This is a genomic window from Streptomyces sp. NPDC006174 (genome assembly GCF_040614075.1).
Classification (GTDB): domain Bacteria; phylum Actinomycetota; class Actinomycetes; order Streptomycetales; family Streptomycetaceae; genus Streptomyces.
This window is the reverse complement of record NZ_JBEXTJ010000010.1, coordinates 170,322-284,055: the sequence shown is the minus strand read 5'-3', so window position 1 is coordinate 284,055 and position 113,734 is coordinate 170,322. Positions and strand designations below refer to the sequence as shown.

103 protein-coding genes and 3 pseudogenes (2 of these 106 only partly in view) are annotated in these 113,734 nt (G+C 71.5%); 28 read left to right on the top strand and 78 right to left on the bottom strand.

Going from position 1 to position 113,734, the window contains the following annotated elements:
• The 7 genes from cobA to ABZ267_RS23885 all read right to left on the bottom strand — a co-directional run.
• Positions 1–1,050, bottom strand: the 5' portion of a protein-coding gene (gene cobA / locus ABZ267_RS23915; RefSeq protein WP_356756380.1) for a uroporphyrinogen-III C-methyltransferase. The gene continues 246 nt to the left of window position 1, outside the view; the window shows 1,050 of its 1,296 coding nt (coding positions 1–1,050); the start codon lies at positions 1,048–1,050; the stop codon falls past the left edge of the window.
• 329 nt (positions 1,051–1,379) lie between these two features.
• Positions 1,380–4,874: a nicotinate-nucleotide--dimethylbenzimidazole phosphoribosyltransferase gene (gene cobT / locus ABZ267_RS23910; protein WP_356756382.1), complete on the bottom strand. Its 3,495-nt coding sequence runs from the start codon at positions 4,872–4,874 to the stop codon at positions 1,380–1,382.
• 335 nt (positions 4,875–5,209) lie between these two features.
• Positions 5,210–6,448: a precorrin-6y C5,15-methyltransferase (decarboxylating) subunit CbiE gene (gene cbiE, locus ABZ267_RS23905; protein ID WP_356756384.1), complete on the bottom strand. Its 1,239-nt coding sequence runs from the start codon at positions 6,446–6,448 to the stop codon at positions 5,210–5,212.
• A 133-nt stretch (positions 6,449–6,581) separates the two neighbouring features.
• Positions 6,582–7,229, bottom strand: coding sequence for a GNAT family N-acetyltransferase (locus tag ABZ267_RS23900; RefSeq protein ID WP_356756386.1), 648 nt, complete (start codon positions 7,227–7,229; stop codon positions 6,582–6,584).
• Between the two features lie 175 nt (positions 7,230–7,404).
• Positions 7,405–8,271, bottom strand: a complete 867-nt coding sequence (locus ABZ267_RS23895; RefSeq protein ID WP_356756388.1) for a MetQ/NlpA family ABC transporter substrate-binding protein — start codon at positions 8,269–8,271, stop codon at positions 7,405–7,407.
• Positions 8,272–8,359: 88 nt separating this feature from the next.
• Positions 8,360–9,031 (bottom strand): methionine ABC transporter permease, encoded by a 672-nt coding sequence (locus ABZ267_RS23890; RefSeq protein WP_356756390.1) that lies wholly within the window; start codon positions 9,029–9,031, stop codon positions 8,360–8,362.
• Entirely contained in the window at positions 9,028–10,110 is a 1,083-nt protein-coding gene (locus tag ABZ267_RS23885) for an ATP-binding cassette domain-containing protein (protein WP_356756392.1), read from the bottom strand. The genes ABZ267_RS23890 and ABZ267_RS23885 overlap by 4 nt, the downstream gene beginning before the upstream one ends.
• A gap of 595 nt (positions 10,111–10,705) precedes the next feature.
• Between ABZ267_RS23885 and ABZ267_RS23880 the strand changes: the two genes are divergently transcribed.
• Positions 10,706–11,065 (top strand): hypothetical protein, encoded by a 360-nt coding sequence (locus ABZ267_RS23880; RefSeq protein WP_356756394.1) that lies wholly within the window; start codon positions 10,706–10,708, stop codon positions 11,063–11,065.
• A gap of 28 nt (positions 11,066–11,093) precedes the next feature.
• Complete coding sequence (locus tag ABZ267_RS23875; protein WP_356756396.1) at positions 11,094–11,528, top strand: hypothetical protein; 435 nt, start codon at positions 11,094–11,096, stop codon at positions 11,526–11,528.
• Positions 11,529–11,540: 12 nt separating this feature from the next.
• Here the strand turns inward: ABZ267_RS23875 and ABZ267_RS23870 are convergent, their stop codons facing one another.
• From ABZ267_RS23870 to ABZ267_RS23860, 3 genes are all read right to left on the bottom strand, one after another.
• Positions 11,541–12,044, bottom strand: coding sequence for a GNAT family N-acetyltransferase (locus tag ABZ267_RS23870; protein ID WP_356756398.1), 504 nt, complete (start codon positions 12,042–12,044; stop codon positions 11,541–11,543).
• Between the two features lie 37 nt (positions 12,045–12,081).
• A complete protein-coding gene (locus ABZ267_RS23865; protein WP_356756400.1) occupies positions 12,082–12,633 on the bottom strand; it encodes a sigma-70 family RNA polymerase sigma factor in 552 nt (183 codons plus the stop codon).
• A 131-nt stretch (positions 12,634–12,764) separates the two neighbouring features.
• Positions 12,765–13,925, bottom strand: a complete 1,161-nt coding sequence (locus ABZ267_RS23860; protein ID WP_356756402.1) for a glycerophosphodiester phosphodiesterase — start codon at positions 13,923–13,925, stop codon at positions 12,765–12,767.
• 277 nt (positions 13,926–14,202) lie between these two features.
• Here ABZ267_RS23860 and ABZ267_RS23855 point away from each other — a divergent pair, with 277 nt between their 5' ends.
• A complete protein-coding gene (locus ABZ267_RS23855) occupies positions 14,203–14,874 on the top strand; it encodes a lysophospholipid acyltransferase family protein (RefSeq protein WP_026242069.1) in 672 nt (223 codons plus the stop codon).
• A gap of 67 nt (positions 14,875–14,941) precedes the next feature.
• Here the strand turns inward: ABZ267_RS23855 and ABZ267_RS23850 are convergent, their stop codons facing one another.
• Positions 14,942–16,486 carry an MFS transporter gene (locus ABZ267_RS23850; RefSeq protein WP_356756404.1) on the bottom strand — a complete coding sequence of 515 codons (1,545 nt, stop codon included), beginning with the start codon at positions 16,484–16,486 and terminating at the stop codon, positions 14,942–14,944.
• Complete coding sequence (locus tag ABZ267_RS23845) at positions 16,483–17,034, bottom strand: TetR/AcrR family transcriptional regulator (protein WP_356756406.1); 552 nt, start codon at positions 17,032–17,034, stop codon at positions 16,483–16,485. The genes ABZ267_RS23850 and ABZ267_RS23845 overlap by 4 nt, the downstream gene beginning before the upstream one ends.
• Before the next feature lie 275 nt (positions 17,035–17,309).
• On the opposite strand from ABZ267_RS23845, the gene rox reads away from it, so the two are divergent.
• On the top strand, positions 17,310–18,743 hold the full coding sequence (gene rox / locus ABZ267_RS23840) for a rifampin monooxygenase (RefSeq protein ID WP_356756408.1): 1,434 nt from the start codon (positions 17,310–17,312) through the stop codon (positions 18,741–18,743).
• An 83-nt stretch (positions 18,744–18,826) separates the two neighbouring features.
• Positions 18,827–20,983 (top strand): RNA polymerase recycling motor ATPase HelR, encoded by a 2,157-nt coding sequence (gene helR / locus ABZ267_RS23835; RefSeq protein WP_356756410.1) that lies wholly within the window; start codon positions 18,827–18,829, stop codon positions 20,981–20,983.
• 22 nt (positions 20,984–21,005) lie between these two features.
• On the opposite strand, the gene ABZ267_RS23830 is transcribed toward helR, so the two are convergent.
• The 4 genes from ABZ267_RS23830 to ABZ267_RS23815 all read right to left on the bottom strand — a co-directional run bounded on the left by ABZ267_RS23830 (position 21,006) and on the right by ABZ267_RS23815 (position 25,840).
• On the bottom strand, positions 21,006–21,977 hold the full coding sequence (locus ABZ267_RS23830; protein ID WP_356756412.1) for an aldo/keto reductase: 972 nt from the start codon (positions 21,975–21,977) through the stop codon (positions 21,006–21,008).
• 114 nt (positions 21,978–22,091) lie between these two features.
• Positions 22,092–23,519, bottom strand: coding sequence for an argininosuccinate lyase (gene argH, locus ABZ267_RS23825; protein WP_356756414.1), 1,428 nt, complete (start codon positions 23,517–23,519; stop codon positions 22,092–22,094).
• 106 nt (positions 23,520–23,625) lie between these two features.
• Positions 23,626–24,819, bottom strand: coding sequence for an argininosuccinate synthase (locus tag ABZ267_RS23820; RefSeq protein ID WP_356756416.1), 1,194 nt, complete (start codon positions 24,817–24,819; stop codon positions 23,626–23,628).
• Between the two features lie 112 nt (positions 24,820–24,931).
• Positions 24,932–25,840, bottom strand: a complete 909-nt coding sequence (locus tag ABZ267_RS23815; protein WP_356756418.1) for a chlorophyllase — start codon at positions 25,838–25,840, stop codon at positions 24,932–24,934.
• Between the two features lie 102 nt (positions 25,841–25,942).
• Here ABZ267_RS23815 and ABZ267_RS23810 point away from each other — a divergent pair, with 102 nt between their 5' ends.
• Entirely contained in the window at positions 25,943–26,512 is a 570-nt protein-coding gene (locus tag ABZ267_RS23810) for a TetR/AcrR family transcriptional regulator (RefSeq protein WP_356756420.1), read from the top strand.
• A 153-nt stretch (positions 26,513–26,665) separates the two neighbouring features.
• Positions 26,666–27,376 (top strand): L,D-transpeptidase family protein, encoded by a 711-nt coding sequence (locus tag ABZ267_RS23805; protein ID WP_356756422.1) that lies wholly within the window; start codon positions 26,666–26,668, stop codon positions 27,374–27,376.
• Between the two features lie 34 nt (positions 27,377–27,410).
• On the opposite strand, the gene ABZ267_RS23800 is transcribed toward ABZ267_RS23805, so the two are convergent.
• From ABZ267_RS23800 to ABZ267_RS23765, 8 genes are all read right to left on the bottom strand, one after another.
• A complete protein-coding gene (locus ABZ267_RS23800) occupies positions 27,411–27,947 on the bottom strand; it encodes an arginine repressor (RefSeq protein WP_019764598.1) in 537 nt (178 codons plus the stop codon).
• A 25-nt stretch (positions 27,948–27,972) separates the two neighbouring features.
• Entirely contained in the window at positions 27,973–29,181 is a 1,209-nt protein-coding gene (locus ABZ267_RS23795; protein ID WP_356756424.1) for an acetylornithine transaminase, read from the bottom strand.
• On the bottom strand, positions 29,178–30,107 hold the full coding sequence (gene argB, locus ABZ267_RS23790; protein ID WP_356756426.1) for an acetylglutamate kinase: 930 nt from the start codon (positions 30,105–30,107) through the stop codon (positions 29,178–29,180). Before argB ends, ABZ267_RS23795 begins: the two co-directional genes overlap by 4 nt.
• Positions 30,104–31,258, bottom strand: coding sequence for a bifunctional glutamate N-acetyltransferase/amino-acid acetyltransferase ArgJ (argJ, locus tag ABZ267_RS23785; RefSeq protein WP_356756428.1), 1,155 nt, complete (start codon positions 31,256–31,258; stop codon positions 30,104–30,106). The genes argB and argJ overlap by 4 nt, the downstream gene beginning before the upstream one ends.
• On the bottom strand, positions 31,255–32,283 hold the full coding sequence (gene argC, locus ABZ267_RS23780) for an N-acetyl-gamma-glutamyl-phosphate reductase (protein ID WP_356756430.1): 1,029 nt from the start codon (positions 32,281–32,283) through the stop codon (positions 31,255–31,257). The genes argJ and argC overlap by 4 nt, the downstream gene beginning before the upstream one ends.
• Positions 32,284–32,399: 116 nt before the next feature.
• Positions 32,400–33,767 carry a HEAT repeat domain-containing protein gene (locus tag ABZ267_RS23775; protein ID WP_356756432.1) on the bottom strand — a complete coding sequence of 456 codons (1,368 nt, stop codon included), beginning with the start codon at positions 33,765–33,767 and terminating at the stop codon, positions 32,400–32,402.
• 68 nt (positions 33,768–33,835) lie between these two features.
• On the bottom strand, positions 33,836–34,834 hold the full coding sequence (gap, locus tag ABZ267_RS23770) for a type I glyceraldehyde-3-phosphate dehydrogenase (RefSeq protein ID WP_356756434.1): 999 nt from the start codon (positions 34,832–34,834) through the stop codon (positions 33,836–33,838).
• Positions 34,835–34,941: 107 nt separating this feature from the next.
• Entirely contained in the window at positions 34,942–35,898 is a 957-nt protein-coding gene (locus tag ABZ267_RS23765) for a helix-turn-helix domain-containing protein (protein WP_356756436.1), read from the bottom strand.
• A 453-nt stretch (positions 35,899–36,351) separates the two neighbouring features.
• Here ABZ267_RS23765 and ABZ267_RS23760 point away from each other — a divergent pair.
• Positions 36,352–37,389 (top strand): annotated as a pseudogene (locus tag ABZ267_RS23760) (ankyrin repeat domain-containing protein); the annotation flags it as partial.
• Positions 37,390–37,968: 579 nt separating this feature from the next.
• On the opposite strand, the gene ABZ267_RS23755 reads toward ABZ267_RS23760, so the two are convergent.
• Entirely contained in the window at positions 37,969–39,363 is a 1,395-nt protein-coding gene (locus ABZ267_RS23755) for a hypothetical protein (protein WP_356756438.1), read from the bottom strand.
• A gap of 81 nt (positions 39,364–39,444) precedes the next feature.
• Positions 39,445–40,224 (bottom strand): LysR family substrate-binding domain-containing protein, encoded by a 780-nt coding sequence (locus ABZ267_RS23750; RefSeq protein WP_356756440.1) that lies wholly within the window; start codon positions 40,222–40,224, stop codon positions 39,445–39,447.
• A 124-nt stretch (positions 40,225–40,348) separates the two neighbouring features.
• On the opposite strand from ABZ267_RS23750, the gene ABZ267_RS23745 reads away from it, so the two are divergent.
• On the top strand, positions 40,349–40,741 hold the full coding sequence (locus tag ABZ267_RS23745; RefSeq protein ID WP_356756442.1) for a DUF5997 family protein: 393 nt from the start codon (positions 40,349–40,351) through the stop codon (positions 40,739–40,741).
• A gap of 92 nt (positions 40,742–40,833) precedes the next feature.
• Here ABZ267_RS23745 and ABZ267_RS23740 read toward each other — a convergent pair whose 3' ends face one another.
• From ABZ267_RS23740 to ABZ267_RS23725, 4 genes are all read right to left on the bottom strand, one after another.
• Positions 40,834–41,331 carry a peptidylprolyl isomerase gene (locus ABZ267_RS23740; RefSeq protein WP_356756354.1) on the bottom strand — a complete coding sequence of 166 codons (498 nt, stop codon included), beginning with the start codon at positions 41,329–41,331 and terminating at the stop codon, positions 40,834–40,836.
• Positions 41,332–41,406: 75 nt separating this feature from the next.
• Positions 41,407–42,576 carry a serine hydrolase domain-containing protein gene (locus ABZ267_RS23735; RefSeq protein WP_356756352.1) on the bottom strand — a complete coding sequence of 390 codons (1,170 nt, stop codon included), beginning with the start codon at positions 42,574–42,576 and terminating at the stop codon, positions 41,407–41,409.
• Between the two features lie 95 nt (positions 42,577–42,671).
• Positions 42,672–43,247, bottom strand: a complete 576-nt coding sequence (locus ABZ267_RS23730; protein ID WP_356756360.1) for a histidine phosphatase family protein — start codon at positions 43,245–43,247, stop codon at positions 42,672–42,674.
• Positions 43,248–43,328: 81 nt separating this feature from the next.
• Positions 43,329–44,798: a PLP-dependent aminotransferase family protein gene (locus ABZ267_RS23725; protein WP_356756350.1), complete on the bottom strand. Its 1,470-nt coding sequence runs from the start codon at positions 44,796–44,798 to the stop codon at positions 43,329–43,331.
• Between ABZ267_RS23725 and ABZ267_RS23720 the strand changes: the two genes are divergently transcribed.
• Both ABZ267_RS23720 and ABZ267_RS23715 read left to right on the top strand, forming a co-directional pair.
• Positions 44,797–45,798 (top strand): DMT family transporter, encoded by a 1,002-nt coding sequence (locus ABZ267_RS23720; protein WP_356756348.1) that lies wholly within the window; start codon positions 44,797–44,799, stop codon positions 45,796–45,798. The two genes, ABZ267_RS23725 and ABZ267_RS23720, sit on opposite strands and share 2 nt — an antisense overlap.
• A 42-nt stretch (positions 45,799–45,840) precedes the next feature.
• Complete coding sequence (locus ABZ267_RS23715; RefSeq protein ID WP_356756346.1) at positions 45,841–46,050, top strand: DUF1918 domain-containing protein; 210 nt, start codon at positions 45,841–45,843, stop codon at positions 46,048–46,050.
• A 63-nt stretch (positions 46,051–46,113) separates the two neighbouring features.
• Here ABZ267_RS23715 and ABZ267_RS23710 read toward each other — a convergent pair whose 3' ends face one another.
• Entirely contained in the window at positions 46,114–47,337 is a 1,224-nt protein-coding gene (locus ABZ267_RS23710) for a family 10 glycosylhydrolase (protein ID WP_356756358.1), read from the bottom strand.
• A 229-nt stretch (positions 47,338–47,566) separates the two neighbouring features.
• Between ABZ267_RS23710 and ABZ267_RS23705 the strand changes: the two genes are divergently transcribed.
• Positions 47,567–48,427, top strand: a complete 861-nt coding sequence (locus tag ABZ267_RS23705) for a 3-hydroxybutyryl-CoA dehydrogenase (RefSeq protein WP_356363951.1) — start codon at positions 47,567–47,569, stop codon at positions 48,425–48,427.
• A gap of 64 nt (positions 48,428–48,491) precedes the next feature.
• Here ABZ267_RS23705 and ABZ267_RS23700 read toward each other — a convergent pair whose 3' ends face one another.
• From ABZ267_RS23700 to infC, 9 genes are all read right to left on the bottom strand, one after another.
• A complete protein-coding gene (locus ABZ267_RS23700; RefSeq protein ID WP_356756344.1) occupies positions 48,492–49,019 on the bottom strand; it encodes an NUDIX domain-containing protein in 528 nt (175 codons plus the stop codon).
• Positions 49,020–49,105: 86 nt separating this feature from the next.
• Positions 49,106–50,455, bottom strand: a complete 1,350-nt coding sequence (locus ABZ267_RS23695) for a transcriptional regulator (RefSeq protein ID WP_356756342.1) — start codon at positions 50,453–50,455, stop codon at positions 49,106–49,108.
• Between the two features lie 413 nt (positions 50,456–50,868).
• Positions 50,869–53,421: a phenylalanine--tRNA ligase subunit beta gene (pheT, locus tag ABZ267_RS23690; RefSeq protein ID WP_356756340.1), complete on the bottom strand. Its 2,553-nt coding sequence runs from the start codon at positions 53,419–53,421 to the stop codon at positions 50,869–50,871.
• Positions 53,421–54,560 (bottom strand): phenylalanine--tRNA ligase subunit alpha, encoded by a 1,140-nt coding sequence (gene pheS / locus ABZ267_RS23685; protein ID WP_356756338.1) that lies wholly within the window; start codon positions 54,558–54,560, stop codon positions 53,421–53,423. The genes pheT and pheS overlap by 1 nt, the downstream gene beginning before the upstream one ends.
• Before the next feature lie 167 nt (positions 54,561–54,727).
• On the bottom strand, positions 54,728–55,843 hold the full coding sequence (locus ABZ267_RS23680) for an ATP-binding protein (RefSeq protein WP_356756336.1): 1,116 nt from the start codon (positions 55,841–55,843) through the stop codon (positions 54,728–54,730).
• A 172-nt stretch (positions 55,844–56,015) separates the two neighbouring features.
• A complete protein-coding gene (locus ABZ267_RS23675; RefSeq protein ID WP_356756334.1) occupies positions 56,016–56,861 on the bottom strand; it encodes an RNA methyltransferase in 846 nt (281 codons plus the stop codon).
• Between the two features lie 114 nt (positions 56,862–56,975).
• Positions 56,976–57,359, bottom strand: coding sequence for a 50S ribosomal protein L20 (rplT, locus tag ABZ267_RS23670; RefSeq protein WP_007457565.1), 384 nt, complete (start codon positions 57,357–57,359; stop codon positions 56,976–56,978).
• 108 nt (positions 57,360–57,467) lie between these two features.
• A complete protein-coding gene (rpmI, locus tag ABZ267_RS23665) occupies positions 57,468–57,662 on the bottom strand; it encodes a 50S ribosomal protein L35 (RefSeq protein ID WP_003970213.1) in 195 nt (64 codons plus the stop codon).
• 121 nt (positions 57,663–57,783) lie between these two features.
• On the bottom strand, positions 57,784–58,506 hold the full coding sequence (gene infC / locus ABZ267_RS23660) for a translation initiation factor IF-3 (RefSeq protein WP_356756332.1): 723 nt from the start codon (positions 58,504–58,506) through the stop codon (positions 57,784–57,786).
• Positions 58,507–58,829: 323 nt separating this feature from the next.
• On the opposite strand from infC, the gene ABZ267_RS23655 reads away from it, so the two are divergent.
• Positions 58,830–59,195, top strand: a complete 366-nt coding sequence (locus ABZ267_RS23655) for a DUF1844 domain-containing protein (protein ID WP_073881883.1) — start codon at positions 58,830–58,832, stop codon at positions 59,193–59,195.
• A gap of 70 nt (positions 59,196–59,265) precedes the next feature.
• Here ABZ267_RS23655 and ABZ267_RS23650 read toward each other — a convergent pair whose 3' ends face one another.
• Genes ABZ267_RS23650 through ABZ267_RS23640 form a run of 3 tightly spaced genes read right to left on the bottom strand, consistent with a single transcriptional unit; the run spans position 59,266 to position 62,011 of the window.
• Positions 59,266–59,994, bottom strand: a complete 729-nt coding sequence (locus ABZ267_RS23650; protein WP_356756330.1) for an SseB family protein — start codon at positions 59,992–59,994, stop codon at positions 59,266–59,268.
• A gap of 44 nt (positions 59,995–60,038) precedes the next feature.
• Positions 60,039–61,223 carry a type VII secretion-associated serine protease mycosin gene (mycP, locus tag ABZ267_RS23645; protein ID WP_356756328.1) on the bottom strand — a complete coding sequence of 395 codons (1,185 nt, stop codon included), beginning with the start codon at positions 61,221–61,223 and terminating at the stop codon, positions 60,039–60,041.
• A complete protein-coding gene (locus tag ABZ267_RS23640) occupies positions 61,220–62,011 on the bottom strand; it encodes a hypothetical protein (RefSeq protein ID WP_356756326.1) in 792 nt (263 codons plus the stop codon). The genes mycP and ABZ267_RS23640 overlap by 4 nt, the downstream gene beginning before the upstream one ends.
• Positions 62,012–62,541: 530 nt before the next feature.
• On the opposite strand from ABZ267_RS23640, the gene ABZ267_RS23635 reads away from it, so the two are divergent.
• The gene (locus ABZ267_RS23635; RefSeq protein ID WP_356756324.1) at positions 62,542–63,744 is read left to right on the top strand and encodes an amino acid deaminase/aldolase; all 1,203 of its coding nucleotides are present in this window, start codon (positions 62,542–62,544) and stop codon (positions 63,742–63,744) included.
• Positions 63,745–63,771: 27 nt separating this feature from the next.
• Here the strand turns inward: ABZ267_RS23635 and ABZ267_RS23630 are convergent, their stop codons facing one another.
• The gene (locus ABZ267_RS23630; RefSeq protein ID WP_356756322.1) at positions 63,772–64,725 is read right to left on the bottom strand and encodes a DUF2510 domain-containing protein; all 954 of its coding nucleotides are present in this window, start codon (positions 64,723–64,725) and stop codon (positions 63,772–63,774) included.
• 40 nt (positions 64,726–64,765) lie between these two features.
• Positions 64,766–65,713: a LysR family transcriptional regulator gene (locus ABZ267_RS23625; protein ID WP_356756320.1), complete on the bottom strand. Its 948-nt coding sequence runs from the start codon at positions 65,711–65,713 to the stop codon at positions 64,766–64,768.
• A gap of 70 nt (positions 65,714–65,783) precedes the next feature.
• Here ABZ267_RS23625 and ABZ267_RS23620 point away from each other — a divergent pair, with 70 nt between their 5' ends.
• Positions 65,784–66,962 (top strand): TDT family transporter, encoded by a 1,179-nt coding sequence (locus ABZ267_RS23620; protein WP_356756318.1) that lies wholly within the window; start codon positions 65,784–65,786, stop codon positions 66,960–66,962.
• On the opposite strand, the gene ABZ267_RS23615 is transcribed toward ABZ267_RS23620, so the two are convergent.
• The 4 genes from ABZ267_RS23615 to ABZ267_RS23600 all read right to left on the bottom strand — a co-directional run bounded on the left by ABZ267_RS23615 (position 66,901) and on the right by ABZ267_RS23600 (position 72,113).
• Positions 66,901–67,611: a helical backbone metal receptor gene (locus ABZ267_RS23615; RefSeq protein ID WP_356756316.1), complete on the bottom strand. Its 711-nt coding sequence runs from the start codon at positions 67,609–67,611 to the stop codon at positions 66,901–66,903. The two genes, ABZ267_RS23620 and ABZ267_RS23615, sit on opposite strands and share 62 nt — an antisense overlap.
• 26 nt (positions 67,612–67,637) lie before the next feature.
• Positions 67,638–68,183 carry a helix-turn-helix domain-containing protein gene (locus tag ABZ267_RS23610; protein ID WP_356756314.1) on the bottom strand — a complete coding sequence of 182 codons (546 nt, stop codon included), beginning with the start codon at positions 68,181–68,183 and terminating at the stop codon, positions 67,638–67,640.
• A gap of 161 nt (positions 68,184–68,344) precedes the next feature.
• Positions 68,345–70,969 (bottom strand): ABC transporter permease/substrate binding protein, encoded by a 2,625-nt coding sequence (locus tag ABZ267_RS23605; protein WP_356756312.1) that lies wholly within the window; start codon positions 70,967–70,969, stop codon positions 68,345–68,347.
• Entirely contained in the window at positions 70,962–72,113 is a 1,152-nt protein-coding gene (locus tag ABZ267_RS23600; RefSeq protein WP_356756310.1) for a glycine betaine/L-proline ABC transporter ATP-binding protein, read from the bottom strand. The genes ABZ267_RS23605 and ABZ267_RS23600 overlap by 8 nt, the downstream gene beginning before the upstream one ends.
• 260 nt (positions 72,114–72,373) lie before the next feature.
• Here ABZ267_RS23600 and ABZ267_RS23595 point away from each other — a divergent pair, with 260 nt between their 5' ends.
• Both ABZ267_RS23595 and ABZ267_RS23590 read left to right on the top strand, forming a co-directional pair.
• Positions 72,374–73,282 (top strand): 5'-3' exonuclease, encoded by a 909-nt coding sequence (locus ABZ267_RS23595; RefSeq protein WP_356756356.1) that lies wholly within the window; start codon positions 72,374–72,376, stop codon positions 73,280–73,282.
• Between the two features lie 126 nt (positions 73,283–73,408).
• Positions 73,409–74,260: a siderophore-interacting protein gene (locus tag ABZ267_RS23590; protein WP_356756308.1), complete on the top strand. Its 852-nt coding sequence runs from the start codon at positions 73,409–73,411 to the stop codon at positions 74,258–74,260.
• Between the two features lie 97 nt (positions 74,261–74,357).
• Here the strand turns inward: ABZ267_RS23590 and ABZ267_RS23585 are convergent, their stop codons facing one another.
• Positions 74,358–75,017: a MerR family transcriptional regulator gene (locus ABZ267_RS23585; RefSeq protein WP_356756306.1), complete on the bottom strand. Its 660-nt coding sequence runs from the start codon at positions 75,015–75,017 to the stop codon at positions 74,358–74,360.
• Between the two features lie 160 nt (positions 75,018–75,177).
• Between ABZ267_RS23585 and ABZ267_RS23580 the strand changes: the two genes are divergently transcribed.
• From ABZ267_RS23580 to ABZ267_RS23560, 5 genes and pseudogenes are all read left to right on the top strand, one after another.
• Positions 75,178–76,104 carry a hypothetical protein gene (locus ABZ267_RS23580; protein ID WP_356756304.1) on the top strand — a complete coding sequence of 309 codons (927 nt, stop codon included), beginning with the start codon at positions 75,178–75,180 and terminating at the stop codon, positions 76,102–76,104.
• Positions 76,101–76,562: an ABA4-like family protein gene (locus ABZ267_RS23575; protein WP_356756302.1), complete on the top strand. Its 462-nt coding sequence runs from the start codon at positions 76,101–76,103 to the stop codon at positions 76,560–76,562. Before ABZ267_RS23580 ends, ABZ267_RS23575 begins: the two co-directional genes overlap by 4 nt.
• A gap of 103 nt (positions 76,563–76,665) precedes the next feature.
• Positions 76,666–77,274 (top strand): sigma-70 family RNA polymerase sigma factor, encoded by a 609-nt coding sequence (locus tag ABZ267_RS23570; protein ID WP_356756300.1) that lies wholly within the window; start codon positions 76,666–76,668, stop codon positions 77,272–77,274.
• Positions 77,271–78,023, top strand: coding sequence for an anti-sigma factor (locus ABZ267_RS23565; RefSeq protein ID WP_356756298.1), 753 nt, complete (start codon positions 77,271–77,273; stop codon positions 78,021–78,023). Before ABZ267_RS23570 ends, ABZ267_RS23565 begins: the two co-directional genes overlap by 4 nt.
• 38 nt (positions 78,024–78,061) lie before the next feature.
• Positions 78,062–79,421: pseudogene (locus ABZ267_RS23560) on the top strand (deoxyribodipyrimidine photo-lyase).
• A gap of 54 nt (positions 79,422–79,475) precedes the next feature.
• Here the strand turns inward: ABZ267_RS23560 and ABZ267_RS23555 are convergent.
• The 5 genes from ABZ267_RS23555 to ABZ267_RS23535 are packed head-to-tail and all read right to left on the bottom strand — an operon-like array spanning position 79,476 to position 84,970.
• A complete protein-coding gene (locus tag ABZ267_RS23555; protein ID WP_356756296.1) occupies positions 79,476–80,279 on the bottom strand; it encodes a DUF1295 domain-containing protein in 804 nt (267 codons plus the stop codon).
• On the bottom strand, positions 80,276–81,625 hold the full coding sequence (locus tag ABZ267_RS23550) for a cyclopropane-fatty-acyl-phospholipid synthase family protein (protein WP_356756294.1): 1,350 nt from the start codon (positions 81,623–81,625) through the stop codon (positions 80,276–80,278). The genes ABZ267_RS23555 and ABZ267_RS23550 overlap by 4 nt, the downstream gene beginning before the upstream one ends.
• The gene (locus ABZ267_RS23545; protein ID WP_356756292.1) at positions 81,622–82,974 is read right to left on the bottom strand and encodes a cyclopropane-fatty-acyl-phospholipid synthase family protein; all 1,353 of its coding nucleotides are present in this window, start codon (positions 82,972–82,974) and stop codon (positions 81,622–81,624) included. Before ABZ267_RS23545 ends, ABZ267_RS23550 begins: the two co-directional genes overlap by 4 nt.
• Entirely contained in the window at positions 82,971–83,702 is a 732-nt protein-coding gene (locus tag ABZ267_RS23540; protein ID WP_356756290.1) for a DUF1365 domain-containing protein, read from the bottom strand. The genes ABZ267_RS23545 and ABZ267_RS23540 overlap by 4 nt, the downstream gene beginning before the upstream one ends.
• Positions 83,696–84,970, bottom strand: coding sequence for an FAD-dependent oxidoreductase (locus ABZ267_RS23535; RefSeq protein ID WP_356756288.1), 1,275 nt, complete (start codon positions 84,968–84,970; stop codon positions 83,696–83,698). Before ABZ267_RS23535 ends, ABZ267_RS23540 begins: the two co-directional genes overlap by 7 nt.
• A gap of 673 nt (positions 84,971–85,643) precedes the next feature.
• On the opposite strand from ABZ267_RS23535, the gene ABZ267_RS23530 reads away from it, so the two are divergent.
• Both ABZ267_RS23530 and ABZ267_RS23525 read left to right on the top strand, forming a co-directional pair.
• Positions 85,644–86,291 (top strand): fasciclin domain-containing protein, encoded by a 648-nt coding sequence (locus ABZ267_RS23530; RefSeq protein ID WP_356756286.1) that lies wholly within the window; start codon positions 85,644–85,646, stop codon positions 86,289–86,291.
• 180 nt (positions 86,292–86,471) lie between these two features.
• Positions 86,472–86,921: an SPW repeat protein gene (locus ABZ267_RS23525; RefSeq protein WP_356756284.1), complete on the top strand. Its 450-nt coding sequence runs from the start codon at positions 86,472–86,474 to the stop codon at positions 86,919–86,921.
• A gap of 175 nt (positions 86,922–87,096) precedes the next feature.
• Here ABZ267_RS23525 and ABZ267_RS23520 read toward each other — a convergent pair whose 3' ends face one another.
• The 12 genes from ABZ267_RS23520 to ABZ267_RS23465 form a co-directional block, all read right to left on the bottom strand.
• Positions 87,097–89,934 (bottom strand): DEAD/DEAH box helicase, encoded by a 2,838-nt coding sequence (locus tag ABZ267_RS23520; RefSeq protein WP_356756282.1) that lies wholly within the window; start codon positions 89,932–89,934, stop codon positions 87,097–87,099.
• Positions 89,935–89,997: 63 nt separating this feature from the next.
• Entirely contained in the window at positions 89,998–90,888 is an 891-nt protein-coding gene (locus ABZ267_RS23515) for a diacylglycerol kinase (protein WP_356756280.1), read from the bottom strand.
• Between the two features lie 18 nt (positions 90,889–90,906).
• Positions 90,907–91,872, bottom strand: coding sequence for a twin-arginine translocase subunit TatC (gene tatC / locus ABZ267_RS23510; protein ID WP_356756278.1), 966 nt, complete (start codon positions 91,870–91,872; stop codon positions 90,907–90,909).
• A 49-nt stretch (positions 91,873–91,921) separates the two neighbouring features.
• Positions 91,922–92,218: a Sec-independent protein translocase subunit TatA gene (tatA, locus tag ABZ267_RS23505; RefSeq protein WP_128850876.1), complete on the bottom strand. Its 297-nt coding sequence runs from the start codon at positions 92,216–92,218 to the stop codon at positions 91,922–91,924.
• A 216-nt stretch (positions 92,219–92,434) separates the two neighbouring features.
• On the bottom strand, positions 92,435–92,632 hold the full coding sequence (locus tag ABZ267_RS23500; RefSeq protein ID WP_356756276.1) for a hypothetical protein: 198 nt from the start codon (positions 92,630–92,632) through the stop codon (positions 92,435–92,437).
• Positions 92,633–92,662: 30 nt separating this feature from the next.
• A complete protein-coding gene (locus ABZ267_RS23495) occupies positions 92,663–93,004 on the bottom strand; it encodes a hypothetical protein (protein ID WP_356756274.1) in 342 nt (113 codons plus the stop codon).
• 22 nt (positions 93,005–93,026) lie between these two features.
• Positions 93,027–93,980 (bottom strand): WYL domain-containing protein, encoded by a 954-nt coding sequence (locus tag ABZ267_RS23490; RefSeq protein WP_356756272.1) that lies wholly within the window; start codon positions 93,978–93,980, stop codon positions 93,027–93,029.
• 12 nt (positions 93,981–93,992) lie between these two features.
• Complete coding sequence (locus ABZ267_RS23485) at positions 93,993–94,946, bottom strand: WYL domain-containing protein (protein WP_356756270.1); 954 nt, start codon at positions 94,944–94,946, stop codon at positions 93,993–93,995.
• Between the two features lie 133 nt (positions 94,947–95,079).
• Positions 95,080–95,451 carry an FKBP-type peptidyl-prolyl cis-trans isomerase gene (locus ABZ267_RS23480; protein WP_356756268.1) on the bottom strand — a complete coding sequence of 124 codons (372 nt, stop codon included), beginning with the start codon at positions 95,449–95,451 and terminating at the stop codon, positions 95,080–95,082.
• Between the two features lie 43 nt (positions 95,452–95,494).
• Positions 95,495–96,433 (bottom strand): FKBP-type peptidyl-prolyl cis-trans isomerase, encoded by a 939-nt coding sequence (locus ABZ267_RS23475; protein ID WP_356756266.1) that lies wholly within the window; start codon positions 96,431–96,433, stop codon positions 95,495–95,497.
• 331 nt (positions 96,434–96,764) lie between these two features.
• The gene (gene pafA, locus ABZ267_RS23470; protein WP_356756264.1) at positions 96,765–98,126 is read right to left on the bottom strand and encodes a Pup--protein ligase; all 1,362 of its coding nucleotides are present in this window, start codon (positions 98,124–98,126) and stop codon (positions 96,765–96,767) included.
• Positions 98,127–98,135: 9 nt separating this feature from the next.
• Positions 98,136–99,395: an MFS transporter gene (locus ABZ267_RS23465; RefSeq protein ID WP_356756262.1), complete on the bottom strand. Its 1,260-nt coding sequence runs from the start codon at positions 99,393–99,395 to the stop codon at positions 98,136–98,138.
• Positions 99,396–99,527: 132 nt separating this feature from the next.
• Between ABZ267_RS23465 and ABZ267_RS23460 the strand changes: the two genes are divergently transcribed.
• On the top strand, positions 99,528–100,562 hold the full coding sequence (locus ABZ267_RS23460; protein ID WP_356756260.1) for a LacI family DNA-binding transcriptional regulator: 1,035 nt from the start codon (positions 99,528–99,530) through the stop codon (positions 100,560–100,562).
• Positions 100,563–100,608: 46 nt separating this feature from the next.
• Here the strand turns inward: ABZ267_RS23460 and prcA are convergent, their stop codons facing one another.
• The 6 genes and pseudogenes from prcA to arc all read right to left on the bottom strand — a co-directional run bounded on the left by prcA (position 100,609) and on the right by arc (position 106,491).
• Positions 100,609–101,436 carry a proteasome subunit alpha gene (gene prcA, locus ABZ267_RS23455; protein WP_356756258.1) on the bottom strand — a complete coding sequence of 276 codons (828 nt, stop codon included), beginning with the start codon at positions 101,434–101,436 and terminating at the stop codon, positions 100,609–100,611.
• Between the two features lie 58 nt (positions 101,437–101,494).
• Positions 101,495–102,340: a proteasome subunit beta gene (gene prcB / locus ABZ267_RS23450; RefSeq protein ID WP_030570217.1), complete on the bottom strand. Its 846-nt coding sequence runs from the start codon at positions 102,338–102,340 to the stop codon at positions 101,495–101,497.
• Positions 102,292–102,478: pseudogene (locus tag ABZ267_RS23445) on the bottom strand (endonuclease domain-containing protein); the annotation flags it as partial. The gene prcB and the pseudogene ABZ267_RS23445, both read right to left, overlap by 49 nt.
• Positions 102,479–102,630: 152 nt before the next feature.
• On the bottom strand, positions 102,631–102,849 hold the full coding sequence (locus tag ABZ267_RS23440) for a ubiquitin-like protein Pup (RefSeq protein WP_030114141.1): 219 nt from the start codon (positions 102,847–102,849) through the stop codon (positions 102,631–102,633).
• A 129-nt stretch (positions 102,850–102,978) separates the two neighbouring features.
• Positions 102,979–104,490, bottom strand: coding sequence for a depupylase/deamidase Dop (gene dop, locus ABZ267_RS23435; protein WP_356756524.1), 1,512 nt, complete (start codon positions 104,488–104,490; stop codon positions 102,979–102,981).
• A 234-nt stretch (positions 104,491–104,724) separates the two neighbouring features.
• Positions 104,725–106,491 carry a proteasome ATPase gene (gene arc, locus ABZ267_RS23430; protein ID WP_161268708.1) on the bottom strand — a complete coding sequence of 589 codons (1,767 nt, stop codon included), beginning with the start codon at positions 106,489–106,491 and terminating at the stop codon, positions 104,725–104,727.
• A 240-nt stretch (positions 106,492–106,731) separates the two neighbouring features.
• Here arc and ABZ267_RS23425 point away from each other — a divergent pair, with 240 nt between their 5' ends.
• The gene (locus ABZ267_RS23425) at positions 106,732–107,043 is read left to right on the top strand and encodes a ferredoxin (protein ID WP_356756522.1); all 312 of its coding nucleotides are present in this window, start codon (positions 106,732–106,734) and stop codon (positions 107,041–107,043) included.
• 9 nt (positions 107,044–107,052) lie between these two features.
• On the opposite strand, the gene ABZ267_RS23420 is transcribed toward ABZ267_RS23425, so the two are convergent.
• The 3 genes from ABZ267_RS23420 to ABZ267_RS23410 form a co-directional block, all read right to left on the bottom strand.
• Positions 107,053–107,622, bottom strand: a complete 570-nt coding sequence (locus ABZ267_RS23420) for a hypothetical protein (protein ID WP_356756530.1) — start codon at positions 107,620–107,622, stop codon at positions 107,053–107,055.
• Positions 107,623–107,838: 216 nt separating this feature from the next.
• Positions 107,839–108,753, bottom strand: coding sequence for a tRNA (adenine-N1)-methyltransferase (locus tag ABZ267_RS23415; RefSeq protein ID WP_356756520.1), 915 nt, complete (start codon positions 108,751–108,753; stop codon positions 107,839–107,841).
• Between the two features lie 44 nt (positions 108,754–108,797).
• Positions 108,798–110,048 (bottom strand): site-2 protease family protein, encoded by a 1,251-nt coding sequence (locus tag ABZ267_RS23410; protein ID WP_356756518.1) that lies wholly within the window; start codon positions 110,046–110,048, stop codon positions 108,798–108,800.
• Positions 110,049–110,223: 175 nt separating this feature from the next.
• Here ABZ267_RS23410 and ABZ267_RS23405 point away from each other — a divergent pair, with 175 nt between their 5' ends.
• Positions 110,224–111,069, top strand: coding sequence for a PD-(D/E)XK nuclease family protein (locus tag ABZ267_RS23405; RefSeq protein WP_356756528.1), 846 nt, complete (start codon positions 110,224–110,226; stop codon positions 111,067–111,069).
• Positions 111,070–111,078: 9 nt separating this feature from the next.
• Positions 111,079–111,750, top strand: coding sequence for a response regulator transcription factor (locus ABZ267_RS23400; protein ID WP_356756516.1), 672 nt, complete (start codon positions 111,079–111,081; stop codon positions 111,748–111,750).
• Between the two features lie 78 nt (positions 111,751–111,828).
• On the opposite strand, the gene ABZ267_RS23395 is transcribed toward ABZ267_RS23400, so the two are convergent.
• Together ABZ267_RS23395 and ABZ267_RS23390 are read right to left on the bottom strand one after the other, a co-directional pair.
• On the bottom strand, positions 111,829–113,427 hold the full coding sequence (locus tag ABZ267_RS23395; RefSeq protein ID WP_356756514.1) for an ABC transporter substrate-binding protein: 1,599 nt from the start codon (positions 113,425–113,427) through the stop codon (positions 111,829–111,831).
• A 261-nt stretch (positions 113,428–113,688) separates the two neighbouring features.
• On the bottom strand, positions 113,689–113,734 hold the final stretch of the coding sequence (locus ABZ267_RS23390; protein ID WP_356756512.1) for an HAD family phosphatase. 656 nt of this gene lie beyond the right edge of the window; the window shows 46 of its 702 coding nt (coding positions 657–702); its start codon lies beyond the right edge, outside the window — the gene reads right to left on this strand; the stop codon is at positions 113,689–113,691.

Below are 113,734 nucleotides of genomic sequence, written 5' to 3'. Positions count from 1 at the left end.
GGCCATCAGCAGCACGAGCGTGCCGCGCAGCCGGGCGATGGCCTCCCAGTCGACCAGCGAGCGCGGGTCCTCGGGCGCGACATGGCCGCTGACCACGGTGAACTCATGGGCGACGCCGCGGTGGGTGACCGGGATGCCGGCCGCTCCGGGGACGGAGATGGTGCTGGAGATGCCGGGGACGACCGTGCACGGGATGCCTTCGGCGGCGAGCGCCTGGGCCTCCTCCATACCGCGGCCGAAGACGAACGGGTCGCCGCCCTTGAGCCGGACCACGGCCTTGCCCGCCTTGGCGTGCTCGATCAGCGCCTGGTTGATCGCCTCCTGAGCCATGAACCGGCCGTACGGGATCTTCGCGGCGTCGATCACCTCGACGTGCGGCGGCAGCTCGTCGAGCAGGTCGCGGGGGCCGAGGCGGTCGGCGATGACCACGTCCGCCTCGGCGAGGAGGCGGCGGCCGCGCACGGTGATCAGGTCCGGGTCGCCGGGGCCGCCGCCGACCAGGGCGACGCCGGGAGCGCGGGTGCGGTGGTGCGGTGCGGCGATGGTGCCGTCGCGCAGGCCCTCGACGATGGCGTCGCGGAGAGCGGCGGAGTGGCGGGGGTCGCGGCCCTGGGGAGTGGCGTTGAGGACGGCGACGGTGATGTTGTCGATGCGGCCGGTGGCCGGGGTCCAGGCGGTGGCGGCCTCGGCGTCGTCGGCTCGTACGCACCAGGTGCGGGTGCGTTCGGCCTCGGCGGAGGCGGCGTCGTTGGCGGCGGTGTCGGAGGAGGCGACGAGGGCGTACCAGGTGTCGGCGAGGTCACCGTCCTGGTAGCGGCGGCGCTCCCAGCGGATCTCGCCGGCGTCCGCCATGGCCTCGACGGAGGCGGTCGCGGACGGAGAGATCAGGGTGATGACGGCACCGGTGGCGATGAGCTGCGGCAGCCTGCGCTGGGCGACCTGGCCACCGCCGATGACGACGGTGCGGCGGCCGTGGAGGCGCAGGCCGACAGGGTACGCGGGGTGATCGTTCTGACCTGCGCGGTCGGCGTGGTCTGCGTGCTCGGCCATGGCGGTGCGGGCTCCTCGTACGGGGTGCTGCGTAGGGGCCGCTGCGGCGGTGGAGCGGCTGTGACGTGCGCAAGTGGGGGCCAGGATACGGGGTGATGCGGGCCCGGGGCGGGGTGGGCGCCTGCGGCGGGCCTGGCCCCTCCCCGCCCCTTCCCGAAACCGGGGCTGTGCCCCGGGCCCCTATGTCCTCAAGCGCCGGAGGGGCTGGGTTTCGGGGCTCCGCCCCGGACCCCGCTCCTCGAACGCCGGAGGGGCTGGAACGGCAAAGCCGGAGGGACGGGGGGAAGGGACTGGGAGGGGCGGAGAGAGGCGAACCCGCGAGGGGTGGGCTACTTCTCCGTCACTCCCGCCGCGTCGAACGTCGCCACCTCGTGCATCGCCCGTGCCGCGCTCTGCACGATCGGGAGCGCCAGCAGCGCGCCCGTGCCTTCGCCGAGGCGGAGGTCCAGGTCGACCAGCGGGCGCAGGCCCAGTTTGTTCAGGGCCGCCACGTGGCCCGGTTCGGCGCTGCGGTGGCCGGCGATGCAGGCCGCGAGGGCCTCGGGAGCGATGGCTCGGGCGACCAGGGCCGCTGCGCCCGCGCTCACGCCGTCCAGGATCACCGGCGTACGCAGAGAGGCTCCGCCGAGGAGGAAACCGGCCATCGCGGCGTGCTCCAGGCCGCCGACCGCCGCGAGCACGCCGATCGGGTCCGACGCGTCCGGCTGGTGGAGGTCGAGGGCTCGGCGTACGACGTCGACCTTGCGGGCGTGCATCTCGTCGTTGATGCCGGTCCCTCGGCCGGTCACCTCGGAGGCGTCGCTCCCGGTGTAGACGCAGATCAGCGCGGCCGACGCGGTGGTGTTGGCGATGCCCATCTCACCGGTGAGCAGCGCCTTGTTGCCCGCCGCCACCAGGTCGCGGGCCGTCTCGATGCCCACCTCGACAGCGGCGAGGACCTCGTCCCGGGTGAGGGCCGGGCCCGTGGTGAAGTCCGACGTGCCCTTGCGTACCTTGCGCGGCAGCAGGCCGGGAGTCGCGGGCAGGTCCGTGGCGACGCCTACGTCGACGACGCAGACCTCCGCGCCGACCTGTGCGGCGAACGCGTTGCAGACGGCTCCGCCGCCGAGGAAGTTCGCCACCATCTGCGCGGTGACCTCCTGCGGCCACGCCGTGACGCCCTGCGCGTGCACTCCGTGGTCACCGGCGAAGATCGCGACGGCCGCGGGCTCCGGGATCGGCGGCGGGCACATCCGGGAGAGGCCGGACAGCTGCGCGGAGATGATCTCCAGCATGCCGAGCGCACCGGCCGGCTTGGTCATCCGCTTCTGCCGCTCCCACGCCTCGCCGAGCGCCTTCGCGTCCAGCGGGCGGATGGCGGAGATGGTCTCCTGGAGCAGGTCGTGCGGCTCCTCGCCGGGCAGCGCGCGTCGGCCGTACGTCTCCTCGTGGACGACCCACGAGAGCGGGCGGCGCTTGGACCAGCCCGCTTGGAGCAGCTCCGGCTCCTCCGGGAACTCGTCGACGTAACCGACACAGAGGTACGCCACGACCTCGAGGTGCTCCGGCAGGCCGAGCGCGCGGACCATCTCGCGCTCGTCGAAGAAGCTGACCCAGCCGACGCCGAGGCCCTCGGCACGGGCCGCCAGCCACAGGTTCTCCACGGCGAGCGCCGAGGAGTACGGGGCCATCTGCGGCTGTGTGTGGCGGCCGAGTGTATGCCGGCCACCACGGGTCGGGTCGGCGGTGACGACGATGTTGACCGGGGTGTCAAGGATCGCCTCGATCTTCAGTTCCTTGAACTGCTTCGCGCGGCCCTTCGGGAGCGACTGGGCGTACGCCTCGCGCTGGCGCTGGGCCAGTTCGTGCATGGAACGGCGCGTCTCCGCGGACCGGATCACCACGAAGTCCCACGGCTGCGAGTGGCCGACGCTCGGCGCGGTGTGCGCGGCCTCCAGCACCCGGAGCAGGACCTCGTGCGGGATCGGGTCGCTGCGGAAGCCGTTGCGGATGTCCCGGCGCTCGCGCATGACCCGGAGCACCGCCTCGCGCTCGGCGTCGTCGTAGCCGGGCGCGGGCGGGGTGAAGGGCTCCTGGGGAGCCACCTCCGCTGCGGGCTGTTCGACCGGCTGCTCGTCCAGCTCCGGTGTCTCGATGACCTCGGGGCCGGTGCCGTCCTCGGCGTCCGCCACGGGCTCGGCGGCCGGCGCCGGCTGTACGGGCTCCGCCGTCGTGGCGGGTTCGGGCGTCTGCTGCGGCGCTGCGGGTTCGGGCTCGACGGGCTCGACGGTTACGGCGGCGGGCTCGGGGACTTCCTCGGCCGCCACGGCCTCGTCGACCGCCGCGGGATCAGCAACGGGAGCGTCCACCAGGACGGGCTGCGGAGCGGACTCGACCGTTACGTCGGCGGGCGCGGCGGGTGCCTCTACCGGAGCCGCGACCGGAATCTTTGCCGGTGCCTCGGCGGGCAGCTCTGCCGGAGCCTCCACCACCGCTTCCACCGGGCCCTCCGGCTGCTCGGCGACGACCGGTTCGGCGGCAATCGGTTCCGGAACGACCGTTTCTGCCGGGGCCATCTGCTCCACCGGCTCGGGCTGGACGAGGACGGGCTCGGGCTGTACGACGACGGGCTCGGGCTGGACGACGACCGGCTCGGGCTCGTTCACGGCCTTCGCCTGGACCGGCTGCTCCATCGGAACCGGAGCGGCCGCCTCAGGCTCCACCGCCGCCTCCAACTGGACCGGCTCGGCGGGAACGACTGCCTCCGGCTGGACCGGCTCGACGGGAGCCTCAGGCTCCACGTGCTCCGGCACGGCCTCCTCGGCCGGGGCCTCCGCCTCCGGCGCGACCGGCTGCTCAGCCTCGACCGGCGCAACCGGCACCGCCGCCTCAGCCACCGCGACCGGCTCCACAACGGGCTGCTCAGCCTCGGCCACCGTCACTGTCTCCACGACCGGCTCGGGCTCGGCCGCCACCTCGGACACCACGGTCGGCTCGGGCTCGACCACGTCCACAGATCCGACCGAAGCCTCAGGCTCCACCACCGCCTCAGCCTCAGCCTCAGCAGGAGCCTCAGCAGGAGCCTCCGGAGGCGGCCCCCACGGCGACGCGCCCTGCGGCGGGATCTCGCCCAGCTGCGGGCCCGGCAGCACCGGGACCTCCTCGGCCGGGGCCTCGAAGTACTCGGGGCCGGTCACCGGCGGGCTCGCGTGGCGGGCCGGAGGTGCGGTCCGCACCGCTCCGGCGGGGCCTCGGTCGGCCAGTGAGCGGACCACACCGCCCCCTTGCGTACCGCCGCCGTACGACGGCCCCTCGGCCGAAACCGGACCCCGGTGCAGAGGGCGGCGGACCGGAGCGGGAGCCTGGACCGCCGCCGGGGTCTGCACGGGCACGGGTGTCTCGGCGGGCGCGGTGGCCGGAGACGGGATCCGTACGCCGTCGAGGTCGACGGAGCCGGTGTCGCGGCCTCCTGACTCGTGGGTGCCGTGCACCGCCTCGGCGGCGGCCGGAGCCTCCTGGCCCTGCGCGGGAACCTGCGGCTGCCGCTGAGCCTGGTACTGCTGTACCGCCTGCTCCGGAGCCGTAACAGAAACCGGAGCCGTAGCAGGAGCAGCGACAGCAGCCGGTGCGGCGGCGGCCTGCGGGGCCGGCTGGGCCTGGGCCGTCTGCTGCGGGTCGCTCCACGCGCCCTGGGAGGTCGGCATCAGCAGGAGGTCGTCGTCCTCGGGTGCGTGCTCGGAGGGGTCGAGGAAGGTGTACGCGTCCGGGGCGGGGATGCCCGGCTGCTCCACCATGCCTGCGTTCTCCGGCAGTCCCTCACCCGGGATCTGGCCGGTGTCAGTCATGCGTACCCCTCGCCCATCGTCAGTGCTCCTTCGGCCCTTCGCCCGGGACGCCGAGACCACGGCACGCCGGTGCTCGTCATGAAGAACGAGCGGGCTCGCCGCGCGGCACGAAACGCCCGCGGACCTCTTCTTATTCTCGCGGCCGTTCGCCGCCGTGGCAGGCAGTTATGCCACGGCTCGCTGTGGACTGCGCCACGTCGCGCGTCCCCCGGTTGGTGCCGTACCACAGAGCGGACCAAAACAGTCCACTTTTCCGGACATTGACGAACGAAGCGACGAACGTCCGGGCGCGGTACAACAATCGGCCAGCCTACCTCCCGTACCGGGCGGAAAGGTCAGGGGGCGACGTCCGAACGCCGTGCGGAGAGAAGGAACACGACGGACCGTTCGCGCTCGGTCCACACCTCGGTGTCCAGGTCGACGGACTGGAGCAGCGAGCACTCGACCGTGTAGCCGTTGCCGGTGAGCGCCGCGCCGAGAGCCTCGGCCTCGTCGCGGGTGGAGGCGTGCGTGACGATGCGTTCCGGGCGCCGGTCCATGACGGCCCGGGCCACCGGTGCGCCGCCGCCGCCGACCCGTACGACATCGGGTTCGGGCAGCCGTTCCAGGACGTGCGGGGCGCGGCCGCAGACGATCTGGAGCGGTACGCCGAAGGCGCGGGCCGCCGCGTCCGTACGGGAGCAGGCGCCCGGGTCGGCGTCGACCGCCAGCACGGCCGCGCCGAAGCGGGCCGCCTCCACCGCCAGGGCGCCGCTGCCGCAGCCGATGTCCCAGACCAGGTCGCCGGTGCGCGGGCCGAGGCGGGCCAGCTGGGCGGCGCGCAGGTTCGGCGACTCGCCCTCGCCGGACTCCTGCATGCGGTCCGCTCCGGCCTCGCGGTAGGCGTCGGCGGGCAGTGCCCAGCCTCGGATGCCTTGCGGGTAGGACGGCTCGCGGCCGGCGAACCAGGCGCCGGTGGCGGTCGTCTCGGAGCTGCCGCCGATGACGATGACGACGTTGGGGTCGCGCCAGGTGTGGTCGGCGGCCTTGTCGGAGGTGAGGACGGTGACGCGTTCGCGGTCGGTGCCGAGCTCCTCGCAGATGACGAAGGTGCGGTGGACGCCTTCGAGGAGGAGGGCCAGTTCGGCGGGGCCCGCGCCCGGTGAGGTGAGGACGGCGACCTTGTGGTGGGCCCGGCAGACGTTGACCGCGCGGCGCAGGGTGCGCGGGTGGGCGACGACGATCTGGGCGTCGTCCCAGGGCATTCCGGCGCGGGCGAAGGCGGTGGCGACGGCGGAGACCGCGGGCACGACTTCGACTTCGAGGCCGTGTTCAGGAGCGCGCAGGGTGCGGACGACGCCGAAGAAGCCGGGGTCGCCGTCGGCGAGGACGACGGCGCTGCCGCGGTGGCCGGCGATGCGGCGGGCGGCCAGGTCGACGCTGCCGAGGCGGACGCGCTCGGCGCCCTTGGGCACTTCGGGCAGGGCGAGGTGGTGGGCGGCGCCCGCGACGAGCGTGGCGGCCGAGAGCGCGGCCGTGGCCGCTCTGGTCAGTGGCGAGCCGTCCCAGCCGATCACCGTGACCCGGTCGGCCATCTTCGTCTGTCTCCTGGGGTGTCGGAGGGAGCGAGGGAACGCCCGTGCGCATGCGGGCAGGGGTGACAGTACCTGGTGCGGACCGGGGCCCGGCCGGTGGCCTCGGGAGGCCCGTACCGGAGGTCCGTCGTGCTCACTTCCAGTCGTTGTACGTGCCGTAGCCGCCGGCGTCGGCCAGCTGCTCGGCGACGCCTTCGAGGTCCTCGGGGAGGAGGCCCCAGACGATCAGGTCGGTACGGATGTCGGTCCAGCCGCCGTCGGTGCCGTTCTCGGTCCGGGTGCGGGCGATGCGGGCGTTGCGCAGGACGCCTTCGCTGATGCAGCCGAGCTTCTGCGCGACCTGCTGGGCGGCGGTGTTGTCGGCGGGAGTGCGCAGTTCGAGGCGTTCGAAGCCCTGGTCTCGGAAGAGCCATTCGGCGACCGCCAGCACGGATTCGGTGGCGTACCCCTCGCCGCGCGCCCAGGGAGCGGTGATGTAGCGGACCTCGGTGGCCAGGGTGCGCCAGTCGGTGTTGAGGAGCTGGACGCTGCCGACGAGCCGCTGGGTGAGGAACTCGGTGACGGCGAGGGCGATGCCGTGGCCCGAGGTGCGTTCCCCGGGGGCGATTCTGCGGACCCAGCGTTCGGCGTCGACCTGGGTGTAGGGGTGCGGTCCGTCGGTCCAGGCGGTGACCGTCTCGTCGTTCATCATCTCGATGTACGCGGGGATGTCGGCCATCTCGAAGGGACGCATCACCAACCTGTCCGTGCTGATGGAGACGGACGGAAAGGTGGTAGTCATGCGCAGCTCCATGCAGAAGACCGGGTAAAAGCGAAGACCGGGTAAAAGCACAGCATGCAGCATCGCGTCCGCGGTGTGCATGGGCGGGTCCGCACGACGGAGCCCCGCGCCTTCGCGGGGAAGGGGCGGGGCTCCGTCGAGCAAGTGCCTGACGGAGGTCAGGACTTGGCGGAGGTCAGGACGCGGCCGGGGCGCCGAAGGAGGCGACGATCGAGCCCTGGTAGGTGTCCTCGATGAACTTCTTGACCTCGTCGGAGTTGAGGAGCTTGGCAAGCTTCTCGACGCGCGGGTCCTTCTCGTTGCCGTCCTTGACCGCCAGGAAGTTGGCGTACGGGTTGCCCTCGGCCTTCTCCACGGCCAGGGAGTCCTTCGCCGGGGAGAGCTTGGCCTCCAGGGCGTAGTTGCCGTTGATGACGGCGGCGTCCACGTCGTTCAGGGCGCGGGGCACGGTGGCGGCCTCCAGCTCCTTGAACTCGAGGCCCTTCTTGTCGGTGATGTCGCTCAGCTTGGCGGCGCTGCCGACGCCGTCCTTGAGCGTGATCAGGCCGTTGTCGGCGAGCAGCTGGAGGGCGCGGCCGCCGTTGGTGGTGTCGTTGGGGATGGCTATGGTCTGGCCGGACTTGATGTCCTTGACGTCCTTGATCTTCTTGGAGTAGAGACCGAGGGGCTCCAGGTGCACGTTGACGACCGGGACGATGGTGGTCTTGTTCTTCGCGTTGAAGTCGTCCAGGTACGGCTTGTGCTGGAAGAAGTTGGCGTCGACCTGGCCGTTCTGGGTGGCGGTGTTCGGCAGGACGTAGTCCGTGAACTCCTTGACCTCCAGCTTGAGGCCCTCCTTCTCCGCCAGGTTCTTCTTGACGAAGTTCAGGATGTCGGCGTGCGGCGTCGGGGACGCGGCGACGACCAGGGCCTTGGAGGTGTCGGCCTTGGCGCCGCTCTCGCTCTTGGAGGCCGGGTCGGAGTCCGTACCGCAGGCGCCGAGGCCCAGGGCGAGGGCGGCGGCGGAGGCGACGGCTGCGGTGATCTTGATGTTCTTGCGCACGAAAAGTGCCTCTTTCTCAGTGGTGGTGGAGCGCCCGGACAAGGAGTTCGGGCTTGATGGGGACGAAAAGTTCAGGGGGCCTCAGGGCCTAGGAGGCGGTGCGGCCGCGGCGGGCCAGCAGTCGCACGATGAGGTCGCCGATCAGCTGGATCACGCTGACCAGCACGATGAGGAGCGCGACGGTGATCAGCATGAACTGGTTGTCGAAGCGCTGGAATCCGTAGGTGACGGCCTTGGAGCCGAGCCCTTCGCCGCCGACCGCACCGGCCATCGCGGAGTAGCCGATGAGCACGATGAGGGTGGTGGTGACACCCGAGACGAGCGAGGGCAGGGCCTGCGGCAGGAGCACCTTGCGGACGATGGTCGGGATGGAGCCGCCCATCGACTGCACGGCCTCGACGAGCCCGTGGTCGACCTCGCGGATCGCCGTCTCGACGAGCCGGGCGAAGAACGGGATGGCGCCGACGGCGAGCGGGACGATCATCGCGGTGGGGCCGATGAAGGTGCCGACGACCCAGGTGGTGAACGGGATCAGCGCGATCAGCAGGATGATGAACGGCAGCGAGCGGCCGATGTTCACGATCACGCCGGTGACCTTGTTCACCGCGGTGTTCTGGAGCAGTCCGCCCTTGTCGGTGAGGACGAGCAGGACGCCGAGCGGCAGTCCGCCGACGACGGTGACCAGTGCGGACCAGAGCACCATGTAGAGGGTGTCGAAGGTGCCCTGGGTCAGCAGGGGCTGCATTTCGGACCAGGTCACTTGACGGCCTCCTTGGTGATCGCGGCGGGCGCCTGCTCAGGGACGGTCGCGGCGGCGCGGGCCCGGGGGCCGTTCTCGTCCTCGACGACCTCGGCCTGGAGTCCCTGCTCGCGCAGGAAGCCGATCGGGACGACGTTCTCCTCGAACCGGCCGGGCAGCTCGATGCGCATCCGGCCGATCTGCTTGCCGCCGACGGTGTCCATCGCGGCGCCCAGGATCGAGATGTCGATGTTGTACGTACGGGAGAGCTGCGAGATCACCGGCTGGCTCGCGGCCTCGCCGTGGAAGGTGACGTCCACGACCGTACGGTCGGGTCCGGAGGCACTGCCGCCGACCGGGAACAGCTCGCTCGCCAGCTCGGAGCCGGGGGTGGCGAGCAGTCCGCCGACCGTGCCGGACTCCACGATCCGGCCGCGCTGCATGAGGGCGGCGGAGTCGCAGATCGTCTTGACGACGTCCATCTCGTGGGTGATCAGCAGGATGGTCAGGCCGAGCTGCTGGTTGAGGTCGCGCAGCAGCTGGAGGATGGAGCGGGTGGTCTCGGGGTCGAGGGCGGAGGTCGCCTCGTCCGAGAGCAGCACCTTCGGGTCGCCGGCCAGGGCGCGGGCGATGCCGACGCGCTGCTTCTGGCCGCCGGAGAGCTGCTTGGGATAGGACTTCGCCTTGTCGGAGAGGCCGACCAGGTCGAGGAGCTCCTTCGCCTTACGGGTGCGCTCCTGTCCGGAGACGCCGAGGATCTCCAGCGGGAGCTCCACGTTGTCCAGGACGGTCCGTGAGTCCAGCAGGTTGAAGTGCTGGAAGACCATGCCGATACGGGTACGGGCGGCGCGCAACTCCGCGCTCGCCCGGCGGCCGCGTCCGGCGAGGGCCGTGAGGTCCTGGCCGGCCACGGTGACCGTGCCGGAGGTGGGGCGCTCCAGCAGGTTGACGCAGCGGATGAGGGAGGACTTCCCGGCGCCGCTCTGTCCGATGACGCCGTATATCTCGCCTTCGCGGACGTGGAGGTCGACTCCGTCGAGTGCGGTGACCTCACGGTCGCGCGACTGGTAGACCTTCGTGAGGCCCGTAGTGGTGATCACAGGGGTTTCCGTCACTGTCGAGTGCGCGGCGCGGGTGTCCGCCGGGCACGGGGCAAACGTCTGAAGAGACTGATGCGGGCTGGTCGTCCGGTTCACGTCTCAGCACGGCTGTGTACGGCGGTCGGCCGGGGTGACAGCGCATGCTCGGGCGGCTCGTTCCACAGGGGGCGAACGGCGAGGCTCGGGTCTCGCTTCGGGGCGCGAGGCTCAGGCGGGGGCCCTCAGAAGGCGCGCATTCGACACATACAACGAGCACCGGGCGTACTGATCGCCTCGGTCGCAAGGGTGCGGCTGCTCGTCGTGGTCATGGGCCCAAGTAAAACAGACGTACGCCTCGGCACGAACCTGGCTGTCCGCATTCCGGACAGCCGTGGATGGTCGGCGGCGGCCTGTCGGGCCGACTCGCCGACATACGACAGCAAGGCTCTGACCTGCACTTATAGGGGTTGTCCAGGAGGTCGTACGGCTCCGGTGGCGGTCGTCCGCGAGGCCGGTCCGGGTGGGCGTTGTGGTCAAGGCCACGATCCGCGGCGCCGAGCGGACGCGGGTTGGGGCCGCACGCGGGCGGGTGGTGCGGCCGTAATACCCTCGCTACATGCTTGACGCCCTGACGGTCGCGGTCGCCGTGACCGCGCTCGCCCTCGCCGCCTGGTGCGGACACGCCGCCTACAAGGACCAGCCGACGAAGGACTGGCACTTCATCGGGATGGCCGTCGTGACCGTCCTGGCCTTCGCGCAGCTGGTGGTCGGCATCGTGCAGCTGGCGCGCGGGGAGCGGCCGGAGCAGGGGATGGCGGTGTTCCTCGCCTATCTGATCGGTTCGTTCGCTGCCGTGCCGGCGGCCGGTGTCCTCTCGCTCTCCGAGCGGACCCGCTGGGGCTCGGTGACGGTGGCGGCGGGCGCGGTGGTGCTGGCGGTCCTCGAAGTACGGCTCTACGACATCTGGGGTGGCTGACATGAGGGACACCGGCAAGGTATCCGACGTGAGTGACGCCGACCGCTCCGAGGCGGCCGCGGCGCCGAAGCCGTCCTTCGAGCTGGGCACCGGTCCGGGCCGGGTGCTCGTCTGGTTCTACGGAGTGTTCACGGTCGCGGCGGCCTCGCGCTCGATCGTCGAGGTGGTCCGGGGCTTCGACCGGGCGCCGCTCGCCTACTCGCTCTCGGCCGTGGCCGCCGTCGTCTACGGGTTCATCACGTACTCACTGGTGCGCGGCGGCGAGAAGGCCCGCCGGGCGGCGCTGGCGTGCTGCGCCGCCGAGCTGCTGGGCGTCCTGGTCGTCGGCGCCTGGACGCTGGCCGAGCCGTCCGCCTTCCCGGACTCGACCGTCTGGTCGGACTTCGGGATGGGCTACCTGTTCATCCCGGTGATCCTGCCGGTCACCGGGATGATCTGGCTGCGGCGCGCCCGGAGGGCCTGAAGCCGCCAGAGGTCAGGCGCTGGCCACGAACTCCTGGGCCGCCGCCTCCTTCTCCAGCAGGATGAGCCGGACGCCGTCCGTACCGGTGACGTCGCCGACCTGGGCGTAGCCGGCCCGCCGGTAGAGCCTCAGGTTGCTCTCGCTGCGGTGGCCGGTGTGCAGCCGGAAGCGGGTGGCGGCGCGGTCGGCGGCGAGGGCCGCCTCCACCGCGTTCAGCAGCCGGGTGCCGAGCCCGTGCCCCTGGAGCCTGGGGTGCACACAGAGCCGGCCGATCTGTCCCGTACCGTCCGGGTCGGTGAATCCGTGGACGGAGCCCACGACTTCGTCGCCGAGGCGGGCCACGAAGACCAGGTCGTCGGCCACTTCGCCGCGTACCGCGTCCAGGGTCTGGACCAGCGGGTCGATCCGGTAGTTGTCGTACAGCTCCGCCTCGCGCTGGAAGCAGAGGTACTGGAGCCGGAAGATCTGCTCCGCGTCCTGTGCCGTCGCCGCCGAGATGATCACGCTCATGCCCATGTGTGCACGCCTCCCGCTCACCTGTCCGCCCGGTTGCCTACCGCACCCTTCCCCGCAGTTCAGGGACGGCAACCTCCGCCGCGAGCATTCTGCGCAGACATCCAAGGCAACGGGAACGGATCGGTCCCAAACTCCCCTGTGACATACCCAACTCCCCTGCGATTTCTCGGTACGTCGGGTCGGTGGGCGCCAGCATCGCGTCCAGCAGCCGGGTACAGCGCTCGGGCAGCCGGGCCATCGCGGCGCGGAGCGCCCGGCGTTCGGCGGCTCCGAGCGCGACCCGTTCCGGGGAGCCGGTCGGCGGAGCGGCGGGTTCCGTTTCGGCGTACGGGCGTTCCCGCCGGGCCGCGCGGCGTCCTTTCCGGGCCTCCGCGCGGACGGTGTCGCGCACCCAGCGGGCCGGGTCGCGAGGCGGTCCGGCGGCTACGGGACGTTCCAGGAGCCGCAGCCATACGGTCTGTTCGAGGTCGGCGGGGTCCAGACCGGCGGCGGGCGCCTCCGCTCCCGCCTCGGCCCGCACCAGCGGTTCTAAGCGGAAGACGAGAGCGGTGGCGGTGGCCCGGCCGGGTTCAAGATCGAGAAGCGTCATGCCCCGGCAAACGTGGTGGCGGCCCGCCCGGTTGCCCGGCGCGGACCGCACCACCCGACCGGGGCACGGAGGCCCGGCGGCTGACGCGCGCGCGAACCCTGCCGAGAAGGGCTCGGCGTCCCGGGACAGGCTCAGCGGCCCTTGAAGTCCGCCGCCGCCAGCAGCGCGGTGTCCGGGTGGTCGGAGAAGATGCCGTCGATACCGGTGGCGAAGTACGCGGCGGCGGCGCCGAACACGTCACCGTAGGCGTTGGGGTCGGTTCCGCGCCGGAAGTCGGCGGGCAGGAAGCTGTTCTCGTTGCGCAGCGTGTACGGGTGCAGGAGCAGGCCGCGCGCGTGCGCGTCCTTCACCAGCGTGGTCGGCGTGGTGAGCCGGCCCGCGGCGTCCTTGGGGATGACCAGGTCGAGCGTGGGGCCGATGCCCTGGGCGTAGGAGGCGATCCACTTCAGCCCGGCGGGCTTGACCAGGTCGGCCACCGTGCGCGGGTCGCCGGACTCGACGAAGTCCCACGGACGCGTGGCCGGACCGGAGAGGAGGACGATGCGCGGGGTGTCGACCAGCCGGGCGAGGCGCTGGACCGAGCTCGGCTCGAAGGACTGGAGGATGAGCGGCGCGTTCCTGCGGTCGCGGCGGTGGCGGCGCAGCAGCCGGGCCAGCGGCTCCTCCAGGCCGAGGCCCAGGCTCCGGAAGTACGTGGGGTGCTTGGTCTCCACGTACAGCCAGACGGGCTTTCCGCGCTTGCGGCCCTCCTGGTCGGCCCAGCGCAGGACCTCTTCGAAGGTGGGGACCGTCCAGCGGCCGTCGTAGAGGGTGTTGTCCGGGCGGTTGCCGGGGATGCGCTCGGTGGCGCGCAGGGTCTTGAGCTCGGCGAGGGTGAAGTCCTCGGTGAACCAGCCGGTGTAGGAGACGCCGTCGATGGATTTCGTGGTCCTGCGGCCGGCGAACTCGGGGTGGTCGGCGACGTCCGTGGTGGCGGTGATGTCGTTCTCGTGGCGGCAGACGAGGTGGCCGTCCTTGGTCGGCACGAGGTCCTGCTCGACGATGTGCGCGCCGAGGTCGAGCGCCAGCTGATAGGAGCCGAGCGTGTGCTCGGGCCGGTAGCCGCTGGCTCCGCGGTGGCCGATCACCGTCGGTACGGGCAGGTCCCGCAGCGAACCGTGGCCGTCTCCGTGACCGCCGCGTCCGCGCTCGGCGGCCTGTGCCGTGGAGGCGAGACCGAGGGCCGCCGTTCCGAGTACGGCGGCGCCCAGCAGGGTCCGCCGGCCGGGAGTGCCGGTCACACGCTCCGTCATGAATGCTCCTCGCTCGGTTCTGTCCTGGCCCGGTCGGGCGCGGCCCGATCGTAGGCAGGCGGGCAGGTCAGCGGGGCGGATGTGAGGCGAACATGGCGGAAACACACGTCAACACGGCGTATCCACTCCGTGAACCCGATGTGCGATCAGCGCATACCCGCGAGTATCGTCCTCACCTGCACAGTCCAACACCTCGCACGACCGGACACCACCCCGCACCACACGCCGTACCACCTCACTCGCTTCGGCCGGCCCGGCCACGACACCGGAGGAACCGTTGTCCCGTCAAACGGTCATCAAGGCAGTGCTCGGACCGATTCTGCGCCTGATGTTCCGCCCACAGGTGGAGGGCGCGGAGAACATTCCCGGGACCGGGCCGGTGATCCTCGCGGGCAACCACCTCACGTTCATCGACTCGATGATCATGCCGATCTGCTGCGACCGGCCGGTGTTCTACATCGGCAAGGACGAGTACGTGACCGGCAAGGGGCTCAAGGGCCGGCTGATGGCCTGGTTCTTCACCGGCTGCGGCATGATCCCGGTGGACCGGGACGGCGGCCGTGGCGGGGTCGCGGCGCTGATGACGGGCCGCCGGGTGCTGGAGGAGGGCCAGGCCTTCGCGATCTACCCGGAAGGCACCCGCTCCCCCGACGGCCGGCTCTACCGGGGCCGTACGGGGATCGCGCGGCTGACGCTGATGACGGGCGCACCGGTGGTCCCGTTCGCCATGATCGGCACCGACAAGCTCCAGCCGGGCGGCGCCGGACTGCCTCGGCCGGGCAAGGTCACGGTGCGCTTCGGCGAGCCGATGGAGTTCTCCCGGTACGAGGGCATGGACCGCGACCGCTATGTGCTGCGGGCGGTGACCGACTCGGTGATGTCCGAGGTGATGCGGCTCTCCGGCCAGGAGTACGTGGACATGTACGCGACGAAGGCCAAGGCCGCCTGATCCGGTCGTACGCGGAAGGGCCCGCACCCCGGGACACGGGGTGCGGGCCCTTCCGCGTGACGGCGTACTACGGGTGCTCGATGCCGTCCTCCAGCTTCTGGCCCCGCAGCAGGAACCAGGCGGCGACGGCCGCCGCCAGGAGCACCACCGACCCGACGCCGGCGGCGGACCGCATGCCGTCGACGAACGCCTCCTGGGCCGCCGAGATCAGCGGGCCCGCCTGGGCGGCGGGCAGAGCGGTGGCCGCTTCGACTGCGCCGCCGAGCGACTCGTGGGCCGCCGACTCGACGTCGGCGGGGATGCCGGCCGGGGTCGGGAAGCCGCGGTAGACGCCGGTGACGATGGAGCCGAGCAGAGCGATGCCGAGGGCGGCACCGAGCTCGTACGCCGTCTCCGAGACGGCGGAGGCGGAACCGGCCTGCTCCTGCGGGACGCTGGAGAGGATGACGTCGGCGGTGACGGTGAAGGAGAACCCGGCGCCGACGCCGACGACCAGCAGCATGGAGCCGAGGAGCGGATAGCCGGTGTGCTGGTCGAGCAGGGTCACCGTACCCAGCGCGAGACCGACCGCGCCGAGTCCGCCCGCCACGACCGAGCGCACCGAGAAGCGGCGGGCGGCGAAACCGGCCAGCAGACCGGCGGTCACCGCGCCGATGGCGGCGGGCAGTTCGGCCAGACCCGCCTCCAGCGGTCCTCGGCCCTGGACCAGTTGGAGGAACTGGGAGAGGAAGAAGACCAGGCCCGACAGGCCGAGGATGGTCAGCAGGTCGGCGAGGACCGCACCGGAGAAGCCCCGGTGCTGGAAGAGCCGCATGTCCAGCAGCGGCGCGGGCAGATGGAGCTGCCTGCGGACGAACCAGGTGAGCGCACCGGCACCGAGCGCGGCCGCCACGCCCGGACCCCAGCCCGGCCCGTGCGAGGCCGTCTCCTTGATGGCGTACACGATGCCGATCATGCCGACCAGCGAGAGCCCGACGCTGAGCATGTCCCACGGGCCCGACGCCGGGTTCTTGGACTCCGGGATCAGCTTGATGCCGACGACGACGAGCACGGCCATCACGGGCAGGTTGATCAGGAAGACCGAGCCCCACCAGAAGTGTTCGAGCAGGAACCCGCCGACGACCGGCCCGACCGCCGCGCCCGCCGAGGCCATCGCGCCCCAGATCCCGATGGCGAGGCTGCGCTCGCGCGGGTCGTGGAAGAGGTTGCGGATCAGCGCGAGAGTGGACGGCATCAGCGTGGCGCCGGCGACACCGAGCAGCGCCCGGGCCACGATCATCATCTCGGGAGTGGTCGCGTACGCGTTGAGCACGGAGACCGCGCCGAACGCCACGGCTCCGATCAGCAGCAGCTTCTTGCGGCCGATGCGGTCGCCGAGCGAGCCCATCGAGACGAGCAGACCGGCGATGACGAAGGAGTAGACGTCACCGATCCAGAGCAGCTGGTTGCCGGTGGGAGCGAGGTCCTCGCTGAGGAACGGCGTGGCGAGGCCGAGGACGGTGGCGTCGACGGCCACCAGCAGCACGGCGAGGACGAGCACGGCGAGCGCGATCCACCGCCCGGGGCGGCCAAGGTCGTCCGTGGTCTTCGGGTGCTGGTCGATGCTGGTCACTGCTCCACGCTCCGGCGGGCTCCGCCGAGCAGCAGCTCGACGATCATGTACTGGAAATCCTGTGTGGCGACCCGTCCCACCTGGACGGCCCAGGCGCCGGTGCCGACGAGCCCGTAGAGGGCCTCGGTCAGCCAGGCGGGGGTGAGGTCGATCCTGAATTCGCCGCGTTCCTGGCCACGGCGGAAGAAGGCGGAGACCCGGGCGTCGGCCCGGTCCCAGCCCTCGTTGACCTGGTCGCCCTCGAAGAGCTGGTTCTCCGTGACGAGGAACGAGAGCAGGCCGGCGCTGGGCTCGACGGCCGCGATGAGGCGGCGCAGCGCCTCCTCGGCGGTGCCTTCGTCGAGCCGGGCGGCGTCCAGGGCCGCCTCGAACTCCTGGATGCCGAGATCCTCCAGCGCCTTCACCAGCGCGTCACGTCCGGCGAAGTGGCGGTGGAGGGTGGCGCGGCCGATACCGGCTGCTTTGGCGACCTCGTCCATGGTGGCGGTCGATTTTCGGGTCAGCAGAGCGGCGGCGCTGCGCAGCACCTGCTCACGGTCGAGAGTCATGAGACGAGCTTAGCCCACGTGAGACATCATTGTCTCATCAGTAGGGATGCGGCTGCTCAGGAAGGGTGCGAGGTGCGCCGCGAGGAGCTTGGTGTCCTGCGAGCGGCTGTATGAGGTGGGATCGGCAGGAGGTGAACCCACTCCTTGCCACTCTTAACTTATAGCGGATGGGGGGTCTTGCCGCAAGGCCCCCCGAATGCCGCAGAATCGACGGCCGAAGCCGGGATCGGAAGCGCCGGCTTCGGCAATTCGACGTCGACAAGGGCGGAACAGTGATGATCGACGTGATCGTGGTCGGCGGTGGACCGACCGGCCTCATGCTCGCCTGCGAACTGCGGCTGGCCGGCGTGCGCACCGTGGTGCTGGAGAAGCTGGCCGAGCCGACCCGGGAGAGCCGGGGGCGCGGCCTGCATGTGCGGAGCGTCGAGGTGATGGACCAGCGCGGGCTGCTGGACCGGTTCCTCGCGGAGAGCGAGAGGTTCCAGGTCGGCGGGTTCTTCGGTGGTATCCAGAAGCCGTGGCCGGACCGGCTGGACACGGCCCACCCGTACGGACTCTCCACGCTCCAGCCGGTCACCGAGCGGCTGCTCCGCGAGCGGGCGATCGAGCTGGGCGCCGAGATCCGGCGCGGCTGCGAGGTGGTCGGGGTCAGCCAGGACGATGCCGGTGTGAGTGTCGAGGCGGCGGACGGGACGCGGCTGCGTTCGCGCTACCTCGTCGGGTGCGACGGCGGCCGTGGTGTGGTGCGCAAGGAGGTGGGCGTCGCCTTTCCCGGTGAGCCCGCCACGGTCGAGACGCTGCTCGGCGACATGGAGATGACCGAGGAGCCGGAGGTGGTCGCCGCCGTGGTGGCGGAGGTCCGCAGGACGCAGCTGCGGTTCGGCACCATCCCGAACGGCGACGGGACACACCGCGTCATCGTGCCCGCCGAGCGCGTGTCCGAGGAGCGGGCGGGCGCGCCGACCCTGGAGGAGTTCACGGAGCGGCTGCGGGCGGTCGCGGGCACCGACTTCGGCGTGCACTCGCCGCGCTGGCTCTCCCGCTTCGGCGACGCCACCAGGCAGGCCGAGCAGTACCGGGTCGGCCGGGTGCTGCTGGCCGGTGACGCGGCGCACATCCATCCGCCGACCGGCGGACAAGGGCTCAACCTCGGTGTGCAGGACGCGTTCAACCTCGGCTGGAAACTGGCCGCCGAGGTCAACGGCTGGGCGCCGCAAGGCCTGTTGGACAGCTACCACGCCGAACGCCATCCGGTCGGCACCCGCGTGCTGGACAACACGCGCGCGCAGATCACGCTGCTGGGAACCGACCCGGGAGCGACCGCGCTGCGCGAACTGTTCGCGCGGCTCCTGGACTTCGAGGAGGTGAACACGTACGTGACCGGGATGATCACCGCCGTCGACATCCGCTACGACTTCGGCGAGGGCCACGCACTGCTCGGCAGACGGCTGCCGGACCTGCGGCTGGAGCGCGGCCGCCTCTACGAGCTGATGCACGAGGGCCGCGGCCTGCTGCTCGACCGGACGGGCGGACTGTCGGTGGCGGGCTGGGCGGACCGGGTCGACCACGTGGCCGATGGGACCGAGGCGTTGGACGTGTCCGCCGTCCTGCTGCGGCCGGACGGACATGTGGCCTGGGCCGGTGAGGAGCGTGAGGAGCTGGAGGGCGCGCTGGCGCGGTGGTTCGGAGCACCGGTGCCGACGGGCTGAGCCGGAGCCGTACCTCTCCAAAACGGCGGCCGGCGGCCTGAGCCGACCCTTCACCTCGCAGACAGCAGAACGGACCCGACACCGTGACCCTCACCGCCTTCCACCTCCCCGACCACCTCTCCCCCAAGGCCGACCCGGCCCTCATCGCCGCCGACGAGCGGCACTTCGCCGCCATCACCCGGACCCTGGACGCGTCGATCGCCGAGCTGACCGACCGGCTCGACGCCGAGCGCCGGGCGCCCGGCGGCACCGGCCGTCAGGCGATGGACCGGGACGCCGAGATCCACCGGCTCACCGCTCGCCTGCGCACCCTGCGCCGCTTCGGGCTCGACCTCTGCCTCGGGCGCATGGTCGCCGAGGACGGTTCCGAGCCCGTGTACGTCGGCCGGCTCGGCCTCACCGACAGCGAGGGCCGCCGTCTGCTGGTCGACTGGCGCTCCCCCGCCGCCGAGCCGTTCTTCGGCGCCACGCACGCCAACCCGATGGGCCTGGCGAGCCGCCGCCGGTACCGCTGGGCCGGCGGCCGGATCAGCGACTACTGGGACGAGGTGTTCGCGCCGGACGCCTTCGCCGGACACGCCGCGCTCGACGACCAGTCCGCGTTCATCGCCAGCCTCGGCACCAACCGGTCGGAGCGGATGCGTGATGTGCTCGGCACGATCCAGGCCGACCAGGACGCGATCATCCGCGCGAGTTCGCGAGGCGCGCTGGTGGTGGACGGCGGGCCGGGTACGGGAAAGACGGTCGTCGCGCTGCACCGGTCCGCGTACCTCCTGTACTCCGATCCGCGCCTGGCGCACCGCCGTGGCGGCGTCCTGTTCGTCGGCCCGTCCCGGCCCTACCTCGGGTACGTAGCCGATGTGCTCCCGAGCCTCGGTGAGGAAGGCGTGCAGACCTGCACGCTGCGGGACCTGGTGGAGGAAGGGGCCACGGCCGCCGTCGAGGCCGATCCGGAGGTGGCGCGGCTGAAGGCGTCGGCGGAGCTGGTGCGCGCGGTCGAGACGGCCGTACGGTTCTACGAGGAACCGCCCACCGAGCCCCTGACGGTCACGACTCCCTGGGCCGACCTCCGGCTGACCGCCGCCGACTGGGCCGTGGCGTTCGAGACCGCCGGGCCCGGCGCCGTACACAACGAGGCGCGTGACCAGGTCCGGGAGGAGCTGCTCACGCTCCTGGTGGAGAAGTACGACGGTGAGGAGGTCGCGCCGGAGCTGGTCCGGAAGGCGGTGGGCCAGGACCGGGAGCTGGCCGCCGCGTTCGACCGGGCGTGGCCGCTGCTGGATCCGGCGGAGCTGGTCGGTGATCTCTGGTCGGTCCCGGCCTATCTGCGCATGGCCGCTCCGTGGCTCACGCGGGACGAGGTGCGGCTGTTGCAGCGTGCGGACGCGCAGGCCTGGACGGTCTCCGATCTGCCGGTCCTGGACGCGGCGCGGCAGCGGGTCGGTGACCCGGAGGCGTGGCGGCGCAGGCAGCGGGCGCAGGCGGCCGTGGCCGCCGAGCGCGCGGGCATGGCCCAGGTCATCGACGCGCTCCTCGCGGACGAGACGCTGGCCGACGCCGATGTCGACAGCGAAGGAGCGCTGGTCATGCTGCACGGCCAGGACATGAAGGACACCTTGGTCGACCCCGACGGATCCTCCGGCGCCGAACCGGATCTGCTGGCGGGCCCGTTCGCGCACATCGTCGTGGACGAGGCGCAGGAGCTGACCGACGCCGAGTGGCAGATGCTGCTGGTGCGGTGTCCGTCCCGGAGCTTCACCGTCGTCGGCGACCGCGCGCAGGCCCGGCACGGATTCACCGAGTCGTGGCGCGAGCGCCTGGAGCGGGTCGGGCTGGACCGGGTCGCGCCGGCCTCGCTGACCGTCAACTACCGGACGCCGCAGGAGGTCATGGCGGAGGCCGAGCCGGTGATCCGGGCCGTGCTGCCGGACGCCAATGTGCCGGTCTCGATCCGTTCCGGCGGCCTGCCGGTCGTATTCGGCCGTGTGGCGGATCTCGACGCGGTCCTGGACACCTGGCTCGCCGCGCACACGGACGGGATCGCGTGTGTCATCGGTGATCCGGCGTTCCGGGCGAGGCCGCGCGTACGGTCGCTGACGCCGGAGCTGTCGAAGGGCCTCGAATTCGACCTGGTGGTCCTGGTGGATCCGGAGGCGTTCGGCGCGGGCGTCTCGGGGGCGGTCGACCGGTATGTGGCGATGACGCGGGCGACCCAGGAGCTCGTCGTCCTGGCGGGCTGACGAGCTCCTGAGGCTCAGCGGATCAGTGCCAGGGCAGGGCCGCGCGGTGGCGCCAGTACGACTCCGGCTCCTCCACCAGCGCGTCCAGCCGGTCCCGCTGCTCCTCGTCGAGGTCGACGACGGGTGCGTGCAGGTTGCCGGCGAGCTGCGTGACGGTGGCGGCGCCGGAGAGGACGACCCCGGCCCACGGCTGGTGCAGGACGAACGCCAGCGCCACCGCGTCGCCGCCCACGCCCGCGTCGGCGGCGATCTCGCGGAACACGGCGGGCGCCTCGTCCCCGGCCAGCCGCCCGTTGGCCATGCCTTCCTTGACGATCACGGTGAGTCCGGCGTCATGGGCCTCGGCGAGAGCGGGTGCGGCCGAGGTCTCCAACGCGTTGTAGGTGGCCTGGACCGTACGGAAGAGAGGGTTGCCGTCGACCGTGAGCGCGAGCGCGGCCCGGATGGCGTCGGCCTGTGCGGGGCCGCTGGTGGAGAAGCCGACGGCGACCCCGTCGGCGGCGAGTGCGGCCAGCCGCTCGTGGAGTTCCTTGTCGGCGAGGGCCGGGCTGTCCGGGGTGAGCGAGTGGATCTGGTAGAGGTCGAGCCGGTCGCCGAGGAGTTCGCGGGTCTCGGCGCGCTGGCGCTCGAAGGTGGCGAGGCCGTGGTCCTTGACCTCGTGCGCCTCGGCCTCGGTGCTCCAGTCGGCGGTGTAGGTGTAGCCCCACTTCGAGCCGACGACGAGGTCGGTGAAGGAGGGCCGGGCGTCCAGCCACTCACCGAGGAACTCCTCGGCGCGGCCGTAGGAGCGGGCCGCGTCGACGTACCGGACGCCTTGCGCGTACGCCGCGTCCAGCAGCTCGTGCGTACGGGCGCGCAGATCCTCCACGTCCCGGCCGTCGGGGAAGTCCTGGTCCCGGTGGAGGTTGATGTATCCGGGCCTGCCGACGGCCGCGAGACCCAGTCCGATGTGGGCGGTCGGGGTCGTCGCGGTGGCCAGGGCGGTGAAGGGCATCGCGGGCTCCTCGGGGTCGGTTGCGGATACTCCTACCCCGGTCAACGTAGCCCGCTCCACCTTTCGTACACCTGCGACGACACCGTAGGTACCGCTGCTCGGCCCTCCTGCCGGCTACCGGCGCGCGGCCGCCCAGGCGTTCTGCGCCTCCAGGTCCTTCTTCACCTCGGCGAGCTGAACGGCGACGGCGGAGGGAGCCGTTCCGCCGCGGCTGTTGCGGGAGGCGAGGGCGCCGCGCACGTCGAGGACGGTGCGGACCTCCGGAGTGAGGTGCTCGGAGATCTTCGCGAACTGCTCGTCGGTGAGCTCGTCCAGCTCGATACCGTGCTGCTCGCACTCCCTGACGCAGGCGCCGGCGACCTCGTGCGCGACCCGGAACGGCACGCCCTGCCGCACCAGCCACTCCGCGATGTCGGTGGCGAGCGAGAAGCCGGCCGGGGCCAGCTCTTCCATGCGCTCGCGGTTGACGGTGAGCGTGGCCATCATGCCGGTGAAGGCGGGGAGCAGGACCTCGAGCTGGTCGCAGGAGTCGAAGACGGGCTCCTTGTCCTCCTGGAGGTCGCGGTTGTACGCGAGCGGCAGCGCCTTCAGCGTGGCGAGGAGGCCGGTCAGGTTGCCGATGAGGCGGCCGGACTTGCCTCGGGCCAGCTCCGCGATGTCCGGGTTCTTCTTCTGCGGCATGATCGAGGAGCCGGTGGAGAAGGCGTCGTGGAGCGTGACGAAGGAGAACTCCTTCGTGTTCCAGATGATGACCTCCTCGGCGATCCGGGAGAGGTTGACGCCGATCATCGCGGTGATGAAGGCGAACTCCGCGGCGAAGTCCCGCGAGGCGGTCCCGTCGATGGAGTTGCCGACCGAACCGTGCTCGAAGCCGAGGTCGGCGGCGACCGCCTCCGGGTCCAGGCCGAGCGAGGAGCCGGCGAGCGCGCCGGAGCCGTACGGCGAGACGGCCGTGCGCTCGTCCCACTGGCGCAGCCGCTCGGCGTCCCGGGACAGGGAATGGACGTGGGCGAGCACGTGGTGGGCGAAGAGCACCGGCTGGGCGTGCTGGAGGTGGGTGCGGCCGGGCATCGCCACGTCCGGGTGGGCCTCGGCGAGGCCGACCAGCGCGCCCTGGAGGTCCGCGATGAGGCCGCCGATGATCCGGGCGTGGTCGCGCAGGTACATCCGGAAGAGCGTGGCGATCTGGTCGTTCCGCGACCGGCCGGCCCGCAGCTTGCCGCCGAGGTCGGGGCCGAGGCGCTCCAGGAGGCCGCGCTCCAGCGCGGTGTGGACGTCCTCGTCGGCGATGGTGCCGGTGAAGGAGCCGTCCGCGACATCGGCTTCGAGCCGGTCGAGGCCGTCCTGCATCCGGGTCAGCTCGTCCTCGGTGAGGAGCCCGGCCTTGTTGAGGACGCGGGCGTGGGCGCGGGAGCCGGCGATGTCGTACGGCGCGAGCCGCCAGTCGAAGTGGACGGAGGCCGACAGCTTGGCCAGCGCCTTCGCCGGTCCGTCGGCGAAACGCGCGCCCCAGAGCCGGACGTCACCGTTGTTGCTGCTCACTGCGTGCTCCTCAAGAGGCAAAGGCCAAGGCGTGGGCCAAGGTGCGGATATGCGGCCGCCTCCCTGCCGCGTGCGGACGGGGAGGCGGCTGTAGAACGAGAGAGGGTCAGGCCAGGTCGCGCTTGGCGGCGATCTTCGAGGAGAGGCCGAAGAGCTCGATGAAGCCCTGCGCCTTGGACTGGTCGAAGGTGTCGCCCGAGTCGTAGGTGGCGAGGTTGAAGTCGTACAGCGACTCCTCGGACTTCCGGCCGGTGACGACGGCGCGGCCCGCGTGCAGGGTCATCCGGATGTCACCGGTGACGTGCTGGTTGGCCTCGTTGATGAAGCCGTCCAGCGCCCGCTTCAGCGGCGAGAACCACAGGCCGTCGTAGACCATCTCGCCCCAGCGCTGCTCGACCTGCCGCTTGTAGCGGGCCAGCTCGCGCTCGACGGTGACGTTCTCCAGCTCCTGGTGGGCGGTGATCAGCGCGATCGCGCCGGGCGCCTCGTACACCTCACGGGACTTGATGCCCACGAGCCGGTCCTCGACCATGTCGATCCGGCCGATGCCCTGGGCGCCGGCCCGCTCGTTGAGCTGCTGGATCGCCTGGAGGACGGTGACGGGACGGCCGTCGATGGCGACCGGCACACCTTCCTTGAAGGAGATGACGACCTCGTCGGCCTCGCGCGGGGTGGCGGGGTTGGAGGTGTACTCGTAGATGTCCTCGATCGGCGCGTTCCAGATGTCCTCCAGGAAGCCCGTCTCGACGGCCCGGCCGAAGACGTTCTGGTCGATGGAGTACGGGGACTTCTTGGTGGTCGCGATCGGGAGGTTCTTCTCCTCGCAGAAGGCGATCGCCTTGTCCCGGGTCATCGCGTAGTCGCGGACCGGGGCGATGCACTTCAGGTCGGGGCCGAGCGCGGAGATGCCGGCCTCGAAGCGGACCTGGTCGTTGCCCTTGCCGGTGCAGCCGTGGGCGACGATCCCGGCGTTGTGCTTCTTGGCGGCGGCGACGAGGTGCTTGACGATCGTCGGCCGGGAGAGGGCCGAGACCAGCGGATAGCGGTCCATGTAGAGGGCGTTGGCCTTGATCGCCGGGAGGCAGTACTCCTCGGCGAACTCGTCCTTGGCGTCCGCGACCTCGGCTTCGACGGCACCGCAGGCGAGCGCGCGCTTGCGGATGACGTCCAGGTCCTCGCCGCCCTGGCCGACGTCCACGGCAACGGCGATGACCTCGGCGCCCGTCTCCTCGGCGATCCAGCCGATGGCGACGGAGGTGTCCAGGCCGCCCGAGTAGGCGAGTACGACGCGCTCGGTCACGGGTTTCTCCTTACGGTGCAATCACTGATGGGTATAACTATGCAGTGGTCCGTATGCTTTGTCAAAGCGGCAGGTCAGGTGCGGTGGGAACGGTTGCGCGGACCGTCCGGGCTCATTTGCCGGCGATGCTCCACGTGCCGTCACCGGTCGCGCCGTCATCGAGGGCGGCCCACGCGGTGCCGTCGAGCTCGAAGGCGTCGAGGAGGTATGCGGAGACCGCGTCGGCGACGAGCGCGACGCGGACGGGGTCCTCATCGGTGGTCTCGGCGACCATCTCGCCGGCGACGCCGCCCAGGGTGTGCTCACCCTCGGCGATGGTGAGCAAGGCCTTCGGGGACGGGCTGAGGCGGTAGGCGTCGGTGAACCACTCCGGCCCCCGGGTGGAGAGCTGCGACTGATCCTTACCGCCCGCGACGACCAGGGCCGGGGTGGTCATGGTGGAGTAGTCCGGCCTCATGAACGGAAGGTGCTCGGCGGCGAAAGGAGTGAGCGTGTCGCCGGTTCCGGTCACCGCGATCAGCGCGCCGGCCGAGACCGCGGGATGGGAGAAGTCCTCGCCGGGGACGCCGTCGGCGTCGAGCACCCGCGCGCCGAGGATCGCACCGGCACTCTGGGCGCCCCAGGAGTGGCCGACGACCGCGACCCGCTCACGGTCGACGCGGGCCTCCAGGCCGCCGGCCTGGCGCAGGATGCCGCCGAGGCCGTCGAGGACCGCGTGGAGGTCGGCGATCCGGACGCGCCAGATGGTGGCGAAGCGCGGATCCTCCCACCCGATGCCGTTGCGGCGGGAGTCCAGGTGGGTGGGCTGCACCACGACGAACCCGGCGGCGGCCCACCGGTCGACGAGGGGCTCGTATCCGTCCAGGGACCACGCGTTGCCGTGGGAGAAGACGATGACGGGCAGGTCCTGGCCCGACAGCGGTGCGGTGACCTTCACCTGCAGCTCGACACCGCGACCGGGCGCGGGGACGGCGATGGGCTTGACCGCGACGACCGGCCGGCCGAGGGGACTGGAAGACATGGGGGACCTGCGCTTTCTCCATGGTGGCGCTCTGCCATACTTTGGCGGAGCGTCGTTCCGCCAATTTAGCGGAACATTGTTCCGCGAGCAATGGAGGATGCCGTGCCGGAACCGGTCGGAGTACGCCGAGCACAGGCGCAGCGCACCCGCGGCGGCGTGCTGGCGGCCGCGTCGGCGGTCTTCGTGGACCAGGGAGTCCAGGCCCCTGTCCGCGACATCGCCGAACGCGCCGGTGTGGGCGTGGGCACGATCTACCGGAACTTCCCGACCCGGGCGGACCTCGTCACCGCCGTCTACCGGCACCAGATCGACACCTGCGCCGCCCTCGCGCCCCAGCTCCTGGCGGAATCGGCCTCCCCGTTCACCGCACTCACCCGCTGGGTGGACGCGTTCGTGGAGTTCCTGGTGACCAAGCACGGACTCGGCGCCGCCCTGGGGTCCGATGATCCGGGGCTGGAGAACCTCCACGCCCTCATGCTCGACACCCTGGTCCCGGCCTGCGCGACGCTGCTGGACGCCTGCGCCGCCGCCGACGAGGTGAGCCCCGGCGTCAGCGCCTACCCGCTCATGCGCGCCATCGGGAACCTCTGCATCACCGGACCCGACTACGACCGGGCCGACGCCCAGCGCATGGTCGCGACGCTTCTCGCCGGATGCCGCCGCCCGGCGTAGCGACAGAACCCGGGGCCGGGCCGGTGGCTCGCGGTGCCTCTCGCGGCTTCCGGTCCTTCCCGCGGCTTCCTGCGCCTCTCGCGGAGTGAGCCGCTGGGCCGTACGGAGCAGGTCAGGTGGGGCATCGGCTCCGGCCGCCGTACGGTCCGGAGCATGCGCCGACGACCTCTGCCGACCTTCGCCGTCCTCCTCACCCTGGCCCTGGGCTCCCTCGGGGCCGCTCCCGCCGACAGCCCGCCTCCGCTCCCGTACCGGCTGGCGGACACCGGCGGCGGCTCGCAGCTCATCACCGCCGAGGCTCCGGACACCGCCTCCACCACGGGCACGGTGACCTGGTGGGAGCGGCGCGGGGGCAGGTGGGTGGCGGCGGGGTCGGCGGCCGCGCGGTTCGGGGGCAACGGGCTGGCCGAGGGCGGCAGCCGTGAGCAGGGCACCAGCACCACGCCGACCGGGCTGTACGACCTGCCGTACGCCTTCGGCATCCAGGAGGCCCCGGCCGGGACGAGGTATCCGTACCGGAAGGTCGACGACGACTCCTGGTGGTGCCAGGACAACGCCTCGCGCGCGTACAACCGTTGGGTGGAACCGCGTCCCGCCGACTGCCGGGCCGACGAGGCCGAGCACCTGGTCGCGTACGGGACGCAGTACGCCCACGCGCTGGTCATCGGCTTCAACTACGACCGTCCGGTACGTGACCGGGGCGCCGGGATCTTCCTGCATGTGAACGGGCTCGGGGCGACGGCGGGTTGCGTCTCGGTGCCGGCGGAGGCCATGGCGGAGATCCTGGCCTGGGCGAAGCCGGAGCGGCGGCCGCACATCGCGGTCGGGACCCGCTCGGGCCCGACCGCGATCACGCGGTACTGAACGAGCCACCGAGCGCGCTGCTGAACAGAACGGCTCAGCGGTCGTTCTGAGCGAGCCTCAGGAGATGGTCGGCGAGCGCCTGGCCGCCGTTCGGGTCGCGGCTGATCAGCATCAGCGTGTCGTCGCCCGCGATGGTGCCGAGAATGTCGTGCAGTTCGGCCTGGTCGATGGCCGAGGCGAGGAACTGTGCGGCGCCCGGCGGTGTGCGAAGCACCACCAGGTTGGCCGAGGCTTCCGCCGAGATGAGCAGTTCGGCCGAGAGCCTGCGCATCCGCTCCTCCTTGGCCGAACCGCCCAGCGGCGCCTGCGGGGTGCGGAATCCGCCCTCGCTCGGCACCGCGTAGATCAGTTCGCCGCCGGTGTTGCGGATCTTGACCGCGCCCAGCTCGTCGAGGTCGCGGGAGAGCGTCGCCTGCGTGACGCTCAGCCCGTCGTCGGCGAGGAGCTTGGCCAGCTGGCTCTGCGAGCGGACCGGCTGCCGGTTCAGGATGTCCACGATCCGGCGGTGGCGGGCGGTGCGGGTCTGCGGCACGGACGGTCCGCCGTGCTCGGTTTCCTGCGCCTCGGTCATCGTCGTCGCCTCATTCTCCGGAGACTCATGCTCCGGATCGTCCGTCCCCGTGTGCCGCGTCGAGAGCGCTCGGCAGGATCTCCAGGAGCGCGTCCACCTCCGCGTCACCGATGATCAGCGGCGGCATGAGCCGTACGACATCGGGGGCGGGCGCGTTCACCAGGAGGCCGGCTCCCTGGGCCGCCTGCTGCACCTGCGGTGCGAGGGGTCCGGTGAGCACGATACCCAGCAGCAGGCCGCTGCCGCGGACATGGGAGACCAGCGGGTGTCCGAGCGCCTCCACGCCGTCGCGGATCTTCTCGCCGAGCCGCTTGACCTCGTCGAGCGCGCCGTCGGCCGCGAGGGTGTCCAGGACGGCGAGCCCGGCGGCGCAGGCGACCGGGTTGCCGCCGAAGGTGGTGCCGTGGTGACCCGGCTTCAGCAGGTCGGCCGCCGGTCCGAACGCGACCGTCGCGCCGATCGGCAGACCGCCGCCGAGCCCCTTGGCGAGCGTGACGAGGTCCGGCTCGACGCCTTGGTGGGCCTGGTGCTCGAACCACTGGCCGCAGCGGCCGATCCCGGTCTGCACCTCGTCCAGGACGAGCAGCGTGCCGGTCGCACGGGTGATCTCCCGGGCCGCCTCCAGGTAGCCCTTGGGCGGCACGACCACACCGTTCTCGCCCTGGATCGGCTCGATGATGACCAGCGCGGTGTCGGTGGTGACGGCCGCGCGCAGCGCGTCGACGTCTCCGTGCGGCACATGCGTGACGTCACCGGGCAGCGGGACGAACGGCTCCCGCTTGCCGGGCTGGCCGGTCAGCGCGAGCGCGCCCATGGTCCGGCCGTGGAAGCCGCCGTCGGTGGCGACCATGTGCGTGCGGCCGGTGAGCCGGCCGATCTTGAAGGCGGCTTCGTTGGCCTCGGCGCCGGAGTTGGCGAAGAAGACCCGGCCCGGGCGGCCGAAGAGCTGGAGCAGCCGCTCGGCGAGCGCGACCGGCGGCTCCGCGATGAACAGGTTCGATACGTGGCCGAGCGAGGCGACCTGCGTGGAGACGGCCTCCACGACGGCCGGGTGCGCGTGGCCGAGCGCGTTGACCGCGATGCCGCCGACGAAGTCGAGGTAGCGGGTGCCGTCCTCGGCCCAGACGTACGCGCCTTCGCCGCGGACGAGCGGCAGGCGGGGCGTGCCGTAGTTGTCCATCAGCGCGCCCTGCCAGCGCGAGGTGAGTCCGGTCTCGGCTCCGGTGCCGGTCATGATTCCCCCAGTTCAGGCCCAGTGTGTACGTCGATGGGAGCGTCCGGCACGACCATCGTGCCGACGCCCTCGTCGGTGAAGATCTCCAGCAGGATCGAGTGCTGGACGCGGCCGTCGATGACGCGGGCGGTCTCGACGCCGTTGCGGACGGCGTGCAGACAGCCCTGCATCTTGGGAACCATGCCGCTGGACAGCTCGGGCAGCAGCTTCTCCAGCTGGCTGGCGGTCAGGCGGCTGATCACGTCGTCGCTGTTGGGCCAGTCCTCGTACAGCCCCTCCACGTCCGTGAGGACCATCAGCGTCTCGGCGTTCAGCGCGGCGGCGAGTGCGGCGGCCGCGGTGTCGGCGTTGACGTTGTAGACGTGGTGGTCGTCGGCGGAGCGGGCGATGGAGGAGACGACCGGGATGCGGCCGTCGTCCAGCAGCGCCTGGATGGCTCCGGTGTCGATGGCGGTGATCTCGCCGACCCGGCCGATGTCGACGGACTCGCCGTCGATGGTGGGCCGGTGCTGGATGGCGGTGATGGTGTGGGCGTCCTCGCCGGTCATGCCGACGGCGAGCGGGCCGTGCTGGTTGAGGAGGCCGACCAGTTCGCGCTGGACCTGTCCGGCGAGCACCATCCGTACGACGTCCATGGCCTCGGGGGTGGTGACCCGGAGGCCTGCCTTGAACTCGCTGACCAGGCCCTGCTTGTCGAGCTGGGCGCTGATCTGCGGGCCGCCGCCGTGCACCACGACGGGCTTGAGACCGGCGTGGCGCAGGAAGACGACGTCCTGCGCGAAGGCGGCCTTCAGCTCCTCGTCGATCATGGCGTTGCCGCCGAACTTGATGACGACGGTCTTGCCGTTGTGCCGGGTCAGCCAGGGCAGCGCCTCGATGAGGATCTGCGCCTTCGGGAGTGCGGTGTGCTTCCGCGCGGCGCTCATGAGCTGTACGCGCTGTTCTCGTGGACGTAGTCCGCGGTGAGGTCGTTGGCCCAGATGACGGCGGACTCGGTGCCGGCGGCGAGGTCGGCGGTGATCTTGACCTCCCGGTAGCGCATGTCGACCAGGTCGCGGTCCTCGCCGACACCGCCGTATCTGCAGACCCAGACGTCGTTGATGGCGACGTTGAGCTGGTCCGGCTCGAAGGCCGCCTTCGTCGTGCCGATGGCGGAGAGGACACGGCCCCAGTTGGGGTCCTCGCCGTGGATGGCGCACTTGAGGAGGTTGTTACGGGCGATGGACCGGCCGACCTCGACGGCGTCGTCCTCGCTGGCCGCGTTGATCACCTCGATCCGGATGTCCTTGGAGGCGCCCTCGGCGTCGCCGATGAGCTGCCGCGCGAGGTCGTCGCAGACGGCCCGTACGGCTTCGGCGAACGCGGCCTGGTCCGGAGTGATGCCGCTGGCACCGGAGGCGAGGAGGAGCACGGTGTCGTTGGTGGACATGCAGCCGTCGGAGTCGATCCGGTCGAAGGTGGTGCGGGTCGCGTCGCGGAGGGCGGCGTCCAGCTCCGGTGCGGGCACATCGGCGTCCGTGGTGAGGACGACGAGCATGGTGGCGAGGCCCGGAGCGAGCATGCCGGCGCCCTTGGCCATGCCGCCGACGGTCCAGCCGTCGCCGCCCGCGACGGCCGTCTTGTGGACGGTGTCGGTGGTCTTGATGGCGATGGCGGCCTTCTCACCGCCGTGCTCGCTGAGCGCGGCGGCGGCCTGCTCGATGCCGGGCAGCAGTTTGTCCATGGGGAGCAGGATGCCGATGAGGCCGGTGGAGGCGACGGCGACCTCGCCGGCGCTGTGACCCTCCAGCACCTCGGCGACCTTCTCGGCGGTGGCGTGGGTGTCCTGGAAGCCCTTGGGGCCCGTACAGGCGTTGGCTCCACCGGAGTTGAGGACGACGGCGGTGACCTCGCCGCCCTTGAGTACCTGCTCCGACCAGAGCACCGGCGCGGCCTTGACGCGGTTGGAGGTGAAGACGCCCGCGGCGGCGCGACGGGGCCCGTGGTTGACCACGAGGGCCAGGTCCGGGTTACCGCTGTCCTTGATTCCGGCGGCGATGCCCGCCGCCGAGAACCCTTGTGCTGCCGTGACGCTCACGGTGCAACTCCGATCGTCGTGAGACCTGTGTCCTCGGGGAGCCCGAGGGCGATGTTCATGCTCTGCAGGGCGCCGCCCGCGGTGCCCTTGGCGAGGTTGTCGATGGCGGTGACGACGACGATCCGCCCGGCGGCCTCGTCGTACGCGACCTGGACCTGTACGGCGTTGGAGCCGTACACGGCGGCGGTGGCGGGCCACTGGCCCTCGGGCAGGAGGTCGACGAACGGCTCGTCCGCGAACGCCTTCCCGTACACCGCGCGCAGGGCCTCCGCGCTCACGCCCGGCGTCGCCTTCGCGCTGCACGTGGCGAGGATGCCGCGTGGCATGGGCGCGAGGGTCGGCGTGAAGGAGACGGTGACCGGCTCGCCGGCGGCGGCGCTGAGGTTCTGGATCATCTCGGGCGTGTGGCGGTGACCGCCGCCGACGCCGTACGGGGTCATGTTGCCCATCACCTCGGAGCCGAGCAGATGCGGCTTGACCGCCTTGCCCGCACCCGAGGTGCCCGACGCGGCGACGATGACGGCCTCCGGCTCGGCGATACCGGCCTCGTACGCCGGGAAGAGCGCGAGGGACACAGCGGTCGGGTAGCACCCCGGTACCGCGATCCGCTTCGACCCGGCGAGCGCCTCCCGCCCGCCCGGCAGCTCGGGCAGCCCGTAGGGCCAGGTCCCGGCGTGCGGCGACCCGTAGAACCTCTCCCAGTCACCGGCGTCCTTGAGCCGGAAGTCGGCGCCCATGTCCACCACGAGGACCTCGTCGCCGAGTTGCTCGGCGACGGCCGCGGACTGCCCGTGCGGCAGCGCCAGGAAGACGACGTCGTGCCCGGCGAGGACCTCGGCGGTGGTGGGCTCCAGCACGCGGCCGGCCAGCGGCCGCAGATGCGGCTGGAGCGAGCCGAGCGCCTGCCCGGCGTTGGAGTGGCCGGTGAGCGCACCGATCTCGACGCCGGGGTGCGCCAGCAGAAGGCGGAGCAGCTCACCGCCGGCGTATCCGCTCGCCCCTGCCACCGCTGCGCGTACCACCATCGGAACCCTCCTTGTCGATGGCATGACTATACGCAGTGCTGCACTTTTATGCAATCAGTTCCGACCGGACGCCCGTCCGATCCGGGGCACCGCTCACCGCCGGGACGCACGTGGGGCTACGGAGGCGTCGACCCGCCGTGCTCACGGTCCCACTTCCATCTCCAGAACGCGGAGAGACGGTGGTCGTGCTCGAAGCCGGGGCGGGAGAGCCGGCCCAGCCGTTCGATCGCCTCCCCGGTGCGCGGGTCGTCCCGCCGGAGGAGGCCGCAGGCGGCGTTGAGCCGCGTCCCGAAGTCGTCCTCGTCGAGGAGGAGCACCAGGGCGTCGGCGATCGCCTCGGTAGGGTCCACCGCGCTCTCCGCGACGGCCTCCGCGATGCCGGCACGCACAGCGGCCACCGGGTCCCGGAGCAGCCGGACCACCACGTCGGTGGAGTCGGGGCCGGCGTCGTGCGCCGCGACCAGTGCCCGGCCGGCGGCGGCACGCACATCTCCGTCCCCGTCCCCGGCGAGGCCGAGCAGGGTGGTGCGAGCCGCCGACCCGAGGGGGGCGGAAGGGGTGTCTCCGCCGAGCAGGAGATCGGGAACCCGGGCACGGACCTGCGGGGCCGGGTGGCCGGCGTGCCGCAGGCCCACGGCCTTCGCTTCCCGGTGCTCCGTCTCACCGAGGACCCGGAGCACCTCGCTCAGGACTCCGGGGTCGTCCTCCCCGTCGGCGGCCCACGCCACGAGCAGGTCCGCCGTCTCCCTCTCGTAGGAGTTCCGCCCGCCCCACGGCCACATGAGGTACTGGTGGAGGAAGTCGAGGACGAACCGGCGGCACTCGGGGTCCGGGCTGTGGCGGTGTGCCGTGAGAGCCGACCAGGTCTCCCGGCCGCGGCGTTCGCCGAGGATCCACCGGGCGGACGACCAGTCCGCGTGGTCCGGGTCGCGTCCGGCGACGGCTCTGGTCACGAGCTCGTCCACGGGCGTCAGGATACGGAAGGCCCATTCCAGGTTCGTGAGGATCGAGCCGTGCCCGCAGCGGACCGTGCGGCTGCCGAGCGTCACCTGTGTGACGTGCGTGTACTCGCCGTCCATCACCCGGGTCCGGCACGCGGGGCCGGACCCGCCCGTTCTGTTGCGGAGTTCGCTCTCCGCGCCCCGCTCGTACCAGCGTCGGGCGAGGGCGAGCAGCTCGTTCCTTCCGGCCTCCGGCAGACGCAGCCGGGGCTCCCGGCCCAGCACGGCTTGCGCCAGCGCGGGAGAGCCGCCGTCGACCGCGCGTACCAGCGGAGTCGTTCCGTCCGGCAGCTTCCGGTCCGGGTCCGCGCCACCTTCGACGAGCGCCTCCGCCACGGCCGCGTCATAGGCCGCGATGGCCAGGCACAGCACGGGCAGGCCGTCGTCCGTGACCGTGTCCGGGGCCGCTCCCGCCGCCAGCAGAGCGGTCACGGCTTCCGCGTCCCCTCGCCGCACCGCCGCTACGAGCTGTGCACCGTCCATCTCCGTCTCCCGCCGTTCCCCCGTCCCGACCAGCCACATTCTGCCTCTACGGGCTGGGCGGCCTCCGGTCAGCCGGCGGCGAGGAGGTGGAGCGTGTCGATCACGCGGTTCGAGAAGCCCCACTCGTTGTCGTACCAGGCGACCACCTTGATGTGGCGGCCGTCGACGCGGGTGAGAGCGGAATCGAAGATCGCCGAGGCGGGATTGCCCGTGATGTCGGACGATACGAGCGCGTCGTCCGAGTATTCGAGTACGCCGGCGAGCGGCCCCTGTGCGGCTGCGCTGTAGGCCGCCAGCACCTCCTCTCGCGTCACGTCGCGGGCGACGGTCGTGTTCAGCTCCACGATGGATCCCACCGGGACCGGTACGCGGATCGAGTCGCCCGACAGCTTGCCGTCGAGGTTCGGCAGCACGAGGCCGATCGCCTTGGCGGCACCCGTCGTGGTCGGCACGATGTTGACGGCGGCGGCGCGGGCACGGCGTGCGTCGCGGTGCGGACCGTCCTGGAGGTTCTGCTCCTGCGTGTAGGCGTGCACCGTCGTCATGAAGCCGTGCTCGATGCCGGCGAGATCGTCGAGCACCTTCGCCAGCGGGGCGAGCGCGTTGGTCGTGCACGAGGCGTTCGAGACGATCGTGTGGACGGCGGGGTCGTACGCGTCGGTGTTGACGCCGAACGCGAGGGTGACGTCGGCGCCGTCCGCCGGCGCGCTGACGAGGACCTTCTTCGCGCCCGCGTCCAGGTGGGCGCGGGCGGCCTTGGCCGACGTGAAGCGGCCGGTCGCCTCGAGCACGATGTCGACGCCGAGCTCGGCCCACGGCAGCTGCGCGGGTTCGCGTTCAGCGAGCACGGTGATGCGACGGCCGTCGACGACGAGGGTGTTCCCGTCGACGGCCACCGGGCGTCCGAGCCGACCGGCGGTGCTGTCGTAGGCGAGCAGCCGGGCGAGAGCGGCGGGCTCCGTCAGATCGTTGACAGCGACGATCTCGAGGGCGCTGTCGCGCTCCAGCAGAGCGCGCAGCACGTTGCGTCCGATACGGCCGAATCCGTTGATGGCGATGCGAGTCATGAGTGGTGTCCCTTCGGTTCCCCACCAGGCTCGCTCGCGGCCGACGCCGCTGACAGTGGCGGGATCGCCACGGTTCGAAAGGATCCCGCCATGCCGTGTCCGGCGGGCTATTCGCCGCGCGTGAAGGTGCGGCGGTACTCGCTCGGTGTGGTGCCGAGGATGCGCTGGAAGTGCGAACGCAGGTTCGCGCCGGTGCCGAGACCGATGTCGGCGGCGATCTGCTCGACGCTGCGCTCCGAACGCTCCAGCAGTTCGCGGGCGGCGTCGACGCGGGCGCGCATCACCCACTGCATCGGCGTACAGCCGGTCTCCTCGACGAAGCGCCGGGAGAACGTGCGCGGCGAAACCCCCGCCTGCCGCGCCAGGATGTCGAGGGTGAGGGGCTCGCCGAGCCGGTGCAGCGCCCACTCCCGGGTGACGGCGAACCGCTCGCCGAGCGGTTCGGGGACGCTGCGTGGCACGTACTGGGCCTGGCCGCCACTGCGGTAGGGGGCCGCGACGAGTCTCCGGGCCGCGTGGTTGGACGCGGCCACGCCGAGGTCGCCGCGCAGGATGTGCAGGCACAGGTCGATGCCGGAGGCGGCGCCGGCCGAGGTGAGCACGCTGCCCTCGTCGACGAACAGCACGTTCTCGTCGACCTGGACGAGCGGATGCCTGGCCGCGAGGGCCCGCGTGTAGTGCCAGTGCGTCGTGGCGCGCCTTCCGTCGAGCAGACCCGTGGCGGCGAGCGCGAAGGCGCCCGTCGAGATGGCGGCGAGCCGCGCGCCCCGGTCGTGGGCGGCGGTCAGCGCGTCGACAACGGCCTGCGGCGGGTCCTCGCGGTCCGGGAAGCGGTAGCCGGGGACGAAGACGATGTCGGCCCACTCCAGCGTGTCGAGGCCGTGGGCGACGTGGTAGGACAGGCCGTCACCGCCGGTCACCGGGCCGGGCGCGGCACCGCACACCCGTACCTCGTACGGCATGCTCGCGCGGGTCGTGAAGACCTGTGCGGGAATACCGACGTCGAGAGGCTTCGCGCCTTCGAGCACGAGGACGGCGACGTGATGCAAGGGTGGGGCCGGCACAGGGAGAAGGGTACGCAGGCGTGCGGGTGATCCGGCCGGGGTCGTGCTCTCTTTCTCCCGCGCTCTTCCTCCGGCCCGTACGGCGTCAGCCTAAGGTCCCTGATCGTATGGCTCAACGGCACCCACGGCGCGGGCAGGACGCGACCAGCAGGCTCGCGCAGCAACTGATCGCGTATTCACGGGTGTTCGACGCCGAGAAGGTCGGCGGGACGAACAGCGGGAAGACCGCTGTCGCGGCGGTCAGGGTGAACCGTCGGCGAGGCCTGGCGGCGGTACGCACCCGACGCGCCGGTCATCGACGCGTGGTGACCGGCGCGTGGTGACCGGCGCGTGGTGACCGGCACGTGGTGACCGGCACGTGGTGACCGGCGCGCCAAACGGTTACGGCCGCACGGTGGTTGGCGCTCCTCGCGAGGGCCGGGCGATGTCAGACCCGTGTGCCACGCTCGGCGCATGGGATTCTTCGACGATCTGGTGATGCCCGAGGAGCCGGCCGCGGAGCGGACCGTGCTGATCCGGCTGGGACCGCCCGCGGAGGACGAGGGACGGTACGCACCGCCCGTCGACCGCTTCGCACCGGCGCTGCTGTCCGGAACGGAGGTGGTGGGCGTCGGACCGGAGGCCCGGGTGCTGCTCACGGGATGGTCGGTGTGGCCCCGGTCGGTGACGATGCATCTCGCGGTGTTCCGCAGGACACGTTGGCAGAGCGGGGATACGAACCGGCAGTCGGGACTACGGGTGGGCCTGCGGTTCTCCGACGGCCGCCGGATCACGACCCTGGACACCCCGGAGGCCCGCTACATCCCGGTCACGGGACCGTCGGGGCTGGAGACGATGGCGATGACCCGGCAGGCGGTCGGGCTCATACCGCTGGATCCGGGGACGCACCAGGTCCACCGGTCCCTGTTCAGGACCGCCGTGGATCTGTACGCGGCCGAGCTGCCGCCTTCCGGAGAAGCGGAGCTGGTCGTCGAGTGGCCGGACGAGGGGATGGGTGAGACCCGTACCCCGGTCGACACGGCGGCGATCCGAGCCGCGGCGGAGCGGGCGTTCGAGGTGTGGCCGGAGCTCGAACCGCCGGATCCGGCGGAGCAGCCACGTTCGTTCGCGCTCCTGGAGGTGTCCGGTCCCCCCGGCTTTCTGGCACCGCCGCTGACACCGCATCAGCTGGAGGAGCGGCGGCGCGAGGAGGAGGCCCGCAGTCGTTACCTGCCCCGGGCCGACTGGACGGGCATGGACTACCGGGACTGGGGCGACACCGCTCTGGTCAGGGCTCGGCTGGACGGAGGCGCATCGCCCGACGCCTCTGTACAGGGCGGCGGCACCCGGCCGCTCCACCTGGCGGCGAGCTGGGGGCAGGCCGAGACGGTGGCGGCTCTCCTGGCGCACGGCGCCGAGGCCGACGCGCACGACGCGGAAGGCCATACAGCGCTCTGGTACGCCGCGCGCGCCGTCGACGAGGGCATGGTCCGCGCCCTGCTCGAAGCCGGGGCCGATGTGTGGACACCGCAGGAGGAGCCGTGGTCGCCGGGCCGGCTTCTGCTGACCACACCGCTGGTCCCGCTGGTGGCGGAGCTGCCGGGTGCGGTGCCGCTGCCGGCCGAGGAGACGGCCGCCCTACGGGCTGCGGACGCGCTCATCGCGGCTTTCAGCGAGCGGGGCATGTGGACGGAGGGGCTCGGCATCGCCTTCGTGGCGGGCGTCGGCGAGGACGAGGTGATCCGGCGGCTCGGCGGCGACCCCGCCCGGTGCCCGGCCGTGGACGAGGAGAACATGCCCTTCGATCCCACGGACTACGACGCGTCGCTGCGCCACGTCGGCGTGACGGGCCTGGACGGCTCCCCGGGCGGCTGCGTGATCGTCCAGGACGGGTACCTGCCGAACGACGACGCGCTGCTGCGGGCGGTCTCGGCGGGCACCTCCGCCTACGGCGTGTACTTCAACCCCAAGGGCGGGACGTTCGGCGCCCTGGCCCGGGACGGCTCCATCGTCACCGGCGAAGAGATCGGCCTCTCACCGCAGGCGTCGGATCCGGCGGCCTACTGGACCTTCCGCTTCTGGCAGCGCGGGTCAGGGTTCGCGCACGGCGCCGACGTTCTCGCCTACGCCTGCGCCGCGGCCGGGATGACGGTCGGCGACGGCCGGGCGGTGACGGGCCGCGGCACGCCTCGCCGCTGGGTCCCGCTGCCGGCGGCGCTCCAGAGGTGAGCGCTGCGGCCCTTCTCCTGCCGCCCGCGGCGTCGGCTCCCGGTCCAGCAGCAGCGGAACGGCCAGGACCGGGAGCAGCCAGACGAACACGATGAGGCGGTGGCCGAGCAGCTGGTCCAGATTCGGGTGGCCCGCCTGGTTGAGGATGCCGGCGGCCGCCGCCGCCACCGCGATCGGCAGGACCACCGAACGCCGCCTCAGCAGCGCCCAGGCCGAGAGCGCGAGCAGGACGGGCAGGACCGGATAGGTGGCCTGGCGCCGGAGCCACGCCGTCCAGAAGACCCGTTCCTGAACGAGGAACTCCGGCCAGGGGTCGGGCAGATCGGGACGCCGGTAGTGGTCGGTCAGCAGGTCCTGGGCACTGTCCTGGCCCATGGGCCAGGACAGGAGGTGCGCGCCCGCGTAGACGGCCACGGCCAAGGCCCCGCACAGCACGGCCGCCTGGCCTGTCCGCGCCGACGGCCGCCGGCATCGGCGCAGCCACGCCCTCCGGAGCGCGAATCCGGCCGCCAGAGCGGCCGCCAGGAGCAGCGCCTGCGAGTAGCGCACCAGGAACATCAGGGCCAGGCCGCCCACGACGAGCGCCGCTCCCGCACGGGGACGGTTCAGCGAGAGCAGCGTGCACCCGAGGACGACCGCCGTGCCCAGAGCCAGCGAGAGCCCGTCGCTCAGCGGGTTCATGGCGACCGTGCCGGTGGGCAGCGCGAGGTAGAGCGCCTGACCGGCCAGACCGGCGCGCCGGGACGCGCCCGCGCAGCGCAGGGTGAGCAGGACGCAGACGCTTCCGGCCAGCGCGACGACCAGGCCCGCGAGCCAGAGACCCCACATCGCGCCGAAGACGGTGACGAAGGGGACCAGGAAGAGCGGATACCCCGGGCGGGCCTCGAAGATGGCCATGAAGCGATGGTTCGCGAAAGGCGCGATTGTCCCCGAGGTGTTGCCGTTGCGGGACCAGTGGGCGACCGAGTCGTTCAGCCGGCGCACGCACTGCTCCTCCGACTCTCCGGCGGCCTTCCTGCTGGTCCAGGGGATGGAGTCCAGCGGACCGTGCTGCCCGCTGGCACAGGAGTAGTCGATGGCCCGGCGGCCCGCCTCGGCCTGGCTCTCGCCGCTGAGGGACAGGGCGTAGGAGAGGTAGTTCTTCGTGTCGGGCGAGGCCCTTCCGGTGACGGCTGTCAGCTGGAGGCCGGCGAAGGCCACGGCGATCAGCAGCATCCCGATGAGGCCGAGGTGCTTGGTACTGCGGATGCTTCGCATAGGAGGAACGCTCCCCAGAGGTACGGCGGTTACCTCACCAACGAGAGCACCGCCTCCGGGTGGCGTTCCGGAGCCGGAGCGCTACCGGCCGCGCGGCTTTCCGCGCTTGCCACCCTTGGGAGCGCCCGCGCGGCGGCCGGTGCCGGGCTGCTTGCCGCCTGGGGCGGGCTTGCGGCCGGAACCGGTGCCCGTCGCGGCCCGCTTGGCCTTGGCCTTCTCCTTCGCCGACGGCTGCGGCGGTGTGGCCGCGCGGCCCCGGGTGCTGTTGACCGTGCGGCCCCGGACGATGCCGATGAACTCCTCCACCAGGTCCGGAGTGGGCTCCTCCTGCGGCCACGACAGGGCCACGCGGGACTCGGGGGCCTCCAGGACCGGGCGGTAGGTGAGGTCCTTGCGGTGGTGCAGGCGGGCCAGGGACTGCGGGACCAGGAGGATGCCCACGCCCGCCGCCACCAGCTCGATGGCGTCGGCCGTGGAGGCCGGGCGTTCGATCGCCGGGCGGCCCGGGAGGGTGTCCCAGTCCAGGACGTCGTCGAGCGGATGCAGGACGATCTCGTCCGCCAGATCGGGGAGCGTGACCTCCTCCGCGGCCGTGACGGCGTGGTCCTTGGGGATCACCACGACCGTCGTCTCCGTGTACAGCGGGATCGCGCTGAGGACGTCGCGGTCGACCGGAAGCCGTACGAGCCCCGCCTCCGCGCCGCCGTCCGCCAGCAGCCGCCCGGCCTCGGCCGGAGGGACCTGGACGAGCTCCAGAGGGGTGTCGGGCAGCCGCTCGTGCCAGACCCTCACCCACTTGGTCGGCGTCACACCGGGGACGTACGCGAGCCTGAAAGATGAGGGGGTGTCCGAGCCTGTCACGGGTTCAGGCTACCGGCCGTCCCGCCGTCGGCCGGTCACCGGCCACCGCTCACCCGGCCGGTGGACGGTCACCGGTCGCCGGTCCGTGGTCGGAGGTATGTCCCATCATCGATACCCTGGACCCATGACGTCGCACAAGACCGCCCAGACCATGAAGCCCGCCACCGCGGCGAAGAAGCTGGGTGTGTACCTCCAGGCCACCCCCGCCGAGTTCCAGGAGGGTGCCGTCTCGCGCACCGAGCTCAACGCCCTCCAGACCGACCCGCCCGCGTGGCTGGTCGAGCTGCGCCGTACCGGACCGCACCCGCGTCCCGTGGTCGCCGCGAAGCTCGGCATCTCCATCGCCGGCCTCGCCCGTGGCGGGATCACCGACGCCCTCACCACCGAGCAGGTCGACGCCCTCAAGGACGAGATGCCGGAGTGGCTGCGGAAGGAGCGGGCCACCCAGGCGGAGGTCCGCAAGGAGGCCGCCCGTATCAAGGAGCGCAACGCGGAGCGCGCCGCCCGGTCGAACTGACCGAGGCCCACGGAAGAGACCAGGAAGCCCGGCCGACGCACTGCGTCGGCCGGGCTTCCTGTATGCCGCCGGGCTTGAGGGCCCCGCGTCGGTCAGAGAACGCCGGACTCGGCGATGGTGACCTTGGCGCGGGTGCGGCCGCTGGAGGAGCCGAGCGCCTCGATCTTGCGGACCAGGGCCAGGCTGTCGTCGTCGGCGACCTCGCCGAAGACCACGTGCTTGCCGTCCAGCCACGGGGTGAGGACCGTGGTGATGAAGAACTGCGAGCCGTTGGTGTTCGGCCCGGCGTTGGCCATCGAGAGCAGGCCCACGCGGTCGTGCTTGAGCTGGAAGTTCTCGTCGGCGAACTTCTCGCCGTAGATGCTCTTGCCGCCGGTGCCGTCGCCGCGGGTGAAGTCCCCGCCCTGGAGCATGAAGTCGGTGATGACGCGGTGGAAGGACGAGCCGGCGTAGCCGAAGCCCTTCTCGCCGGTGGCGAGAGCGCGGAAGTTCTCCGCCGTCTTGGGGACGACGTCGTCGAACAGGTTGAACGTGATCCGCCCTGCGGGCGCGTCGTCGATGGTGATGTCGAAGTAGACCTTGGTTGTCATGGTGACATCCTCACATTCCTGGCAACCGCAGGTGAAACCCGGGTTGGGTCGGCGGTGTGGAACGTCGCGTTCCGATCATGCCCGGGCGGCGTCGCCGAGGGCCGTGTACACCGCGTCCACCAGGGCCGTCTTCCGTGGGTCGTCGGCCACGCCGGAGCCCATCCGGTTCATGACATACCCGAGGGCGATTCCGGCTTCCGGGTCGGCCAGACCGCACGAGCCGCCCGCGCCGTCGTGGCCCATCGCCCGCGGATTGGGGCCGTACGAGCCGTTGCGGCCGCTCAGCCAGAGGCCGAGCGCGATCTCCGTCTCGTGGGCGAAGGCGTCGCCGAGGACCAGGTCGCGGCAGGCGCCCTGGCTCTCGCGGACCCGTTCCACGGCCCGCTCGGAGAGGATCCGGTGGCCGCCGAGGCTGCCGCGTCCGGCGAGGATCCCGTAGAGCGCGGCGACCGCGCGGGCGGTGCCGTGGCCGTTGGCGGCTGGGATCTCGGCGGCGCGCCACCCGGGCGTGTTGGCGGCGGCGCGGCCGGTGGGCGGGTTGAGCAGCGAGGCGACGGCGACCGGTTGCATCCGGGCCAGGAGCGCGGCCTGGGCGGCGCGGTCGGCACGTTCCTGGACGAGTTCGGCGAGCCGGTGGGTCTCCTTCTCCGGGAGGCCGAAGGTGAAGTCGATGCCGAGCGGCCCGGTGACCTCCCGCCGCAGGAACTCTCCCGGCAGCACGCCGCTGACCCGGCGGACCACCTCGCCGACGAGGAATCCGTACGAGATCGCGTGGTAGCCGGACCGGCTCCCCGGCTCCCACATGGGCGCGGTGGCGGCGAGCCTCGCGCAGGTCAGCTCCCAGTCGTACAGCTCGTCGAGCGTGTGCGGTGTGCCGACTCCGGCGACGCCGGAGCGGTGCGAGAGGAGGTGCCGTACGAGGACGGACTCCTTGCCGTTCGCCGCGAACTCCGGCCAGTACGTGGCCACCGGGGCGTCCAGGTCGAGCAGGCCGCGGTCGGCCAGGATGTGGGCGCAGAGCGCGGTCGGGCCCTTGCCCGTGGACCAGACGTTGACCAGGGTGTCCCGCTCCCACGGCCGGGTGCGGGCCTCGTCGGCCCAGCCGCCCCAGAGGTCCACCACGGGGACGCCGTCGGCCAGGACCGTGAGCGCCGCGCCCAGTTCGCCACGGGCGGTGAAGTTCTCCGCGAAGGCGGCCCGGACCCCGGCGAAACGGTCGTCGCAGTGGCCGTGGATCTGCGGCATGGCGCTTCCTCCGGTGGGCGGGCAGGTCCGGTGCCTCTGCAACGTACCGACTGGTCGGACCGGTGGGAAGGGAGCGTGCCGCCCCGGAACCGGCGTCAGCGGACGCCGGACTCCAGGCTCAGGCTCCAGCGGCCGGGCGAGCCGGCGAGCGTGATCGTGGAGAGCGGCCGGACGTCCACGTTCCAGTACGCGGTCGGCGGCACGTTCAGCGCGTAGACCAGGGCCGCGCGGATCACGGCGGGTTCGGCGACCGCGACGATGAACCCGTCGCACGCCGGGCGGGTGTCCAGCCAGCCGCCGATCCGCCCGATGAAGGCCAGGAGCGACTCTCCGCCGTGCGGGGAGCTGCCCGGGTCGGCGAGCCAGACGTCGACGGCGACCGGTTCGCGGGCCGCGACCTCGGCCAGGGTCATCCCGCGCCAGCGGCCCATGTCGCAGTCGCGCAGGGCGGGCTGAACCATCGGCGCGTAGCCGAGCGCGTCGCCGGTGGCGCGGCTGCGCGGAGTGGGTGAGCAGTAGCGCAGTTCGGCCGCGCCGAGCGGGACGAGGGTGTGGGCGACGAGCTGCACCTCGTGCCAGCCGGCCTGGTCGAGCGGCCGGTCGTCGTCGAAACGCTCGGCCAGGCGGGGCGAGGTGCGCGCCGCCGCGACCAGGGTGACCCGCTGTGCCATGGCCGGATGCGTCATGGCCGGATCGTGGTGCCGAACGGTTGAACGGTCAAGAGGGCCCTCGGGTGACGCGGACCCCGCCGGTCAGTTTCCGGCCAAGGCCGACAGACCCAGACCTTCGTACGCGGTACGCAGCCGGCGTACGCCCTCCGCGATCTCGGCCGCCCCGGAGACCGCCGCGAAGCTCAGCCGTACGTGGCCGGCCGGCGGCTCGGCGCAGAAGTACGGACTGCCTGCGGCGATGGCGACCGAGGCGCGCAGTGCGGCGGAGGTGAGGGCCGCCTCGTCCGGGCCGGTGCCCGCGCCGGTCGCCGGGAGCCGGAGCCAGAGGCTGCCGCCGCCCGCCGGTACGTGCGGCAGGGCGAAGGCGGGCAGTTCGGAGCGGAGTGCGGCGGCCATCACCGTACGGCGGCTCCGCAGCTCGGCCGCCACCGCGGCCAGGTGGCGGCCCCACGACGGGGAGCCGACGAGTTCGAGCGCGGCCTCCTGGAGCGGCCTCGGTACGAAGAAGCTGTCGACGACCTGGATGGCGCGCAGGCGCTCCAGGACCGGGCCATGGGCGGCCAGCGCGCCGACGCGGAGGCTCGGGGAGGTGACCTTGGTGAGCGAGCAGACGTGGACGACCACGCCGTCGGGGTCGTCGGCGGCCAGGGGTACCGGCAGCGGTCCGGCGTCGTCGTGGACGAGTCGGCGGGCGAAGTCGTCCTCGACCACGAACGCCCCGGCCGCGCGGGCGATGGCCAGGATCTCGGGGCGGCGGGCGGGCGCCAGAGTGGCGCCGGTCGGGTTCTGGAAGAGCGGCTGGGTGACGAAGACCCGGGCCCCGGTGGCACGGAACGCGTCGGCCAGCAGTTCGGGCCGGACCCCGTCCGCGTCCATCGGGACCGGGACCGGGCGCAGGCCCGTGGCGCGGGCGACCGCGAGCATGCCGGGGTAGGTGGGCGACTCGACGAGGACCGGGGCGCCGGGCGGAGCGAGGGCGCGCAGGGCGGTGGCCAGGGCGCTCTGGCCGCCCGCGGTGATCAGGACGTCGGCGCCGGAGACGGCCGGGCCGATCTCGCGGGCGAACCAGGACCGCAGTTCGGGCAGTCCGTCCGTGGGCGGCCGGCCCCAGGCGCCCGGGCGGCGGCCGGCCCGGGCGAGAGCGGCGGAGAGGGCCCGCTCGGGCTGGAGGTCGGCGTGGAGGTAGCCGCCGTTGAACTCGACCGTGCCGGGCGGTGGCGCGGCGAGCGTGGCCAGGACTCCGGAGGCATCGACCGTACGCGGCACGACCTCGGGCCCGCCGTCGCCGCTCAGCGACACCTCCTGCCAGGACGTGTCACCGAGTGCCGGCACCTCGGCACGCGGCTCGGCCCGGAAGGCGCCGGAGCCGGGTCGGGTGGTGACGAGCCCTTCGGCGGCGAGCTGCGCGATGGCGCGGGAGACGGTGACCGGGCTGACCCGGAAGCGTTCGACGAGCGCGCGGCTGGACGGCAGCTTTCCACCTGGTGAGTAGCGGTTGAGTTCCGCTCGGAGGGAGGTGACCAGCTCGGCTACGCTGCTACGCTCTTGCATGAGAGCACAGGATAGCGCTACCGATTCCGTGGCGATAGCGGTCGCCACCGGTACGGAGACGTCACCGACACCCGGCACGCAAGCACCGCCGCACACCGCGCCCGCTCGCCGTGGCACGCTCCTCGCCGCGCTCGGTGTCGTGGCGTTCTCGCTCACCTTCCCCTCCACCGCCTGGGGCCTGCAGAGCTTCGGCCCCTGGTCCCTCGTGGCTCTGCGCTCCACGCTCGCCGCCCTCATCGCCGGCTGCTTCCTGCTGGCCGTCCGGGCACCGGTGCCCGATCGCCGTCACTGGGCCGGGCTCACGGTGGTGGCGGGCGGTGTGGTGGTCGGGTTCCCGCTGCTGACGACCCTGGCGCTGCAGACCTCCACCACCTCGCACGCGGCCGTGGTCGTGGGCCTGCTGCCGCTGACGACCGCGGTGCTCGGGTCGCTCCGTACCGGAGAGCGCCCTTCCCGTACGTTCTGGGTCTCCGCCATCGCCGGAGCCGCCGTCGTCATCGGCTTCACCGTGCAGCAGAGCGGCGGCGCGCTGACCTCGGGCGATCTCTATCTGTTCGGCGCGCTGCTGGTGTGCGCGGCCGGGTACACCGAGGGAGGCAGGCTGGCGCGGGTGATGCCGGGATGGCAGGTGATCGGCTGGGCCTTGATCCTCTGCCTGCCGTTCGCGGTGGCGGGCAGCGCGGTGGCGCTGCCGCTGGAGCCGGTCCACCTCACCGCGCACGGCGTCCTCGGCCTGGTCTGGGTGGCCGCGGGCTCGACCTTCTTCGGGCTGTACGTCTGGTACAAGGGCATGGCCGAAATCGGTGTACTTCGGGCCAGCCAGCTCCAGCTCGCACAGCCGCTCCTCACGCTGGCGTGGTCCGTCCTGCTGCTCGGCGAGAAGGTCTCGGCGGCCGCTCCGCTCGCGGCGGTGGCGGTGCTCGTCTGCATCGCAGCCACTCAGCGGACCGGCCGAGGCCGGAGCCGTCCAGCGGGAGAAGCCAGGACCGTACGGTCATAGACTTGGCGGTACCGACCGCCACCCCGTGAGGAGGTCACCCCCATGGAGGCACACGCGGGCGACCGGCTGCTGATGCACGGCAGGACCGTGGGACAGCACGACCGGGTCGCCGAGATCATCGAGGTCCTCGGGGACGGGGGCGCTCCTCCGTACCGGCTCCGCTTCCCCGACGGCCACGAACACCTGATGTCGCCTGGCCCCGACAGCGTCGTCCAGCACAACGAGGCCCCCAGGGACCGGCCTCAGCAGTAGCAGGACCGGGGCCGGGGTCCGAGCGGCCCCGGCCCCTCCCCTGCTCTGCTCTCCTTCCGGTGCTCAGCGCGGCGCGCGCACCCGGTCCTGGTAGTGGTCGGCCACCACCCGGGCCATCGCGCCGATCCGGTCCGCCGCCACATGCTTGGCGGAGAAGAAGATGTGCCCGCCCACCTCCTCGTGGTCCCGGGCGAGGGTGAGGTGGCGGGAGAGTTCAGCCGGGTCCTGCCAGGCGGCGGGCTGTGCCGGGTCACCGGCCTTGTACAGCGCCTCCCCCACGTACAGCCCCACGCCCGTGCCCCGTACCGTCGCGGCCCACCAGGCCAGCACCTTGGCGTAGTCGGCGGTGGCGAGGCCGATGTGCCAGTAGATCTGCGGGCAGATGTAGTCGATCCAGCCTTCCTCGACCCATTTACGGGTGTCGGCGTGCAGGTCGTCGTACGTCTCCACGCCCGCCCGGGTGTCGGAGCCCAGCGGGTCGGTGGCCTTGTTCCGCCAGACGGCGAAGGGGCTGATGCCGAAGCGGACGCCTTGCCGGACCTCCCGGATCCGCTCGCCCATCTCGCGCACCAGCCGGTCCACGTTGTCGCGGCGCCAGGCGGCCTTGTCCGCGAAGTCGGCTCCGTACCGCTCGTAGGCGGCGTCGTCCTTGAACTCCTGGCCCGCCACCGGATACGGGTAGAAGTAGTCGTCCCAGTGCACCGCGTCGATCTCGTAGCGGCGGACGGCGTCCAGCATGGCGTCCTGGACGAAGCGGCGGACCTCCGGAAGGCCGGGGTTGTAGTAGAGCTTCCCGCCGTACGGCAGGACCCAGTCGGGGTTGCGCCGGGCCGGGTGCGAGGCGGCGAGGCGGGTCGGGTCGGTGTGGTTCGCCACGCGGTACGGGTTGAACCAGGCGTGCAGCTCCAGGCCCCGGTCGTGCGCCTCGCGGACGGCGGTGGCCAGCGGGTCCCAGCCCGGGTCCTTGCCCTGGACGCCGGTGAGGCAGTCGGCCCACGGTTCGTACGGGGAGGGCCACAGGGCGTCGGCGGTGGGACGGACCTGGAGCACCACCGCGTTGAGCCGGCACTCGACCGCGCGGTCCAGGTGCGCGATCAGTTCGGCCTGCTGGGCCGCCGCCGTCAGGCCCTTCTTGGAGGGCCAGTCCAGGTTGGCGACCGTGGCGATCCAGACGCCGCGCAGCTCACCGCGAGCGAGACGGTCCTCGCCGCCTCCCCGTCGCACTGGAGAAGCCACCGCGTCGCCGCCGGTCGTCATCGCCGCCACCAGTCCCGCCGCACTCACCACGAGCGATCTCCGGGTCATTCCTGTACGTCGCATGCGCCACACTCGTCCTTTCACGTCGACCACCACCTTCATCGCTGTACGTAACAGGATCATGCCCGTCCGTAGCCGGATGACCCGCAGGTCACCGAGGCCGGCTCGCGGAGTAACGTCGTGGGGTCGAGGCGGGCACCGGAATCAGACGGGACCCTGCACTGCGGAGAACAGCGAAAGGCACGAGGTGACGGACTCTATGGCCGACATTGCACGCGTCGGGGTGGTGGGCTGTGGCCAGATGGGCGCAGGGATCGCGGAGGTGTGCGCGCGCAGCGGCCTCGAAGTGAAGGTCGCCGAGACCACCGGCGAGGCGCTGGAGATCGGCCGCACCCGGCTGCACAACTCGCTCTCGAAAGCCGCCGAACGCGGCAAGATCACCGAGCAGGAGCGCGACGAGACCCTCGGCCGCCTGAGCTTCACCACCGACCTCGGAGAGTTCGCCGACCGCGACCTCGTCATCGAGGCCGTCGTGGAGAACGAGCAGGTCAAGACGGAGATCTTCCAGGTCCTGGACCAGGTCGTGACCCGGCAGGACGCGATCCTCGCCTCCAACACCTCCTCCATCCCGCTGGTGAAGCTGGCCGTCGCGACCTCGCGGCCGGACCGGGTCATCGGCATCCACTTCTTCAACCCGGCGCCCGTCCAGAAGCTGGTCGAGCTGATCCCGGCGCTGACCACGTCGGACGAGACGATCCAGCGCGCCGAGGCCGTCGTCCAGGACGTGCTCGGCAAGCACCCGATCCGCGCCCAGGACCGGTCCGGCTTCGTCGTCAACGCGCTGCTGATCCCGTACCTGCTCTCCGCGATCCGGATGTTCGAGTCCGGCATCGCGAGCCGCGAGGACATCGACAACGGCATGGAGATGGGCTGCGCCCACCCGATGGGACCGCTGAAGCTCGCGGACCTGATCGGCCTGGACACCGTGGCCTCGGTCGCCGACTCGATGTACGCCGAGTACAAGGAGCCGCTGTACGCCGCTCCCCCGCTGCTCCAGCGCATGGTCGACGCGGGCCGCCTCGGCCGCAAGACCGGGTCGGGCTTCTACCCGTACGCCTGACTCTTCCCGTCGAGGAGCCGGTCCCGGACATCCCGGGGCCGGCTCCTCGTGCGTTCGGAGCCGTTCAGAGCCGCAGGTGGTGCAGCATCAGCAGCGCCGCCGCCATGTTCGCCGCCGGCACCTCGCCGCGGGCGATCATGTCCGGGATGAGCTTCAGCGGTATCCACTCACGGCGTGAGGACTCGAAGGCGTCCTGCGGCGGGCCCGTGTACCGCGCCTCTTCGGCCCAGAAGAGGTGGTGGCGGGCGTCGGTGAGGCCGTTGGCCGGCTCCACGGTGAGCAGCGGGCGCAGCGGTCCTGGGCGCCAGCCGGTCTCCTCCTCCATCTCGCGGGCCGCCGCCGCCGCGATGTCCTCGCCGTCCTCGACGACGCCCGCCGCCAGCTCCCACCCCCAGCTGTCGGTGATGAACCGGTGGCGCCAGAGCAGCAGCACCTCGTCCGCCGCGTTGACGACGGTGGCCGCCGCGACCGGTCGCAGCCGGATGACGAAGTGGTCGAGATGGCTGCCGTCGGGCAGTTCCACATCGGCCAGGTTCACCCGGAACCAACGGTTCTGATACACATTCTGTTCGCTTAAGTTCGTCCACTGCACGGTTCTGCCGCCTTTCGACATGTTGGAGGCAACATGCCAGCAGGGTCGGCCGCGAAGCGGAACGAACGGCGGGTGCGCGGCGGAGCTCACAGAGGCACGCGCAGCGCCCCGCCGATCAGATCGGCCGTCTGCACGGCGTCGGCGCAGCCGCTCTCCGCCAGCTCCCGCCGCACCTGGCGCAGCCGGTCGCGCAGCCGCTGGGACTCCATGCCGCGGGCCCGCTCGGCCATTTCGGCCGCCGTACCGGCCGCTCGGTCCGGCTCGCCCTGGAGCAGCTCGATATGGCTGAGCATCGCGAGCCGGTGCACGCGCCCCCGGTCGTGCGCCGGGGCGCGCACGGCGGAGGCCGCGTGCTCCCGTGCCGCCGGCAGATCCCCGAGGCTGAGCAGCGCCTCCGCCACCTGGACGTCGACCAGGCCCGGCTGGACGTATCCGGTCTCGTCCGGCTCGCGCCCGGTGTGGATCCGGCCCGCCTGGGCCTGCGCCCGCGTGATGCAGGCGCGGGCGCTCGCCGCGTCGCCGAGCTGCGCGTACGCCTTGGCCTGCATGGCGTGCAGGTCGGCGGCGAGCGCCGGAGTGATGTGGTCGCCCGCCGCCCGCAGCGCGGCCTCGGCGAAGGCGATGGAGCGGCGGTGGTCGCCGAGGAAGAGGGACTGCGTGGTCAGCAGCGCGATCACATAGCCGCCGAGCGCCCGGTCGCCGCTGGACTTGGCGAGCCGGAGCGCCTGGTGGAAGTAGCGCTGGGCGAGGCCGTGGGCGTCGGAGTCGTACGCGCAGATGCCGGCCATCGCCACCAGGGCCGCCGTCGCCCGGTGCAGCCGTCGGCCGAGCGCGTCGCTGTGGCCGCCGCGCAGCAGCGGTGCGGCCTCGGCGTTGAGGAAGCGGACGATCCGGGGTCTGGTCGCGATACCGCCCGCCTTGCGGTACATCTGCTCGTAGTGGTCGCGCGCGGACCGGAGCGTCTCTATGTCGGCCGCGCTGACCCGGCCGGGGCCCGGGCGGGAGACGTCGGTGTCCTCCGGCGGGTTCTCCCACTCCCAGACCGGCATCACCGCCGTGGTCCCGGTGACGGTCGGGACGGTGGCGAGGTGCGGGCGCTGCTGGTCGTCCGAGCGCCAGAGCGCCGTGGCCCGGTCGACGAAGCCGGAGAGGGAGGCGCTGTGGGGTGCCGTATCGGTGCCGTAGTCGCCGGGGACGCCCATGCCGATGTCGTCCAGCACCACCGGCCGGCCGAGCCGGCCGCCCAGCACCTCGCAGATCAGGTCCGGCACGTGGCCGCGCGGGCGCTGGCCCTTCAGCCAGCGGGAGACCGCGGTGTGTTCGTACCGCAGGCTCAGGCCACGGGACCGGCCTGCCCGGTTGACATGACCGGCGAGCCCCGCACGGGACATCCCGGCCTCGTCGATCAGGGATTCGAGCAGGACGTTCGGCTCCATGGTCCCCCCAGGTGCGTGTCGCAATGAGCCTAGTCCAGCACGTTTCACACGGGGTGTGAACGGAATGCCCGAACCGTCGGGCCGCGCACTCTGCCGCGCCGGTCCGGGGCTCGGTTGAATGAGCTCCTCGCAAGAGGCGGCCGGGTCGTCGGCTCCCCCTCGTAACGGTTGACGACCCGCACCCGCGTCCGTCCGCACCGCCGGCCTGCCCGACACTCCGTGGCCGTGCGGACGGGCGCCGGATCGCACGACCCACTGCCCAACGACGAAGGAGGGTGGCTGCGGGTCGCGGCCCGGAACCGCGCTTCCTCCCGGTTCCGTGTCCGGTCCGCGCGCGATCTCCCGCCGCCGCGAGAGAAGGAGAAGGGGCGTATCCGGTGGCCGGATACGCCCCTTCTCAACGCCCTGCGGGACTACGCGCCGCGCAGCACCGCGCCCGTGCGCTCGGCGGCCAGGGCCACCGCGCCGTCGCGGGCGGCCGAGGCCTCCTCGACGGTCAGCGTGCGGTCGGCGGCGCGGAAGCGGAGCGCGTACGCCAGGGACTTGTTGCCCTCGCCGATCTGCTCGCCGGTGAAGACGTCGAACAGCCGCAGCGATTCGAGGAGTTCGCCCGCGCCCTCGTGCAGCGCCCGCTCCACGTCGGCGGCCGGGACGTCTCCGGCGACGACGAGCGCGACGTCCTGGGTCGCCACCGGGAAGGTGGAGATGCGAGGCGCCTGGAGCGCTCCGTCGACGGCCCGCTCCAGGACGTCCAGCTCGACCTCGGCGGCGCAGGTGCGCTCGGGCAGGTGGAGCGCCTTGATGACGCGCGGGTGGAGTTCGCCCGCGTGTCCGAAGAGGGTCTCCTCGCCGTTCACGGTGACATACAGCGCGGCGCAGCGGCCCGGGTGCCACGGCGCGTGCTGGTCGGCGCGGACGGTGACCTCCACGCCGGCCTCGGCCGCGATGGACCGGGCGGCCTCGATGGCATCCGCCCAGCTCGCCGGCGTGCCCTTGCCCCACCAGCCGGCCTGCTCGCGGGCGCCCGCGAGGACGACGGCGGCACGGCGCGGCTGACGCGGGAGGGCCGCGTCGAGACCGGCGATCTCCTCGTCGGTGGGCCGGCGGTCGACGGGGAGGCGGACGGCGGGCGTCTCCTGGCCGGTCGATGGGGCCTCCCCTGCTCGAACGGAGCTGAGAGCTTGGGGAAGGAAGACCAGGCCCGTCTCGAAGAGGGCCAGGTCGTGGCTGCCCCGGCCGTCGTTGCGCCGCAGCGCGCCGAGGAGGCCCGGCAGCAGCGTGGTGCGCAGCGCCGGCTCCTCGTCGGAGATCGGGTTGACGAGCTTGACCGTACGGCGGCGGGCGTCGTCCGCCTCCAGGCCGAGCTGGTCGAGGACCGCGTCGCCGATGAACGGGTAGCTCAGCGCCTCGACGTAACCGGCTCCGGCCAGCACCCGGCCGATGCGGCGGTGCAGCCGCTGGCGGTCGGTGAGACCGCGCCCGGAGGGGGGCGTCGGCAGGGTGGAGGGCAGGTTCTCGTAGCCCTCCAGGCGGATGACCTCTTCGGCCAGGTCGTTCGGCTCGCCCAGGTCCGGCCGCCAGGACGGGACGGTGACGATCAGCTCGTCCTGCCCGTAGACGTCGCAGCCGACCTCCTGGAGGCGGCGGACGACGGTCTCACGGCCGTACTCCACACCGGCCACCTTGTCCGGGTGGTTGGCCGGCATCGCGATGGTGCGGGGCGCGTGAGGCGCGGTGATCTCGGTGACCCCGGCCTCGGCGGTGCCGCCCGCGAGGAGGACCAGCAGGTCCACCGTGCGCTGCGCGGCTGCGGCGGCGGCCTGCGGGTCGACGCCGCGCTCGAAACGCTTGGACGCCTCGGAGGACAGCTTGTGGCGGCGCGCGGTGCGGGCGATCGAGATCGCGTCGAAGTGCGCGGCCTCGATGACGACCTCGGTGGTCAGCGCGTGCTCGCCGTCCGCGTCGGCGATCTCGGTGTTGGCACCGCCCATGACGCCCGCGAGGCCGATCGGCCCGCGGTTGTCGGTGATGACCAGGTCCTCGGCGTCCAGGACCCGCACGGTGCCGTCCAGCGTGGTGAGCTTCTCGCCCTGCGTGGCGCGGCGCACGCCGATCGGCCCGTCGACCCGGGTGCGGTCGTAGGCGTGCAGCGGCTGGCCGAGCTCCAGCATCACGTAGTTCGTGATGTCGACGGCCAGCGAGATCGGCCGCATCCCGGCCTTCTGGAGGCGACGCTGCATCCAGATCGGGGAGCGGGCCTCGGGCTGGAGACCGGTGACGGTGCGCGCGGTGAAGCGGTCGCAGCCGATGGGATCGGAGATCTTGACCGGGTAGCCGTACGCGTTGGGCGCGGGCACGTCCAGGAGCGCCGGGTCGCGCAGCGGCAGCCCGTACGCGATGGCGGTCTCACGGGCGACACCGCGCATCGAGAGGCAGTAGCCCCGGTCCGGGGTGACGGCGATGTCGAGGACCTCGTCGACGAGCTGGAGCAGCTCGATCGCGTCGGTGCCGACCTCGTGCTCCGGGGGCAGCACGATGATGCCGTGCGTTCCGTCGTCGCCCATGCCGAGCTCGTCGGTGGAGCAGATCATGCCGTGCGAGGTCTTGCCGTACGTCTTGCGGGCGGCGATCGCGAAGTCGCCGGGCAGGATCGCGCCCGGGAGGACCACGACGACCTTGTCGCCGACCGAGAAGTTACGGGCGCCGCAGACGATCTCCTGCGGTTCGCCGGTTCCGTTGGCGGTGCCGACGTCGACCGTGCAGAAGCGGATGGGCTTCTTGAACCCCTCCAGCTCCTCGATGGTCAGGACCTTGCCGACGACCAGGGGGCCCTTGAGGCCCGCGCCGATCTGCTCGACGGTCTCGACCTCAAGGCCGACGGAGACGAGGTTGGCCTGTACGTCACGGCCGGTCTCCGTCGCCGGCAGGTCGACGTACTCCCGCAGCCAGGAAAGCGGGACGCGCATCAGATCTCCATCCCGAACGGCCGGGTGAACCGGACGTCACCCTCGACCATGTCTCGCATGTCTTCGACGTTGTGGCGGAACATCAGCATCCGTTCGATGCCGAACCCGAAGGCGAATCCGCTGTACTTCTGAGGGTCGACACCGCAGGCGGTGAGCACCTTGGGGTTGACCATGCCGCAGCCGCCGAGCTCGATCCAGCCCTCGCTGCCGCAGGTGCGGCAGGGGCGGTCCGGGTTGCCGACGGACTCGCCGCGGCAGACATAGCAGACCATGTCCATCTCGGCGGACGGCTCGGTGAACGGGAAGAAGTTCGGCCGCAGCCGGGTCTTCATGTCCGGTCCGAAGAGCGCCTGGACCATGTGGTCGAGGGTGCCCTTGAGGTCGGCCATGGTGAGGCCCTCGTCGACGGCGAGCAGCTCGATCTGGTGGAAGACCGGGGTGTGCGTGGCGTCCAGCTCGTCGGTGCGGTAGACCCGGCCGGGACAGACCACGTAGACCGGAGGCTTGCGCTCCAGGAGCGAGCGGGCCTGGACGGGCGAGGTGTGCGTACGCAGGACGACACCGGACTCGTCGCCCTCGGTCGCCTTGCCCTCGGCCGTGGTGCCCTGGACGAAGAAGGTGTCCTGCATCTGGCGGGCCGGGTGGTCGGGCACGAAGTTCAGGGCGTCGAAGTTGAACCACTCCGCCTCGACCTCGGGGCCCTCGGCGATCTCGTAGCCCATGGCCACGAAGACGTCCGCGACGCGCTCCATGATGGTCGTCAGCGGGTGGCGGGCGCCGGCCGGGACGCGGTCGTAGGGCAGCGTGACGTCCACGGCCTCCTCGACGAGCACGCGAGCGTCGCGCTCGGCCTCCAGCTCGGCCTGGCGGGCGGCCAGCGCCTTGGAGACGGCGCCACGGGCCTGGCCCACGCGCTTGCCCGCCTCGGCCTTGGCCTGCGGGGGCAGGGCGCCGATCTCGCGGTTGGCGAGCGACAGGGGCGAGGTACCTCCGGTGTGCGCGGTCTTCGCCTGGGCGAGCGCGTCGAGGTCGCCGGCGGCGGCGAAGGCGGCGAACGCCTCGTCCCGCATGCGCTCGATCTCTTCCGGTTTCAGTGCCTCGACCTCGACTGGGTCGTACGACTTGTTCGGTGCCGACATCTCTTCCCGTGCTTCCGATTGGCTGGTGGCGCGACCCGGCTGGAGACCGCTGGACGCAAAGGTGCCAAAGGTCGAGTCTAAAGGCCGCAGGACGGTCGAGAAGCCCGTGGGCCGCTCAGCCCTCCCGTCGCCCACCACCACCCTGCCTGATTGCTACGCAAACCCCTCTACTTCAGATAGGCGGGCATGCTCACGGGCAGAATAAATCGGAACTCGGCCCCGCCGCCGGGCCCCCGGCCGACGGTGATGGTGCCGCCGTGCGCCTCGACGATGCCCTTGACGATGTAGAGGCCGAGGCCCGTGCCGCCGCGCTTGCTTCCCCGCCAGAAGCGGGTGAAGACACGGCCCATCGACTCCTCGGGGATGCCGGGGCCTTCGTCGCTCACGGTGACAGCCGTTCCCATCTCGTCGTTCGTCCCCGGCGCGGGTGCGGGGGCGATCTCCATGGTGACGGTTCCCTCGCCGTGGCGCACCGCGTTTTCCAGGAGGTTGCCGAGGATCTGGTCGATCTTGTCCGGGTCGGCCCACAGATCCGGCAGCGGGCCCCTGGCCCGGACCCGGAAGCGCTCAGGCGCCTGGCCACCGGCGATGAGGGCCTGGATGTGGCGGGCGACGGCGGCGGAGATGTCGACCGGCTGGCGGCGCAGCTCCAGGCGGCCGGAGTCGATCCGGGAGATGTCGAGCAGCTCGGCGATGAGCCGGGTGACCCGGCCCGCGTCCGCGTCCACGGTCTCCAGCATCAGCCGCTTCTGGTCGTCGGTGAACCGCTCCCACTTCGCCAGCAGCGTGGCGGTGAACCCTTTCACCGAGGTGAGCGGGGAGCGCAGCTCATGGGCGACGGTGGCGATCAGCTCGGCGTGGCTGCGTTCGGTACGCCGGCGGGCCTCGGTGCCGCGCAGCGAGACGACGATCCGGCGCACCGGACCGAGCGGATGCTCGCGTACGTAACGGGCGGAGACCAGCACCTCGCGGCCGCCGGGCAGCAGCAGGTTGCGCTCGGGCTGGCCGTTACGGGTGGCGAGACCGCCGTACGGGTCGGTCAGCGTCCACCAGCGCTTGCCCTTGAGGTCCTCCAGCGGGAGGGCCGCCTCCAGGGGCCGGCCGAGGGCCTCGGCGGCGGAGGTGGCGGTGATGCGGGCGGCGGCGGCGTTGAAGCAGACGACGCGGCCGTTCGCATCGGCGACGACGAGCCCGTCGGGCAGGTCGTCGGGGTCGATGCCGGGGCCGTCCACGCGCGCGGCGGCGGTGTGCGCCGGTCGCGACGAGCTCATGCCGACAGCCATTTTCCCGTATCCCCACCTCTCGAACCGGTGCAGTGGGCCCCCGAGTTCGTCACCCTACTAGTCGTCGGTGAACCCGCGACACCCTGCGGGGGCGCGCGGTGGGCGTGCGCCGGTGGACGTGGAAGCGGAATGGCCGGGACCGATCGGTGACGGACCGTCGGACGGCCTGCGGTTACGCGTCGGGAGTGCGGCGTGGACGCTGCGCGCGGGCGGAGGCGTAGAGGCAGACGGCGGCGGCGGTCGCCAGGTTGAGGCTCTCCGCCTTGCCGTGGATCGGGACGCGGACGACGGCGTCGGCGAGCGCCCGGGTCTCCTCCGGCAGGCCCCACGCCTCGTTGCCGAAGACCCAGGCGGTGGGCCCGCCCATGGTGCCCGCGTCCAGCTCGTCGTCCAGGTCGTCGTCGCCGGCCCCGTCGGCGGCGAGGATGCGCACTCCGGCGTCCCGGAGGCCCTGCACGGCGTGCTCGACGGGGACGCCGACGGCGACGGGCAGGTGGAAGAGCGAACCGACGGACGCCCGTACGGACTTGGGGTTGTAGAGGTCGACGGAGGCGTCGGTCAGCACCACCGCGTCGGCGCCGGCCGCGTCGGCGCAGCGCAGTACCGTACCGGCGTTCCCGGGGTCGCGGACGTTGGCCAGAACGGCCACCAGGGTCGGCTTCGCCTCCAGGATCTCCTGGAACGGCGAGTCCAGGAAGCGGCAGACGCCGATCAGGCCCTGCGGAGTGACCGTCTGCGAGACGTTGGCCAGGACGTCGTCACCGGCCAGGTGGACCCGTGCTCCCGCCGCGTGGGCGGCATCGACGATGTCGGCGTACCGGTCGGCGGCCTCCGGGGTGGCGAACAGTTCGAGGAGCGTCGGCTCGCCGTCGCCACCCCGGTGGGCGGCGGCCTCACGCACGGCCTGGGGCCCCTCGGCGATGAACCTGCGCTCCTTGCCGCGGAAGTTGCGGCGGGCCAGCCGGCGGGCGGCGGCGACGCGCGGGGAGCGCGGGGAGATCAGTTCGGGGGTGCCCATGGTCGGCGGCGAGCCTCTCTGGTGACGGCGGTGAAGTTCAGCGGCAACGCACCGGACCCGCAGACGGCGTGCGCCTGCGGGTCCGGTTCACGTACCTGGAAGGTGGCGCCTGGATCAGGCGGCCTTCGGGGCGTTGACGTCGCTCGGGAGGGCCTTCTGAGCGACCTCGACGAGAGCGGCGAACGCGTTGGCGTCGTTGACCGCGAGCTCGGCCAGGATCTTGCGGTCCACCTCGATGTTGGCGGCCTTCAGACCCTGGATGAGGCGGTTGTACGTCATGCCGTTCTGGCGGGCAGCGGCGTTGATGCGCTGGATCCACAGCTGACGGAAGTCGCCCTTGCGCTTCTTGCGGTCGTTGTAGTTGTAGACCAGGGAGTGGGTGACCTGCTCCTTGGCCTTGCGGTACAGGCGCGAACGCTGCCCGCGGTAGCCCTTGGCCGCCTCGAGGATTGCCCGGCGCTTCTTGTGGGCGTTGACTGCCCGCTTGACGCGTGCCACTAGTTAACTCCTTGTAGCGGGGCCGTGGGTGTCTTCACACGGCCCGGAAACGAATTGGTCCCGGTGTGATCGAGGTCGTGCCCCCGGAGAAGGTCCGGGGGCCGGACCTCACTTGCCGAGAAGCTTCTTGATCTTCTTGGCGTCGGCCGGAGCCACGACGACCGTGCCGGTCAGCGAGCGGGTCTTCTTGGACGACTTGTGCTCGAGAAGGTGGCGCTTGCCGGCCCTCTCACGGAGCACCTTGCCGGAGCCGGTGATCTTGAAGCGCTTGCTGGCACCGCTGTGCGTCTTGTTCTTCGGCATCGCGCCGTTCTCTCCTCGTCAGTGGCGCCCCTCACGGTGCTCGGCACCGGACTGCAGGGGCGTCAGATCTCTATGGGGTTCCGGGGGGACCCGGGGGCGCCTGGATGGCAGCCCCCGAAGGTCACGCCTCGGAAGGTGTCTCGGCCGGAGCCTCGACCGCTTCGGCCGGAGCCTCGGCGGTGTCGCCCTCGGGCGCGGCGTCGGTCGTGCCCTGACGCTCCGCCTTGCGGGCGGCCTGGGCCTCACGGGCCTCGGCCATGGCTTCGGTCTTCTTCTTGTGCGGACCCAGAACCATGATCATGTTCCGGCCGTCCTGCTTCGGGTTGGACTCGATGAAGCCCAGGTCCTCCACGTCCGAAGCGAGACGCTGGAGCAGTCGGAAGCCCAGCTCCGGGCGGGACTGCTCACGACCACGGAACATGATCGTGATCTTGACCTTGTCGCCCTGCTTGAGGAACCGGACGACGTGACCCTTCTTGGTGTCATAGTCGTGCGGGTCGATCTTCGGCCGGAGCTTCATCTCCTTGATGACCGTGTGCGCCTGGTTCTTGCGCGCCTCACGGGCCTTCATGGCCGACTCGTACTTGAACTTCCCGTAGTCCATGAGCTTGCACACGGGCGGACGGGCTGTCGCCGCCACCTCGACCAGGTCGAGGTCATACTCCTGTGCGAGTTCCAGGGCCTTGGCAAGCGGAACAATCCCGACCTGCTCGCCACTGGGACCGACAAGTCGGACCTCGGGAACGCGAATCCGGTCGTTGATGCGGGGCTCGGCGCTGATGGATCCTCCTCGGTAGCACCACGCGACCGCCTGGCGGACAGCCGCGTTACGTGTGTGTCTCAAGACCAACCGAGCCGGAACGGCAAAAATGCCCCGGACGGGACACAGGCGGGGCTCCATGAACTACCGGAGCACCGCCGCGGTCAACCGCGGGGCGCATCGAGCGGCTCCATCGTCCGTACGGAACGATGGGGACCGCCTGACCGGTGACCCGCCATCCGTGAGGACGGTCAGGTGGGAGATCGGAGCCTCCACTTGTGGGCCGGGCACATAGGTGTCCGGCCGGTCGTTACACAAGGTTAGCAGCCCGGTCCCGAGGGCGCTAATCGTGCGTCCTCCGGGCTCCCGGCGGCGGGGCCGCCGATGCCGGGCCTTATCGTGTGGGCATGAGCGACGCGACCCCCACCAGCAGTGAGAACCCCGGCTTCGACGCCATGGCCCGCGACATCGCGGAGGTCCCGGCCGTCGAGGTGATCGTGACGGTCGCCGTCAACCTGATGAGCGCGGCGGCGGTGAAGCTCGGCCTCACGGAGGAGGGCGAGGACCACAAGGACCTGGACGAGGCCCGCAAGCTGGTCCACGCGCTGGCCGGACTGCTGGACGCCTCCACCACGGAGATCAGCACCTTCCACGCCTCACCGCTGCGCGACGGCCTCAAGTCGCTCCAGCTCGCCTTCCGCGAGGCCTCGCTGGTACCGGACGAGCCGGGCCAGGGCCCCGGCGAGAAGTACACGGGCCCGGTCTACGGCTAGACACCTTTTTCCGTACGTACGTGAGCCCGCCTTCCCCTCACCGGGGCGGCGGGTTCACGCGTGTACGGCCTCAGCGGCGGAACAGCGGCTCTCCCGGTGCGTCGGCTCCGGCCGGCAGCAGCGCCAGGTCCAGCCCGCCGACCAGCCGGGCCCGGAGCACCTCGCTGCCGGAGAGCGCCTCGGCCACCCGGCGGGCCGCCTCGGCGGGGACCGCGTCCGGGGCGAGGACCAGAGCGAGGGTGCCATCCGCCCGGCCCGGGCCGAGGTGGGCGCGGAGCACGGCGGGTTCGGCGGCGGCGGCCTCCCGTACGGCCTCGATCACCGCGGGGTCCTGCAGCGGGTCGGTGCTGGTGCGGTTCTCCGCCAGCGCCAGCAGCGCCTGGCCGCTCAGCTCGAAGGCGACGGGCCCGGCGAGGTCCAGCACCACGGTGTCGGCCTTCTCGTGCGCGGCGGCCTGGAGGGCCTGGTGCAGCGGTACGGCGGCGGGGCGGGCCTCGGGGTCCCAGCGGGCCAGCGAGTCGGTCGAGGTGAAGGCGGGCAGCGCGCGCCGGTCGCCGGCCTGGAGCGTGGGCACGGCCATGTCGCTGGTCTTCTCGCGCCGCAGCCCCTTCTCGTCCTCCTCCACCTCACCGAGGACGGCGACCACGGGGACCAGGAGGCGGGCCTCACGGAGCGCCGCCAGGACCGGGCCGACGGCACTCCGGTCACGCGACCAGGCGTCGAGTGCGCTGGTCAGAGCGGGAGAGGCCGAGCCGTCGTCGTCGGAGAAACCGGAGTCCGGGATGTTCTTGAGCGCCACGGGTCGAGGGTAGTGCCTGGAGGCGTGGCCCTTGAGCCTGGGGTTCAGCGGCGGCCCGGGGCGTTGCGGCCGCGCCACAGGATGACGGCCGCCGCCAGCAGGGCCGCGCCGAGGCCGCCGGCAAGCGGGGCAGCCCAGTTGACCGGGTCGTCCGCGGCGGGCGGCGGGGTCGGGCCGGGGCCGAAGTACTTCTTGCGGTGGCCCGCCGTGGCGGCCTGGGCGCTGACGTCACCGGGACGGAGCCGGGAACCCGCCTCGATGGCCTCCGCCGGATCGACGATCCCGTAGCCCCGGGCGTCGTCGCGGCCCTCGGCCGGTGCGTCGCGGGCGGTGTCGGCGAGGAGCTTCTTGATCTGGGCGGGGTCGAGGCCGGGATGGGCGGCGCGGACCAGGGCGACGGCGCCGGAGACGAACGCGGCGGCCGCCGACGTACCCCACTCGATGTAGTAGTGGCCGTCCGGATTGGCGACGACGATGTCCACGCCCGGCGCGCTGACGGTGGCGTACCAGCGGCGGGTGGAGAAGGCGGCGTGAGTGCCGTACTCGTCGACGGCGGCGACCGCGATCACGCCCGGATAGGCGGCCGGGTAGGAGATCCTGTCGCCCTTCTCGCCGCCGTTGCCGGCCGAGGCGACCACGGAGATGCCTTTGGAGAGGGCGTACTGGATGGCGGAGTCCTCGCCCGGGTCCGGATGGGCGGACTCGCTGTCGTCGCCGAGGGAGAGGTTGATGACGTCGGCGCCGTTGTCGGCGGCCCAGCGGATGCCTTGGGCGAGCGCGGTGCCACGGGTCTTGCGGGCCTCGGCGCGGGCCGGGTCCTTGGATTCCAGGATGACGCGGACCGGCAGGATCTTGACCTCGGGTGCGATGCCGAGGACGCCGTCGGTGCGACCGGGACCGTTGCCGTGTCCGGCGATGATGCCGGCCATCGCGGTGCCGTGCAGGGCCCAGGAGGAGTCGCCCTCCGAGGCGCCGAAGCCGACGAGGTCCTTGCCGGGGAGCACCTGGTCCACGAGGTCGGGGTGGGAACCGTCGACGCCGGTGTCCAGGACGGCGACGGTGACGCCCGCGCCCTTCGTCGTCTGCCAGGCGCGGTCGGTGTGCAGGGCGGCGAGGGCCCACTGCTGGTCGCGGATGGCGTCGGCGTGGGCGGGGGCCGCGGGGGTGAGCGTGAGGACGGCGGCGGCGCAGACCGCGGCGAGGACGCAGGGGGGTCGTCGTCGGGTCATGCGGGCGGCTCCACGAGATCGGCGACGGTCGTGCGCAGCCCTCGCTCGACCCGGTCCGCGATGCCCTTCGCCTCGTGGCCGAGGCCGGCCTGGGCGATGTCCGTGGTGGCGGGCGTCCCCGTCGCCGCGTCGGCGGGCTGCGGCTCGGCGACGGTACGCGCGTCGGCGAAGCCGGAGACGGCGAAGACGACGACCGGGATCTCGGTGAGCGGCCGGACGGTCCAGCTGGCGCGCTGCCGGTCGCCGAATCCGGCGGCGATGGTGCCTTCGGGAGCGTACGTACGCGGCATCAGGTCCTTGCGGGCGGCGAGCTTCTGCTCGGCGAACCGGTTGTTCAGGGCCTGCATCCCGGCCGCGTCGGCCTCGGTGACGACCATGCCGACGGTGGTGACGGCGGAGCGGGTCGAGTCGGTGTAGGTGGCCCGCACCATCCGCTCGCAGCCGACGGACCGGAGGGTGGTGCGCAGCAGCGGGTCGAGTCCCTGGGAACAGTCGCTGTCCGGAGCGACGGAGAGCCGGGTCCAGGTGCGGTTCGTGGAGCCGGGCCCGGCTCCGGTGCCCTTGAGGGTGCGAGGGAAGAGCGTGTCGACGGGGACGCTGTGCCAGACGGTACGGCCTTCGGTGTACGCGGTCCGGGTGGGCTCGGCGGAGGAGTCGCCGGTCAGCCAGGCCCCGGTGGCGGCCCCGCCGATCAGCCCGAGCCCGAGGACGACGCAGGCGGCGGCGGTCGCCGTACGCCACCGCTGCAGGGCCGACGGGACGGGCCGGAGCCGGGTGGTGGTCTCCACGGGTGTCTCGGGATAGCCGTAGCGGTCCGGTACGCGGTACGCGGACGGAGGCGGCGGCTGCGGAGCGGCTCCCGGCGCCGGTGTGAGGTCGACGGCCCCTGCCGGCCTGCGCCGGGTGGTGAAGGCGGGCGGCGGACCGGGGTGGGCGGGGTAGGGGGTGGCGGGGGGTGTCCCGGGGGCTGCGGGGGCCGGTGGGGCGGAAGAGGTCCCTGGAGCCTGCGGGGCGTTTGGAGCCTGCTGCGCTTCCGGAGGGCGAGGGGCCGGTGAAGGGCGCGGCGGGACCACCGGAGCCGGTGGGGCCGTCGGGCGCGGTGGCACGGGAGCGCGTTGCGCTTCGGTACTCATCCGGCCCCCTGGTTCACGTCCCCGTACCGACCACGGATCACCGCCACCGCCAGGCGCGTTGGTGCTCGCGTGCCCGTCACTCTACGGGCTGCGGGCGTACGGCGGGGAACGGGACGTCCGGCCTCGGCGGATCTGCACCGAACGTCCCCTACCCAGCCGTAGCGGCTCTCTGGCAAGCTGCGGCCATGACTGCCCGCGCCGCTGACCGGACCCGGTACAACCGGGCCACCGCCCATCTCGACACCCCGCTCGCGATCGTCGATCTGGACGCCTTCGACGACAACGCCGACGATCTGGTGGCCAGAGCGGGCGGGAAACCGATCCGGGTCGCGAGCAAGTCCGTGCGGTGCCGGGCTCTGCTGGAGCGGGTGCTCGCGCGGCCCGGGTTCGCCGGGATCATGTCGTTCACGCTGGCGGAGTCGCTCTGGCTGGCGCGGGCCGGGTTCGACGACGTACTGCTGGCGTATCCGTCCGCCGACCGGGCCGCCTTCGCCGAGCTGGCCGCCGATCCCAAGCTGGCCGCGGCCGTGACGGTGATGGTGGACGACCATGCCCAGCTGGAGCTGATCGACGCCTCCCGGGCCGGCGGGCAGGAGGAGATCCGGGTCTGCCTGGAGCTGGACACCTCGCTCCGGCTGCTGGGCGGCCGGATCAGGATCGGTGCGCTCCGTTCACCGCTCCGCTCCCCCGCCCAACTGGCCGAGCTGGCCCGCTCGGTGGCGCGCAGGCCGGGGTTCCGGCTGGTGGGGCTGATGGCGTACGAGGGTCATGTCGCCGGGGTCGGTGACTCACTGGCGGGACGGCCGCTGCGGTCACGGGCGATCCGGCTGATGCAGGCCACGGCCCGCAAGGAGCTGGCGGCCCGGCGCGCGGAGGTGGTGCGGGCCGTGCGCGCGGTCGCGCCGGAGCTGGAGTTCGTCAACGGCGGCGGCACCGGCAGCGTGCAGCACACGGCGGCCGAGGCCGCGGTGACGGAGATCGCGGCGGGTTCCGGACTGTACGTGCCGCGCCTCTTCGACAACTACACCTCGTTCTCCGCCCGTCCGGCGGCCCTGTTCGCGCAGCCCGTGGTGCGCCGGCCCGGCGTGGGCGTGGTGACGGTGCTCGGCGGCGGCTATCCGGCCTCCGGTGCCGCCGGAGCGGACCGGTCGCCGGTTCCGTACCTGCCGGAGGGGCTGCGCTACGACCCGCAGGAAGGCGCCGGCGAGGTCCAGACGCCGCTGCTCGGCTCGCCTGCCGACGATCTGCTGATCGGTGACAAGGTCTGGTTCCGGCATGCCAAGGCCGGTGAGCTGTGCGAACGGTTCGACGCGCTGCGACTGGTCGAGGGCGACCGGATCACGGCGACCGTTCCGACGTACCGGGGCGAAGGGAAGACCTTCCTCTGAGCTCGGACGCGTAGAAGCTGAGAGGGCTCAGGGGCCGATCGACGCGCCCACGCCGCCGCTCGTCGCACTGTCCCCGATCGGCCGGATGGACCGCGTGATCGTGTCCATCAGCGAGACCGGCAGCTCCGGCCGGTCCGCGTCGAAGGCGAGCCGGACGATCACCGGCGTCTCGCTGCCGACCGTCGACGGGAAGGCCACGGACTGCACCACGCCGCCGGGGCCCTTCCCGGTGGCGACGCGCCAGCGCACCAGGTATCCGGCCCGACCGGCGACCGCCACCGGCTGCGCCTTGAGCACCCGGTGGGACGTGATGCCGCCGTGGGTGCGCCGGCCTAGGACGTCCTCCTCGTAGGCCTTGTCGGCGGCGGTGGTGATGTCGGCCTCCGCGATGGCCTTGGGGTCGGTCCGGCCGGCCCGGGCGGATCGGGTCGAGACCGTGCCTCGGTAGCAGAAGGAGGCGGAGGTGCCGGGACAGTCGTAGGAGACGGCGGTACGGATGGTGGGAGCGTCGTCGGAGGTGTTCTTCGCCTTCTCCCAGCCGTCGGGCACCGCCAGTGTGATGCCGTTGAGCTGGTCGGCCAGGACGCCGGGGTCGCCGTCCTGGCCGGCCTGCGGCGAGGGCGTGGCGGAGGCGGCGGGTGCGGAGGGAACCGGGTCGGAGGCGGTAAGTCCCGGGGCCGCTCGCGTACCGCTGTCGTCGGGGCCCAGCAGCACGGCGGCGGTGACGGCCGCGCCCAGGACCAGCAGGCCGGAGAGCGCGATGGCGAGGACGCGCGTACGGCTGCCGCCTCGCGGGACCGGAGGCGCGGGCGGGACCGGAGGGCCGAACGCCTGAGGCACGTACGGCTGGTGCGCCGGATCGTGCGGTGCGACGGCGGCGGACGGGCGGGTGTGCGCGGTCCAGGCCGTGCCGTCCCACCAGCGGTCGGTGCCGGGTGTCCCGGCGTCCGGGTACCAGCCGGGCGGCGTCGCGAAGCTCATGGAGCCACTCTAGGCGGCGTTCACAACGTGTTCGAAGCGGTTACGGTACGGAGCCCGCCGCGTCCCGGCCGGTGCGGGAGAGCAGGTCGCGGGCCGGTCCGGTCGGACGGTGGCCCGCCGGCCAGACGGCCCGCAGCTGGCGGCGCAGCCGTACGTTCGCGACCGGGATCTTGACCAGGCGGCGGGCCGACAGCTCCTCGCCGAGGGCCAGTTCGCTCAGGACGCACGGCCCGGCACCGCTCTCCGCCGCGCCTTTCACGGCGGTCGTCGAGGAGAGCTCAAGCAGCGGCTGGGCGAGGCCGCCGTGGACGGCGAGAGCGGCGTCCAGGACCTGCCGGGTTCCGGAGCCGCGCTCGCGGAGGATCAGCGGAGTGGCCGCCAGCTCGTCCGGGAGCAGCGGAGTGCGGCGGCGGGCCCAGGCGTGGCTCGGGGCGACCACGACGACCAGGCGGTCGTGGGCGATGACGGTGCCGTCCAGGCCCTCCGGTATCGACAGGCCCTCCACGAAGCCCAGGTCGGCCTCGCCGGTGACCAGGCGGCGGGCCACGTCCGCCGAGTTGCCGACGAGGAGCGAGACGGCGGTGTCCGGGCGCTCGGCGCGCAGCGCGATGAGCCAGCCGGGCAGCAGGTACTCGGCGATCGTCATGCTGGCCGCGACCCGCAGCCGGGAGTCCCGCCGGTCGCGGAGCGCCTGCGCTCCCGCGTCGAACGCCTCGGCGGCCTCCACGACCCGGCGCGCCCAGTCGGTGACGAGCGCGCCCGCGTCGGTGAGCCGGGAGCCGCGCGGTGAGCGGTCGAGCAGGGCCACGCCGAGCTGCCGTTCCATGGAGCGGATGCGGCTGGAGGCGGCGGGCTGGCTGATGCCGACGTCCTTGGCGGCCCGGCCGAGGCTGCCGTGGCGGGCGACGGCGAGCAGCAGTTCCAGCGCGCCGAGGTCGGGAACCCGGTGGGAGAGCGGGGCGCGGTGGGCATGGTCGTCGCTGGGCATAAAGCCAGCTTATGACCTCATAGGAACGGAGTCCCTGGTGGGCGAAGGCAGGTGCGCCAAGAATCGTGGCATGGCCATCTTTCCGCAGACCCGGACCGCCGGACCGCTCCTCCACCGCGACTCGTGGACGGAAACGCGGCCGGTCGTGCGGCGGCTGCCGTCCCTGCGGCACATCGGCCCGAACTGGTACGCGAGCGTCATGGGCACCGCGATCGTGGCGAGCGCCGGAGCGGCGCTCCCGGTGGACGTGCCCGGTCTGCGCGGCGCGTGCACGGTGGTGTGGGCGCTGTCGGCCTTGCTGCTCGCCGCCGTCCTCGCCGCGCGGGCCGGCCACTGGCTCCACCACCGCGACCAGGCCCGCGCACACCTCCTGGACCCGGCCGTCGCGCCGTTCTACGGCTGCCTCTCCATGGCGCTGCTGGCGGTCGGCGGGGCCACGCTGACGGTCGGCGCGGATGTCGTCGGTGTACGGGCGGCGCTGGCGGTGGACGTGGTGCTGTTCGTCGCGGGGACGGTGATCGGTGTGGTGGCCGCCGTCGTGGTCCCGTATCTGATGGTCGTACGCCACCGTCCGGCGCCCGGCGCCGCGTCGCCGGTCTGGCTGCTGCCGCTGGTCGCTCCGATGGTCTCGGCCTCGCAAGGGGCGCTGCTGGTGCCGCACGTGGCGGCCGGACAGGGGCGCGAGGCGCTGCTGCTGGCCTGTTACGCCATGTTCGGGCTCTCCTTGCTGGCCACGCTGGTGGTGCTGCCGCTGGTCTTCTCCCGGCTCGTCCACCACGGTCCGCTGCCGCTCGTGCTGACGCCGACGCTCTTTCTGGTGCTGGGACCGCTGGGCCAGTCGACGACCGCCGTCAACCAGCTGGCCGACGTGGCTCCTGGCGCGGTGGCGGGGCCCTATGCCTCGGCGTTCGGCGCGTTCGCGGTGCTCTATGGAGTGCCGGTGATGGGGTTCGCGCTGTTGTGGCTGGTGCTGGCCGCGGCGATGGTCGTCAGGGCGACGCGTGACGGTATGGGGTTCGCGATGACGTGGTGGGCGTTCACGTTCCCTGTAGGGACGTGTGTGACGGGCGCGGCCGGTCTGGCCCGGCACACCGGTCTGGACGCGCTGACCTGGCTGGCCGTGGCGCTGTACGTGTTCCTGGTGGCGGCGTGGCTGGCCGCCGGTACGCGGACCGTACGCGGGGTGGTCAGCGGAGCGCTGACGGCAGCTCCTGGGCGGCCCGCAGCAGTGACGGCCCGTACCAGGTGAGCAGACGGCCGTCGACGAGGGCGGCGGGCAGGGCGGGGAAGGCCTCGGGGCCGTCGTCGGCGGTGAAGCGGTACGGCTCGTCCGGCAGGACCACCAGCTCGGCGCCGGACGCGTTCAGCTGGTCGAGCGGGATGCGCGGGTAGCGCTCGGCGTGGTCCGCGTACACGTTGCGCACCCCCAGGCGGGCCAGCAGGTCACCGGCGAAGGTGTCGCGGCCGAGCACCATCCAGGGCCTGCGCCAGATCGGCACGACGGCCGGACGCGGGCTCGCGGAGGGCGCGGGCAGCGCGGTCCAGGCCTCCTCGGCCTCGTCGAGCCAGCGTGGGCGGGTCAGGCCGCAGCCGGAGGTGAGGACCCGGTCTAGCTCGGTGAAGGCCTGGTCCAGCGTGCGGATCTCGGTGACGAGGACATCGAGTCCGGCGTCCCGGAGCGCGGCGAGGTCGGGAGCGCGGTTCTCCTCCTCGTTGGCGATCACGAGGTCCGGCGCGAGGGCCGCGATGGCGGCCACGTCCGGGTTCTTCGTACCGCCGATCCTCGCGGCGGTGAGGTCGGCGGGGTGCGTGCACCAGTCGGTGACGCCGACGAGCAGCCCGGGAGCGGTGACGGCGACGGCCTCGGTGAGGGACGGCACCAGGGAGACGACACGCATCGGCACCACCACCACTCCCCCGGCTCTCAGCGGCGCGAGTCGTACGTCGCGTCGATGTGCTCCGCGACCGCGACCAGCAGGAGCCGGGTGCCGGGCAGGGTGGCGCGCCAGCGGTGCCGTACGCCGCCGGAGAGGAACAGCGTGTCACCGCGCTCCAGCCGGTATGCCTGGCCCTCCGCCTCGACCTCGGCGGCACCTTGGACGACGTACATCAGCTCGTCGTTGCGGTGCTGGAACTCGCGCCCGAGGTCCTGCTCGCCGGTGAACTCCAGGGCGCTGAGCTGGTGGCGGCCGCGCACCACCCGGCGTACGCCGTCGCCTTCCTCACCTCGTACGACATCGACCGCGCGCGCCGAGTCGGCGGCGGCCCGGAGCCGTGAGGTGGTGGTCTCCAGCGCCTCGGCGACCCGGTCGAGGGAGCGGGCGCTGGGGCGGGCGCGCTCGTTCTCGATCTGGCTGAGGAAGGGCACGGAGAGCCCGCTGCGCTCGGCGACCGCGGCCAGCGTGAGGCCCAGGGTGCGGCGCCGACGGCGGACCGCGGCACCGACCCGCGGTGTGTCCTTGTCGTCCATGAACGGCTCCCTCCCGCCTCAGCCATCCTCCCGGCTGCCAGCACCTTACGCACATGGTTGCGCGAGACGTCCGGTTATCGGCCCTCGGACAGCCGGAAGGGGTGGGCCCCGCCCGACGGCGGCACCCACCCCTTCACCTGCGCTTTTCTTGCTCCGGACCCCTACTGAGGCGCCATGGTGTCCGCGATGCCCGGATTTTCGCCCATCCATGCCTTCACGGCTTCCTCCTCATGGCCCGCGCCGCGCTTCTGGATCTCGTTCTCCAGGCCGCCGAGCTGCTTCTCGCTCAGCTCGAAGTCCTTGAACCACTTGGTCAGCTGCGGGTACTGCTTCGGGAACTCCTTGGAGGCGATGGTGTGCAGCCGGTCGCCGTCACCGAACGCCTTCTTCGGGTCCTTGAGCTTGGTCATGCCGTACTCGTTGTACGCCCAGTGCGGGGTCCAGAGGAGGACGGCGACCGGCTCCTTCCTGGCGTACGCGCGCTTCAGCTCGGCGAGCATGCCGGGCGTGGAGGAGTCGACGACCTTGTACTCCTTGTCCAGGCCGTACTGCGGCAGGACGTTCGTCTTGAGGTTCTCCATGGTGGCGGTCCCGGGCTCGATGCCGACGATCCGGCCCTTGAAGTCGCCGCCCTTGCCCTTGAGGTCGTCGAGCGTCTTGACGTCCTTGACGTAGTCGGGAACGGCGACCTCGATGGAGGTCGGTCCGTACCAGGAGCCGAGGTTGCTCAGCTTGTCGCCGTACTTGTCCCAGTAATTCTTCTGGGTGTACGGCAGCCAGCCGTCGAACTGCACGTCGATCTGGCCGCGCGACATGGCGGCGTACATCGGGCCGACCTCGAACTGCTTGAGGTTGATCTTGTAGCCGCGCTCCTCCAGGACCGCCTTCCACAGGTACGTGGCGGCGATGTCCTCCTCCCACGGGAACCAGGCGACCTCGACCGGGCGCTTGCGCTCGTCGTCTCCGCCGGCCGCCTGGGCGTCCTTCGGTGCGGGCGACCACGTGTCGGCGACGCCCGGGTTGTCCTTCAGCCAGGTGCGGACGGCGTCCTGCTCCTTGCCGGAGCCGGCCTTCTGGATCTCGGCCTCAAGGCTGGTGAGCTGCTTCTCGCTCATCTTGAAGTCCTTGAGCCACTTGGCGACCGTGGGGTTCTCCTCGGTGAAGCCCTTGCGCGCCAGAGTGTGGATGCCGTCACCTTTGCCCCAGAGGCCCTTGGGGTCCTTGAGCTTGGTGAGGTCGAAGTCGTTGTACGCCCAGTGCGGCGACCAGAGCGGAACGACGATCGGTTCCTTCTTGGCGTACGCGCGCTTCAGCTCGGCCAGCATGGACGGCGTGGAGCCGTCGATGAGCTTGTACTCCTTGTCCAGGCCGTAGCCCGGCAGCAGCTTGTCCTTGAGCAGGCCCATCTCACCGGCGCTCGGCTCGATGCCGACGATCCGGCCCTTGAACTCGGAGGCCCGTCCCTTCAGGTCCTCCATGGACCGGATGTCCTTCATGTACGCCGGGACCGCGAGCTCCAGCGAGGTCGGCGCGTACCAGGGGCCCATGTCCTCAAGGCGGTCCTGGTACTTCTCCCAGTAGCTGGCGTGGGTGGTCGGGAGCCAGGAGTCGGTCTGGAAGTCGATCTGGCCGTTGGCCATACCGGTGTAGAGCGAACCGGCCTCGTACTGCTTGACGTCGACCTCGTAGCCGCGCTGCTCCAGCATCTCCTTCCAGAGGAAGGTGGAGGCGATGCCCTCGTCCCACGGGATGTAGCCGATGGAGATCTTCTTGCCGTCGCCGACCTGCGCGTCCGCGCCGGAGGCGGTGTTCTTGGCCGAGCCGCCGAAGATGCCCATGCCGCCCGCGACGAGCGCGAGGGCCACGATGCCGGCGACCGCGACGACGGGCTGCGGGCGGTAGGCCCAGATCTTCCAGCCCTCGACCGACGCCTGCGCCTTGGCGGCGGCGCGGCGGCCGAGCGGGGAGACCTCGCGGCCGAGCGCGCCGGTCATCCGGTCCAGGTACATGGCGAGGATGACGATCGAGATGCCCGCCTCGAAGCCGAGGCCGACGTCGATGTTGCCGATGGCGCGGTAGACGGAGCCACCGAGGCCGCCGCCGCCGACCATGCCCGCGATGACGACCATGGACAGGCCCAGCATGATGACCTGGTTGATGCCCGCCATGATCGTGGGCAGCGCGAGCGGCAGCTGGATGCGGAGCAGGGTGTTGCGCGAGGTGGTGCCGAAGGCCTCGGCCGCCTCGACGAGTTCGCCGTCGACCTGGCGGATGCCGAGCTCGGTCATCCGGACGCCCGGAGGCAGCGCGAAGATGATGGTGGCGATGATGCCGGGGACCACGCCGACGCCGAAGAAGATGACACCGGGGATCAGGTAGACCATGGCGGGCATGGTCTGCATGAAGTCCAGGACCGGCCGGACCACCGCGCTGACGGTCTTGGACCGGGAGGCCCAGATGCCGAGCGGTACGGCGATCAGCAGCGTGACCAGGGTCGCGACGAGCACCAGGGTGAGGGTGTCCATCGCCTCGGCCCACAGCTCGACGGAGTCGATGAGGGCGAAGCCGGCGAAGGCCAGGAGCCCGGCCGGCAGACCGCGCAGCCACCAGGCGATGATCGCGACGATGCCGGCGAAGAGGAGCGGGTGCGGTGCGGAGAGGACGGCGGCTATGCCGTCGAACATGGAGCTGACGAGGGAGCTGATGGCGTCGAAGAGCCAGGCGAGGTGGTTCTGGAGCCAGTCGACGGCGGAGTCGACCCATGCGCCGAGAGGGAGCCTAAACACCGGCCACCTTCTTCACGGCATCGTTGTCGGAGAGCGTCCGGTCCGGTGCCACGGAGTCCTTGAGGGCCTCGGTGGGCGTCATCGGGTCGCCGAGGACGGCGAGCAGCCGGGAGCTGGGGACGACGCCGACGAGCTTGCCTTTGGCGTCGGTGACGGCCACCGGGTCCGCGCTCTGCGAGCACGGGGTGAACAGCTCGATGATCGGCGTGGACTCCGTGACCGTGGCGGGGGCCGCGGCGAGGACGTCCTGCGGGGTGCGCAGCTCCGTGCCGTCGGTCGCGGTGGAGCCCATGACGGTGTGCGGTTCGGCCATGATGGCGCCCGCGGTGAGGACCCGGGAGCGGTCGACGTCCTGGGTGAAGGAGGCGACGTAGTCGTTGGCCGGCGTGACGAGGATGTCCTCGGCGGTGCCGAGCTGGACGATCCTGCCGTCGCGCATCACAGCGATCCGGTCGCCGAGGCGCATGGCCTCGTTGAGGTCGTGGGTGATGAAGACGATGGTCTTCTTCAGCCGCTTCTGGAGCTCCAGGAGCTGGTCCTGCATGTCGCGCCGGATCAGCGGGTCGAGCGCGCTGAAGGACTCGTCCATGAGGAGCAGGTCGGCGTCGGTGGCCAGGGCGCGGGCGAGGCCGACGCGCTGCTGCATACCGCCGGAGAGCTCATCGGGCCAGGAGTTCTCCCAGCCGGCGAGGCCGGTCAGCTCCAGCGCCTCGGTGGCACGCCTGATCCGCTCGGAACGAGGTACACCCTGGACCTCAAGGCCGTACGCCGCGTTGTCCAGGACGCTCCGGTGGGGGAAGAGCGCGAAGTGCTGGAAGACCATGCTGATCTTGGAGGAGCGCACACGGCGCAGCTCGCGGGGACTCAGGGCGGTGAGGTCCTGGTCGTCGAAGAGCACGCGTCCGGCGGTGGGTTCGAGCAGCCCGTTGAGCATCCGGAGCAGCGTGGACTTGCCCGAGCCGGACAGGCCCATCACGACGAAGATCTGGCCCGGCTCCACCGTGAAGGAGGCGTCGATCACCGCTGCGGTCGTTCCGTCGGCGCGGAGTTCGTCGCGGTCCGCGCCGCCCTCCAGCTTCCGGACGGCTTCATCGGGTCGTCGGCCGAACACTTTGTACAAGTTCTCGGCTTGCAGCCTGGACACATACACCTCACGGGTTGAACTGAAAAACGGTCTGCCACCCCCGCCGGCAGACCGTGGAGCGGTGCGGTTTCGGCCCGCATGGCACATGCATTAGTTGAAAATGCGACGTGGTTCGCTCCGGTGGCGCGCCTGCCCGTACTTACACAGACCAAACGGAAGTGTGTTCCAGGTCATGACAGGAGTACCCGTCAGTGACCGGGAGCCATCGGCGGCGACTGTCAGTGGCGTGGGGCATCATCGGTTCCGTGACGCGACGCCTGATGCTCCTCGACACCGCTTCTCTCTACTTCCGCGCCTATTTCGGCGTCCCCGACTCGGTGCGCGCACCGGACGGGACCCCGGTCAACGCCGCGCGCGGACTCCTCGACTTCATCGCCCGCCTGGTACAGGACCACCGGCCGGACGAGCTGGTCGCCTGCTGGGACAACGACTGGCGCCCGCAGTGGCGGGTGGACCTGATCCCGACGTACAAGGCGCACCGGGTCGCCGAGGAGACGCCCGCCGGGCAGACCGACGAGGAGGAGATCCCGGACACGCTCTCACCGCAGGTCCCGATCATCGAGGACGTGCTGGCCGCGCTCGGCATCGCCCGGATCGGCGTCACGCCGTACGAGGCGGACGACGTGATCGGTACGCTCACCGCCCGCGCGAGCGGCCCGGTGGACATCGTGACCGGCGACCGCGACCTCTATCAGCTGGTCGACGACGCCCGGCAGGTGCGGGTGCTCTATCCGCTCAAGGGCGTCGGCACGCTCCAGCTGACCGACGAGGCATGGCTCCGCGAGAAGTACGGGGTGGACGGGCCGGGCTATGTGGACCTGGCCCTGCTGCGCGGCGACCCGAGCGACGGCCTCCCGGGCGTGCCCGGCATCGGCGAGAAGACGGCGGCCAAGCTGCTGGACGCGTACGGAGATCTGGCCGGAATCATGGCCGCGGTGGACGACCCGAAGGCGAAGCTCACGCCCTCGCAGCGCAAGCGGCTGGACGAGGCGCGGGACTATGTGGCGGTCGCGCCGAAGGTCGTGCGGGTGGCCCAGGACGTGCCGCTGCCCGACTTCGACCCGGCGCTGCCGCGCGAGCCGCGCGACCCGGCCGCGCTGGAAGCGCTTGCCGAGCAGTGGGGGCTGGGCGGAGCGCTTCAGCGGCTCCTCACCACGCTCCAGGCCTGAGGTGTTAACTTAGGCATACCTAAGTTATCGGGGCCGGAGGTGTCCGGCCCCGAGCGCCGATACGTACGCTGAGCGCATCCGTCCACCGACGAGCGCGCCCGTACGTCACAACCCAGGGAGTACCTCGTGGCAGAGCGGCCGGCCCGGCAAGGACCCAAGGCCCAGGGGGCGCAGGTCGTGCGCACCGAGCAGATCACTCCGCACATGGTGCGCGTGGTCCTCGGCGGCGAGGGGCTCGCCGCCTTCTCCCTGGACGGCTTCACCGACCACTACATCAAGCTGTGCTTCGCGCCGGAGGGCGCCGACTACGCGCACCCGTTCGACATCGCCGCCATCCGTGAGAGCCACCCGCGCGAGCTGTGGCCCACCACGCGTACGTACACGATCCGCTCGTGGGACCCGGTCGCCCGGGAGATGGCCGTCGACTTCGTCGTCCACGGCGACGAGGGCCTCGCGGGCCCGTGGGCGCAGCGCGCCCAGGTCGGCGAGCAGGTCACCTTCCTCGGCCCCGGCGGCGGTTACGGACCGCAGGCCTCGGCCGGCTGGCACCTCCTGGCCGGCGACGAGAGCGCGCTGCCGGCCATCGCCGCCTCGCTGGAGCAGATGCCGGCCGGCGCCTTGGTGCACGCCTTCGTCGAGGTGCCGGACGCCTCCGAGGAGCAGAAGATCGTGACGCCCGACGGCGTGGAGGTCACCTGGCTGCATCGCGGCGACCGGCCCGTCGGCGAGCTGCTGACCGCCGCCGTGAAGGGTCTGGACTTCCCCGAGGGCGAGGTGCAGGCGTTCGTGCACGGCGAGGCGGCCTTCGTGAAGGAGATCCGCCGCTATCTGCGGGTGGAGCGGCAGATCCCGCTCGCCCAGCTGTCGATCTCCGGCTACTGGCGCCTCGGCCAGAACGACGACGCCTGGCGCGCGGTCAAGCGCGAGTGGAACGAGCAGGTGGAGCGCGAGCAGGAGGGTCCGGCAGCGGCCGCGTGAAGCCTTCCGTCAAAACCGCACCGGACCCCGTCCGCCGTCCTCGGCGGGCGGGGTCCGCGCGTGTCCGCGGGGCTGCCCCACCGGTCGCGGTACGACGTCAGGCGTCCGGAGGAGCACCTCCGCCGGCCACCCGCGACTCGTAGCGCTGGACCGAGACGTCCTCATGGGCGAGCCTGCGCAGCGCGCCGAACATGGCCTCGCCCAGCACCGTCCCGACGACGACGCTCTCCACCAGCTCCTCGCGGGCCACCCGGCGCTGGACGTAGTCGAGGTCGGCGCGGGCGACTGACTCGGCCGCGTCGGCGTAGACCTCCAGCAGGTCGACCACGCCGCCGTGCCCGACCCGTCGCAGCGCCGCGATCACCCCGGCCAGCGACTCGGCGGCCGTCGTCCCCTCGCTGACCTGCCAGCCGCGCCGCCCGAGCAGCTCGGCCACATCGTCCCGGGCCCGCTCAAGCTCCGGACCACTCTCGCCCTCCTCCAGCGGCGCGACCCCGTTCGCCGCCGCGCCGAGCACCTTGATCACCGGCTGCGCCGGGTCGTCCGCGGCCTCCAGGACCTCGCCGATGGACGCCAGCGAGAGGCCACCCACCTCCAACAGGACCCGGATCAGGCGCAGGCGACGCTCATGGCCGGGGCCGTAAGCCGCCTGGTTGGGGCTGGTCAGCTCTCCCGGCGGCAGGAGCCGTTCCCGTACGTAGTACTTGATCGTCGGCACCGGCACCCCGGACCTGCGACTCAATTCACCGATGCGCACCGCGTGTTCGCCTTTCCGCCCTTGCCAGATCAGAGCGCCATCATAGATAGTTCCCCTACTGGATAGCGGCAAGTGCCACTATCCATATAGCCATTCCAGGGGGTCTCTCATGCCGTCATGGCGTTCCTGGCATCGTCCGTTAGTCGTCTTCTCCGCCGTGATGGCAATCGGAGCCGTCCTGTCCGCCGTGGGCCTCGTGGTCGACGACCGGGTCCTGGTGGACTCTCCGATCTGGGCGAAGCCGTTCAAGTTCTACCTGTCCTTCACCATCTACGGCCTGACCCTGGCCTGGATGCTCGCGCAGTCGACCTGGGGGCGCAGGACCGGCTGGTGGGCGGGGAACGTGGTCGTCCTCACGAGCCTCGTCGAGATGGCGATCATCACCGGGCAGGTCATCCGCGGGAAGCGGAGCCACTTCAACGGCGAGACACCGTTCGACCAGGCCCTGTTCACGGTGATGGGGATCACGATCATCGTGCTGTGGGCGGCCACCCTGGTGATCGGTCTCCTGCTGCTGCGCACCCGGTTCGCGGACCGGGCGACCGCCTGGGCGATCCGTGGCGGTGTCGTGATCGCGCTGGCGGGTGCGGGGATCGGCTTCCTGATGACGCTGCCCGGCGCGGAGCAGCGGGCCGGCGGCACGCAAAGTGCCGACGTGACCGGAGCCCACTCCGTCGGCGTGCCGGACGGCGGCCCTTCGATGCCGCTGACCGGCTGGTCCACGACCGGCGGCGATCTGCGGATTCCGCACTTCGTGGGCATGCACGCGCTCCAGCTGATCCCACTCTTCCTGATCGCTCTGGTGCTGCTCGCGCCCCGGATCGCCCGGCTGAGCGATGCCGCGCTGCGGCTGCGTCTGGTGCGGGTGGTGACGGCGGGTCACGCGGGCCTGGTCGCGCTGACCACCTGGCAGGCGCTCCGAGGTCAGCCCTTGATCCGCCCGGACGCGGCGACGCTCATCGCCGCCGGCGTCCTTCTGGTGGCGGTGGCCGCCGGGACAGGGGCGGCACTACGGCCGCCGCCCGCGCCCACCCCCGTACAGCAGGAATCCGCACCGTCCTCCCGCAGCAAGGAGTTCACCGCATGACCGGCGCCGGCACCTTCTTCGACCTCACGTTCATCCTGGCCGTCCCGTTCTGGCTGCTGATGATCTTCGCTCCGACCTGGTCCGTCACCACCCGGATCGTCTCGTCACCGCTGACCGCCGTGCCGGTCGCCGTGCTGTACGCCGTCCTCATCGCGCCGGTCTTCCCGGAGGTCTGGGCGACGGTGACCGGGCCCGACCTCACCGGCTTCCAGGAGCTGATGACGCTGCCGAACGGCGCCGCGGCCGTCTGGGCCCATGTGATCGCGTGGGACCTGCTGGTCGGCCAGTGGATGTTCCTCCAGAGCCGGAGGCTCGGGTTCTCCCCCTGGCTGACGGGCCCGCTGCTGGTCCTCGCGATCCTGCTCTCGCCGCTCGCGCTGCTGGTCTTCCTCGGGCTGCGGGCCGTCCGGCGGCCGGCGGACCGGAAGGCGGCTCGGCCGGTCGCGTCGCGCGGCTGAAACGCGCCGCTGCGTCGCGCGGCCGGACGGGACAGGTTCTGGAAAGATCGCGGGCACTGGACCAATCCGCACGGCCGTCGGCTCCGAACCATTCCCGGAAGCGATGACGTCCCGGGAGGAAACCCGCGTGAACCAAGCCGTACAGATGAGCGGGGTGCCCTCGCCGGAGCCTGACCTGCAGGAACTCATGGTGCTGGTCGCGCGCGGGGACCAGGACGCGTTCGCCAGGGTGTACGAAGCGGTCTCCGGGCCCGTGCTCGGCCTCGTACGCAGTGTGCTCCGCGACCCGGCCCAGTCGGAGGAGGTCGCGCAGGAGGTGCTGGTCGAGGTGTGGCGTACCGCGCCACGCTTCCAGGCCTCCCGGGGCAGCGCCATGAACTGGGTGCTGACCCTGGCCCACCACCGGGCCGTCGACCGGGTCCGCTCGGCCGAGGCGTCGGCGGCGCGGGAGCATAAGGCGGCGCTCCTGGACCGGACGCCCGCCTTCGACGTGGTCTCCGAGCAGGTGGAGACCCGGCTGGAAAGAGAGCAGGTACGCCGCTGTCTGCGGACCCTGTCCGAACTCCAGCGGCAGTCCGTCACCCTGGCCTACTACCGGGGCCTGACCTACCGTGAGGTGGCGGAACTCCTCACCGTGCCGCTGGGCACCATCAAGACACGACTCCGCGACGGCCTGATCCGGCTGCGCGACTGCCTGGGGGTGAGCGCATGAGCACGGCCGAACTGCACACGCTGACCGGGGCCTATGCCCTGCATGCGCTGCCGGAGGACGAGCGCCGCGAGTTCGAGCGGCATCTCGGCGACTGCGAGGCCTGCACCCAGGAGGTGCGGGAGCTGTCGGCCACGGCCGCCCGGCTCGGGCTCGCCGTCGCCGAGTCCCCGCCGCGCGAGCTGCGCGAGAGGGTGCTGCGGGAGATCACGACCGTACGGCAGGAGGCGCCGTCGCACGGCAGACCGGGACGTACGAGCGGCAGTGGCCGCACCGGCCGCTGGTCCGGCTACGCGCTGGCCGCCTGCATCGCGGCGGCGGCCGCCTTCGGCGGAGTGGCCGTGTGGCAGAACCAGGTGGCGCAGGACGCCCGCCAGGAGGCGAACCAGGCCACGCGGCAGAGCGAGCAGCTGGCCGAGGTGCTCTCCGCGCCCGACGCGAAGACCACGTCGAGCGATCTGGGCGGCGGCGCACGCGCCACCGTCGTCGTCTCGCAGGACCGGAACCGGGCGGTGATCCTGGCCTCCGGGATGGAGCGGCCGCCGAGCGGCAAGGTCTACCAGCTCTGGTTCAACGACGAGGGCACCATGCGCTCGGCCGGTCTGATGGACCCTTCGGCGAGCGATGACGCGGTGCTGCTGGACGGGCCCGTGGACCGGGCGACAGGCATGGGCATCACGGTCGAACCGGCGGGCGGATCGGCCGAACCGACCTCCGACCCGGTGGCTCTGATGGACTTCCCGGCCGCCTGACCGCTCACCTACCCCTGTCTGCAAGGAGCATGCGTTCCATGAACGTCGCGGTGGTGCTGTTCACCTCCGATCTGCGTCTGCACGACAACCCGGTACTGCGTTCCGCTCTGCGGGACGCGGACCGGGTCGTCCCGCTCTTCGTCCGGGACGACGCCGTCCACCGGGCCGGGTTCGACGCGCCCAACAAGCTCGCCTTCCTCGCGGACTGCCTGGCGGACCTGGACGCCGGGCTGCGGAAGCGGGGCGGCCGGCTCGTCGTCCGTACCGGCTCGGTGGCGAAGGAGGTGCGCCGGCTGGTCGAGGAGACCGGGGCCGGAGCGGTGCACACGGCCGCCGGAGTGAGCGGGTACGCGGCACGGCGTGAGGAGCAGCTGCGTACCGCCCTGGCGGACAGCGGCTGTGAGCTGCGCATCCATGACGCGGTGGTCACCGCGCTCGCTCCGGGCCGGGTGGTCCCGACGGGCAAGGACCACTTCGCGGTGTTCACCCCGTACTTCCGCCGTTGGGAGGCGGCGGGGGTACGGGGTACGGGGCACACTGACGGCGCCCCGCACGGTCCGGCTGCCGGACGGCGAGCTCTCCTCCGACGACCTGCCGGCCCGCGACAAGGTCAAGGACCTCTCGCCCGGTCTCGCGGACGGCGGCGAACAGGCGGGCCGCAAGCTGGTGGCGTCCTGGCTGAGCGGCGACCTGGCCGACTACGCCGACGGCCACGACGACCTCGCCGGCGACGCCACCTCCCGGCTCTCGCCGCACCTCCACTTCGGTACGGTCTCCGCCGCCGAGCTGGTCACCCGAGCCCGGGAGAAGGGCGGTCCGGGCGGCGAGGCGTTCGTCCGGCAGCTGGCCTGGCGCGACTTCCACCACCAGGTGCTGGCGGCCCGCCACGGCGCCTCCTGGTCCGACTACCGGCCGCGCCAGGACCGCTGGCGCTCGGACGAGGACGAGATCACCGCCTGGAAGACCGGGCGCACCGGCTATCCGGTGGTGGACGCGGCGATGCGGCAGCTGGCGCACGAGGGATGGATGCACAACCGGGGCCGGCTGCTGGCCGCGAGCTTCCTCACCAAGACGCTGTACGTGGACTGGCGCGTCGGCGCACGGCACTTCCTGGAGCTGCTGGTGGACGGCGACATCGCCAACAACCAGCTCAACTGGCAGTGGGTCGCCGGAACCGGCACCGACACCCGGCCCAACCGGGTCCTCAACCCGTTGACCCAGGCCAAGCGCTACGACCCGCACGGCGATTACGTACGCCGGTGGGTGCCGGAGCTGGCGGAGGTGAAGGGGGCCGCCGTCCACGAGCCGTGGAAGGTGGACGGGCTGGACTATCCGGAGCCGGTGGTCGATCTGGGCGAGGCGCGGGCGCGGTTCGAGAAGGCGCGCGGCCTGGACTGAGGACCGGTCTGCCGTCGGGGCCCGTACACACCTCGTGCACGGCCCCGGCACGTTTCAGCCGCGCTTGGGCGGTCGCGGGAAGAAGGCGCTGGTGCGGGCCTGGTACTCGGCGTATCCGGGACGGTCGGCCATATGGCGCTCCAGCAGCGCCGCACCGCTCCCCTTGGTCAGCAGGAAGCTCATCACCAGCGGGGCGACGACGGTCGCGGCGGCGGCGCCGGGCGCCTGGCAGACGAAGAGGAACAGGCCCCACCAGACGCAGAAATCGCCGAAGTAGTTCGGGTGCCGGGTCCACGACCACAGCCCTCGGTCCATGATCTTCCCCTTGTTGGCGGGGTCGGCCTTGAACCGGGCCAGCTGATGGTCGCCGACCGCCTCGAAGACCAGCCCGACCGCCCACAGGAGCGCTCCCGTCCAGGCCCACCACACCAGAGGCCCGGTCAGGTAGTGCGCGGCCTGCACCGGCAGCGAGACCAGCCACACCAACGCGCCCTGGAGGAGGTAGACCTTGCGCAGCGCGTAGAGCTGCGGGTTGCCGGGGGCCTTGGCGAGCATCTTCTCGTAGCGCGGGTCCTCGCCGTGGCCGCGTCCGCGCCGCCCGATGTGGACGGCGAGCCGCAGCCCCCAGACCACGGTCAGCACGGTCACGACCAGCCGTCGCGTGTCATCGCCGTCACCGGCCGAGAGGCCGTACGAGACAAGGGCGACGGCGGCGAAGCCGACGCCCCAGGCCACGTCGACGATGCGGTGGACGCCCATCTTCAGCGCGATGGCGAAAGTGACCAGCATGACGGCGAGGGCGGCGCCGGCCGCGCCCGCGAGCCCGCTCGCGAACGCGGACCAGTCGAAGCCGCTCACCGGTCCGCTCCGTTCCACTCACGCCGGGTGGCGGGCATCGCGGCCTTTCCCGCCCGGTCCGGACGTACGCACAGGATCTGGTCGACGCCCATGCGCCGCTCCTCGAACGCGAGCGCGCCGCCGACGAGGTAGAGCCGCCAGACGCGCGCGGTCTCCTCTCCCACCAGGTCCACGAACTCCGGCCACCGCTCCTCCAGCGTCCGCCGCCAGGCGTCCACCGTCAGGACGTAGTGCTCGCGCAGCGCTTCGACGTCCCGCACTTCGAGCCCGGAGCCTTCCAGCAGCCCGACGGTCTCGCCGACCGGCCGCATGTGCATGTCCGGAGCGATGTACGACTCGATGAACGCGCCGCCGCCCGGCGCGTTGGCGCCGCGCGACATCTGCTGGACCAGCACCCGGCCCCGCGGCCGCAGCGAGTCGTGCAGGATCCGGGTGAAGGCCGGGTACTCGGCGTCGCCGACGTGCTCGCCCATCTCGACCGTGGAGACGGCGTCGTACGCGCCCCGGGTCTCCGGCCGCTCCGCGATGTCGCGGTAGTCGATGTTGAGGACCTCCACCAGCTCCTCCAGACCTCGTTCCGCCACCTGCCCGCGTACGTAAGCGGCCTGTTCGGCGGCGAGCGTGACGGCGGTGACCCGGACACCGTGGTGCTGGGCCGCGTGCAGGGTCAGCGAGCCCCAGCCGCAGCCGATGTCCAGCAGGCGGGCGCCCGGGCGCAGTCCGAGCTTGCGGCAGATCAGCTCGAGCTTGTCGCGCTGCGCGTCGGCCGGGCCGTAACCGGATGCGTCGCTGGTCCAGTAGCCGCAGGAGTACGCCATGGTCTCGTCGAGGAGCAGCGCGTAGAAGGCGTTGGACAGGTCGTAGTGGTGGCTGATCGCCGCCCGGTCCCGGGCCTTGCTGTGCAGCGCTCCGCGCAGCCCGGCCCGGGCGGCCGGAACCGGCGGCCGTGGCCCGACGGCGCCGAGGCGCACCGCGGTGCCCGCCGCTCTGAGGCGGTCGGCGAGTCCGGGCGCGGGCGGGGTGAGGCCGCGTTCGCTCACCGCGCGGCGCATGGTGCGCAGCCCGTCGGCGAGGTCGTCGTCGAGGTCGATCTCGCCGGTGATGTACGCCTCGGCCAGGCCGAGTTCGCCCGGCTCCCAGAGCAGGCGGCGCAGCGCGCGCCGGGAGCGTACATGGACCGTGGGGGCGTCCTCGGGTCCGGCCTCGCTGCCGTCCCACATCCGCACGCGGACCGGCAGCCCGCCGCCGAGCAGCCGCTCGGCCAGAGGTTCGAGGCGCTGGGCGGCGCCGGTGGTGGTGCGGCGGACGGCCGGCTTCGCGGGCGGCCGGTCGGCGGTGGTGGTCACGAGGTCTCCTGGTGGGTCGGTTCACGGGTCAGGAGCAGTTGCTGCACATCGAGATAACCGGAGCGGAAGCCCGCCTCCGAGTAGGCCAGGTAGAAGGTCCACATACGGCGGAAGACGGCGTCGAAGCCGAGGGCGTCGACCTCGGCGGAGCGCTCGGTGAACCGTTCGCGCCACAGGCGCAGTGTCTCCGCGTAGTGCGCGCCGAAACCGGTGCGCCGCACGGTCCGCAGCCGGGTGTGCCCGGTGGTGATCCGCTCGATCGCCTCGGTGGAGGGCAGCAGTCCGCCCGGAAAGATGTACTTGTGGATCCAGGTGTACGTGGAGCGGCTGGCGCGCAGCCGGTCGTCCGGCATGGTGATGGCCTGGAGCGCGACCCGGCCGCCGGGCGCGAGCAGCCGGTCCAGGGTCTCGAAGTAGACCGGCCAGAACTCCTCGCCGACCGCCTCGATCATCTCGACGCTGACGATGGCGTCGTACTCGCCGGTGACCTGGCGGTAGTCGCGGAGCCGGACCTCGGCCCGGTCCTCGAACCCGGCCGCGCGGATGCGCGCACGGGCCAGTTCGCGCTGCTCCTCGGAGAGCGTGACGGAGACGACCCGCGCGCCACGGGCGGCCGCGCGGAGCGTTAGTTCGCCCCAGCCGGTGCCGATCTCCAGGAGCCGGGTCCCCTCGCCGACGCCGGCGGCGTCCAGCAGGAGGTCGATCTTGCGGTGCTGGGCTGCGGGCAGCAGCGCGTGCTCTGCGGGGAAGCCGAGGAAGACGGCGGAGGAGTAGGAGAGCGTCTCGTCCAGGAAGAGGGCGAAGAGGTCGTTGGAGAGGTCGTAGTGGTGGCTGATGTTGTCCCGCGAGCCCTCGGGCGTGTTGAGCTGCGCCTCGGGCTTGCGCAGCGCCCAGAGGGAGCGCAGCCGTTGCAGCGGTGCCGGGACGAGTTCGGCCGCGTTGTCCGCGAGGACGGTGAGGACGGCGACGAGGTCGGGCGCGTCCCACTCGCCGGCCATGTAGGACTCGCCGAAGCCGATGAGCCCGTTCGCGCCGATCCGTCCGAAGAAGGCGTCGGGGTCGCGGATGTCCATCAGCGGTCCGCCGAGACCGATGTCCTCCACGCCCGCGAGCCGGGCGCGCAGGGGGAGCTTCACGAGCGCGCGTCGGACGATGCGTTCCGCGACGGCGGTCCGGGCACGGGAGGCGCGGGGCCGCGTGACGATGTCGGGCCAGCGCTCGGGGTCGGCGGCGGTGGGCTGCTGGTCCGCCCGGCCGGCCGGTCCGTGGTCGTGGGCCCTCTGCGCGGGGACGGGTGCTGCCGGGTCGGGGGTCCGGTCTGCCGGCAGCTGTTGGGTGGGCGCGGTCACTGCATGCCTTCCTGTGGGCGGTGGTGCGGGCGGGGCTGCACGGGGAGGCCGCGCAGATAGAGCCGGATGCCGTGCAGCCGGATGGCGAGGGAGACGGCGACGGTGGAGAGCGGGTGGCGCAGCGCGAGGCGGGCCAGCGCCTTCGGTGTGGCCCGGCGGCGGGTGCCTCGTACGGTCGCGGTGAACGGACGCCCGCCTTCGCGCTCCAGATGGACGGTCAGGTCCAGTCGCTCACCGGGTTCCGGCAGCCGCATCCGGTAGCCGCCGTCGACGGCGAAGAACGGCGAGACGTAGAACTCCTTGCCGACCGTGGCCCGGTGCTCGCCGTCCGGGTGCAGCAGATAGCCGTGGCGTTCGCCGTACGTGTTGTGCACCTCGGCCACGACACAGAGCGGCGAGCCGTCGGCGCGGCGGCACCAGTAGACCGTGAGCGGGTTGAAGACGTGGCCGAGGACGCGGGCCTGCGTGAGCATGGTGACGGTGGAGTCGGCGAGGTCCACACCACGGGCTTCGAGAAACCGGCTCAGCCCGGCCCGGATGGTGGGAGCGGTGCCGCCGAAGTGGTCACGAGCCTCGAACCGCGCCAGCGGCCGCAGGACGCGCGGCAGCCGTGGCGGGTCGTCCGGGTCGATGAGCCACAGGTAGGTCCGGTGCCGCAGCGCGTACGTGCTGGGCTTGGTCCGTACGTGCGTGATGGTGCACGGAAACAGAGCGGCCCCGTTCACCACGCCACCCCCAGCGCCGCGGCGGCCTCGACCCCCGAGCGGCAGCCGTCCTCGTGGAAGCCCCAGCCGTGGTACGCCCCGGCGAAGGCGGTGACGGGCCCGGAGAGAGCGGGCAGCCGGGCCTGCGCGGAGACGGACTCGGGCGTGTAGACGGGGTGTTCGTAAACCATGCGGGCGCGTACGGAATCGGGATCGACCCGGTCGGAGCCGTTCAGCGTGACGACGAAGGTCTCGGGCGCGTCGAGCCGCTGGAGCCGGTTCATGTCGTAGCTGACGGTGACCCGGTCGGCGTCGGCGGCGCAGGAGGGCATCAGGTAGTTCCAGGAGGCCCTGGCGCCTCGGCCGCGCGGCAGCAGCGTGGTGTCGGTGTGCAGGAGCGTGGGGTTGCGCGAGTGGGTGAAGGCGCCGAGCGTGGTGCGTTCGGCGTCGGTCGGGTCGGCCAGCAGCCGGAGCGCCTGGTCGGGATGGGTGGCGATGACGACGGCGTCGTACGGAGTGGTGGTGCCGTCCTCGGTGGTGAGCTCGACGCCGTCCGCGTGGCGGGTGATGGCGCGGACCGGGGTGGCGGTGTGGACGGCGGTGAGCTGTTTGACGACGCGTTCGACGTACGCGCGCGAGCCGCCGGTGACGGTCCGCCAGACGGGCGAGTCGCCGATGGTGAGCATGCCGTGGTGGGCCAGGAACGCGAAGAGGTAGCGCGCCGGGTAGCGCAGCGCGGTGACCGGATCGCAGGACCAGACGGCGGAGACCATGGGCGTGAGGAAGTGCGCACGGAAGTACGGCGAGAAGCGGCCGCGCCGGGCGAACTCGCCGAGCGTCATGTCGGTGGCCGGGCTCTCCGGCAGTTCCAGCAGCGCGCGGGCGGCGCGGTGGAAGCGGGTCACCTCGACGAGCATCCGCAGATACGGGCCTCGCACCGCCGAACGCGGCTGGGCGAAGAGGCCGACGGGACCGCGGGCACCTGCGTACTCCAGGCCGCATCCTTCACACCGTACGGACATCGACATCTCGGACTCCTGGGTGGCGACGCCCAGTTCGTCGAAGAGGCGCAGGAGGTGCGGGTAGGTCCGCCGGTTGTGCACGATGAAGCCCGAGTCGACGCGGTGCACCCGGCCGTCGGACGCGCCCAGCTCGTGCGTGTGCGCGTGGCCGCCGACGCGGTCGTCCGCCTCGTACAGCGTGACGTCGTGTGCCTCGCGCAGAACATGAGCGGCGGTCAGTCCCGCCACCCCGCTCCCCACCACGGCTGTCCGCCGCCGCTCCCGTGCCATTCCGGTCTCCCTCCGGCCCTGCCTGCTGCGCTGTTCGGAGCAGTACGGAGACGCTCCTCGGCAGTCCATTCGTCGCAGGTGGCCGGAAGGATTGGTCGATGATCGGAAGTACCTCGAACGAGTGAATGCCGGCTTCGGACCAATCCGCCGGGAGCCTCGCGCCGAATGCCTTATGTGAGAGCAGATCGGAACACCTCGCGGACGGACGGGGCCCTCGGGTCCCGGCGGTCCCGCCCGGCGCGCGCCACGTGCGCCGCGCCCGGCGGCCGCGCCACCGGGCCCGGTGCCCGGTGCGCCGCCCCTTCGCCCGCCGCGCCCCACGTGCACCGGCCGGCGCCGGTCACCGCGGCGGGCGAAGGGGACCGGCGAACCGTCCCGTCGACGGTTCCGGTCTGCGGTGCGGTCGGCGGCGGCAGCGCCGTACGGACGGCCGGGGAGCCGTTCGTGCGGTGCGCCGCCACCGGTCGGGGAGGCCGGGCCGGCCGCAGGAGCGAGGCGGCTCCTGGTCGGACGGCCGGTTCCGGCGCCGGGTCCGTCTCCCGCGGCTGGGAGACGGACCACGGAACGCCGGAGGCCGCCCCGCACCGCCAAGCACCTCCGCCTCTCCCCCTCCCCCACACCTGAGCACCGCCTCTCTCCCCGCTCAGCACCTTCGATCTCCAGGAGACACACCATGAACACCCTTCACTTCCGCCGCACCGCCGTCGCCGTGGCCACCGCCGCCGTACTGCCGCTGGCCCTGACCGCCTGCTCCTCGGGCGACTCCTCCAAGGACTCCGCTTCGGGCTCGACGCCCAGCGCGGCCGCGTCGACGAGCGCCTCGGCGGACGACTCCATGAACATGGACAAGCCGTTCGGTCCGGGCTGTGCGTCGGTGCCGCAGGACGGCGCGGGCTCGTTCGACGGCATGGCGAAGGACCCGGTCGCGACGGCCGCCTCGAACAACCCGGAGCTGTCGACGCTGGTGGCCGCCGTGAAGCAGGCCGGCCTGGTCGACACGCTGAACAGCGCCGAGAACATCACGGTCTTCGCTCCGTCCAACGACGCGTTCGCCAAGATCCCGAAGGCCGACCTGGACGCGCTGCTGGCCAACAAGGCCGAGCTCACCAAGGTCCTCACCTACCACGTGGTGGGCCAGAAGCTGACGCCGCAGCAGCTGGAGAACGGCTCCTTCGACACGCTGGAGAAGAGCAAGCTGACGACGGCCGGCTCGGGCATGGAGTACACCGTGAACGACGCTTCGAAGGTCGTCTGCGGCAACGTCCCGACCGCCAACGCGACGGTGTACATCGTCGACTCGGTCCTGATGCCGCCGAAGTAACCGCAGGGGTATGAGGCAGGGCGGTGGGCCGCGGGAAATCGCGGCCCACCGCCTTTCCGCTGCGCAGGACACCGCCAGGACTACACATAAGGGGCAGATAAGAGCAGAATGGGCATGTAGGTACCCTTCGCCCACTCCGCACGGCGTCGGGGCCCGCAGGACCGAAGGAGACGAAATCTCATGAGCAACGTCTCGGATGCCAGGAGTGATCTCAGGGGTGACATATCCGGCCACCCCGACGCCTCCGAAATGCGCGCGCGGTACGACAGGATGATGGGCGGCCGCGATGTGGCCCTGGTGGACGCGCCGGTGTTCCTCGTCGGCCTCTACTGCGCCGTCTCGCCGTGGGTGCTTCACTTCACGGCCAGTCAGCCCGCCCTGGTGACGCACAACCTCATGATGGGTATCGCGATCGCCGTCCTGGCCCTCGGCTTCACCGCGATGCCCGAGCGGATGTACGGCCTGAGCTGGGCGATGTGCGCGATCGGTGCGTGGATCATCGTGTCGACCTGGGTGGTCGGAAGCAGCCCGGACGCCGGAGTGGTCATCAACAACATCATCGTCGGCGGCCTGACGGTGCTGCTGGGCGCGGTCTGCGCCGGAGCGGCGATGAAGAGCCGCAGCACGTGACCCCATTGGCCTCGCTCGCCGGCCCCGCTCACCCTCATCCCGTCCGCGCCGCTTTTCAGCCCTTCCGGCGTTCGAGGAGCGGGGTCCGGGGCGGAGCCCTGGTTTGGGGAAGGGGCGGGTAGGGGAACAGGCCCGCCGCAGGCGCCCCCACCGCCCCGCACCCGCCCCGCCCCCGTCAGCCGACAGAGCTGTAAGCCACAACCCCCCGCAACACCGCGTCAACCGCCTTCCGAGCATTACGAGCCACAGAACTCGCCCCCGCGCTCCCCTCCCGAGGAGCCGCCGCGGCTACTTGCCCCAGCACGTCGATCACCTGCTTGCACCACCGTACGAAGTCCCCCGCCGGCATCTCCGCCTCGCGCAGCACCTCGTCCAGCGTGCGCCCGGAGGCCCACATGTAGACCGCCCAGGCGAAGCCGAGATCGGGCTCGCGCTGCCCGACCCCTTCCGTCTGGTTGATCTTGAAGTCCTCCTCCAGCGCGTCCAGCCGCCCCCAGATCCGCACCATCTCGCCCATGGCGGTCTTCGCGGGCCCGGCCGGCAGCTTCGGCGCGACCGCGTCATCGGCCTGGCGTGCCTCATACACGAGCGCCGAGACACACGCGGCCAGCTCAGCGGGGCTGAGCCCTTCCCAGACCCCGTCCCGCAGACACTCACTGGCGAGCAGGTCCAGCTCTCCGTACAGCCGGGCCAGCCGCCGGCCGTTCTCCGTGACCTCGTTGCCGCGGAGGTAGTCCATCTCGGTCAGGAGCGCGACGATCCGGTCGAAGGTCCGGGCGATCGTGTTCGTCCGGCCTTCGATCCGCTGCTCCAGCTGCCGCGTGTCCCGCTGCAGCCGGTGGTAGCGCTCGGCCCACCGCGCGTGGTCCTCGCGCTCGTCGCACCCGTGGCACGGGTGGGCGCGCAGCTCGGTCCGCAGCCGGTGGATCTCGCGGTCGTCGGCGGGCGCCCGGCCCTTGCGGTGCCGGTCCGGCACGATGTGCCCGGCCTTCGTCCGCAGCGCGGAGGCCAGATCGCGCCGGGACTGCGGCGAGCGCGGGTTGAACGACTTCGGGACGCGCATCCGGTCCAGCGCTTCCACCGGCACCGGGAAGTCCATCGAGGCCAGCCGCTTGACCTGCCGTTCGGCGGTCAGCACCAGCGGCCTCGGCCCGTCGTGGTGGTCGAACCCGCGGTGCCCGTTGGCCCGCCCGGCGGGCAGCCCCGGATCCAGCACCAGCGCGAGACCCGCGAACTTGCCCGTCGGCACCTGGATGACATCGCCCGGCTTCAGCTTCTCCAGCGAGGAGGCCGCAGCCGCCCGCCGCTGCGCCGCACCCTGCTTGGCGAGCTCCGTCTCCCGGTCCTTGAGGTCGCGGCGCAACCGCGCGTACTCCTCGAAGTCACCGAGGTGGCAGGTCATGCCTTCCTTGTAGCCCTCCAGCCCCTCCTCGTTGCGCTGCACCTGCCGCGAGATCCCGACGACGGACTTGTCCGCCTGGAACTGGGCGAACGAGGTCTCCAACAGCTCCCGCGACCGGTGCCGTCCGAACTGCTGCACCAGGTTGACCGCCATGTTGTACGACGGGCGGAAGCTGGAGCGCAGCGGATACGTACGCGTACCCGCGAGGCCGGCCAGCGCCGTCGGGTCCATGCCGCGCTGCCACAGGACCACCGCGTGGCCCTCGACGTCGATGCCACGGCGTCCGGCGCGGCCGGTGAGCTGCGTGTACTCGCCGGGCGTGATGTCGGCGTGCTGCTCACCGTTCCACTTGACGAGCTTCTCCAGCACCACCGAGCGCGCGGGCATGTTGATGCCGAGCGCCAGGGTCTCGGTGGCGAAGACGGCCTTCACCAGTCCTCGTACGAACAGCTCCTCGACGACCTCCTTGAAGGTCGGCAGCATGCCCGCGTGGTGCGCGGCGATGCCTCGCTCAAGACCTTCGAGCCATTCGTAGTACCCGAGGACATGAAGATCCTCGCCGGGGATGGAGGCGGTCCGCTCCTCGACGATCTCGCGCACCAGCCGGCGCTTGTCCTCGTCGTTGAGCCGGAGACCGGCGTACATGCACTGCTGTACGGCCGCCTCGCAGCCGGCCCGGCTGAAGATGAAGGTGATCGCGGGCAGCAGGCCCTCGTTGTCCAGCCGCTCGATGACCTCCGGCCGGCCGGGCGTCCAGATCCGGCCGCGCTGGCGCCGCTCACGCTCGCGGTCGGCCTCCCGGATCATCTTGCCGCGGCGGCGGTCGCGGGGGTTGTACCCCTGCTGGTTCTCCTGACGGGCGAGGCGGACCAGGTCCGGGTTGACCTCACGGCGTCCGGCGCCGCGGCCGCCGTGGTCGGTGGCCTCCTCGAAGAGGTCGTACATCTTCCGTCCGGCCATGACGTGCTGCCAGAGCGGCACCGGCCGGTGCTCGGAGACGATCACCTCGGTGGAGCCGCGCACGGTGTCCAGCCAGTCGCCGAACTCCTCCGCGTTGGAGACGGTCGCCGACAGCGAGACCAGCGTCACCGACTCCGGGAGGTGGATGATCACTTCCTCCCACACCGCGCCCCTGAAGCGGTCGGAGAGGTAGTGCACCTCGTCCATGACGACGTAACCGAGGCCGGAGAGCGACTGCGAGCCCGCGTACAGCATGTTCCGCAGGACCTCGGTGGTCATCACGACCACCGGCGCATCGGAGTTGACGCTGTTGTCGCCGGTCAGGAGGCCGACCTTGTCCGCGCCGTACCGCTTGGCCAGATCGGCGTACTTCTGGTTGGAGAGCGCCTTGATCGGCGTGGTGTAGAAGCATTTGCGGCCCTGCTCCAGGGCCAGGTGCACGGCGAACTCGCCGACGATCGTCTTGCCGGACCCCGTCGGGGCCGCGACCAGCACCCCCTTGCCCGCCTCAAGGGCCTGGCAGGCCTCGATCTGGAACGGGTCCAGCCCGAACTCGTACATCTCCCGGAAGGGCCCGAGGGCCGTCGCCATCTCGGCCGCACGGGCGCGGGCTGCCTGGTATCGCTCAGCTGGTGAGAGGTCCTCTGTCATCTTGGCTACGAGCCTACCCGTCACCTCCGACAGTCAGCCCGATCTTTGAATCCCCTTGATCCCTCACCGCGCCAGCACCCGCACGGCCCCCGGAACACAGGTGGCGGTGAGCGGCAGAGCGCCCATCGGTTCACCGTCCGCGTACGCCGTGACACCGGCCGCCGCCAGCTCGATCGCGGCGACCCGGTGCACGGTGACGGCCGGATGGCCCAGGTGCGTGCCCTGGTAGACCTTCGGGAACACCTTGAGGAGCGTGGCGCGGGAGCACTCGCCGACCACGGTCACGTCGAAGAGCCCGTCGTCCATCGCGGCCTCGGCGCAGATCCGCATGCCTCCGCCGTACGTCGTCCCGTTGCCCACCGCGATCAGCGTCGCCTCGATCTCGCGGACCTCGCCGCCGTCGAGCCGTATGCGGTACGGGATCGGCTTGAAGGCGGCCAGTTCGGCGAGGACGGCGAGGTGGTACCTGAACCGTCCGCCGACGAAGCGCATCCGATTGCCCCGGTCGTTGACCCGCGAGTCGAACCCGGAGGCGAGCACCGTCCCGAACCACCGCTGACCGACCCGCCCGAGGTCGATGTCCCGGTGACCGTCCTCCTTGAGCATCCGTGCGGCCAGCGCACCGGCGGCGGCCGGGTCACGTATCGGCAGGCCCAGCGCGCGGGCGAAGTCGTTCCCGGTCCCGACGGCGACGACACCGAGCGGCGTGCTCGTCCCCGCGACGGCCTGAAGAGCGAGGGACATCAGCCCGTCCCCGCCCACGGCTATCAGCGCTCCGGTCCCCGCCGCCACGGCCTCGCGCGCCCGGCGCAGGGCATCGTCGGCGTCCTCACCGAGGACCGTACGAACGGAGAATCCGGCACCCCGCAAAGCGGAAGCGGCCGGCTGCGCGGCGTGCGCGCCCCGGCCGCGTCCTGCGGTGGGATTGACGAAGAGGGTGATCTCGCTGGTCACCCGCCGGACCCTACAAGGTCAGGTGATGTCGTCGTAACCGTTGAGCCGGAGCGAACGGGAGCCGTCCGCCTCGCCGGACGCCTGCTCCGGCAGCGCTCTGCGCGGGGCCGCCACGGGCTCGATCCCGCCGACCGGCTCGGGGGTCAGATCCAGCTCGGAGGCCTCGTCGACGCCGAGCTCGGCGTCGGGGTTCTTGCGGTTGCGCCGCCTGTCGTTGAGCAGCGAGAAGCCGACGGCGATGAAGTAGAGCACCGCGAGCGGGCCTGCCAGCAGCAGCATGGAGATGGGCTCGCCGCCGGGGGTGGCGATGGCCGCGAAGGCGGTGAGGCCGACGATCATGCCGCGCCACCAGCCGAGCATCCGCTTGCCGGAGATGACACCCGTCATGTTCAGCAAGATGAGCAGCAGAGGCAGCTCGAAGGCGAGTCCGAAGACGATCACCATGCGGACGAGGAGGTCCAGATAACTGTCGAGCCCGATCTGGTTCTGCACGTCGTCGGGGCTGAACCCGAGCATGATCTCGGCGGTCTGCGGCAGGATCGCGTACGCGAGGTAGCCGCCGGTCAGGAAGAGCGGTGCGCCGACGACGGCGAAGGCGTAGGCGTAACGCTTCTCGCCCTTGTGCAGGCCCGGGGCGACGAAGGCCCACAGCTGGTACAGCCAGACCGGGGTGGCCAGCAGCACACCGGACATCAGCGCGACCTTGAGCGCGTTGGTGAACGGGCCGATGAGGGTGTCGGTCTTCAGCAGCGCGCAGGACTTGCCGTCGACCGTGGTGACGACACCGTTCTTACAGCCGACCGAGTCCTGGATGGGTGCCAGGAGGAACTCGTAGATCTCCTTCTGGTAGAACGCCGCCACGATCATCACGACGACGATCGCCAGCACGGCCTTCAGCAGCCGGTTACGCAGCTCACGCAGGTGATCGAGGAGAGGCATCCGCCCCTCGTCGTCCTTCTCCTGCTTGCGGGCAGACTTGAGCAACCCACTTCCCTCGTCTCGTGCGGCGGCTGTCGGCGGAGCGCGTCAGCGGTCAGGCCTGGGTGGTGGGCTTGGGCTCGTTGACCGGGCGGGAGCTGGTGACGTCACCCGGGGCGGCCTGGATGGTGCGGGCGGTGGTGGACTGCGGCGGGGCCGGGTCCGCGACGGTCTCCGTCGTGGGCGTGGCGGTCGCCGCGTCGTCCTTCTTCATCGCCTTGGCCTCGCTCTTGAGGATGCGGGCCGACTTGCCGAGCGAACGCGCCATGTCGGGAAGCTTCTTGGCACCGAAGAGCAACAGGATGACGGCGATGATCAGAATGATCTCGAGGGGCTTCAGGTTGCCGATCATGTGCGACTTCCTTCTCACTGAGGCGGCTGGAGGGTGGGCTCGCTACCCGGTCGACCGGACATACGTCCGATCGTTGCGCTTGGCAGCGATCGTAACCCGCAGGGGTAAACGCGAGGCAATGCCCGTGCGTACTGCGGCTTGCGGCCCGCACCTCCTGCCTGGGCCGACCCTTGCAGCGTACCCCTCGGTGGAGTGGAACATCAGGCCGCAGGCCCGTCAGCGCAGGCTGTCGCCGGTGGCCGCGAGGCGGGTCGCCGCGCGTTCGAGGTCCTCGGAGGCCTGGTTGATCAGCTCGGTGGTGTCGGCGACCTGACGGCCGAGGCGCTGCGCCTCGACGAAGACCTTGATGCCGAGCACGCCGAGGACGGCGACCCCCAGGAATCCCAGGGCGATGGCGAGCATGGGCCAGAACATGCGGCGGTGCCTCTTCCTACGGAGCGGGGGTTACGGAGTGGCGTGCAGGCGCAGGGTCCGTACGCCGCCGCCGGTGAGCAGTTCGATGATGCGCTCCCCGGCGGGCTTACGGACGGCGGCGGCGCACTCCGGGCAGGTGAAGGTGTAGAAGGTGGTGCGGCTGGTGGCGCCGATCGCCAGCCGCAGCGCTCCGGCCGCGAGCTCGAAGCGCCCGCGGCAGTCGGGACAGGCGGCCCGGAACCGTACGGCGGCAGGCACGGGAACCGGGACCGGACCGGTGCGGACGGCCGTCGCGCCGGTGGCAGCGGGCTGCCCGGTACGAACGGCCGTCGGTCCGGACGGGGCGGCCGGCATGAGGTACGTCGGGTTCATCTCGTCTCCGCTCCGGGCCCGCTCAGACCGCGTCGTAGGCGGCGAGCGCCTCACGGGCCGCCGTCCGGGCGCTCTCGGCGAGCTCCGGCGGAGCGACGATGCGGCCCTCGCCGCCGAGGCGCAGCGCGAGGCGGCGCAGCGAGGCCGGGTCAGGGGTGCGCAGGGTGATGCGGAGTCCGCCGTCGGGCAGCTCCTCGGCGGAGTCGTGCGGGTAGTACTCGGCGACCCAGCGGCCGCCGGTGCCGACCTCGATGACGACCTCGGGATCCTCGGCGGCGGGCTGGACCAGCCCTTCGGAGAGATCCCGCAGCTCCAGCTCGGGCGGTGCGGCGGGGGCGTCGAGGAGGCGGATCTCGGCGACCCGGTCCAGGCGGAAGGTCCGCCGGGCCTCGGAGAGCCGGCACCAGCCCTCCATATAGGTGTGGCCGACGGCGAAGAGCCGGATCGGGTCGACCTCGCGCTCGGTGAGCTCGTCGCGGGCGGGCGAGTAGTAGCGCAGCCAGAGGCGGCGGCGCTCGGAGATGGCCCGGTCGACGTCGGCGAAGACGCCGCCCTCGGACTCGAAGGTGACCGAGAGCCGGGAGCTGGCGGCGCCGGACTCGCCGGCGGCCGTCTCCAGCTTGGCGGTGGCCCGGAGCAGGGCCTCCCGGTCGCTCTCGCGCAGTCCGGGCAGGGTGGCGACGGCGCGCGCGGCGACGAGGAGCGCGGTGGCCTCGTCGGCGGCGAGCCGGAGCGGCTCGGCGACGTCGTCCGGGTTGTGCCACCAGATCCGGTCGCCGTCGGTGTCGATGTCGAGGAGGTCGCCGCCGCGGAAGCTGGTGCCGCACATGGGCAGCACGTCGAGGTCCGAGATCAGCTCGTCCTCGGTAATGCCGAAGGCCCGGGCCACGTCCTGGACGTGGGCGCCGGGGCGCTCGCGGAGGTACGTCACCAGGGAGAGCATCCGGCGGGTCTGGTCGATCGCGTTCGTAGCCATCGCTGGATTCCCCTAGTCCTTGGCCACGGCGCGCAGCCGGTCCACCACATCGGCCCGCAGATCGGCGGGTTCCTCCACGACGACGTCCGGCCCGAACTCGACGAGCCAGGCATCCAGCCCGTGTCCGTACGGAATCTCCAGCTCGTCCCAGCCGTCGCCGCGCTCGTGGACTGATATGGACCGTGAACGCAGCGGGTAGCCGGATCCGGCGCGGAGCCTGATCCGGGCGGTACGGGTGGCGGTCTCACCGGCCCAGCTCTCGACGGTCTCGCGGACCGTGACGACGTCGGGCACCTCGGCGGTGAAGGCCCCGGCGCGGGAGCGGACCGTGCCGGTGATGCGGGAGAGCCGGAAGACGCGTTCGGCGCCGCGGCCCCGGTCCCAGCCGGCGAGGTACCAGTGGCCGCGCCAGCACTCCAGGGTCCAGGGTTCGACCTGGCGCTGGACGGGCGCGGCGGAGTTGGCCTTGCGGTAGTCGAAGGTGACCGGGCGGCGGTCGCGGCAGGCGAGCATCAGGGGTTCGAAGGCCGCCTCGTGGACGGGGATACGGGGTTCGAGGGCGCTGTGCACCTCGTACGCGTCCTCCGCCTCGGGCATGCCGGCCGCGCGGAGCTTCTGCAGGGCACCGCTGGCGGCTCCGGCGAGGCGGGCCTGCTGCCAGACCTTGGCGGCGAGGCCGAGGGCGGCGGCCTCCTCGGCATCCAGGGTGATGGGAGGCAGCCGGTTGCTGTCGCGGCGGGCCAGGTATCCGGTGTCGCCGTCGAGGTTCTCGACGGTCTCGATGACGAGGCCGAGCTCGCGCAGATCGTCCTTGTCGCGCTCGAACATCCGGTTGAAGGAGTCGTCGGAGCCCGCTTCGAGGTAGGCCTCGATGGAGCCGCGCAGCTCGCGCTTGCTGAGCGGGCGCCGGGTCCCCAGCAGGCACAGCGCGAGGTTCATCAACCGCTCGGCCTTGGCAATCGCCATCGACGCCCTTTCTCTTGTGCTCTACGACCGTCGACCGTACCGCCCCGGGGTGTCGGGACCAAAGCGGGACCGTGCACCGGACAGCGGTGAGGGCCCCCACCGAACGGCGGGAGCCCTCACTCGGCGGACCGGATCAGACCGAGACCAGGTCGCAGACGAAGATCAGCGTCTCGCCCGGGGCGATCGCGCCGCCCGCGCCGCGGTCGCCGTAGGCGAGCTTCGCGGGGATGGTCAGCTGGCGGCGGCCGCCGACCTTCATGCCCTGCACACCCTGGTCCCAGCCGGCGATGACCTGCCCGGCGCCGAGGCTGAAGGCCAGCGGCGTACCGCGGTTCCAGGAGGCGTCGAACTCCTCGCCGGTGGAGAAGGCCACGCCCACGTAGTGGACCTTGACCTGGTCGCCGGCCTTGGCGACCGGGCCGTCGCCCTCCCAGATGTCCTTGATCTCCAGGTCGGCCGGCGGCTCGCCACCCGGGAAGTCGATCTCGGGCTTCTCGATGCTCACTGAACTGCTCCTCAAAATGATGAACTGGGCAACCGGGACAGTCTTACACCTTGGCGAGGATGTCCACGGCGAAGACCAGCGTGGAGTTCTTCGGGATCGCCTGCTGCTGCTGGTCGCCGAAGGCCTGGTCCGGCGGGATGACGAGGAGGACCCGGCTGCCGACCTTCTTGTCGATCAGACCGGTCTTGAGTCCCTTGAGGGTGACCTGCGAGAGCGGGAAGGTCTGGGTCTTGCCGGTGGAGTAGGTGTTGTCGAACTCCTTGGCGTCCTTCCAGATCATGCCGACGTAGTTCACCACGACACTGTCGGACTCCTTGACGACCTCGCCGTCGGACTCCAGGACGTAGTTGGAGACGAGCTTCTTCGGCGGGTCGCTCTTCGGGATGGTGACCGTCGGGGCCTTGCCGTCGGTCTTCACGCCGACCTTGGGCAGGTCGGTGTTGTCCTGGGCGACCTCGGTGCCCTTGGCGGAGGCCGGGATCTGGGTGGCTTTCAGGATGTCGACGACGAAGACGAGGGTGGCGTTGGGCTTGATGTCGCCCTGGCCCTGCTCGCCGTAACCGAGCTCCGGCGGGATGACCAGCTGGACACGGCTGCCGACCTTCTGGCCGACGAGGCCCTTGTCCCAGCCCTGGATGACCATGCCCGCGCCCAGCGTCAGGTCGAAGGGCTGCTTGCGGTCGAAGCTGTTGTCGAACGGCTTGTCGGAGTCCCACGACTGACCGAGGTAGTTGACCTGGATCGCGTCGCCGTTCTTGAGCTTCGCACCGTCACCCTCGCTGATGACCTCGGTCTTCAGCTCCTTGGGCGGGTCTCCCTTGCCCTTGGAGAGGGTGGGCTTCTCGCCGAACTTCGCGCCTGCGGTGATCGCGGGCACGCCGTTCTTGGACGAGGCGGAGTCGGAGGCCTTGTCGTCGCTGCCGCAGGCCACTGCCGAAAGCAGCAGGAGGGGGGCGACGAGAAGGCCGGCAATTCGGCGCACTGGTTCCTCAGATCTCAGGGGGCACTGTGGTGTGGATGGTGAACCACTCTAGGGGGTGTCTTGCCGATCAGGTCGGATCAGGGAGCGGGGTCCGGTGCCGTGCATCGCAAGGCGGAGGAGGGAGTCGGATGGGGCCTCCCCTGCTCGAACGGAGTTGAGAGCTTGGGGAAGGAGCCATGGCGAGTGACGACAACGCCGCGAGGTGCGGTGCCAGGGCACGCGAGCCCGGCCTGATCGGCAAGACACCCCCTGGGCCGTGACAGGGCCCCGTACGAGGAACGTACGGGGCCCTGTCACGCCACGGCCTGCCGAGGGGCTGCCCCGGCGCCGCTCACATGCCCGCGATCAGCTTCTCCACGCGCTCGTCCACGGAGCGGAACGGGTCCTTGCAGAGCACCGTGCGCTGCGCCTGGTCGTTGAGCTTGAGGTGGACCCAGTCGACGGTGAAGTCCCGCCGCTGCTCCTGGGCCCGGCGGATGAAGTCGCCGCGCAGCCTCGCCCGGGTGGTCTGCGGGGGCACCGTCTTGCCCTCGAAGATCTTCAGGTCGTTGCAGATGCGGGCGGTCTGGCCCTTCTTCTCCAGGAGATAGAAGAGACCGCGACGGCGGTGGATGTCGTGGTAGGCGAGGTCTATCTGGGCGACCCGCGGGTTCGACATGGTCATGTTGTGCTTGGCCCGGTACCGCTCGATGAGCTTGTACTTCATGACCCAGTCGATCTCGGTGTCGATCCGGTCGAGGTCCTCGGCCTCGATGGCGTCGAGCGTGCGGCCCCACAGCTCCAGGACCTGGTCGACGGTGCCGGTGCGGATGCCCCGGCGCTCGACGAAGTCCACCGCCTTCTCGTAGTACTCCCGCTGGACCTCGATGGCCGAGGCCTCGCGTCCGCTGGCCAGGCGCACCTTGCGCCGGCCGGTGAGGTCGTGGCTGACCTCGCGGATGGCCCGGATCGGGTTCTCCAGGGTCAGGTCGCGCATCACCGTGCCCGCCTCGATCATGCGGAGCACCAGGTCGGTGGCGCCGACCTTGAGCAGCATGGTCGTCTCGGACATGTTCGAGTCACCGACGATGACGTGGAGGCGGCGGTACCGCTCGGCGTCGGCGTGCGGTTCGTCGCGGGTGTTGATGATCGGCCGGGAGCGGGTGGTCGCGGAGCTGACGCCCTCCCAGATGTGCTCGGCGCGCTGGCTGACGCAGTAGACGGCGCCGCGCGGCGTCTGGAGCACTTTGCCCGCACCGCAGATGAGCTGCCGGGTGACGAGGAAGGGGATGAGGATGTCCGCGAGCCGGGAGAATTCTCCGTGCCGGGCGACGAGGTAGTTCTCGTGGCACCCGTAGGAGTTTCCCGCCGAGTCGGTGTTGTTCTTGAAGAGATAGACGTCGCCCGCGATTCCCTCCTCGTGCAGGCGGCGTTCGGCGTCGACGAGCAGGCCTTCGAGAATGCGCTCGCCGGCCTTGTCGTGCGTGACCAGCTCGGTCACGTTGTCGCATTCGGGGGTTGCATATTCCGGATGCGATCCCACGTCGAGGTAGAGGCGGGCGCCGTTCCGCAGAAAGACATTGCTGCTGCGGCCCCATGACACAACACGGCGGAAGAGGTAGCGCGCCACTTCGTCAGGTGACAGTCGGCGCTGTCCCCTGAACGTGCACGTGACGCCGTACTCGTTCTCCAGCCCGAAAATGCGGCGGTCCATGACTGAACATTACGCCTTACGGCCGGTGCTGAAACCGGGTTCGGCAGCACCGTTTCGATCATTTTCCGATCCGGTCACGACGGCGGGGGTGTGCGTGGGAGCTGCGAGGACCCTGCCGGTGGCCAGGAGAACGACGAGCGCGAGCACCCCGCCGACCCCCGCCACGCCGAAGCTCCAGGCGGTGGAGCCGAGCTCGACGGCCGGTCCGGCGACGGCCGTTCCGGCGGCCGCGCCGACGCCGAAGGTGGTCACGAGCCAGGAGAACGCCTCGGTCACCGTGCCACGCGGCGCGTGCCGGTCCACCACGATGAACGAGCAGGCGATGGCCGGCGCGAGGAAGAGTCCGGCCAGCGCGGCGAGAGCGGTCATGACCGGGACCGAGGGCGTGAGCGTCAACGGCAGGTAGCCGAACGCCAGGAGGCCGACGATGACGCGCAGCCGCCGCTCGGGAGCGCCGGACCACTGCCGCGCGCCGTAACCGAGGCCGCCGATCAGCGCGCCGAGGCCGAGCGCGGCCATCAGCCAGCCGTACACCGACTCACGGCCGTGGTCGTCGGCGTAGGCCACACCGGCCACCGTGATCGAGCCGAGCGCGAGGCCGACGAAGAAGAACGCGCCGAGCAGGGCCAGGAGTCCGGGCGAGCGCAGCGCGCCGAGCCAGTGGGCCTCGCGGGGTGCGGAGCGCCAGGTGCGCGAGGGTTCGGAGAGGACGACCGACAGCGCGCCGAGGACGCCGATGGCGTTGATGACGAGCAGCGCGGCGGCCGGCGACCAGAGCGAGACGAGGAGGGTCACCAGGAGTGGCCCGATGGTGAACATGATCTCCTGCGCCACGGCGTCCATCGCGTAGGCCCGGTGCACCTGGTCCTCGCCCTTCAGCACGCTGGGCCACAGGGCCCGCAGGCCGCCTTCCAGCGGCGGTGTGGCGACTCCGGCGACGACGACGGCCGCGTACGCCAGCGGGAGCGAGCCGAGGCCGGAGACCGCCAGCAGGGCCATGCCGAGCGCGGAGAGCACGGCGGCCGGGAACTGGACGCGCGGCTGTCCGTACAGGTCGACGGCCCGGCCGAGCAGCGGCTGCCCGACGGCGGTGGCCAGTCCGTAGGCGGCGGCCAGCGCGCCGGCCAGCGTGTAGCTGCCGCCTTCGGCCCGGGTGAAGAGCACGATCGCGATGTGCGCGGTGCCGTTCGGCAGCCGTCCCACCAGCGTGCCTGTCAGCAGCCGGGCGGCATGCCGCGCCCGGAGGATGTCCAGATATCCCGCGGCCATTCCCGCCCCTCTCCGCCGGACGGCTGCCGCCACCCGAGGTTTTACGTATAACGTCGAGGCTCATACGTACCATGTCCGCAGTCCGCGGGTCCACCTCGCGGCACCACGGAATTATCGCGCACGGAGGCCCGAGTGACCGACTCCCAGCCCGCTCCGCCCCGGCCGACCAGCCGCGACGTGGCCCGTGCGGCGGGCGTCTCGCAGGCGACGGTCTCGCTGGTGCTCGGCGAGAAGTGGCCGGGCCGGGTGTCCGAGGCCACGGCTCAGCGGGTCCGGGACCATGCGGCGGAGCTCGGATACCGGCCCAATCTGGCCGCCCGCAACCTCCGGCTCGGCCGCACCAGGACCGCGCTGCTGGTGGTTCCGGCGCTGACCAACGAATTCTTCGCCCGGGTCTACACCGGGGCCGCTGCCGTCGCCGCCGAGCACGATTTCGGCGTGGTGCTCTATCCGTCGCCGGACGGCACCGGGCCGGCCCGCGCCCCGTTCGCCTCGGCCCGCGCCGCTCTGGACGGCGTGATCGCCTCCTCCATGGCATCCGACGCGCTCAGCGCGCTGCACGGGGCCGACCTGCCGCTGGTGATGCTGGACAGCGACCCGGCCGGGACGGACGCGGCGGCCCACGTGAACCTGGACATCGCCGACGGCATGCGGCAGGTGACGGAGCATCTGCTGGACCTCGGCCACCGCCGTTTCGTGCATCTGGCGTCCGCCGTGGACACCTGGACGTTCGCGGTCCGGGCGCAGGCGCTGCGGGACGCGGTCGGCGCGGTGCCGGACGCCACGGTCCGTACCGTACGGTCCCCGCTCGACGTACGGGCCGGGCGCGAGGCGGCCGAGCAGGCACTGGCGGTCGCCGGGAAGCGGCCGACCGCGGTGGTCTGCGACGACGACATCCTGGCGGCCGGTGCCTGCAAGGCGGCCCGGCGGCTCGGGCTGCGCGTACCGGACGACCTCTCCGTCACCGGCTTCGACGACCTGGCGCTCGCCACCGCCGTGGAACCGGAGCTGACCACCGTGCGACTGCCCGCCGAGCAGGTCGGCGAGCGCGGCATGGCCGCGCTGCTGGCGGCGCTGGAGGGCCGTGAGGCCGATACGGGCAGCCTGCCGGTGAGCCTGGTCGTCCGCGGCTCCACGGCGCCGCCGCCCGCCGCCTCCCACGCATGACGGATGCCCCCGGGCCGGAACCCGGGGGCATCTGGGAGCGTGCCGGCTACTCCTCGGTGGAGTCGGGCGCATTCCCGGTGTCGGTGCCGGGGGTGCGGTTCTCCGGGGCGGCGGTGCCCGGAGTGTCGTTCTCCTCGGTGTCGGACGGCGCGTCCGTCGGGGTGGCACCCGCCGCTTCCGCGTCGAGCAGCCGGGCCAGCTGGCGGCCGACGATCCGCTTGAACTTGCGCTGCTGGGGCCGCGTGCGGTCCAGCACGGCGACTTCGAGGCGCTCGGCGGGAATCTCCCGCTCGCCGCCTCCGGGCTCCCGGGAGAGCGCCTGGACGGCGAGCTTGAGCGCCTCGGCGAGCGTCATGCCGTCGCGGTGGCGCTGGTCCAGGAAGCTGCTGATCTGCTCGGCGTTGCCGCCGACCGCGACCGAGCCGTGCTCGTCCACGATCGAACCGTCGTGCGGCAGCCGGTAGATCTGGTCACCCTCGGGCGCGGACCCGACCTCGGCGACGACCAGCTCCACCTCGTACGGCTTCTCGGCCGCGCTGGAGAAGATGGTGCCGAGCGTCTGCGCGTAGACGTTGGCCAGCCCACGGGCCGTCACATCGTCGCGGTCGTAGGTGTATCCGCGGAGGTCGGCGTAGCGCACGCCGCCGATGCGGAGGTTCTCGTACTCGTTGTACTTGCCGGCGGCGGCGAAGCCGATCCGGTCATAGATCTCGCTGAACTTGTGCAGCGCGCGGGACGGGTTCTCGCCGACGAACACAATGCCGTCGGCATACTGCAGCACAACGAGGCTGCGACCACGGGCGATGCCCTTGCGGGCGTATTCCGCCCGGTCGGCCATGGCCTGCTGGGGTGAGACATAGAACGGCGTCGACACCGGCTATCCGTCCCTTTCTGTCAGTGACGAGTGCATCTCGGAGGGCTCGGAGTCCGGGTCAGAGCAGCGCGGCGCGCGGGCCGTCGGGCTGCTCCAGGCGGCGTTCCAGGATGGAGCGCGCGATGTCGGCGGACTCCTGGTCGCCCAGCCTCCGGAAGCCTTCGTCGGTGATGACGGTGACGATCGGATAGATGCGGCGGGCCACGTCGGGGCCGCCGGTCGCCGAGTCGTCGTCCGCGGCGTCGTACAGCGCCTGCACGACCAGGGTGAGGGCCTGCTCCTCCGTCAGGTCCTCGCGGTAGAGCTTCTTCATGGAACCCCGGGCGAAGATCGATCCGGAGCCGGTGGCGGCGTAGCCGTTCTCCTCGGAGCGGCCGCCGGTGACGTCGTACGAGAAGATGCGGCCCTTCTCGCGGTCTACGTCGTATCCCGCGAAGAGCGGGACCACGGCGAGGCCCTGCATGGCCATGGCCAGGTTGGAGCGGATCATGGTGGAGAGCCGGTTGGCCTTGCCCTCGAGGGAGAGCTGGGCGCCTTCGACCTTCTCGAAGTGCTCCAGCTCCAGCTGGAAGAGCTTGACCATCTCCACGGCCAGTCCGGCGGTGCCGGCGATGCCCACCGCGGAGTACTCGTCGGCCGGGAAGACCTTCTCGATGTCGCGCTGCGCGATCATGTTGCCCATGGTGGCGCGCCGGTCACCGGCGAGGACCACGCCACCGGGGAAGGACGCCGCGACGATGGTCGTCCCGTGCGGCGCCTCGATGGCTCCCTGGAGCGGCGGCAGGCTCCGGTTGCCCGGGAGCATCTCGGGCGACTGGTCGGACAGGAAGTCCATGAACGAGGACGATCCCGGCGTCAGGAAGGCAGCTGGTAGACGCCCGGTGCTACGAGTGTTGGCTTCCACGCGTTTCCCTCCAGGTTTGCGATGGCCCTGCGCAAGAGAGTCAGGATCATCCCCCAACTTGCCGATGGCCGGATTGCAGTTGAAGCAACGTACGCCACGGACCCTACCCGCCCCGGGGCGGTGATCCACATGTTCGGCGGAGGGATCTGCGACGATCCCGCGCTCCCGGACCGGTGGCGCTCCTCCGGTGGGCGAGCGGGGTGACGGCGACCGCCGCGGCGGTCGCCGTCACCCCGTCCCCCCGGTTCGTCACGGTCGCCCGGGACCTACCGGACGTTCACACCCGTGAACTACTGTCCACCCTTTTGAACGAAGGAGCGGACGAAGTCCTCGGCGTTCTCTTCGAGGACGTCGTCGATCTCGTCCAGCACCGAGTCGACATCGTCGCTCAGCTTCTCCTGGCGCTCCGCGAGGTCCTCGGACGCCTGCGCGTCCTGCGCCTGCTCCTCGGCCTCCTCGGTGGAACGCGTCGCCTTCTGCTGTCCGCCGCCGGTGTCCTTGGTCGCCATGTAGCTCACCCCGCTCGGTTCGAAGCAATCGAAGCTCTTGATCAGACCCTACCCACGCGGTCCGACATTTGGCCCGGTAGTTGTGCAACGTCCGGGCCTCGGGTGATTGATTCCCAGCCCGGACACCTTTCAGCCGCCCGAGAGCGTGCGGACCAGCTCCTCCGCCGTACGACAGCGGTCGAGGAGGTCCTTGACGTGCTCCTTGGTGCCCCGCAGCGGCTCCAGGGTGGGCACCCGCTGGAGCGAGTCGCGGTCCGGCAGGTCGAAGATGACCGAGTCCCAGGAGGCGGCCGCCACGTCGTCGGCGTACTGCTCCAGACAGCGGCCCCGGAAATAGGCCCGGGTGTCCTCCGGAGGCTTCGTACGGGCCCTGGTTACGTCGTCCTCGTCCAGCAGCCGCTTCATCCGCCCACGGGCCGCCAGACGGTTGTAGAGGCCCTTGTCGGGCCGTACGTCCGCGTACTGGAGGTCGACCAGATGGAGGCGCGGAGCGTCCCAGTCCAGGGCGTCGCGACGGCGGTAGCCCTCCATGAGCTCCCGCTTGGCGATCCAGTCCAGCTCGCCGGCCAGACTCATCGGATCGGTCTCCAGCCGGTTGAGCGTGTCCTCCCAGCGGGTCAGGATGTCCTTGGTCTGCTCGTCGGCGTCGGTGCCGTACCGCTCGTCGACGTACTTGCGGGCCAGCTCGAAGTACTCCATCTGGAGCTGGACAGCGGTGAGTGTCCGGCCGCTGCGGAGCGTGATCAGCTGCCGCAGGTCCGGATCGTGCGAGACCTGGTGCAGCGTGCGGACGGGCTGGTCGACGGCGAGGTCGACGGTGATGAACGCGTCCTCGATCATGGACAGCACCAGGGACGTGGTGCCGAGCTTCAGATAGGTCGAGATCTCCGAGAGGTTGGCGTCGCCGATGATCACATGGAGCCGGCGGTACTTCTCCGCGTCGGAGTGGGGCTCGTCCCGGGTGTTGATGATGGGGCGCTTGAGCGTGGTCTCCAGGCCGACCTCGACCTCGAAGTAGTCGGCGCGCTGGCTGATCTGGAAGCCGTGCTCGTGGCCGTCCTGGCCGATGCCGACCCGGCCCGCGCCGGTGACGACCTGGCGGGAGACGAAGAACGGCGTCAGATGGCGCACGATGTCCGAGAACGGGGTCTCCCGCTGCATCAGGTAGTTCTCGTGCGTGCCGTAGGAGGCGCCCTTGTTGTCGGTGTTGTTCTTGTAGAGGTGGATCGGCTGGGCGCCGGGGATGGCGGCCGCCCGCTCGGCGGCCTCGGCCATGATCCGTTCGCCGGCCTTGTCCCAGAGCACCGCGTCGAGCGGGTTGGTGATCTCCGGTGAGCTGTATTCGGGGTGCGCGTGGTCGACGTAGAGCCGGGCACCGTTGGTGAGGATCACATTGGCCAGGCCGATGTCCTCGTCGGTGAGCTGGCTGGAGTCGGCGGTCTCACGGGCGAGGTCGAAGCCTCGCGCGTCACGCAGCGGATTCTCCTCCTCGAAGTCCCAGCGGGCGCGGCGCGCCCGGTGCATCGCCGCCGCGTAGGCGTTGACGATCTGGGACGAGGTGAGCATGGCATTGGCGTTCGGGTGGCCGGGGACGGAGATCCCGTACTCCGTCTCGATGCCCATCACTCGCCGTACGGTCATGCGGCCCTCCTTGCCCGGCGTCGGTCCCCTCCGGGAGCGACGCTCAAGTACCGCTGCTTGTCCGGTGCGTATGCGGTGCCCGTCACCGCACTGCGCGACTCGGCGGTACCGCAGAGCCTAGAGCGCCTCTGCGCCGGTGGGGAGATCAATTACGACATTGTTCCGACGTGGCCGGAACGGGGGAAAACGAGCGGCTGCGGATGCCTCTCCAGGCATCCGCAGCCGGTCGGCGTATTACAGGTACTGGCCGGTATTGGCCACCGTGTCGATGGAGCGTCCGGTGTCCGCGCCCTGCTTTCCGGTGACGAGTGTGCGGATGAAGACGATCCGCTCACCCTTCTTACCGGAAATCCTGGCCCAGTCGTCCGGGTTGGTGGTGTTGGGCAGGTCCTCGTTCTCCTTGAACTCGTCCACGCATGCCTGGAGGAGATGGGAGACGCGCAGACCCTTCTGCTGGTGTTCGAGAAATGCCTTGATGGCCATTTTCTTTGCCCGGTCGACGATGTTCTGAATCATCGCGCCGGAGTTGAAGTCCTTGAAGTACAGGACTTCCTTGTCGCCGTTGGCGTACGTGACCTCGAGGAAGCGGTTCTCCTCGGACTCCGTGTACATCCGCTCCACGACCGACTGGATCATGGCGTGGGCGGCGGCCTCGCGCGAGCCGGTGTGCTCGGAGAGGTCGTCCGCGTGCAGCGGGAGCGACGGGGTCAGGTACTTCGCGAAGATGTCCTTCGCGGCCTCGGCGTCCGGACGCTCGATCTTGATCTTCACATCGAGTCGGCCGGGTCGCAGGATGGCGGGGTCGATCATGTCCTCGCGGTTGGAGGCGCCGATGACGATGACGTTCTCCAAACCCTCCACACCGTCGATCTCGGCGAGCAGCTGCGGGACGATGGTGTTCTCCACGTCCGAGCTGACGCCGCTGCCGCGGGTGCGGAAGAGGGATTCCATCTCGTCGAAGAAGACGATGACGGGGGTGCCCTCGCTCGCCTTCTCACGCGCACGCTGGAAGACCAGGCGGATGTGCCGCTCGGTCTCGCCGACGTACTTGTTGAGGAGCTCGGGGCCCTTGATATTGAGGAAGTAGCTCTTCCCCGCGGGCTGCCCGGTCACCTCGGCGACCTTCTTGGCGAGCGAATTGGCGACGGCCTTGGCGATGAGCGTCTTGCCGCAGCCGGGCGGACCGTAGAGCAGGATTCCCTTCGGCGGTCGCAGTTCGTGTTCCTTGAAGAGGTCGGGGTGGAGGTACGGAAGCTCGACCGCGTCGCGGATCAGCTCGATCTGGTCGCCCAGGCCGCCGATCTTGTCGTAGTCGATGTCCGGGACCTCTTCGAGGACGAGCTCCTCGACCTCGCTCTTGGGGACCACCTCGTAGACGTAACCGGACCGGGAGTCCAGCAGCAGGGCGTCACCGGAGCGGATGGTGATGTCCAGCAGCGGCTCGGCGAGCCGCACCACCCTCTCCTCGTCGGTGTGCCCGACCACCAGTGCGCGCTCCCCGTCCTCAAGGATCTCCTTGAGGGTGACGATGTCCCCGGCCCGCTCGAACTCCATGGCCTCGACCACGTTGAGCGCTTCGTTGAGCATGACCTCCTGGCCGCGCCGGAGGTCCTCCAGCTCGACGCTGGGAGACACGTTCACCCGGAGCTTGCGGCCCCCGGTGAAGATGTCGCAGGTGCCGTCCTCGTTGGCCTGAAGGAAGACTCCGAAACCGGCCGGTGGCTGGGCCAGCCGGTCGACCTCCTCCTTGAGGGCCACGATCTGGTCGCGCGCCTCACGGAGCGTGTTGGCGAGCCGCTCGTTCTGAGCGGACACGCCTGCCAGATTCGTCTGCAACTCGACGATCCGCTCTTCGAGAATCCTCGTATGACGCGGAGAGTCGGCGAGCTTACGTCGCAGGACGGCGATTTCCTGCTCGAGATAGGCAACCTGGCCGGCTGGGTCCTCGGACCCGCGCGCGGGCCGGGTGCCGCGGTTGATGTCGTCGTCGTGGGCTGCCACGGTCCTCACCTCCTCCATGGGGAGCTGGACGCTTCCTGACCCTACCTGGGCTGGTGGTGATTGAAACCCCTAGATCACAAAGACTGCGGGGTGTGTCCGATCTTCACCCTTGCGCTCTCCCTCACGTCAAGGGAATACCCACCCTTCGGCATCGGAAAGCCGCCGGTTGTATCGTCGAAGCGTTCAACACCCGTCAGGGCCGGCTCCAATTGGTCCGGATACGCAGGAACGGCAGGACACATGACCGTGCAGCAGGACTCGCCGGGCGACAGTGGCACGCAGGACCTGGAGGTCTGGATCGACCAGGACCTCTGTACGGGCGACGGCATCTGCGTGCAGTACGCCCCGGAGGTCTTCGAGCTGGACATCGACGGCCTGGCGTACGTGAAGAGCGGCGACGACGAGCTCCTCCAGGACCCGGGGGCCACCACTCCGGTTCCGCTGCCGCTCCTCCAGGACGTGGTCGATTCGGCCAAGGAGTGCCCCGGGGACTGCATCCATGTGCGGCGCGTGAAGGACAGCGTCGAGGTGTACGGACCGGACGCGACCTGAGCCGTACGGTCAGACGGCGCGCGCGAGGTCCCCGGAGGTGCGGACGAAGGCGCTGCCCTTCCACCGCCAGGAGGCCTGCTCCACCTGGTCGGGACAGCAGCGGGGCACCTCCAGCGAGGAGTAGCCGAGCAGGGTCGCCGATATGCGCCCCTCGCGTACGGCGAACTCTCCGACGGTCTTCCTGTCGGCGGGGTCCACCAGGGTCGCCACGATCCTCGGTGCGGCCCCGCTTCCCTGTGTCAGGACGTAGACGCCGCTCGGCGGTGTCCCGGAACCCGCGTCGCAGTGGACCACGGCGACGGTCTCCGGCCGCCCGTCGCCGTCGAGGTCTCCGGGCGCCTGCTTGGCCACGGTGGTGCCGGCCCCGCCGCACTCCAGGGGGAAGTCCGCCTTCGCGGGGTCCGGCGCGGCGGCGGGCGTGGTGGTCCGCTGCTCGGAGGCCGTGGCGGTGGCGGTGGCCGTACGGGGCTGGAGCAGCCCGGCCAGGGCGACGACGGCGGCCATGGCCGCGGCCGTGGCGAGCCAGTGCACCGGCTTCGTGGCGGTGTGCGCGAGGTCCGGGAGCGCGGAGGTCTGCACGCGGTGTGTCTCCATGTGGTTCCTGGGAGCCCGGGGCGGGGACGGGCCCGGCCCTGAGGGGTGGCCAGCATCGTGCCACACCTCACACGCCGGGGGAACGGCGGGGTGTGCGCCGGTTTCCGTGCGGGGCGGGTGTCGGCGGCAACAGGAAGGCGCCGCCGCGCCGTTCCCCGGTCGGTCGGGGAACCGCGCGGCGGCGCCGGTTCGTTGGGCGGATCAGCCGCGGTCGGCGGAGCCTCCGCGGCTCTGGCTGCCCGGTCCCTCGTAGTCCTCGCCGTAGGCGCCCTTGGAAGGGCGGCGGCGGCGCAGCGGCGGCTCGACGCCGTCCGCGAGGCGGCGGGCGGTGACCAGGAAGCCGGTGTGGCCGATCATCCGGTGGTCGGGGCGGACGGCCAGGCCCTCGACGTGCCAGTTGCGGATCATCGACTCCCAGGGCTGCGGTTCGGCGAAGCAGCCGATCTCGCGGATGGACTCGACGGTGCGCGAGAGCTGGGTGGTGGTGGCGACGTAGGCGCAGAGGATGCCGCCGGGCACCAGGGCCTTGGAGACGGCCTCCAGGCACTCCCAGGGGGCGAGCATGTCCAGCACGACGCGGTCGACGTCGGTGTCGGAGAGGTTGTCCTGGAGGTCTCCGACGGTCAGCTGCCAGGCCGGGTGCGGCGAGCCGAAGTAGCGCTCGACGTTCTGCTGGGCGATCTCGGCGAAGTCCTCGCGGCGCTCGTAGGAGTGCAGCATGCCCTGCTCACCGATGGCGCGCAGCAGGAAGGTGGAGAGTGACCCGGAGCCGACCCCGGCCTCCACGACGCGGGCGCCGGGGAAGATGTCCGCGAAGGCCAGGATCTGCCCCGCGTCCTTGGGGTAGACCACGGCGGCGCCGCGGGGCATGGAGAGGACGTAGTCGGGGAGCAGGGGGCGCAGCGCGAGGTAGGCGACGTTTCCCGTGGTTCGGACAACACTGCCCTCAGGAGCACCGATCAGCTCGTCGTGCGGGAAAGAACCCTTGTGGGTGTGGAAGTTCTTTCCGGCTTCGAGCGTGAAGGTGTAGTGGCGTCCCTTGGGGTCGGTGAGCTGGACCTGGTCCCCGACCTTGAAGGGCCCACGTCGGCGGGCGGCACCGGTCGGTTCAGACATGTGACCAGCGTACCGGTGTTTCAGGGGCCCTCTTCCGGGGCCCTTCAGGACTCGGGGCGGGCCATGGCCTTGACGAAGGCGCGCTCGACGTCGGCGGTGGAGAGGACTCCGTAGATCTCGCCGGTCTCCTCGATCACCAGGTACTCGGTGGCCGGGGTCGCCTTGAGGCGGTCCAGGAGGGCTTCTCCGGCCAGCTCGGCGGGGACCTTCATGCCGTCGGTGAGGTCCTGGGCGAGGCCGCTGACGGCGACCCAGGGGCGGCGGTGTTCGGGGACGCCGACGATGGCGGCCTCGCGGACGACGCCCTTGGGGTGGCCCTGTCCGTCGACGACGACCAGGGCGCGGGCGCCTGCCTCATTGGCCCGGCGCAGCGCCTCGGAGAGCGGGGTGGCGGACTCGACGGGGACGGCGCGGCGGGTGAGGGTGCGGGCCCGCAGGTCGGGCAGGTGCTCGCGGAGCCGGGCCATGCGCAGGCTGTTGCCGGCGCCGGTCCAGATGATGCCGGCGAGGATCGCGGCGAGCAGGGCGTCCATGACGGTCTCCACACCGCCGATCTTCTCGTTGGCGCTGCCGAGCGTCCCGGTGTGGGTGAGCAGCGGCAGTCCGATGAGGACGGTGACGGCGAGGCCCCGGCCGACCCAGGCGGCGGCGATGGTGCCGCTCATGGGCTTGCCGGTGATCTTCCAGACGATGGCGCGGAGCATCCGGCCGCCGTCGAGCGGCAGACCGGGCAGCAGGTTGAAGGCGGCCACGATGAGGTTGGAGATCATCAGTCCGGCGATCAGGACGCCGGGGACGGTGCCGGGCTCGACGAACCGCATCGCGCCGTAGAAGACGCCGCCGAGGACGAGGGAAAGGAGCGGGCCGACGAAGGCGAGGATGAACTCGCGGCCGGGGGTCTCGGTCTCCTTCTCGATCTCGGAGACGCCGCCGAAGAACTGGAGCTGGATGCGGCGGACCGGCAGCTTGTAGCGCAGCGCGGCGACCGTGTGGGCCAGTTCGTGGACGAGTACGGAGGCGTAGAAGGCGATCGCGAAGAAGAGGGCGACGAGGTAGCGGGCGCCGCCGAGTTCGGGCAGGACCCGGTCGAGCTGGCCGCCGAAGACCCAGGTGATGAGTGCGGCGACGACGAACCAGCTGGGCGCGACGTACACGGGCACACCGAAGGGACGGCCCATGAGCAGGCCGCCGCCCGGATCCGCGGGGCGCTTCGGCTTGCCGCTGCCGGGGGCGGCGGAGGGGTCCGTTCCCCCTGCGCCGGGCTGCGGCCGCCCGCTGTCGCCGCTCTCGTCCACGGGGTCCCTTCGGTTCGGTGTGGCCTGCGCCACGATGATGCTGGGTGCGAGGGTCTGCCGTCGATGGTATGCCGCCGGTTGTCAGTGGCGGGCCGTAGGGTCGTGAGACATGAGCACCGTGCCCCGGCCGCCGCAGCCGCCTTCGTCCCTGTCGCCGTCGCGGGCGAGCGATTTCATGCAGTGCCCTCTGCTCTACCGCTTCCGGGTCATCGACAAACTGCCGGAGAAGCCCAGCGAGGCGGCTACCCGGGGCACGCTGGTCCATGCGGTGCTGGAGCGGCTCTTCGACGCCCCGGCGGCGGACCGTACGGCACCGCGGGCGCGGGCGCTGGTTCCCGGTCAGTGGGACCGGCTGCTGGAGGCGCGGCCGGAGCTCGGCGAGCTGTTCGCACAGGACGCCGAGGGTGAGCGGCTGTCGCGGTGGCTCGGTGAGGCGGAGCGGCTGGTGGAGCGGTGGTTCTCGTTGGAGGACCCGACGCGGCTCGAGCCGGCCGAGCGCGAGCTGTTCGTCGAGACGGAGCTGGAGTCCGGGCTGCGGCTGCGCGGAGTGATCGACCGGATCGATGTGGCGCCGACCGGTGATGTGCGGATCGTCGACTACAAGACCGGGAAGGCGCCGCGGCCGGAGTATGCCGACGGCCCGCTGTTCCAGATGAAGTTCTACGCGCTGGTCATCTGGCGGCTGAAGGGGATCGTGCCGCGCCGGCTCCAGCTGGTCTACCTGGGCAGTGGCGATGTGCTGACGTACGACCCGGTGGTGGCGGATCTGGAGCGGGTCGAGCGGAAGCTGCTCGCGCTCTGGGAGGCGATCGGCCTGGCGACGCGGACCGGCGATTGGCGGCCGCGTCCGACGAAGCTGTGCGGCTGGTGCGACCACCAGGCGGTCTGTCCGGAATTCGGCGGGACTCCCCCGGTCTATCCGCTGTCGATCCGCCCGGCGGAGTCGGACGAGGATGATCAGGGCAGAATGGGACCGGTCCGGGCCGAGGCCGGCCGTGCCGTGGCCCTTGAGGGCCTTTAAGGAGTTCCTGTGGCGATCCGCGTCCTTCTGGTCGACGACCAGCCTCTGCTGCGCACCGGTTTCCGGATGATCCTGGAGGCCGAGGGCGATCTGGCGGTGGTCGGTGAGGCCGGTGACGGTCTGCAGGCCATCGACCAGGTGCGGGCGCTCCAGCCCGATGTGGTGCTGATGGACATCCGGATGCCGCGGATGGACGGCGTGGAGGCGACCCGCCAGATCACCGGCCCCGGCAAGGACGGCCCGGCGAAGGTGCTGGTGCTGACCACGTTCGACCTCGACGAGTACGTGGTGGAGGCGCTGCGCGCCGGCGCGAGCGGGTTCCTGCTGAAGGACGCTCCGGCCAATGAGCTGGTTCAGGCGATCCGGGTGGTCGCGGCGGGCGAGGCGATGCTCGCGCCGAGCATCACGCGCCGGCTGCTCGACAAGTACGCGGACCACCTGCCTTCCGGCGAGGACCCGGTCCCGGACGCGCTGCACATGCTGACGGACCGTGAGGTGGAGGTCCTGAAGCTGGTGGCGCGCGGCCTGTCCAACGCGGAGATCGCGGCGGACCTGTTCGTCAGCGAGACGACGGTCAAGACGCATGTGGGCCATGTGCTGACGAAGCTGGGCCTGCGCGACCGCGTGCAGGCCGCGGTGTACGCGTACGAGAGCGGCCTGGTGCGTCCCGGCGCGCAGTAGCAGCCATCGCGCGAAAGCCGTCCGGCCCGCACCGGTCCTGTTGACAGGAGGTGCGGGCCGGACGGCTTTTGGCGGTGCTCAGGCGTTGGTCTTGTCGAGCTCCCAGAGCTGGAGCTCGGAGGTGGCGCTCACGGAGCGCTCGACGCCGGCGACCCCGCTGCGGGAGGCCACGTACTGCTTGCCCTGCCAGATCGGCAGGACCGGGACGTCGGTGGCGACGATGTCCTGGAGCTTCTCGTACGTCGTGGCGGCGGCGCTGCGGTCGGCCTGGCGGCGCGACTTCGGGATGAGGACGTTCTGCGCTTCCTGCGACCGGTAGGGCGAGTTGAGGAAGTTGTTCTTGTCCAGGAACGGGGCGGTGTAGTTGTCCGGGTCCGGGAAGTCGGGGAACCAGCCCATGCCGTACGCCGCATAGTCGCCGCGCTTCTGCTCCGGCCGGTACTTCGACCACTCCTTGCCCTGGACGTCGACGTCGAAGAGGCCGGAGCCGTTCAGCTGCGCCTGGAGCGCCTTGAACTCCTTGGCGGTGGCGGAGCCGTAGTGGTCGTTGGTGTAGTGCAGGGTGAACTTCACCGGCGTCTTGACATCGGCGTTCTTCAGCGTCTGTGCGGCCTTGGCGGCGCTGGGCTCGCCGTACTTGTTGAAGAAGGCGTTGGTGTGGCCGGTGATGCTGGAGGGGATCAGGGAATAGAGCGGCTCGGCGGTGGTGCCGTAGACCTTGCCGGCGATCTCGCCGCGGTCGATGAGCTGCGCCATGGCCTGCCGTACGGCCTTGTTGACGACCGGGTCCTTGGTGTTGAAGCCGAGGTAGCTGATGGCGAGGCCGGGCATCTCGGTGAGCTCGATGCCCTCCTTCGGCTTCACCAGCATGTCGCGGGCCTGTTCGGGCGACATGGCCCGGGTCATCAGGTGGATCTTCTCCTCCTCCAGCGCCTTGCCCATGGCGTCGGCGTCGGGGAAGAGGTCCATCTCGACCTTGTCGTTGAGGACCTTCAGCTCACCCTTGTACGAGGGGTTCTTGGTGAAGGCGATCCGCGTCACCCGGCCGTCCTCGACCTGCGGCTTCATGGTGTATGGCCCCGAGCCGTCGACCTGGAAGCCGTTGCGCGCCTCCTTCGCCGGGTACTTCCCCTTGGGGACGATGCCGGCGGCGGGCGTGGCGAGCTTGTACGGGAAGGTCGCGTCGGGCGTGTTCAGGTGGAAGACCACCTGGTCCTCGCCCTTGGTCTCGATGGTGTCGATGTTGGCGAGGAGCCCGACCGGTCCGCTGTCGGAGTTGATGTCGATGACCCGCTGGATGGAGTACTTCACATCCTCGGCGGTGACCGGGGTGCCGTCGGCGAACTTCAGGCCCGCGCGCAGGGTGCAGCGGTAGCTCTCGTTCGCGGTGTCCGTGAAGGTGCAGCTCCGGGCGGCCTCGGGCACCGGCTCGCCGCCGCCGTTGGGGACGGTGGTCAGGGTCTGCACGGTCTGCCGCAGGACGTTCCAGACGCCTGCCTCGTACCCGATGGCCGGGTCGAGAGGAGCGGGGTTCTCCTCGGAGGCCACGAGCTGGTCCGTGGTGCCGACGACGATGGCGCCTTCGCCACCGGCGCCGCTGTCCGTGCTGCCGCAGGCGGCGAGCACGGGGGCGAGCAGGCCGACGACGGCCGGCAGCACCAGGGTCTTGCGGTTCATACGGACGGTCTCCCTCATCACGGTGGGTGAGGAATCAAAGTTAGTAGCCGCCGTTGGCCGCTCCGACCGCGCTCGGAGCGGCTTGCCCTCCTCCGCCGTCCGGGACGAGCGATATTTGATCGCCATTCCGGACAGATCATCCGATCATGGCAGGCCGTAGACGTGTTCCAGGTGAGGAAGCTCACCCGTCCGACCTCTTCACACAGAGCACATGTGGCTGATTCACGTCCACGGAAAGTTGCCGGAACGCACACGGTTCCTTCAGCTCGTGACGGTGACGAGCTTCCGCAGGAAGGCGAGGTCGACC

Bases quoted from the DNA above. Each gene is read 5' to 3' on its own strand.
- ABZ267_RS23800 (WP_019764598.1), bottom strand. From the start codon at position 27,947: ATGACCGAGGCGCAGGAAACCGAGCACGGCGGACCGTCCGTGCCGCAG.
- ABZ267_RS23595 (WP_356756356.1), top strand. From the start codon at position 72,374: ATGCTCCTCGACACCGCTTCTCTCTACTTCCGCGCCTATTTCGGCGTC.
- pheS (WP_356756338.1), bottom strand. From the start codon at position 54,560: ATGTCGGCACCGAACAAGTCGTACGACCCAGTCGAGGTCGAGGCACTG.
- ABZ267_RS23730 (WP_356756360.1), bottom strand. From the start codon at position 43,247: ATGGCACAGCGGGTCACCCTGGTCGCGGCGGCGCGCACCTCGCCCCGC.
- ABZ267_RS23725 (WP_356756350.1), bottom strand. From the start codon at position 44,798: ATGCAAGAGCGTAGCAGCGTAGCCGAGCTGGTCACCTCCCTCCGAGCG.
- argC (WP_356756430.1), bottom strand. From the start codon at position 32,283: ATGGTGGTACGCGCAGCGGTGGCAGGGGCGAGCGGATACGCCGGCGGT.
- ABZ267_RS23525 (WP_356756284.1), top strand. From the start codon at position 86,472: ATGAGCAACGTCTCGGATGCCAGGAGTGATCTCAGGGGTGACATATCC.
- ABZ267_RS23695 (WP_356756342.1), bottom strand. From the start codon at position 50,455: ATGGAGCCGAACGTCCTGCTCGAATCCCTGATCGACGAGGCCGGGATG.
- ABZ267_RS23705 (WP_356363951.1), top strand. From the start codon at position 47,567: ATGGCCGACATTGCACGCGTCGGGGTGGTGGGCTGTGGCCAGATGGGC.
- ABZ267_RS23805 (WP_356756422.1), top strand. From the start codon at position 26,666: ATGCGCCGACGACCTCTGCCGACCTTCGCCGTCCTCCTCACCCTGGCC.
- ABZ267_RS23415 (WP_356756520.1), bottom strand. From the start codon at position 108,753: ATGTCTGAACCGACCGGTGCCGCCCGCCGACGTGGGCCCTTCAAGGTC.
- cobT (WP_356756382.1), bottom strand. From the start codon at position 4,874: ATGACTGACACCGGCCAGATCCCGGGTGAGGGACTGCCGGAGAACGCA.
- ABZ267_RS23860 (WP_356756402.1), bottom strand. From the start codon at position 13,925: ATGACGGAGCGTGTGACCGGCACTCCCGGCCGGCGGACCCTGCTGGGC.
- ABZ267_RS23405 (WP_356756528.1), top strand. From the start codon at position 110,224: ATGCAGTGCCCTCTGCTCTACCGCTTCCGGGTCATCGACAAACTGCCG.
- ABZ267_RS23880 (WP_356756394.1), top strand. From the start codon at position 10,706: ATGCTTGACGCCCTGACGGTCGCGGTCGCCGTGACCGCGCTCGCCCTC.
- dop (WP_356756524.1), bottom strand. From the start codon at position 104,490: ATGACCGTACGGCGAGTGATGGGCATCGAGACGGAGTACGGGATCTCC.
- ABZ267_RS23520 (WP_356756282.1), bottom strand. From the start codon at position 89,934: ATGACAGAGGACCTCTCACCAGCTGAGCGATACCAGGCAGCCCGCGCC.
- ABZ267_RS23490 (WP_356756272.1), bottom strand. From the start codon at position 93,980: ATGGCTACGAACGCGATCGACCAGACCCGCCGGATGCTCTCCCTGGTG.
- ABZ267_RS23630 (WP_356756322.1), bottom strand. From the start codon at position 64,725: ATGAGCTTCGCGACGCCGCCCGGCTGGTACCCGGACGCCGGGACACCC.
- ABZ267_RS23440 (WP_030114141.1), bottom strand. From the start codon at position 102,849: ATGGCGACCAAGGACACCGGCGGCGGACAGCAGAAGGCGACGCGTTCC.
- ABZ267_RS23580 (WP_356756304.1), top strand. From the start codon at position 75,178: ATGGCAATCGGAGCCGTCCTGTCCGCCGTGGGCCTCGTGGTCGACGAC.
- ABZ267_RS23625 (WP_356756320.1), bottom strand. From the start codon at position 65,713: ATGCCCAGCGACGACCATGCCCACCGCGCCCCGCTCTCCCACCGGGTT.
- ABZ267_RS23610 (WP_356756314.1), bottom strand. From the start codon at position 68,183: ATGGACGACAAGGACACACCGCGGGTCGGTGCCGCGGTCCGCCGTCGG.
- pheT (WP_356756340.1), bottom strand. From the start codon at position 53,421: ATGCGCGTCCCGCTTTCCTGGCTGCGGGAGTACGTCGACCTGCCGGCG.
- cbiE (WP_356756384.1), bottom strand. From the start codon at position 6,448: ATGGCCGACCGGGTCACGGTGATCGGCTGGGACGGCTCGCCACTGACC.
- ABZ267_RS23565 (WP_356756298.1), top strand. From the start codon at position 77,271: ATGAGCACGGCCGAACTGCACACGCTGACCGGGGCCTATGCCCTGCAT.
- ABZ267_RS23775 (WP_356756432.1), bottom strand. From the start codon at position 33,767: ATGGACGGTGCACAGCTCGTAGCGGCGGTGCGGCGAGGGGACGCGGAA.
- pafA (WP_356756264.1), bottom strand. From the start codon at position 98,126: ATGGACCGCCGCATTTTCGGGCTGGAGAACGAGTACGGCGTCACGTGC.
- rox (WP_356756408.1), top strand. From the start codon at position 17,310: ATGATCGACGTGATCGTGGTCGGCGGTGGACCGACCGGCCTCATGCTC.
- ABZ267_RS23485 (WP_356756270.1), bottom strand. From the start codon at position 94,946: ATGGCGATTGCCAAGGCCGAGCGGTTGATGAACCTCGCGCTGTGCCTG.
- mycP (WP_356756328.1), bottom strand. From the start codon at position 61,223: ATGACCCGACGACGACCCCCCTGCGTCCTCGCCGCGGTCTGCGCCGCC.
- ABZ267_RS23715 (WP_356756346.1), top strand. From the start codon at position 45,841: ATGGAGGCACACGCGGGCGACCGGCTGCTGATGCACGGCAGGACCGTG.
- ABZ267_RS23745 (WP_356756442.1), top strand. From the start codon at position 40,349: ATGACGTCGCACAAGACCGCCCAGACCATGAAGCCCGCCACCGCGGCG.
- ABZ267_RS23570 (WP_356756300.1), top strand. From the start codon at position 76,666: ATGACGTCCCGGGAGGAAACCCGCGTGAACCAAGCCGTACAGATGAGC.
- ABZ267_RS23615 (WP_356756316.1), bottom strand. From the start codon at position 67,611: ATGCGTGTCGTCTCCCTGGTGCCGTCCCTCACCGAGGCCGTCGCCGTC.
- ABZ267_RS23495 (WP_356756274.1), bottom strand. From the start codon at position 93,004: ATGAACCCGACGTACCTCATGCCGGCCGCCCCGTCCGGACCGACGGCC.
- ABZ267_RS23740 (WP_356756354.1), bottom strand. From the start codon at position 41,331: ATGACAACCAAGGTCTACTTCGACATCACCATCGACGACGCGCCCGCA.
- ABZ267_RS23530 (WP_356756286.1), top strand. From the start codon at position 85,644: ATGAACACCCTTCACTTCCGCCGCACCGCCGTCGCCGTGGCCACCGCC.
- ABZ267_RS23830 (WP_356756412.1), bottom strand. From the start codon at position 21,977: ATGCCCTTCACCGCCCTGGCCACCGCGACGACCCCGACCGCCCACATC.
- ABZ267_RS23635 (WP_356756324.1), top strand. From the start codon at position 62,542: ATGACTGCCCGCGCCGCTGACCGGACCCGGTACAACCGGGCCACCGCC.
- ABZ267_RS23535 (WP_356756288.1), bottom strand. From the start codon at position 84,970: ATGGCACGGGAGCGGCGGCGGACAGCCGTGGTGGGGAGCGGGGTGGCG.
- ABZ267_RS23675 (WP_356756334.1), bottom strand. From the start codon at position 56,861: ATGGGCACCCCCGAACTGATCTCCCCGCGCTCCCCGCGCGTCGCCGCC.
- ABZ267_RS23755 (WP_356756438.1), bottom strand. From the start codon at position 39,363: ATGCGAAGCATCCGCAGTACCAAGCACCTCGGCCTCATCGGGATGCTG.
- ABZ267_RS23720 (WP_356756348.1), top strand. From the start codon at position 44,797: ATGAGAGCACAGGATAGCGCTACCGATTCCGTGGCGATAGCGGTCGCC.
- ABZ267_RS23395 (WP_356756514.1), bottom strand. From the start codon at position 113,427: ATGAACCGCAAGACCCTGGTGCTGCCGGCCGTCGTCGGCCTGCTCGCC.
- ABZ267_RS23680 (WP_356756336.1), bottom strand. From the start codon at position 55,843: ATGGCTGTCGGCATGAGCTCGTCGCGACCGGCGCACACCGCCGCCGCG.
- ABZ267_RS23465 (WP_356756262.1), bottom strand. From the start codon at position 99,395: ATGGCCGCGGGATATCTGGACATCCTCCGGGCGCGGCATGCCGCCCGG.
- ABZ267_RS23735 (WP_356756352.1), bottom strand. From the start codon at position 42,576: ATGCCGCAGATCCACGGCCACTGCGACGACCGTTTCGCCGGGGTCCGG.
- ABZ267_RS23815 (WP_356756418.1), bottom strand. From the start codon at position 25,840: ATGTCTTCCAGTCCCCTCGGCCGGCCGGTCGTCGCGGTCAAGCCCATC.
- ABZ267_RS23500 (WP_356756276.1), bottom strand. From the start codon at position 92,632: ATGTTCTGGCCCATGCTCGCCATCGCCCTGGGATTCCTGGGGGTCGCC.
- ABZ267_RS23845 (WP_356756406.1), bottom strand. From the start codon at position 17,034: ATGACTCTCGACCGTGAGCAGGTGCTGCGCAGCGCCGCCGCTCTGCTG.
- ABZ267_RS23865 (WP_356756400.1), bottom strand. From the start codon at position 12,633: ATGACGCTTCTCGATCTTGAACCCGGCCGGGCCACCGCCACCGCTCTC.
- ABZ267_RS23870 (WP_356756398.1), bottom strand. From the start codon at position 12,044: ATGGGCATGAGCGTGATCATCTCGGCGGCGACGGCACAGGACGCGGAG.
- ABZ267_RS23425 (WP_356756522.1), top strand. From the start codon at position 106,732: ATGACCGTGCAGCAGGACTCGCCGGGCGACAGTGGCACGCAGGACCTG.
- ABZ267_RS23795 (WP_356756424.1), bottom strand. From the start codon at position 29,181: ATGACCGGCACCGGAGCCGAGACCGGACTCACCTCGCGCTGGCAGGGC.
- gap (WP_356756434.1), bottom strand. From the start codon at position 34,834: ATGACTCGCATCGCCATCAACGGATTCGGCCGTATCGGACGCAACGTG.
- ABZ267_RS23620 (WP_356756318.1), top strand. From the start codon at position 65,784: ATGGCCATCTTTCCGCAGACCCGGACCGCCGGACCGCTCCTCCACCGC.
- ABZ267_RS23655 (WP_073881883.1), top strand. From the start codon at position 58,830: ATGAGCGACGCGACCCCCACCAGCAGTGAGAACCCCGGCTTCGACGCC.
- argB (WP_356756426.1), bottom strand. From the start codon at position 30,107: ATGAGCGCCGCGCGGAAGCACACCGCACTCCCGAAGGCGCAGATCCTC.
- ABZ267_RS23900 (WP_356756386.1), bottom strand. From the start codon at position 7,229: ATGACTACCACCTTTCCGTCCGTCTCCATCAGCACGGACAGGTTGGTG.
- rpmI (WP_003970213.1), bottom strand. From the start codon at position 57,662: ATGCCGAAGAACAAGACGCACAGCGGTGCCAGCAAGCGCTTCAAGATC.
- tatA (WP_128850876.1), bottom strand. From the start codon at position 92,218: ATGATCGGCAACCTGAAGCCCCTCGAGATCATTCTGATCATCGCCGTC.
- ABZ267_RS23575 (WP_356756302.1), top strand. From the start codon at position 76,101: ATGACCGGCGCCGGCACCTTCTTCGACCTCACGTTCATCCTGGCCGTC.